General features: G+C 34.0%; 126 protein-coding genes, 4 pseudogenes and 1 other annotated feature (1 of these 131 only partly in view). Of the genes and pseudogenes, 30 read left to right on the top strand and 100 right to left on the bottom strand.

The window, feature by feature from the left end; all coding sequences use genetic code 11:
* The first annotated feature begins 237 nt into the window (after positions 1–237).
* A complete protein-coding gene (locus NSS71_RS05390; protein ID WP_432806537.1) occupies positions 238–780 on the top strand; it encodes a ferritin family protein in 543 nt (180 codons plus the stop codon).
* Positions 781–1,214: 434 nt separating this feature from the next.
* On the opposite strand, the gene NSS71_RS05385 is transcribed toward NSS71_RS05390, so the two are convergent.
* Positions 1,215–2,186, bottom strand: a complete 972-nt coding sequence (locus NSS71_RS05385; RefSeq protein ID WP_061798987.1) for a coiled-coil domain-containing protein — start codon at positions 2,184–2,186, stop codon at positions 1,215–1,217.
* A gap of 531 nt (positions 2,187–2,717) precedes the next feature.
* Here NSS71_RS05385 and NSS71_RS25670 point away from each other — a divergent pair.
* Complete coding sequence (locus NSS71_RS25670) at positions 2,718–2,942, top strand: tyrosine-type recombinase/integrase (protein ID WP_179290008.1); 225 nt, start codon at positions 2,718–2,720, stop codon at positions 2,940–2,942.
* Positions 2,943–3,046: 104 nt separating this feature from the next.
* On the opposite strand, the gene glnA is transcribed toward NSS71_RS25670, so the two are convergent.
* The 12 genes from glnA to nadB all read right to left on the bottom strand — a co-directional run bounded on the left by glnA (position 3,047) and on the right by nadB (position 17,120).
* Positions 3,047–4,384: a type I glutamate--ammonia ligase gene (gene glnA, locus NSS71_RS05380; protein WP_047944753.1), complete on the bottom strand. Its 1,338-nt coding sequence runs from the start codon at positions 4,382–4,384 to the stop codon at positions 3,047–3,049.
* A gap of 33 nt (positions 4,385–4,417) precedes the next feature.
* Positions 4,418–4,837: a MerR family transcriptional regulator gene (locus NSS71_RS05375; RefSeq protein ID WP_016204997.1), complete on the bottom strand. Its 420-nt coding sequence runs from the start codon at positions 4,835–4,837 to the stop codon at positions 4,418–4,420.
* A 110-nt stretch (positions 4,838–4,947) separates the two neighbouring features.
* Entirely contained in the window at positions 4,948–6,216 is a 1,269-nt protein-coding gene (locus tag NSS71_RS05370; protein ID WP_061798993.1) for a methionine gamma-lyase family protein, read from the bottom strand.
* Positions 6,217–7,512: a GTPase HflX gene (gene hflX, locus NSS71_RS05365; RefSeq protein ID WP_095328469.1), complete on the bottom strand. Its 1,296-nt coding sequence runs from the start codon at positions 7,510–7,512 to the stop codon at positions 6,217–6,219.
* 157 nt (positions 7,513–7,669) lie between these two features.
* The gene (spoVK, locus tag NSS71_RS05360) at positions 7,670–8,623 is read right to left on the bottom strand and encodes a stage V sporulation protein K (protein ID WP_336045335.1); all 954 of its coding nucleotides are present in this window, start codon (positions 8,621–8,623) and stop codon (positions 7,670–7,672) included.
* A gap of 673 nt (positions 8,624–9,296) precedes the next feature.
* Positions 9,297–9,767, bottom strand: coding sequence for a DMP19 family protein (locus NSS71_RS05355; protein ID WP_167555750.1), 471 nt, complete (start codon positions 9,765–9,767; stop codon positions 9,297–9,299).
* A gap of 182 nt (positions 9,768–9,949) precedes the next feature.
* On the bottom strand, positions 9,950–10,189 hold the full coding sequence (hfq, locus tag NSS71_RS05350; RefSeq protein WP_031538267.1) for an RNA chaperone Hfq: 240 nt from the start codon (positions 10,187–10,189) through the stop codon (positions 9,950–9,952).
* 27 nt (positions 10,190–10,216) lie between these two features.
* A complete protein-coding gene (gene miaA, locus NSS71_RS05345; protein WP_285850552.1) occupies positions 10,217–11,179 on the bottom strand; it encodes a tRNA (adenosine(37)-N6)-dimethylallyltransferase MiaA in 963 nt (320 codons plus the stop codon).
* 796 nt (positions 11,180–11,975) lie between these two features.
* Positions 11,976–13,436, bottom strand: coding sequence for a sigma factor-like helix-turn-helix DNA-binding protein (locus NSS71_RS05340; RefSeq protein ID WP_341151350.1), 1,461 nt, complete (start codon positions 13,434–13,436; stop codon positions 11,976–11,978).
* A 173-nt stretch (positions 13,437–13,609) separates the two neighbouring features.
* Entirely contained in the window at positions 13,610–14,713 is a 1,104-nt protein-coding gene (gene nadA / locus NSS71_RS05335; RefSeq protein ID WP_336045337.1) for a quinolinate synthase NadA, read from the bottom strand.
* A gap of 21 nt (positions 14,714–14,734) precedes the next feature.
* Entirely contained in the window at positions 14,735–15,571 is an 837-nt protein-coding gene (gene nadC, locus NSS71_RS05330; RefSeq protein WP_095257384.1) for a carboxylating nicotinate-nucleotide diphosphorylase, read from the bottom strand.
* Positions 15,513–17,120, bottom strand: a complete 1,608-nt coding sequence (gene nadB, locus NSS71_RS05325) for an L-aspartate oxidase (RefSeq protein ID WP_095257385.1) — start codon at positions 17,118–17,120, stop codon at positions 15,513–15,515. Before nadB ends, nadC begins: the two co-directional genes overlap by 59 nt.
* A 137-nt stretch (positions 17,121–17,257) precedes the next feature.
* On the opposite strand from nadB, the gene NSS71_RS05320 reads away from it, so the two are divergent.
* Positions 17,258–18,388, top strand: coding sequence for an IscS subfamily cysteine desulfurase (locus tag NSS71_RS05320; RefSeq protein ID WP_144581364.1), 1,131 nt, complete (start codon positions 17,258–17,260; stop codon positions 18,386–18,388).
* Between the two features lie 71 nt (positions 18,389–18,459).
* Here the strand turns inward: NSS71_RS05320 and NSS71_RS05315 are convergent, their stop codons facing one another.
* The 3 genes from NSS71_RS05315 to NSS71_RS05305 all read right to left on the bottom strand — a co-directional run bounded on the left by NSS71_RS05315 (position 18,460) and on the right by NSS71_RS05305 (position 20,220).
* A complete protein-coding gene (locus NSS71_RS05315; protein WP_095257387.1) occupies positions 18,460–18,978 on the bottom strand; it encodes a GNAT family N-acetyltransferase in 519 nt (172 codons plus the stop codon).
* Between the two features lie 23 nt (positions 18,979–19,001).
* Positions 19,002–19,454 carry a MarR family winged helix-turn-helix transcriptional regulator gene (locus NSS71_RS05310; RefSeq protein WP_095257388.1) on the bottom strand — a complete coding sequence of 151 codons (453 nt, stop codon included), beginning with the start codon at positions 19,452–19,454 and terminating at the stop codon, positions 19,002–19,004.
* 364 nt (positions 19,455–19,818) lie between these two features.
* Positions 19,819–20,220 (bottom strand): DUF2512 family protein, encoded by a 402-nt coding sequence (locus tag NSS71_RS05305; protein ID WP_341151349.1) that lies wholly within the window; start codon positions 20,218–20,220, stop codon positions 19,819–19,821.
* Positions 20,221–20,452: 232 nt separating this feature from the next.
* On the opposite strand from NSS71_RS05305, the gene NSS71_RS05300 reads away from it, so the two are divergent.
* Positions 20,453–21,469 (top strand): DUF3231 family protein, encoded by a 1,017-nt coding sequence (locus NSS71_RS05300; protein ID WP_341132487.1) that lies wholly within the window; start codon positions 20,453–20,455, stop codon positions 21,467–21,469.
* Positions 21,470–21,645: 176 nt separating this feature from the next.
* On the opposite strand, the gene NSS71_RS05295 is transcribed toward NSS71_RS05300, so the two are convergent.
* From NSS71_RS05295 to NSS71_RS05260, 8 genes are all read right to left on the bottom strand, one after another.
* A complete protein-coding gene (locus NSS71_RS05295; RefSeq protein WP_047944759.1) occupies positions 21,646–22,413 on the bottom strand; it encodes a GNAT family N-acetyltransferase in 768 nt (255 codons plus the stop codon).
* Between the two features lie 74 nt (positions 22,414–22,487).
* The gene (locus NSS71_RS05290; RefSeq protein ID WP_061801308.1) at positions 22,488–23,006 is read right to left on the bottom strand and encodes a GNAT family N-acetyltransferase; all 519 of its coding nucleotides are present in this window, start codon (positions 23,004–23,006) and stop codon (positions 22,488–22,490) included.
* A gap of 21 nt (positions 23,007–23,027) precedes the next feature.
* Positions 23,028–23,489, bottom strand: coding sequence for a GNAT family N-acetyltransferase (locus NSS71_RS05285; RefSeq protein ID WP_061801309.1), 462 nt, complete (start codon positions 23,487–23,489; stop codon positions 23,028–23,030).
* 129 nt (positions 23,490–23,618) lie between these two features.
* Positions 23,619–24,437, bottom strand: coding sequence for a lipid II flippase Amj family protein (locus NSS71_RS05280; protein WP_047944730.1), 819 nt, complete (start codon positions 24,435–24,437; stop codon positions 23,619–23,621).
* A 161-nt stretch (positions 24,438–24,598) separates the two neighbouring features.
* On the bottom strand, positions 24,599–24,910 hold the full coding sequence (locus NSS71_RS05275) for a hypothetical protein (protein WP_321198315.1): 312 nt from the start codon (positions 24,908–24,910) through the stop codon (positions 24,599–24,601).
* Positions 24,911–25,020: 110 nt separating this feature from the next.
* A complete protein-coding gene (locus NSS71_RS05270; protein ID WP_341151348.1) occupies positions 25,021–26,055 on the bottom strand; it encodes a DUF2332 domain-containing protein in 1,035 nt (344 codons plus the stop codon).
* 997 nt (positions 26,056–27,052) lie between these two features.
* Positions 27,053–28,675 (bottom strand): putative polysaccharide biosynthesis protein, encoded by a 1,623-nt coding sequence (locus NSS71_RS05265; RefSeq protein ID WP_047944932.1) that lies wholly within the window; start codon positions 28,673–28,675, stop codon positions 27,053–27,055.
* Between the two features lie 80 nt (positions 28,676–28,755).
* Positions 28,756–29,046, bottom strand: a complete 291-nt coding sequence (locus NSS71_RS05260) for a hypothetical protein (protein WP_047944934.1) — start codon at positions 29,044–29,046, stop codon at positions 28,756–28,758.
* Between the two features lie 428 nt (positions 29,047–29,474).
* Here NSS71_RS05260 and NSS71_RS05255 point away from each other — a divergent pair.
* From NSS71_RS05255 to NSS71_RS05250, 3 genes and pseudogenes are all read left to right on the top strand, one after another.
* Positions 29,475–30,329, top strand: a pseudogene (locus NSS71_RS05255) (alpha/beta fold hydrolase).
* Positions 30,320–30,706 carry a UPF0715 family protein gene (locus tag NSS71_RS25665; protein WP_047944936.1) on the top strand — a complete coding sequence of 129 codons (387 nt, stop codon included), beginning with the start codon at positions 30,320–30,322 and terminating at the stop codon, positions 30,704–30,706. The pseudogene NSS71_RS05255 and the gene NSS71_RS25665 overlap by 10 nt, the downstream one beginning before the upstream one ends.
* Before the next feature lie 37 nt (positions 30,707–30,743).
* On the top strand, positions 30,744–31,322 hold the full coding sequence (locus tag NSS71_RS05250) for a hypothetical protein (RefSeq protein ID WP_061800431.1): 579 nt from the start codon (positions 30,744–30,746) through the stop codon (positions 31,320–31,322).
* A 46-nt stretch (positions 31,323–31,368) separates the two neighbouring features.
* Here NSS71_RS05250 and NSS71_RS05245 read toward each other — a convergent pair whose 3' ends face one another.
* Positions 31,369–31,923: a 5' nucleotidase, NT5C type gene (locus NSS71_RS05245; protein ID WP_047944939.1), complete on the bottom strand. Its 555-nt coding sequence runs from the start codon at positions 31,921–31,923 to the stop codon at positions 31,369–31,371.
* Positions 31,924–32,151: 228 nt separating this feature from the next.
* The gene (locus NSS71_RS05240) at positions 32,152–32,820 is read right to left on the bottom strand and encodes an HAD family hydrolase (RefSeq protein WP_047944941.1); all 669 of its coding nucleotides are present in this window, start codon (positions 32,818–32,820) and stop codon (positions 32,152–32,154) included.
* A gap of 134 nt (positions 32,821–32,954) precedes the next feature.
* Here NSS71_RS05240 and NSS71_RS05235 point away from each other — a divergent pair, with 134 nt between their 5' ends.
* Positions 32,955–33,206 carry a hypothetical protein gene (locus NSS71_RS05235; protein WP_047944942.1) on the top strand — a complete coding sequence of 84 codons (252 nt, stop codon included), beginning with the start codon at positions 32,955–32,957 and terminating at the stop codon, positions 33,204–33,206.
* 207 nt (positions 33,207–33,413) lie between these two features.
* Positions 33,414–33,734, top strand: a complete 321-nt coding sequence (locus NSS71_RS25660) for a DUF3139 domain-containing protein (protein ID WP_369990297.1) — start codon at positions 33,414–33,416, stop codon at positions 33,732–33,734.
* A 91-nt stretch (positions 33,735–33,825) separates the two neighbouring features.
* On the opposite strand, the gene NSS71_RS05230 is transcribed toward NSS71_RS25660, so the two are convergent.
* The 5 genes from NSS71_RS05230 to NSS71_RS05210 form a co-directional block, all read right to left on the bottom strand.
* Complete coding sequence (locus NSS71_RS05230; protein ID WP_161798421.1) at positions 33,826–34,554, bottom strand: DUF2268 domain-containing putative Zn-dependent protease; 729 nt, start codon at positions 34,552–34,554, stop codon at positions 33,826–33,828.
* A 414-nt stretch (positions 34,555–34,968) separates the two neighbouring features.
* Entirely contained in the window at positions 34,969–35,571 is a 603-nt protein-coding gene (locus NSS71_RS05225) for a hypothetical protein (RefSeq protein ID WP_047944946.1), read from the bottom strand.
* Positions 35,572–36,230: 659 nt separating this feature from the next.
* Positions 36,231–37,445 (bottom strand): ATP-binding protein, encoded by a 1,215-nt coding sequence (locus NSS71_RS05220; RefSeq protein WP_144545873.1) that lies wholly within the window; start codon positions 37,443–37,445, stop codon positions 36,231–36,233.
* 416 nt (positions 37,446–37,861) lie between these two features.
* Positions 37,862–38,371, bottom strand: coding sequence for a GNAT family N-acetyltransferase (locus NSS71_RS05215; RefSeq protein ID WP_341151347.1), 510 nt, complete (start codon positions 38,369–38,371; stop codon positions 37,862–37,864).
* A gap of 206 nt (positions 38,372–38,577) precedes the next feature.
* Positions 38,578–39,420 (bottom strand): nucleotidyltransferase, encoded by an 843-nt coding sequence (locus NSS71_RS05210; protein WP_341151346.1) that lies wholly within the window; start codon positions 39,418–39,420, stop codon positions 38,578–38,580.
* A 97-nt stretch (positions 39,421–39,517) separates the two neighbouring features.
* Between NSS71_RS05210 and NSS71_RS05205 the strand changes: the two genes are divergently transcribed.
* The 3 genes from NSS71_RS05205 to NSS71_RS05195 all read left to right on the top strand — a co-directional run bounded on the left by NSS71_RS05205 (position 39,518) and on the right by NSS71_RS05195 (position 41,605).
* A complete protein-coding gene (locus tag NSS71_RS05205; RefSeq protein WP_341151345.1) occupies positions 39,518–40,369 on the top strand; it encodes a sugar nucleotide-binding protein in 852 nt (283 codons plus the stop codon).
* Between the two features lie 112 nt (positions 40,370–40,481).
* Positions 40,482–40,889 (top strand): hypothetical protein, encoded by a 408-nt coding sequence (locus tag NSS71_RS05200; protein ID WP_095321426.1) that lies wholly within the window; start codon positions 40,482–40,484, stop codon positions 40,887–40,889.
* A 320-nt stretch (positions 40,890–41,209) separates the two neighbouring features.
* Entirely contained in the window at positions 41,210–41,605 is a 396-nt protein-coding gene (locus NSS71_RS05195; RefSeq protein ID WP_341151344.1) for a DUF3888 domain-containing protein, read from the top strand.
* Positions 41,606–41,612: 7 nt separating this feature from the next.
* Here the strand turns inward: NSS71_RS05195 and NSS71_RS25655 are convergent, their stop codons facing one another.
* From NSS71_RS25655 to NSS71_RS05180, 3 genes are all read right to left on the bottom strand, one after another.
* Positions 41,613–41,747, bottom strand: coding sequence for a hypothetical protein (locus tag NSS71_RS25655; RefSeq protein ID WP_445668941.1), 135 nt, complete (start codon positions 41,745–41,747; stop codon positions 41,613–41,615).
* Between the two features lie 703 nt (positions 41,748–42,450).
* Positions 42,451–42,942 carry a DinB family protein gene (locus NSS71_RS05185; RefSeq protein WP_341151342.1) on the bottom strand — a complete coding sequence of 164 codons (492 nt, stop codon included), beginning with the start codon at positions 42,940–42,942 and terminating at the stop codon, positions 42,451–42,453.
* A 133-nt stretch (positions 42,943–43,075) separates the two neighbouring features.
* Complete coding sequence (locus tag NSS71_RS05180; RefSeq protein WP_095257406.1) at positions 43,076–43,816, bottom strand: SDR family NAD(P)-dependent oxidoreductase; 741 nt, start codon at positions 43,814–43,816, stop codon at positions 43,076–43,078.
* Between the two features lie 126 nt (positions 43,817–43,942).
* Here NSS71_RS05180 and NSS71_RS05175 point away from each other — a divergent pair.
* A pseudogene (locus NSS71_RS05175) lies at positions 43,943–44,796 on the top strand (LysR family transcriptional regulator).
* A gap of 169 nt (positions 44,797–44,965) precedes the next feature.
* Here NSS71_RS05175 and NSS71_RS05170 read toward each other — a convergent pair.
* The 7 genes and pseudogenes from NSS71_RS05170 to NSS71_RS05140 form a co-directional block, all read right to left on the bottom strand.
* Positions 44,966–46,060: a hypothetical protein gene (locus NSS71_RS05170; RefSeq protein WP_047944957.1), complete on the bottom strand. Its 1,095-nt coding sequence runs from the start codon at positions 46,058–46,060 to the stop codon at positions 44,966–44,968.
* A gap of 85 nt (positions 46,061–46,145) precedes the next feature.
* Positions 46,146–46,991, bottom strand: coding sequence for a C39 family peptidase (locus NSS71_RS05165; RefSeq protein WP_095321423.1), 846 nt, complete (start codon positions 46,989–46,991; stop codon positions 46,146–46,148).
* A 311-nt stretch (positions 46,992–47,302) separates the two neighbouring features.
* A pseudogene (locus NSS71_RS05160) lies at positions 47,303–48,421 on the bottom strand (IS3 family transposase).
* Between the two features lie 183 nt (positions 48,422–48,604).
* Positions 48,605–49,090: a tetratricopeptide repeat protein gene (locus tag NSS71_RS05155; protein ID WP_047940260.1), complete on the bottom strand. Its 486-nt coding sequence runs from the start codon at positions 49,088–49,090 to the stop codon at positions 48,605–48,607.
* Between the two features lie 499 nt (positions 49,091–49,589).
* Positions 49,590–50,063: a DinB family protein gene (locus NSS71_RS05150; RefSeq protein ID WP_047940259.1), complete on the bottom strand. Its 474-nt coding sequence runs from the start codon at positions 50,061–50,063 to the stop codon at positions 49,590–49,592.
* Between the two features lie 192 nt (positions 50,064–50,255).
* Positions 50,256–50,849 carry a dienelactone hydrolase family protein gene (locus NSS71_RS05145; protein ID WP_047940258.1) on the bottom strand — a complete coding sequence of 198 codons (594 nt, stop codon included), beginning with the start codon at positions 50,847–50,849 and terminating at the stop codon, positions 50,256–50,258.
* Between the two features lie 160 nt (positions 50,850–51,009).
* Positions 51,010–51,297, bottom strand: a complete 288-nt coding sequence (locus NSS71_RS05140; RefSeq protein ID WP_047940257.1) for a hypothetical protein — start codon at positions 51,295–51,297, stop codon at positions 51,010–51,012.
* Positions 51,298–52,156: 859 nt separating this feature from the next.
* Here NSS71_RS05140 and NSS71_RS05135 point away from each other — a divergent pair.
* Together NSS71_RS05135 and NSS71_RS05130 are read left to right on the top strand one after the other, a co-directional pair.
* On the top strand, positions 52,157–52,651 hold the full coding sequence (locus tag NSS71_RS05135; protein WP_053215554.1) for a GNAT family N-acetyltransferase: 495 nt from the start codon (positions 52,157–52,159) through the stop codon (positions 52,649–52,651).
* 272 nt (positions 52,652–52,923) lie between these two features.
* Positions 52,924–53,136, top strand: a complete 213-nt coding sequence (locus NSS71_RS05130) for a hypothetical protein (RefSeq protein ID WP_047940256.1) — start codon at positions 52,924–52,926, stop codon at positions 53,134–53,136.
* A gap of 17 nt (positions 53,137–53,153) precedes the next feature.
* On the opposite strand, the gene NSS71_RS05125 is transcribed toward NSS71_RS05130, so the two are convergent.
* The 9 genes and pseudogenes from NSS71_RS05125 to NSS71_RS05085 all read right to left on the bottom strand — a co-directional run.
* Positions 53,154–53,591, bottom strand: a complete 438-nt coding sequence (locus NSS71_RS05125; protein WP_047940255.1) for a hypothetical protein — start codon at positions 53,589–53,591, stop codon at positions 53,154–53,156.
* A 21-nt stretch (positions 53,592–53,612) separates the two neighbouring features.
* Positions 53,613–54,191, bottom strand: a complete 579-nt coding sequence (locus NSS71_RS05120; protein ID WP_047940254.1) for a TetR/AcrR family transcriptional regulator — start codon at positions 54,189–54,191, stop codon at positions 53,613–53,615.
* A gap of 13 nt (positions 54,192–54,204) precedes the next feature.
* Entirely contained in the window at positions 54,205–54,516 is a 312-nt protein-coding gene (locus NSS71_RS05115) for a DMT family transporter (protein ID WP_047940253.1), read from the bottom strand.
* Positions 54,517–54,523: 7 nt separating this feature from the next.
* Positions 54,524–54,862, bottom strand: a complete 339-nt coding sequence (locus NSS71_RS05110; RefSeq protein WP_061800467.1) for a DMT family transporter — start codon at positions 54,860–54,862, stop codon at positions 54,524–54,526.
* A 790-nt stretch (positions 54,863–55,652) separates the two neighbouring features.
* Positions 55,653–55,862 carry a hypothetical protein gene (locus tag NSS71_RS05105; protein ID WP_095321417.1) on the bottom strand — a complete coding sequence of 70 codons (210 nt, stop codon included), beginning with the start codon at positions 55,860–55,862 and terminating at the stop codon, positions 55,653–55,655.
* 75 nt (positions 55,863–55,937) lie between these two features.
* On the bottom strand, positions 55,938–56,123 hold the full coding sequence (locus NSS71_RS05100; protein WP_047940251.1) for a hypothetical protein: 186 nt from the start codon (positions 56,121–56,123) through the stop codon (positions 55,938–55,940).
* A 127-nt stretch (positions 56,124–56,250) separates the two neighbouring features.
* Positions 56,251–56,586 carry a hypothetical protein gene (locus NSS71_RS05095; protein ID WP_047940250.1) on the bottom strand — a complete coding sequence of 112 codons (336 nt, stop codon included), beginning with the start codon at positions 56,584–56,586 and terminating at the stop codon, positions 56,251–56,253.
* A 48-nt stretch (positions 56,587–56,634) separates the two neighbouring features.
* Positions 56,635–57,678 carry a DUF1835 domain-containing protein gene (locus tag NSS71_RS05090; protein WP_047940249.1) on the bottom strand — a complete coding sequence of 348 codons (1,044 nt, stop codon included), beginning with the start codon at positions 57,676–57,678 and terminating at the stop codon, positions 56,635–56,637.
* Positions 57,679–57,699: 21 nt separating this feature from the next.
* Positions 57,700–57,882: pseudogene (locus tag NSS71_RS05085) on the bottom strand (DUF6241 domain-containing protein); the annotation flags it as partial.
* A gap of 466 nt (positions 57,883–58,348) precedes the next feature.
* Between NSS71_RS05085 and NSS71_RS05080 the strand changes: the two are divergent.
* The 4 genes from NSS71_RS05080 to NSS71_RS05065 all read left to right on the top strand — a co-directional run bounded on the left by NSS71_RS05080 (position 58,349) and on the right by NSS71_RS05065 (position 60,173).
* Positions 58,349–58,654: a hypothetical protein gene (locus NSS71_RS05080; RefSeq protein ID WP_144545885.1), complete on the top strand. Its 306-nt coding sequence runs from the start codon at positions 58,349–58,351 to the stop codon at positions 58,652–58,654.
* Positions 58,655–58,858: a helix-turn-helix transcriptional regulator gene (locus NSS71_RS05075; protein ID WP_047940247.1), complete on the top strand. Its 204-nt coding sequence runs from the start codon at positions 58,655–58,657 to the stop codon at positions 58,856–58,858.
* A gap of 122 nt (positions 58,859–58,980) precedes the next feature.
* Positions 58,981–59,301, top strand: a complete 321-nt coding sequence (locus NSS71_RS05070) for a helix-turn-helix domain-containing protein (protein WP_061800473.1) — start codon at positions 58,981–58,983, stop codon at positions 59,299–59,301.
* An 8-nt stretch (positions 59,302–59,309) separates the two neighbouring features.
* Positions 59,310–60,173, top strand: coding sequence for an IS3 family transposase (locus NSS71_RS05065; RefSeq protein ID WP_047940245.1), 864 nt, complete (start codon positions 59,310–59,312; stop codon positions 60,171–60,173).
* 138 nt (positions 60,174–60,311) lie between these two features.
* Here NSS71_RS05065 and NSS71_RS05060 read toward each other — a convergent pair whose 3' ends face one another.
* From NSS71_RS05060 to NSS71_RS05045, 4 genes are all read right to left on the bottom strand, one after another.
* Positions 60,312–60,677 (bottom strand): DUF2294 domain-containing protein, encoded by a 366-nt coding sequence (locus NSS71_RS05060; RefSeq protein WP_047940244.1) that lies wholly within the window; start codon positions 60,675–60,677, stop codon positions 60,312–60,314.
* Positions 60,678–60,863: 186 nt separating this feature from the next.
* Entirely contained in the window at positions 60,864–61,361 is a 498-nt protein-coding gene (locus NSS71_RS05055) for a carbonic anhydrase (RefSeq protein WP_047940243.1), read from the bottom strand.
* Between the two features lie 32 nt (positions 61,362–61,393).
* The gene (locus NSS71_RS05050) at positions 61,394–64,018 is read right to left on the bottom strand and encodes a DUF2309 domain-containing protein (protein WP_047940242.1); all 2,625 of its coding nucleotides are present in this window, start codon (positions 64,016–64,018) and stop codon (positions 61,394–61,396) included.
* Between the two features lie 15 nt (positions 64,019–64,033).
* Entirely contained in the window at positions 64,034–65,554 is a 1,521-nt protein-coding gene (locus NSS71_RS05045) for an NADH dehydrogenase subunit 5 (protein ID WP_047940241.1), read from the bottom strand.
* Positions 65,555–66,137: 583 nt separating this feature from the next.
* Between NSS71_RS05045 and NSS71_RS05040 the strand changes: the two genes are divergently transcribed.
* Positions 66,138–66,323, top strand: a complete 186-nt coding sequence (locus tag NSS71_RS05040; protein WP_047940240.1) for a hypothetical protein — start codon at positions 66,138–66,140, stop codon at positions 66,321–66,323.
* Positions 66,324–66,346: 23 nt separating this feature from the next.
* Here NSS71_RS05040 and NSS71_RS05035 read toward each other — a convergent pair whose 3' ends face one another.
* The 13 genes from NSS71_RS05035 to NSS71_RS04975 all read right to left on the bottom strand — a co-directional run bounded on the left by NSS71_RS05035 (position 66,347) and on the right by NSS71_RS04975 (position 78,931).
* Entirely contained in the window at positions 66,347–66,943 is a 597-nt protein-coding gene (locus NSS71_RS05035) for a class I SAM-dependent methyltransferase (RefSeq protein ID WP_047940239.1), read from the bottom strand.
* Positions 66,944–67,320: 377 nt separating this feature from the next.
* Positions 67,321–67,710: a VOC family protein gene (locus NSS71_RS05030; RefSeq protein ID WP_047940238.1), complete on the bottom strand. Its 390-nt coding sequence runs from the start codon at positions 67,708–67,710 to the stop codon at positions 67,321–67,323.
* A gap of 249 nt (positions 67,711–67,959) precedes the next feature.
* On the bottom strand, positions 67,960–68,394 hold the full coding sequence (locus NSS71_RS05025; RefSeq protein ID WP_047940237.1) for a hypothetical protein: 435 nt from the start codon (positions 68,392–68,394) through the stop codon (positions 67,960–67,962).
* 122 nt (positions 68,395–68,516) lie between these two features.
* Positions 68,517–68,834: a HesB/IscA family protein gene (locus NSS71_RS05020; protein ID WP_047940236.1), complete on the bottom strand. Its 318-nt coding sequence runs from the start codon at positions 68,832–68,834 to the stop codon at positions 68,517–68,519.
* A 276-nt stretch (positions 68,835–69,110) separates the two neighbouring features.
* Positions 69,111–70,511, bottom strand: coding sequence for a dihydrolipoyl dehydrogenase (gene lpdA, locus NSS71_RS05015; RefSeq protein ID WP_047940235.1), 1,401 nt, complete (start codon positions 70,509–70,511; stop codon positions 69,111–69,113).
* A gap of 255 nt (positions 70,512–70,766) precedes the next feature.
* Entirely contained in the window at positions 70,767–72,008 is a 1,242-nt protein-coding gene (locus NSS71_RS05010) for a dihydrolipoamide acetyltransferase family protein (protein WP_047940234.1), read from the bottom strand.
* A 14-nt stretch (positions 72,009–72,022) separates the two neighbouring features.
* A complete protein-coding gene (locus NSS71_RS05005; RefSeq protein WP_047940233.1) occupies positions 72,023–73,054 on the bottom strand; it encodes an alpha-ketoacid dehydrogenase subunit beta in 1,032 nt (343 codons plus the stop codon).
* A 23-nt stretch (positions 73,055–73,077) separates the two neighbouring features.
* Positions 73,078–74,043: a thiamine pyrophosphate-dependent dehydrogenase E1 component subunit alpha gene (locus NSS71_RS05000; protein WP_047940232.1), complete on the bottom strand. Its 966-nt coding sequence runs from the start codon at positions 74,041–74,043 to the stop codon at positions 73,078–73,080.
* Between the two features lie 349 nt (positions 74,044–74,392).
* Positions 74,393–76,147 carry a sigma-54-dependent Fis family transcriptional regulator gene (locus NSS71_RS04995; RefSeq protein ID WP_047940231.1) on the bottom strand — a complete coding sequence of 585 codons (1,755 nt, stop codon included), beginning with the start codon at positions 76,145–76,147 and terminating at the stop codon, positions 74,393–74,395.
* Positions 76,148–76,543: 396 nt separating this feature from the next.
* Entirely contained in the window at positions 76,544–77,149 is a 606-nt protein-coding gene (locus NSS71_RS04990) for an ABC-2 transporter permease (RefSeq protein ID WP_025908694.1), read from the bottom strand.
* Entirely contained in the window at positions 77,142–78,008 is an 867-nt protein-coding gene (locus tag NSS71_RS04985; RefSeq protein ID WP_047940230.1) for an ABC transporter ATP-binding protein, read from the bottom strand. Before NSS71_RS04985 ends, NSS71_RS04990 begins: the two co-directional genes overlap by 8 nt.
* A gap of 5 nt (positions 78,009–78,013) precedes the next feature.
* The gene (locus tag NSS71_RS04980; RefSeq protein WP_047940229.1) at positions 78,014–78,385 is read right to left on the bottom strand and encodes a GntR family transcriptional regulator; all 372 of its coding nucleotides are present in this window, start codon (positions 78,383–78,385) and stop codon (positions 78,014–78,016) included.
* A 288-nt stretch (positions 78,386–78,673) separates the two neighbouring features.
* Positions 78,674–78,931, bottom strand: coding sequence for a hypothetical protein (locus tag NSS71_RS04975; RefSeq protein WP_341151340.1), 258 nt, complete (start codon positions 78,929–78,931; stop codon positions 78,674–78,676).
* A gap of 158 nt (positions 78,932–79,089) precedes the next feature.
* Between NSS71_RS04975 and NSS71_RS04970 the strand changes: the two genes are divergently transcribed.
* From NSS71_RS04970 to NSS71_RS04960, 3 genes are all read left to right on the top strand, one after another.
* Positions 79,090–79,239: a hypothetical protein gene (locus NSS71_RS04970; protein WP_156485457.1), complete on the top strand. Its 150-nt coding sequence runs from the start codon at positions 79,090–79,092 to the stop codon at positions 79,237–79,239.
* Positions 79,240–79,449: 210 nt separating this feature from the next.
* Positions 79,450–80,229 (top strand): DUF7683 domain-containing protein, encoded by a 780-nt coding sequence (locus NSS71_RS04965; RefSeq protein WP_053215553.1) that lies wholly within the window; start codon positions 79,450–79,452, stop codon positions 80,227–80,229.
* Positions 80,230–80,489: 260 nt separating this feature from the next.
* Entirely contained in the window at positions 80,490–81,266 is a 777-nt protein-coding gene (locus NSS71_RS04960; RefSeq protein WP_047940227.1) for a class I SAM-dependent methyltransferase, read from the top strand.
* A 108-nt stretch (positions 81,267–81,374) separates the two neighbouring features.
* Here the strand turns inward: NSS71_RS04960 and NSS71_RS04955 are convergent, their stop codons facing one another.
* From NSS71_RS04955 to pdxR, 12 genes are all read right to left on the bottom strand, one after another.
* Complete coding sequence (locus tag NSS71_RS04955) at positions 81,375–82,142, bottom strand: GNAT family N-acetyltransferase (protein WP_047940226.1); 768 nt, start codon at positions 82,140–82,142, stop codon at positions 81,375–81,377.
* A gap of 102 nt (positions 82,143–82,244) precedes the next feature.
* Complete coding sequence (locus tag NSS71_RS04950; RefSeq protein WP_047940225.1) at positions 82,245–82,715, bottom strand: GNAT family N-acetyltransferase; 471 nt, start codon at positions 82,713–82,715, stop codon at positions 82,245–82,247.
* A 92-nt stretch (positions 82,716–82,807) separates the two neighbouring features.
* The gene (locus tag NSS71_RS04945; RefSeq protein WP_047940224.1) at positions 82,808–82,975 is read right to left on the bottom strand and encodes a hypothetical protein; all 168 of its coding nucleotides are present in this window, start codon (positions 82,973–82,975) and stop codon (positions 82,808–82,810) included.
* A gap of 113 nt (positions 82,976–83,088) precedes the next feature.
* Positions 83,089–83,556, bottom strand: a complete 468-nt coding sequence (locus tag NSS71_RS04940; RefSeq protein ID WP_047940223.1) for a hypothetical protein — start codon at positions 83,554–83,556, stop codon at positions 83,089–83,091.
* 636 nt (positions 83,557–84,192) lie between these two features.
* A complete protein-coding gene (locus tag NSS71_RS04935) occupies positions 84,193–84,648 on the bottom strand; it encodes a GNAT family N-acetyltransferase (RefSeq protein ID WP_047940221.1) in 456 nt (151 codons plus the stop codon).
* Positions 84,649–84,768: 120 nt separating this feature from the next.
* Positions 84,769–84,960 carry a DUF6366 family protein gene (locus NSS71_RS04930; RefSeq protein ID WP_047940220.1) on the bottom strand — a complete coding sequence of 64 codons (192 nt, stop codon included), beginning with the start codon at positions 84,958–84,960 and terminating at the stop codon, positions 84,769–84,771.
* A 167-nt stretch (positions 84,961–85,127) separates the two neighbouring features.
* Positions 85,128–85,727: a DUF2441 domain-containing protein gene (locus tag NSS71_RS04925; RefSeq protein WP_341151339.1), complete on the bottom strand. Its 600-nt coding sequence runs from the start codon at positions 85,725–85,727 to the stop codon at positions 85,128–85,130.
* Positions 85,724–86,173, bottom strand: a complete 450-nt coding sequence (locus NSS71_RS04920; protein WP_341151338.1) for a DJ-1/PfpI family protein — start codon at positions 86,171–86,173, stop codon at positions 85,724–85,726. Before NSS71_RS04920 ends, NSS71_RS04925 begins: the two co-directional genes overlap by 4 nt.
* A 720-nt stretch (positions 86,174–86,893) precedes the next feature.
* Entirely contained in the window at positions 86,894–87,841 is a 948-nt protein-coding gene (locus tag NSS71_RS04915; RefSeq protein ID WP_341151337.1) for a DUF2268 domain-containing putative Zn-dependent protease, read from the bottom strand.
* Between the two features lie 92 nt (positions 87,842–87,933).
* A complete protein-coding gene (gene dnaN, locus NSS71_RS04910; protein ID WP_095320007.1) occupies positions 87,934–89,064 on the bottom strand; it encodes a DNA polymerase III subunit beta in 1,131 nt (376 codons plus the stop codon).
* Between the two features lie 178 nt (positions 89,065–89,242).
* Positions 89,243–89,674: a YfmQ family protein gene (locus tag NSS71_RS04905; protein ID WP_047940216.1), complete on the bottom strand. Its 432-nt coding sequence runs from the start codon at positions 89,672–89,674 to the stop codon at positions 89,243–89,245.
* 163 nt (positions 89,675–89,837) lie between these two features.
* Positions 89,838–91,274 carry a MocR-like pyridoxine biosynthesis transcription factor PdxR gene (pdxR, locus tag NSS71_RS04900; RefSeq protein ID WP_341151336.1) on the bottom strand — a complete coding sequence of 479 codons (1,437 nt, stop codon included), beginning with the start codon at positions 91,272–91,274 and terminating at the stop codon, positions 89,838–89,840.
* A 328-nt stretch (positions 91,275–91,602) separates the two neighbouring features.
* Here pdxR and NSS71_RS04895 point away from each other — a divergent pair, with 328 nt between their 5' ends.
* Positions 91,603–91,791, top strand: a complete 189-nt coding sequence (locus NSS71_RS04895) for a hypothetical protein (RefSeq protein ID WP_061800524.1) — start codon at positions 91,603–91,605, stop codon at positions 91,789–91,791.
* Positions 91,792–91,894: 103 nt separating this feature from the next.
* On the opposite strand, the gene NSS71_RS04890 is transcribed toward NSS71_RS04895, so the two are convergent.
* The 5 genes from NSS71_RS04890 to argS form a co-directional block, all read right to left on the bottom strand.
* Positions 91,895–93,010 (bottom strand): Ger(x)C family spore germination protein, encoded by a 1,116-nt coding sequence (locus NSS71_RS04890; RefSeq protein WP_341151961.1) that lies wholly within the window; start codon positions 93,008–93,010, stop codon positions 91,895–91,897.
* Positions 93,011–93,024: 14 nt separating this feature from the next.
* Entirely contained in the window at positions 93,025–94,437 is a 1,413-nt protein-coding gene (locus tag NSS71_RS04885; protein ID WP_341151335.1) for a spore germination protein, read from the bottom strand.
* 5 nt (positions 94,438–94,442) lie between these two features.
* Positions 94,443–95,516, bottom strand: a complete 1,074-nt coding sequence (locus tag NSS71_RS04880) for a GerAB/ArcD/ProY family transporter (protein ID WP_341151334.1) — start codon at positions 95,514–95,516, stop codon at positions 94,443–94,445.
* Positions 95,517–95,709: 193 nt separating this feature from the next.
* Positions 95,710–96,363 carry a YcnI family copper-binding membrane protein gene (locus NSS71_RS04875; protein WP_341151333.1) on the bottom strand — a complete coding sequence of 218 codons (654 nt, stop codon included), beginning with the start codon at positions 96,361–96,363 and terminating at the stop codon, positions 95,710–95,712.
* 228 nt (positions 96,364–96,591) lie between these two features.
* Complete coding sequence (gene argS / locus NSS71_RS04870) at positions 96,592–98,274, bottom strand: arginine--tRNA ligase (RefSeq protein ID WP_047940213.1); 1,683 nt, start codon at positions 98,272–98,274, stop codon at positions 96,592–96,594.
* Positions 98,275–98,336: 62 nt separating this feature from the next.
* Positions 98,337–98,550 (bottom strand) — a binding site (T-box leader).
* A gap of 122 nt (positions 98,551–98,672) precedes the next feature.
* On the opposite strand from argS, the gene NSS71_RS04865 reads away from it, so the two are divergent.
* Entirely contained in the window at positions 98,673–98,981 is a 309-nt protein-coding gene (locus NSS71_RS04865) for a hypothetical protein (RefSeq protein WP_061800535.1), read from the top strand.
* Positions 98,982–99,689: 708 nt separating this feature from the next.
* On the opposite strand, the gene NSS71_RS04860 is transcribed toward NSS71_RS04865, so the two are convergent.
* From NSS71_RS04860 to NSS71_RS04830, 7 genes are all read right to left on the bottom strand, one after another.
* Complete coding sequence (locus tag NSS71_RS04860) at positions 99,690–100,553, bottom strand: AraC family transcriptional regulator (protein ID WP_328587746.1); 864 nt, start codon at positions 100,551–100,553, stop codon at positions 99,690–99,692.
* A 46-nt stretch (positions 100,554–100,599) separates the two neighbouring features.
* Positions 100,600–100,812 (bottom strand): hypothetical protein, encoded by a 213-nt coding sequence (locus NSS71_RS04855; RefSeq protein WP_047940209.1) that lies wholly within the window; start codon positions 100,810–100,812, stop codon positions 100,600–100,602.
* Between the two features lie 85 nt (positions 100,813–100,897).
* A complete protein-coding gene (locus NSS71_RS04850) occupies positions 100,898–101,350 on the bottom strand; it encodes a hypothetical protein (RefSeq protein WP_341151332.1) in 453 nt (150 codons plus the stop codon).
* Between the two features lie 98 nt (positions 101,351–101,448).
* Complete coding sequence (locus tag NSS71_RS04845; protein WP_095320001.1) at positions 101,449–101,652, bottom strand: hypothetical protein; 204 nt, start codon at positions 101,650–101,652, stop codon at positions 101,449–101,451.
* A gap of 119 nt (positions 101,653–101,771) precedes the next feature.
* Positions 101,772–102,467, bottom strand: a complete 696-nt coding sequence (locus tag NSS71_RS04840; RefSeq protein ID WP_047940206.1) for a TVP38/TMEM64 family protein — start codon at positions 102,465–102,467, stop codon at positions 101,772–101,774.
* Positions 102,468–102,702: 235 nt separating this feature from the next.
* Positions 102,703–103,518, bottom strand: coding sequence for an alpha/beta fold hydrolase (locus NSS71_RS04835; RefSeq protein WP_095320000.1), 816 nt, complete (start codon positions 103,516–103,518; stop codon positions 102,703–102,705).
* 66 nt (positions 103,519–103,584) lie between these two features.
* Positions 103,585–104,034, bottom strand: coding sequence for a DinB family protein (locus NSS71_RS04830; protein ID WP_341151331.1), 450 nt, complete (start codon positions 104,032–104,034; stop codon positions 103,585–103,587).
* Positions 104,035–104,257: 223 nt separating this feature from the next.
* Between NSS71_RS04830 and NSS71_RS04825 the strand changes: the two genes are divergently transcribed.
* The gene (locus NSS71_RS04825) at positions 104,258–104,785 is read left to right on the top strand and encodes an isochorismatase family protein (RefSeq protein WP_095321387.1); all 528 of its coding nucleotides are present in this window, start codon (positions 104,258–104,260) and stop codon (positions 104,783–104,785) included.
* Positions 104,786–105,897: 1,112 nt separating this feature from the next.
* Here NSS71_RS04825 and NSS71_RS04820 read toward each other — a convergent pair.
* The 3 genes from NSS71_RS04820 to NSS71_RS04810 form a co-directional block, all read right to left on the bottom strand.
* Positions 105,898–106,479, bottom strand: a complete 582-nt coding sequence (locus NSS71_RS04820) for a TetR/AcrR family transcriptional regulator (protein ID WP_095321385.1) — start codon at positions 106,477–106,479, stop codon at positions 105,898–105,900.
* Between the two features lie 125 nt (positions 106,480–106,604).
* The gene (locus NSS71_RS04815) at positions 106,605–107,033 is read right to left on the bottom strand and encodes a nuclear transport factor 2 family protein (protein ID WP_095321384.1); all 429 of its coding nucleotides are present in this window, start codon (positions 107,031–107,033) and stop codon (positions 106,605–106,607) included.
* 270 nt (positions 107,034–107,303) lie between these two features.
* A complete protein-coding gene (locus NSS71_RS04810) occupies positions 107,304–107,363 on the bottom strand; it encodes a hypothetical protein (RefSeq protein ID WP_235850400.1) in 60 nt (19 codons plus the stop codon).
* Between the two features lie 696 nt (positions 107,364–108,059).
* Here NSS71_RS04810 and NSS71_RS04805 point away from each other — a divergent pair.
* Positions 108,060–108,488, top strand: a complete 429-nt coding sequence (locus NSS71_RS04805) for an RBBP9/YdeN family alpha/beta hydrolase (RefSeq protein WP_341132449.1) — start codon at positions 108,060–108,062, stop codon at positions 108,486–108,488.
* 102 nt (positions 108,489–108,590) lie between these two features.
* On the opposite strand, the gene NSS71_RS04800 is transcribed toward NSS71_RS04805, so the two are convergent.
* The gene (locus NSS71_RS04800) at positions 108,591–108,776 is read right to left on the bottom strand and encodes a DUF3934 family protein (protein WP_047940202.1); all 186 of its coding nucleotides are present in this window, start codon (positions 108,774–108,776) and stop codon (positions 108,591–108,593) included.
* Positions 108,777–109,134: 358 nt separating this feature from the next.
* Here NSS71_RS04800 and NSS71_RS04795 point away from each other — a divergent pair, with 358 nt between their 5' ends.
* From NSS71_RS04795 to NSS71_RS04785, 3 genes are all read left to right on the top strand, one after another.
* Positions 109,135–109,323 carry a hypothetical protein gene (locus NSS71_RS04795; RefSeq protein ID WP_341151330.1) on the top strand — a complete coding sequence of 63 codons (189 nt, stop codon included), beginning with the start codon at positions 109,135–109,137 and terminating at the stop codon, positions 109,321–109,323.
* Between the two features lie 408 nt (positions 109,324–109,731).
* The gene (locus tag NSS71_RS04790; RefSeq protein WP_047940201.1) at positions 109,732–109,983 is read left to right on the top strand and encodes a YueH family protein; all 252 of its coding nucleotides are present in this window, start codon (positions 109,732–109,734) and stop codon (positions 109,981–109,983) included.
* Positions 109,984–110,313: 330 nt separating this feature from the next.
* Positions 110,314–110,817: a GNAT family N-acetyltransferase gene (locus tag NSS71_RS04785; protein ID WP_047940200.1), complete on the top strand. Its 504-nt coding sequence runs from the start codon at positions 110,314–110,316 to the stop codon at positions 110,815–110,817.
* Between the two features lie 335 nt (positions 110,818–111,152).
* Here NSS71_RS04785 and NSS71_RS04780 read toward each other — a convergent pair whose 3' ends face one another.
* The 5 genes from NSS71_RS04780 to NSS71_RS04760 form a co-directional block, all read right to left on the bottom strand.
* Entirely contained in the window at positions 111,153–111,584 is a 432-nt protein-coding gene (locus tag NSS71_RS04780; RefSeq protein WP_047940199.1) for an NUDIX hydrolase, read from the bottom strand.
* 121 nt (positions 111,585–111,705) lie between these two features.
* The gene (locus NSS71_RS04775) at positions 111,706–111,876 is read right to left on the bottom strand and encodes a hypothetical protein (RefSeq protein WP_161798379.1); all 171 of its coding nucleotides are present in this window, start codon (positions 111,874–111,876) and stop codon (positions 111,706–111,708) included.
* Between the two features lie 11 nt (positions 111,877–111,887).
* Positions 111,888–114,149 carry a histidine kinase dimerization/phospho-acceptor domain-containing protein gene (locus NSS71_RS04770; RefSeq protein ID WP_341151329.1) on the bottom strand — a complete coding sequence of 754 codons (2,262 nt, stop codon included), beginning with the start codon at positions 114,147–114,149 and terminating at the stop codon, positions 111,888–111,890.
* Complete coding sequence (locus tag NSS71_RS04765; protein WP_047940291.1) at positions 114,127–114,819, bottom strand: response regulator transcription factor; 693 nt, start codon at positions 114,817–114,819, stop codon at positions 114,127–114,129. The genes NSS71_RS04770 and NSS71_RS04765 overlap by 23 nt, the downstream gene beginning before the upstream one ends.
* A gap of 219 nt (positions 114,820–115,038) precedes the next feature.
* Positions 115,039–115,343, bottom strand: partial view of a hypothetical protein gene (locus NSS71_RS04760; protein ID WP_047940197.1) — the 3' portion only. The gene runs 7 nt beyond the window's last position; 305 of the gene's 312 nt are visible here — the last part of the coding sequence; its start codon lies beyond the right edge, outside the window — the gene reads right to left on this strand; its stop codon occupies positions 115,039–115,041.

The following is a 115,343-nucleotide window of genomic DNA, read 5'->3' as shown; positions in this document are numbered from 1 at the left end:
TACATTGATGCTTATTAATCTCATAAATAGCCTCTTTTTGTTCTGCTTCTGTCTGACAAAACCCATTTTCATTTTAGACAAACATTTTCTGGAACAAATTAACATAAGATATCTAAAAGTAAAAGGAGGTAAACTATGTCTTCTGAAGTTATTACAGGGCTTGACGGTCCAATATATCACGGCACTACATTTTTTCAAGCTGGTCCTTGGAATCAACCTTTGCATTGTCAGAATAATATGTGTCATGTTCACTATTCCCACGGAGTTATCAATTTGAAATATCCCCCTTATCATTCAACTACTTATCCTTATCCACAATTTCTAGGATCTTACGTTCCAGGTGTACCAGGTTTTACTTCGCCTTTTCACGCTCATTCTAGAAATAATTCTTATTCATTCATTGAGAAGGCAATTGATGGTGAGTATTCTGCTATCTCTTGTTACCAGCATCTGATTAACCTAGCACCATCAAAAGAAATCAAGGAAAGAATTACGGAAATTAGAAATGATGAAATGCGACACTTCAGAACTTTTTCGAATTTATATACACAATTGACGGGGAAGAACCATCAACCTAAAATGATTGAAAATTGCCCAAATCAGTTTAACGCTGGAATAGACTTTGCATTTAAAGATGAACAAGAGACCGTTGATTTTTACTTAGAGACTGCCTCCAAAACTGATAATCTAAAAATTAAAGAAGCATTTATCAGAGCAGCCCATGATGAACAAAATCATGCAGTTTGGTTTCTTTATTTTTTAAATAAACGCGTAAGCTAGGATAATCACCTAGCTTTTTTATTGGATTGGCAAACTATCCTTTTAATTTTCCGTCTTAATAAAATTTCGTCTATTCCATCTAAAAAAGCCTTGGTATAAAAATACCAAGGCTTTTATCATTAATACATTTCCATATACTGGTCGCTCTCCCATGGGTGCACTTGGACACGGAACATATACTATCTCATAATAGTGGGCAAAAGTTCATATAAATACAGAAGTTTTACGCTTTCCTTTTTATCTCATAATAGATAATATAAAAGATGTTAAAAGTGAAGTAGATAGAGTAATCGTGGAAAATAACCATTATCGTTATCCGTGGGGATTAAATAAAATGACCCCGGTACAATACCGGGACCATCTAATTGCTGCTTAGCACTTTTTTAAACTGTCTATAAAATGGGGACAGTTCAATTAGGAACGCTTTTATATTTTTATTTTAGTTTCATATTAGCCAAAACAAAATAATTGTCATACCAAACTGCCTTACTATCTGTTTTAATTTCAAGCTTTTTAACACCTTTAACGGATATAGACATATTAATTGGTAAGTCACCCGCATTAAAGTTATACTCTTTGATTAATTTACCATCACCATAAAATGCAATATGGCCAGGAATTTGACCACCATCTTGTAAACCTAGCATACCAGAGATAGATGAGTACTTCCCTTGAAGGTTAAAGTCATATACGTTGCTCTCGTTATCGTTTGCAACATAGAATGCATAACCTTTGGAATATTTATTCCCTCCTGTTTTTAAAGCCCAATCTTCATTGGTATATGAGCTACCAGTTTGATGATATGGTTCCTCAAAAACATCAGACATATAAACTCCATTTGTACCTTCACCTAAGTACCAAGTTTTCACTTTACTATTATAAGAAGTACCAACATTATACATTGAACCTAATAGTTGAACAGGAGCGTAAGGTACACCATTGTAGTTAACTAAGACAGGAACCGATTTACTTGATATTGTTGTATTACCGCTTTTGGTATTACCAAGATAACTTAACTTAGCGTCAAGAGGTTGAATTACTTTAGCCTTTAGGCTTTTAATTTCTTTATCACGAGATGCTACCTTATCTTTTTGGCTTTTTATTTCTTTATCTTTACTTGATATAGTTGATTTTAACCTTTTTATTTCTTTATCCTTAGAAGCTACATTACCCTTTTGTTTTTTTATTTCTTTATCCCTGCTGGAAACTTTTGATTTTAAATCCTTTATTTCTTTGTCTTTTGAAGAGACTTGTTTTTTCAACTTGCTATTTTCCGCTTTTAAATCTTTAACTTGCTTTTCTAATGATGACTTTGAAGCTGCATCTACAGTGCTACTAAATGTAACAAATGTACCCAATGTGAGTACAAATGCCATTAGAAACATTAATACTTTTCTGTTTTTCACTAATTCTCCCCCTTTATGTATATATACCTATGACTAAAGTATTATATTATATCCATTCTATAAAATCAACCATATTTTTCTATAAAAATACATATCCTAGCAAGCTAAAAAAACCCCCTAATGAGGAACGCTTCTCTTTGAATATTTTCTTAATGATATAAATTTAATATGTATAAATGCAAACAATTTAAACTTAATAGAAAATAATTGTTTGTATTTTTTTAATTTTATTGAAACATTTTTTCATCTTTCGTATTTATCACTATCTTACATAAAAGGATGGTTAAGAATACTTATGTCATATTTACAATTTAGTGAGGTTTTTATAAAAAATATTCGAGAGCAATTGAATGCAGACTTCTTTGTCTCAAAGGACTTCGTGATAGAAACTAATTATTTTTCACCTAAAGCAAAACATCTTTACATAATTTATAAGTATCAGAAAAATTATGAATTTACGCTACGCTATTTTTTGGGTAATGATTCATTTTCCATCACAATGCAGCTTGGTGATATTATCTTGAAAGCATATTGAGAAGAGCCGAGTTACCTCAAATAGCGATTCATGCCCTTAGGGATCCTCATGCAGTTTTATTATTAGAAGCTGGGGCAACTATAGAATATGTACAAAAAAGACTTGGTCATAAAAACTACCAAGTCACTGTAGATACCTATTCACATATAACTAAAAATATTGAAGAAAATTCTTTATCCAAGTTTGAAAATCATATGAATAATGTACTCGGAAAAATTTAATTTCATGGGCGTTTTATGGATGTTCGTTATTCTGACCAATAACTAACCATTTCCACCCATGAAATAATTTAGCTTAAACCTTTAAGATAAATGACTTTTACTAATTAATACATTTCCATATACTGGTCGCGCTCCCATGGGTGCACTTGGACACGGAACATATCCCATTCAATCTCTTTTGCTTCTACAAAATGATCAAAGATATGCTCTCCTAGAGCGTCAATCATTGTTTCATTTTGCTTTAGCTCATCTAATGCTTGCGCTAATGTTGATGGTAAATCAACAATGCCTTCCGCAATTCTTTCTTCTTTGCTCATAATGTAGATATTTCGATCTACTGGAGCAGGAGGAGTCATTTGGTTTTCGATTCCGTCTAAACCTGCTTTTAATAAAGCTGCCATTGCTAAGTATGGGTTAGCAGCTGGATCTACACTACGTACTTCTACACGAGTGCTTAAGCCACGTGAAGCTGGAATACGCATTAGTGGAGAACGGTTTCTAGCAGACCATGCAACATAGCAAGGTGCTTCGTAACCAGGCACTAGACGCTTATATGAGTTTACAGTCGGGTTAGTAATGGCGGTAAAGCTAGTAGCATGTTTACCAATACCAGCGATAAATTGCAATGCTGTTTCGCTTAATTCTAATTCACCTTTTGGATCATAGAAAACATTTTCGCCATTTTTGAATAGAGAAAGGTTGCAGTGCATACCTGAACCATTCACACCAAATAATGGTTTTGGCATAAATGTCGCATGAAGACCATGCTTACGAGCAATGGTTTTAACAACTAATTTAAATGTTTGAATTTGATCACAAGCTGTAATTGCATCCGCGTATTTAAAGTCAATTTCATGCTGTCCTGGTGCTACTTCATGGTGAGATGCTTCAATTTCAAAGCCCATCTCTTCCAATTCTAACACGATATCACGACGACAGTTTTCGCCTAAGTCTGTTGGTGCTAAATCGAAGTAACCACCATTATCATTAAGTTCTAAAGAAGGTGCGCCTTTTTCATCCAATTTGAATAAGAAAAATTCCGGCTCAGGCCCAAGATTGAAATCAGTGAATCCCAGCTCTTCCATCTCTTTCAAGACTCTTCTAAGATTATTACGAGGATCTCCTTCAAATGGTGTTCCATCTGGATTATAAATATCACAAATCAAACGTGCCACTTTTCCTTTTTCTGCAGTCCATGGGAATACAACCCAAGTGTTTAGATCAGGATATAGGTACATATCGGATTCTTCAATACGTACAAAACCTTCGATAGAAGAACCATCAAACATCATTTTATTATCCAAAGCCTTATCTAACTGACTAATTGGAATTTCCACGTTTTTGATTGTTCCTAGGATATCCGTGAACTGTAAACGGATAAATTTCACATTACTTTCACTTGCAAACCTTTTGATATCTTCTTTAGTGTAATTTTTAGCCACGACTATTCCTCCACTCCCTACTTTTCTTCTTATCTATTTTTGAAAATAACGAGACATGTCTCCTTGTCTCATAGAGGGACGATGAGTATCATTAAAGCGACCTGCATTTAATAATTCTTTGCGCAATAATTTACGCAAATCCTCATCCGATAATTCTCTGCGTGCTTTTTCTGCTTCTTTCTTTACTTCATCTGTCAGCACTTGTTTTTCTTGAACAGAGAATATTTGTTTAATTCCAGCAAGGTTTACTCCTTGATCAATTAGATCTTTAATCTCCAATAACTTATCAATATCCGATAATGAAAAAAGTCTTCTATTGCCATCCGATCTTGCTGGAGCCACTAATTCGTGTTCTTCATAGTAACGAATTTGTCGAGCGGATAGCTCTGTTAATTGCATGACAATACTTATTGGAAAAAGAGGCATCGATCGACGAATTTGACTACCAGACATGGCATTCGGCTCCTTTAAAATGATTTAATCCCCTTCATTATATGATTGGGGAAAAAAGATGTCAACTAATGTTACAATTTCTTCCCAACCGATGTAACGGATTGTTATACTCAAATAGTAATCAGTTTTTGTTCTAATAATCGATTAATGGCAATACATATAGCAATTTTAACATGCGAGTATGTTAATCCCCCTTGAACGTAAGCAACATATGGAGGCCGGATAGGTCCATCTGCCGTTAATTCAATACTTGCACCTTGAATAAAAGTCCCAGCTGCCATGATGACATCATCTTCATATCCTGGCATGTAATTAGGATATGCCGTTACGTGGGAGTTTATCGGCGAAGCATATTGAATCGCTTGGCAAAAAGCAATCATTTTGTCTTTATCATCAAATTGAACAGATTGAATAAGGTCTGTTCTTTTGGCATTCCAGCTGGGCGAAGAATTCATCCCCAATTTCTCCAGCATAGCTGCTGTGAAAATTGCTCCTTTTAAGCTTTGCCCAACAACATGTGGGGCAAGAAAGAAACCTTGATACATTTCTTGTAAACTGTAAAGAGAAGCTCCTGCCTCTGCACCAATACCTGGAGATGTCATGCGATAAGAACAAGCTTTAACGAATTCCTCTTTTCCGACAATGTAACCACCTGTTTTAGCAATTCCCCCACCAGGGTTTTTGATTAAAGAACCTGCCATTAAATCAGCGCCGACATGGCACGGCTCCATATCTTCCACAAATTCCCCGTAGCAATTATCAACAAATACAACCACATCACTTTTTATTTCTTTAACAAAAGCAATCATCTTTTCAATTTCTTCAATGGCAAAGGAAGGTCTCGTTGCATAGCCCTTTGAACGCTGTATACCAATCATTTTCGTATTTGCATGAATAGATGCAGCGATTTTTTCATAATCTGGCTGTCCATCTGGAAGTAAATCAACACTGTTGTAGTCGATATTAAACTCACGCAGTGACCCTGTCCCTTCCCCTCTTAACCCAACAATTTCTTCTAATGTGTCATACGGTTTCCCTGTAATATATAGAAGCTCATCGCCTGGTCGAAGGATTCCAAATAGCGCCGTACTGATAGCATGTGTTCCTGAAATAATTTGCGGTCTCACTAAACCAGCTTCCCCGCCAAATACTTCTGCATAAATACTTTCCAATGTATCGCGGCCAATATCATCATATCCATACCCAGTGGACGGAATAAAATGTGATTCACTTACCTTGTGATTTTGAAAGCTTGCTAAGACACGAAATTGATTGGAATCAATTCTTTTATCGATTGATTGATGTACTTCCTTTATTTGTTGTTCCACTTCCATTACTAATGATTCTAGCTGTGTTCCATATGTTAACTGCGTATACATTTATTTCTCCCATTCCTCTTTTTCTATCGACTTTTTATAGTTTAAAATAGCATGTTCTTTAAACGCATACCCTTTACACAAATAGTTTTGCGTTTCTTCATCAAAAATTAAGCTGCGCAGGACTGTTTCATTTTTTAGCTGCGACAATAATTTCCCATTATTACTTTCAACCGTTGTTTCATAATATTCCATGTTTTCCATCATCATTTGTTCAATTGTCTGCTTCAGCTGTTCCCGGTCTTCTTTATCAAAAGCGCTGATTAAAATACTTTCTGTTTTGGATGTAGGGACAAATTTTGGATGCACTAAATCTTTTTTATTATAGACCGTTAAATGCGGAATTGCGGGTATTTCCAAATCTTCAAGTAATTTATGTACGGTTTCCTCATGCTGATAATATTCCTCATTAGAGCTATCCACAACGTGAAGCAATAAATCTGCTTCTCGTACCTCTTCTAAAGTAGAACGGAAAGCAGCAACTAATGTTGTTGGCAAATCTTGAATAAATCCTACTGTATCCGTAATCAGTGCTGAAAATCCGCTTGGCAGTATAATTTTGCGTGTCATTGGATCTAAAGTTGCAAACAAAATATCTTCTTCAAATGAATCTGCTTCCGAAAGGCGATTAAATAGTGTCGATTTCCCGGCATTTGTATATCCAACTAAAGCAATTTGGAATGCTCGGTTTTTCTTTCTTCTCTCCCGATAGCGATCGCGATGCTCGACAATCACACTTAATTGCGTTTTAATATCGTCAATTCTCCGTCTAATGTGCCTTCTATCTGACTCAAGCTTTGTTTCACCAGGACCTCTTGTCCCAATCCCCGCTCCTAGTCTCGATAATTGCAGACCTTGTCCGCCCAAACGCGGCAATAAGTATTGTAATTGAGCAAGCTCTACTTGAAGCTTTCCTTCTTTCGATCTTGCTCGGGATGCGAAAATATCTAAAATTAGTTGTGTGCGATCAATAATTCTAGCGTCCAAATTTTTAGATACATTGCGCACCTGACTTGGCGATAACTCATCATTAAAAATGATTAAGTCTGCTTCTAACTCCTCTGCAAGCATTTCTAGCTCTTCTACTTTTCCTTTGCCAATATATGTAGAAGGATGAATTCGTTCTCGCATTTGCGTCAGCGTTGCGACAACTTCTCCGTTTGCTGTTTTCGTTAAATTCGCAAGTTCTTCCATCGAATATGCAAATCTGGCAGCGTCATTTTGTGTCTCGCAGCCGACCAGGATTACTTTTTCTTTTTCTATTTTAGTTTCTTTCAAGTATGTAAACCTTCTTTCCATGTCGAACTTTATCTATTATAGCAAACAAACTGCGTTTCTTCTATTTGCTCCTTATAAGGTTACCCAAAAGATGTCTTAGTAAAAATGCCTTTTTGAAAAAACACAGAAAAAAGGCTATTCTACGAGAATTTCTACTTTGTAGAATAACCGGCTATCCTTATTTTTCATGGGAGCTTAACATTAAATCATTACTTCTTATTGTCATAAGTTCGTATTTATCATAATTGCTTTCTAATAGCAGCCTCATCGCTTGCGCTCTTATCGATTTTTCGATGATATTACGAATATAGCGGCCATTCGAAAAGCTTTTTGGATGCTGGACGTTTCGTATATATGAAAGATGTTCTTTTAGTTTTTTTTCTGCCTCATGACTTAAGGCATATTCCCTTTCTTTTAACATTCGATCAGCAATTTCCATTAATTGATCTGTCGTATAATCGGGAAAGTCAATGACTAGCGGGAACCTGGAGTGAAGGCCAGGATTTAACGAGAGAAAAAAATCCATCTCTCTAGAATAGCCTGCTAATATTAATATAAAGTCATGCTGTTTATCCTCCATATGCTTGACTAATGTATCAATTGCTTCTTTTCCGAAATCCTTCTCTCCACCTCGACCTAAAGAATAGGCTTCATCAATAAATAAAATACCGCCCATCGCTTTTTTTACGAGATCCCTTGTTTTTTGTGCTGTATGTCCGATATATTCACCAACTAAATCAGCACGCTCGGCTTCAATTAAATGCCCTTTTGATAAGACATTCATTTTTTGAAAAAGCTTGCCAATCAACCTCGCAACCGTTGTTTTTCCAGTCCCTGGATTACCTTTAAACATCATATGCAATGCTTGTTTGCCTGTTTTCAGGCCACTTTCTTCTCTTTTTTTATTTACATAAATCCATGCGTATATCTCTTTTATCATTTTTTTCATTTCATCCATGCCAACAAGGCTTCCTAATTCCGCTTCAATTTCCCTAAGTGCTTCATGTTCACTCGGAACATTTCTGGGGATTGACTCAGCTTCTGGCTTTTCCTTTGGAAGAACCTTCTTTTTCTGTGAATTGATTACTACGCTGATCTGTCCATTATTCTTCATCCGGATTGGATGCTCCAAAAGCCACACCTCCTCTTAAAACAAAACGCTCAAACACTTGCCCATCAAAAGCATTATTTATGACTATTTATAAGCATTTACATCGATTCATACTGTTTGCTACTATTCCCCATTGTTAATGTATATTCAGAAACTTTGCTATTCATTAAACTATTTTAGATTATTTTTTAAGTCCTTTCGAGGAGACTTCTGGTGAGTCCATATATGGAGAATGTTATTATGCTAAAATAAAGAAATATTTCAAATATTATGTTAAATGATAAAGGAGATTAAATGGCTAGCATATTTTTAACTTCAAACGGTTTTTTTACCGATACAATTAAAGCTGAATTCTTATCCGTACAAAATCAGAGCAGTTATTTTAGGACCTTCTATCAACGTGGTGCATCATTTCTCACCAGAATTATATAGAATGAAATGGAGTAACTTCAGGGCTTGGGGGTTAACTGATAGAGCTATCTTTCCTCATTATGATCGAGAAGATATTTATAGAGACAATAGTGGTAAGAGCATGGAGGATCGTTTGAAGGAATTTGAAAGAGATACAAACAGCACTATTACTAGGTTAAAAGACAACCAATATATTCTTTTTCATATATAAGCAAAATCTCCATCAGCGGGCGCTTCCTTCCTTTCCACTGATGGTGACTTTTACAATGGATTCAGCCTATCTTTAATCTTCCATAACCTCGATTAATTCACGGTATATATCCACAAAATAATTCTCTAATAAATCTTCTAGTTTACCAGAAAGCTGATTATATTCCTCATCAGCCTTTGTATTTAACGAATAGAATGCTTCTTCAGGTATTTCTCCATTTTCTAATGCTTGAAAAAGATTCCATAATTTCTCTCCATACTTTTCTTCGATTAACGCATAAGCATCAGCGTTTATGTCTTTCAATATTCTTATCAGTTCTGCAAAGTATTGGTGTCCACCGACCTCTTCTATATACCAAGAAAACCAATGGAATAATCCTTCATGTCCTCCGCTTTCCATTTCCGAATAATAATTGTAAACCATATATACCTTATTGGCCGTTTCATTTTCTGCTGGAAAATTATATTCTGCCATTATAGACACCATTACATTCCAAATATCATGATTATTCATTAATTCAGTTTTTTTTATTTTCTGTAACAATGATATCTCTCCCTTTAGTCATATATTATAGATACATCAATAAAAAACAGACTAAACCTATATTTGATCTAGTCTGTTTCTCATTAAGCTATTCCATATTCATTTCCTTGTAAATGCCTATGTATTCCTTTCTTTGACTTGAATGAAACAATAGGAATTTGAATTGTCCTATAATATCTTTTTTACTGAACTTGTGTGCCTTCTAAATCAATCTGTACATTTTTTTGTGGGGCAAACGTAGAAATCGCATGCTTATAAACTAACTGCTGCTTACCTTCTGATTCAAATAATACAGTGAAATTATCGAAACCTTTTATAAATCCACGTATTTGGAATCCGTTTAATAAGAATACCGTTACGTTTGTGCCATCCTTACGTAATTGATTTAAAAATTGATCTTGAATATTAACTGATTGCTTCATGAAAATCCTCCTCTTTTCTCTCTACTATTATGTATTCGATTTAATCTCTAGCATTCCTTCTAAATAAGACGAAATTTCCTGTATTTTTTTTGTAATGTCATTTGTTTTGACGGTATCTGTCATATCATACCATTGTACATTCATTTTATTGCGAAACCAAGTTAATTGCCTTTTGGCATATCTTCTTGAATTTTGTTTTAACTCTTCAATCGATTCATTTAAGCTTAGAAGTCCATCGTAATACTTATAGATTTCCTTATAGCCGATTGCCTGAATGGACTGACAGTCTCTTATGCCCTGATGATAAAAATGCTCCACTTCCTCTAACAATCCATTATCAAGCATTTGATCGACTCTTTTGTTAATTCGCTCATAAAGAATTTCTCTATCCATTGTCAGACCAATTAATGCAGCATCATAGAGCGCCTCTTGCTTCTGCTCTTTTTGGATTTCAGACATTTTTCTGCCAGTAACATGAAAGACCTCGAGTGCTCTAATTACACGTCGTACATTATGGTGGTGGATAGCAGCTGCAGCCTCAGGATCTATTTCCTTCAATCTGTCATGAATCCTTAAGCTTCCTTCTCTCTGTGCCATTTCTTCCAGTTTCATCCGAAAAGCTGGATCTGAAGCTGTTTCCTGAAACTGATAATCATATAAAACCGCTTGAATATACAACCCAGTTCCGCCAACAATAAACGGCAACTTTCCTCTTGCTGTAATCTCTGTTATTTTTTTGCGCACAAGCTCCTGAAATTGGGCGACGGAAAAACTCTCGTCTGGTTCTACAATATCAATTAAATGGTGCGGAACCCCCTGCATTTCTTCGGGAGAAATTTTTGCTGTCGCAATATCCATCCCCTTATATATTTGCATGGAATCTCCGCTAATGATTTCTCCGTCGTATTTTTTCGCCAGTTTAACGCTAAGATTGGTCTTTCCTACAGCAGTAGGTCCAATTAGCACCACAACTTTTTCCTTAATTGTCAAATGATTCAACTGCCTTTTGCCAACATTTAGCCATATCATATATAAGCTATTATTATTATTTTATCACATTCCTCCGTGCAGTTTAACCTGTAAGCATTATTACCAATCCTTTATGAAATATACAGAATTTTATCAATCAATCTTTATTTTTTTCTTCTCTTCTAAATAAACAGTTATATTATATGGATTGTTATGTATCATTTGGTTTATTTCTTCGCTATGAAAAAATTGATTGATGGAACGTATAATCTCTTGAGCAGCATCTTTCTTAATTCTTTATCCTCCACTACAAAAAATGTATATATTTCAATAGCTATTTTCTTTCTCTGAGGAATCGATACTACATCTTTCTATATGAAAATTTACTCCTCATAAGAATCCTTCCTCCAAACAAGGAGTTATATTTAACCATCTTTTATTACGTTCGACTCTTTCTTTATGATAATTGGAAACTGTCAAAGGAACTCTATAATTATACTTTTTTAAGATTGACTATACTCTCTTTATATCAGTCTGTTCTGTTACAAGTTCAATGGTGTTGGGAAAAGATATAATCAGATTCTGTTAATTCCCATTTTCAGAAAAATTCTCTGGAAAAAGTTTTATCCTTTTATTTGGCTTCTGTAAATACTTAATAAGCTTCTTCCTCCTCCCCAATTGAACGATGTAGGATATCTTGTTTTTTCATTCTTACATGCTTCGTCCAATACACCAACATAAACTTCCAATTCTACAAAATTAATTGCTTAAAGTTTCTCAATTTATTCAATAAGATCCCCTCCCTAACTATTTTGTGTCAAGCATCTAATTCTACTTCTTTTCTATTATCTCCATAGATTTTTATAATATAGGGAGCATGGTTAAAGAGTTTCTGAATGTCTTCATGTTGGAAAAAGATTTGTATAGATCTTTTTAACTCTTTGGCAGTTTCGATGTTTTTCGCTCGATCTTCATCTGTTGTGAAGGCTAATTCTGTAAATATATCGAATTTCAATTGCTCATCTTCATATGTTGGATACACATCATATACTTTATATTTTTCCTCCTTAAATATATAGGCTTCCAAAAGAGCTGGAGCAATATCCCACATTGCTTTTTCGATTTTTACAACGTCTGCACTAACCTTTCCAATTGAGAAATTCCATTCACTATCAAATTTTTTCATAATATTTTTGATTTCTTCCTTTATCATTGCTTCTTCTTCTTTTGGAATAGATTCAGATAAAAGGATTTCCGTTGATTCGCCAGATGAATAGGTTTGTTTATAATAATAGGTATTTGATGCAAGTAATTCGAATATTTCTTGTTCCATTTCCATCTGTTTATTCTCTGCCTTTTGTTCATCTGTTTGTTCTAGTTCTACTTCATTCAATTGGTTCATCTCTTCATACTTTATTTCGTAATCTAGGTCCCTATCCTTTAAATAAGATTCGATGAACATTGTTACCTCTTCTTTCTTTTCTAAACTCTCTGCTGTGCTAAATTGGACATATAAAATATTAGTTTCCCTTTCTGGATTGGTATAAATATCGGTATAGCCTTTTTGTTGAATCTCCCTTCCTAGCTGTAACACTCCTCCCTCCTTATAAATTTTATAAATATCCGGTCCGAGACTGACTCTCGTCTTTCCTAACGTTTTTTGATTAATGGATCCATTAGCAAGTAAAATAAATATCATAAGGATTAGCAATAGTGTCTTTCGCTTACCATTAATGCTTGATTCTATGTATTGGTTTTTCTCTTCAAAACGGAAAGAATCCAGTAAGTTTTTATTCACGAGTTTTATATCTTCTTTTATAACTGCTTCCACTTGTTCAATCGGTATTAACTTGCCATTATTTGTCCATACAAGTATGGCATCATAAATAATTACTTTCACTTTTCTCTCAGAGATATGTAGATTTCGCGCTATTTTTTTATAAGAAAAACCGTAGTAATACTTTAGTAAAAAAGCAACTCGGGCATTTACCTCAAGCAAACCTAATCGATTTAAGAGAGTACTAAAATCTAAGAATTTCTCATAAAATTGATTAGTGCGATTGTATTTAATATATTCCTTGATTATTGGTTTTGCCCATAAACGCTCAAAATGGTGAAAGGACCACTTACCCTTCACTTGATCTACCGCTCTATTTAACAATTGTTCTGCTAGTGCTCTATTTCCAGTTAATAAAGATGCTAGAAGATACCATTCATTTATATAGGCTTGTATATATTTCTTCCATTGTCTATGGCGTCTATTCAGGGTATGTTCCACCTTTCGTCATTCTCCATATATTACCTATATTTTAAAGGAAGATAGAATGCTTGTCATTAACAACTGTTTGAAAATTCAACTTACTTGGATTTGTTATTGAGATATGTAAAGGCATCTAAACTTAAGCACCAAAAAACTGCCTTTATTTTACAAAGCAGTTTTTTGCGTAAAACTTAGGATAATTCCAACATTCTATCCAATGCTATTTTTGCGTTAGACGCTGTAGGCTCTTCGACAATAATTCGATTCCTTTCAAAATTGTCTTCAATTGATTCTAAGCACCATACGAAATGAGGCAAATCAATCCGATTCATTGTTAAACAAGCACACATATATGGATTAAGGGAAATAATTTCTTTATCCGGGTGCTCTTTCATAATCCGATTAACTAAGTTCATTTCCGTACCAATAGCAAAAGCACTTCCAGGTTCTGCATTTTCGATTACATCAATAATATAATTGGTTGAACCAGCTAAGTCAGCTGCCGCGACAACTTCTCTGCTGCACTCTGGATGGACAATAATTTTCATGTAAGGATATTGTTTTCTAACTTGCTTGACATTGTTTACGGTAAAATTTTCATGCACAGAACAATGACCTTTCCAGAGTATTACTTTAATATCTTCTATCACGCCTTCATAAACAAGTTCATTTTTGGCCGGATCCCAAATGGCCATCTGTTCTAAAGGTACCCCTAAATTATAGGCAGTATTTCTTCCAAGATGCTGATCTGGTAAAAATAGTAATTTTTCCTTTTTTGTAAAGGCCCAGGATACCATTTTTTCAGCATTAGAAGAGGTTACGGTTGCTCCCCCATTTTCTCCGACAAAGGCTTTAATGGCTGCTGTTGAATTTACATAGGTTAGTGGTATGATCGTGTCTCCGAATAATTCCTGCAGCTTGGTCCATGCTCGATTAGTCTGATAAATATCGGCCATATCCGCCATCGAGCAGCCCGCCCGCATATCTGGCAAGTAGACTTTCTGCTTCACTGTAGTAAGGATATCAGCTGTTTCTGCCATGAAATGAACCCCACAAAAGACAATAAACTCTGCTTCAGTATTTTCAGCCGCAACTTGCGCTAGCTTTAAGCTATCCCCTGTAGCATCGGAAAATTGAATGACTTCATCCTTTTGATAATGATGACCTGGAATAAATAGTTTTTTGCCTAATCGATTCTTTACACAAACAGCTCTCTCTTCTAATTCCGCGTTTGTCATGGCTAAGTATTTCTTTGGTATTGTATTCGATGCTTGCAGCCCCTCTAAAAGATTCATTTTCCTCTCCCCTTTTTATCTTTAATCAAAGCTTACTTTCACACTAATATCTAACGCTTTCACCGAATGGGTTAAAAATCCTAATGAAATATAATCCACTCCACACTCTCGATAGGAAGCAAGATTTTCTAACGTAATTCCTCCAGATGCTTCTGTTGTGACAGTTTCTGGTACATGAGTAATCCACTCCACGATTTCTTCAGGCTTTCGATTGTCAAACATAATCACATCAGCGCCAGCAGCTAAAGCTTCAAACATTTGTTCCTTTGTTTCCGTTTCAACTTCTACCTTCACCATATGGCCAATTGACTGTTTAACCGCTTTTACAGCATTAGCGATCGAACCGGCAAAGGCAATATGATTATCTTTAATCAACACCGCATCATACAATCCAAAGCGATGATTATGTCCTCCGCCAACTGTTACTGCATATTTTTCTAACATTCTTAATCCTGGGGTCGTTTTTCTTGTATCACTTATTTTTGTATAGCCACTATTTAATGTTTCTACTGCTTCACGTGTTTTTGTGGCGATACCACTCATTCTTTGGACAAGATTTAAAGTAACTCGCTCTCCTTTTAATAAATCACGAATCTTTCCTTTTACTGTCGCCAATTTTTGACCTGCTTCCATTCGGTCGCCATCATGGATAAGCATTCTGACTTCTGTGGCAGGATTTAAAACCTGGAATCCTGCCTGAATAATCTCTTCCCCGCAAAAAACTCCATTATCTTTCGCTAAAAATACGATTTCTCCTTGCTGCTCTTGTGGAAAAATCGCATCTGTTGTCACATCACGTTCACCGATATCTTCTATAAAAAATGCTTCCAGTAGTTTCTGCAATTTTAATTGGTTCATTTTGATTCTCCTTTGTTTGTTCTCGATTCATACAGACCTTTTTCTTCATCCATTCATTCTTTTCCATAGGATAATCAGAACGAAAGTGGCCCCCTCTGCTTTCTTTTCTTTCCAACGCAGATTTTGTAATTAGAAAAGCAGTTAAAAGCATAAAGTACTTTTCTATCTCCTCGACTGACTTATTTTCTAAAGAGATCTGTTCCAGATTGGTTATTCCGAAACCTTCAAGCCATTCAAGATGCATCTGTAAGTGGATTCCATTACGGACAATGCCTGCATACTCCATCATTCGATTCTGAATCTCTCCTCTTTCTGGCAAAATCGGAAAGAAATTTGCCTTCTTTTCTTCGGTTTTGCATTGAAACATTTTCGCTTTTATTTTTGTTTTTTTTTGAAGGAGTGTCGCAAGGCTTTTCCCCATATATAAACCCTCTAAGAGAGAATTGCTGGCTAAACGGTTCGCTCCATGAAAACCTGTACAAGCTGCCTCACCAATTGCATAAAGATTATTGATATTTGTTCTTCCATGCAGGTCTGTATCAATTCCTCCCATTAAAAAATGACTCCCTGGCGCAACCGGAAGCAACCCTTTCTGCAAATCAATGCCCGCTTCTCGACACATATTTGCAATCGTAGGAAATCTTTCTTGGAAATTTGCAATCATTGAAATATCTAAATAAACTGGTTCCCCACTTGATAAATACTGATAAATTGTTTGGGAGACGATATGCCGTGGCGCTAAGTCTTTATATGGATGGACATGTTCCATCACGTACTCACCAGAAGCTGTAACTAATCTTGCTCCATCTCCTCTGACAGCTTCTGAAATCAGTCCAATCGTTTTTCCGTTGACATAAAGCAGGGTAGGATGAAATTGTATAAACTCCATATCGCTAATATTTGCCCCAGCTAAATAAGCAAGCGCAATTCCATCTCCCATAATGGTGGAAGCACTACTCGCATAGGTGTAAAGATTTCCACAGCCTCCTGTTGCAATAACAGTATGAGCGCTATAAAATTCTGTTCGCGTGCCATCTGCTAAAATCCCTTTTGCGCCAAAGCATTGTTTAGTATTAGTATTTACCATTAATTCATAGACAAAAACATTTTCAATGATTTTAATATTATTAGTCTTCGTTTTCACTAAATACTGCATCAGTTGTTTTCCCGTAGTATCGCCGCCACTGTGAACTATTCTGTTTTCCGAATGAGCACCCTCCATTCCTAATGCAAGATTTCCTGCCATATCCTCATCAAATGCGCATCCACCCTGCCGTAAATCATTTATTAAGAAGGGTGCTGCATTTGTAATTTCCGCTACTACTTCAGGATTATTGTGAAAGCGTCCAGCTTCTAAAGTATCAAGTGCGTGCTTTCTATAATCATCTGAATCTCCCATGCTTGCAGCAATTCCACCTTGAGCTAAATAAGAATTGCTGATTTCGATATTAGATTTTGTGAGAATAATCACATTGAAGTCAGTTGAAAGCTTTTTAGCTAGCTGCAAGCTAGCGATTCCACTACCGATAATCAATACATCTATGGCCATTTTTCACCATCCTATTTTACAAGTGTCTTGACACCTATATTTACATAGATTTAAAATTATGGCAAGGGTTTTTTGGAAAGACTTTTAGCTTTGAATCTGAATCCTGTAAACTACTGATCTTTTTGGAGGAATTTTTGATGAAATATTTTGACTATGCAGCAACTACTTCTTTAGATCCCGATGCTGCTTCTACTTATGTCGAGGTTGCTTGTAAATACTTTGGGAATTCGAATAGTCTTCATGATATGGGAGATACAGCTAGTAGAATCGTAGAGAATTGCCGTGATGAATGGGGAAGATTAATAAACGTAGATAAAAATGGCATATACTTCACAAGCGGCGGTACAGAAAGTAATTTTCTTATTTTGCACAGCTTACTAATGGGAACAAAAAAGGAAGGAAAACACCTAATTACATCAACAGCAGAGCATGCTTCTATACATAGTGCGATGCATGTCTTAGCTGACAAAGGCTATGAAATTACATATTTGCCATTATCAAAAACTGGCTTAATCGATACTCGGTTACTAGAAGAAACAATTCGTCCTGATACCGTGCTTGTTTCTATCCAACATGTAAATTCTGAGATTGGTGCAATCCAGCCTATAAAAGAAATCAGCACGATTTGTAAAAGATACCACATCCTTTTTCATAGTGATATGGTGCAAAGTTTTGGAAAAATAGAGGTTAAAGAAGTAACCCCTTATGTCGATGCATTATCCCTCTCAAGCCATAAATTTTATGGACCAAAAGGCGTCGGTATTGCCTATATTAATCCGAATGTTCCTTGGATTCCAATAGTATTAAATGGCAGCCACGAAAATGGCTTTCGCTCTGGCACAGTTAACACAGCTGGGATTGCAAGTATGACTGTCGCTGCCCAAAAGGCATGTTCTACAATTTCGAAAAACGAAACGAAGCTTTCTAAGTTCCGAAAATTATTTACGAAGATGATTCCGAAAGAATCCGTTACTATTTTTGAATGCACGGATCAATATCCAGGAATTATCGGATTACGAGCTAAAGGGATAGAAGGTCAATGGCTAATGCTTGAATGCAATCGTCGTGGATTTGCCATTTCAACTGGGAGTGCGTGCCAGGTCGGAAAACAAGCCCCTTCCAAAACAATGGAGGCATTTGGATTAGCAGTTCAAGAGGCAAAAGAGTTTGTTCGGATATCGATGGGCAAAGACACCAAGGAAGATGATGTAAGGGATTTGGCCAATACGATTAAACAACTTGCAATAAAGAGTTCACTTCCTAAGTAACCTTTTAATGGAAAGCCATACCCCCTGATATGTTAGGCTTTCCATTGCTTAACGAAATTATTTCTTCAGAATTAAGAAAGAATCTTTGTCATGATATAGTCAGATTGTTCTTCATTCCCCATATAAAAAGAGTGAGCACCAGTCTGAACAAAACCAAACTTTTGATAGAATCTAATGGCTTTTTTATTTTTTTCCCATACACCAAGCCAGATTTTTTTTTTGGATTCCTTCTTAGCAATATCAATAGCTTTATTCATTAGAACTTGTCCAAGACCATGTTTTTGAAATTTCCCTTTTATATAGATTCTTTCTATTTCTAGTGAGTCTTCTCCCATTTGTTCAGATTGTGCGTCCATCCTATTTATCTTTAAATATCCAGCTAGTTCTTTATTTAAATAGACAAAATAGAATTGTGAAGAGAGATTGGACAATTCCTTTTTCAGTTGCTCTAAGTTAAAAGCTTTTTCCAAATAATCTTTCATATTTTCTGGTGAATTTTGATTCCTGAAAGTCTCATCAAAAGTTTCCAAGCTAATATCTTGCAGTTTATGTATATCAGCGATTGTACATTTTTCAATATAAGTCTCCATAGAATACCTGCTCTCCTTCCGTCTTAATAATTGCGCTTATTGCCTTTTTTTACATATTCCCAGTCTTTTTCTATATTTTTTCTTACTCTTAGAAGGAGGGTGAACAAGATATCCACCTCCTCTTTAGACAATCCAGCTAATGCTATTTCATTTGAATAATCATTTTCGCTTTTGATATATGGATACACTTTTTCTCCTTTTTCTGTTGGAAATAGTCTTTTTATTTTCTTGTTATGTGGATCATCTTCTTTTGTAATGAATCCATTAATCTCCAATTTTTTAATTGCTCTTGCAGCCGTTGTTCGATCTACTTTAATCATTTCAGCTAACTTCTCTTGAATGATACCGGGATTTTCAAAAATTCTTACAAGGTATAAATATTGCCCCCTTGTAAGATTATATTCTTTAAATTCGATATTACTAATTGAATCTAGCGCTCTTCCAATCATTCCAATCTCTCGAAGAATTTCTTTCACCTTTCCAACCCTCAATCCTTTTTGTTGTATTTACAATAAAAATAATTAAGTTTATTTTAATCCTTTTTTGCTGTATTTGCAATAAAATAATTAAGAATTAATTACTTTTTATGCACTTTATATAAAGATGCTTATGCAAAAAATCAGTTGGCTCTATAGAGTCAACTGATTTTTAGACTTTAGACAAATTTTTGTATTTTAGAAATAGAATGATAAATTAGCATAGTTATCATTCTCCTTGAATGGTGGAATATTGCTTGCAGCGGGCCTAGTCCATAAATTAAACACTCTCAAGGAATACATGCAATATCAATTCTGCTTTCAAATATATTTTTGTTGAAAACTTTCCTTTATTCATTAATAGTTAAAAAGTAGATTCTGGATGATTAGGTTTCTCCTCAAATACATTATTATTAAGATATTTATGAAAAAACCACTCTCCTATTCCTATTACTACAGCTGATAGAATTGCTGCAAAACTCAGGTTATTATCATCTGCAAACATGGATTTACCCATTAAATAAATGATAAGAACCGTCAATATTGCATCTGAAACTGTCGCTATTATGTTACGCTTTACAAATGCTGCATCATCGCCGATTTTTCTAAAGATGAACAAATCACCAATAATGTAAGCAGCAATCGTCAGAACAATGCTGATCCAAAGCGTATTGCCAAATTCCCCATCAAAGATTCCAGTAAGAATAATCCCTAATACTAAGAGGATCATTATTAGCTTAATAACAACCGCCTTCAAATGATTCATCTACATCCCTCCGTGATTTTTATACCTAATAAATACCACGGAAATTTTATGTTAATCCTCTAAGAAAAGAATTTATTATGGTAAATTCTAGAACAGTCTATTAACTTTATCCTATTTATCGCTTCTTTAACATTTTTTTTTCTTACATAAAAATGGCGCAACTATGAAATATTAATATAATATCAAAAAAATAAAATTGTATTTGATATATGCACTTGTTGGAGGAGTTTTTATGAAGAAAATCAGTCATGATGTAGAACTAACCACACCTGAAATAGCGAACCTTTGGACTCAATACATAAATGATTCTTTATCCATATGTATTCTTACCCATTCAATTGAAAAGGCAAAAGACAAAGACATTAAAGAAGTACTTAACTTTTCCCTTAGTCTTGCTGAATCCCATATTACTAAAATTACTGATTTCTTTACTCAAGAGAACTTTCCCATTCCCAAAGGTTTTTCAGTGGAGGAAGATGTTAATTTAAATGCTCCTTCTATCTTTACTGACGCTTTTATTATAGCGTATTTACATGTTATGACCTTACTAGGATTAACTGGATATGCAGGTGCCGTTTCTACATCATCAAGAGATGACCAGTTAGATTACTTTATTCAATGCAACAAGGAAACGATGGAGTTACATAAACGAATCGTTTCCATCATGTTAAATAAAGGATTCTATAGTAAAACCGCTAGAATTAATACACCAGAGCAAGTCAAATTTGTCGATGACCAGAGTTATTTAGCTGGATGGTTTGGGAAAAAACGACCATTAAATACGATTGAAATAAGTGGTATGAGTTTTAACATGAAAAAAGACATAGTAAAAACCGTTTTAGAATTAGGATTTGCTCAAGTTTGCCAAATAAAAGAAATTCAAAAATATTTTGAAAGAGGTAAAAAAATTTGTTTGAACCACTTCACTACTTTTAATACTATCCTTACAAAGGAAGACTTATCTTCTCCGAAAACATGGGTGTCGGAAGTAACAAATTCCACCGTTCCCCCTTTTTCTGATAAATTAATGTTATACCATATTGTTACATTGGTTTCTTCTGCAGTTGGCTATTATGGTGCTGGCTTATCTGTTTCTCAAAGGAGAGATATCGCCGCAGAATATACGAAATTCATGGCTGAAGTGGGTTTATACGCCGAAGATGGATGTGAATTATTAATAAAGTATGGATGGCTAGAGCAACCTCCGTTAGCTGATAACAGACAGACTTTAGCAAATAATAAAGAATAATTCTTACTGCTAGATTTACTAGTTAGGAAAAAAATATATGGAGCATAGTCTCACAGGCTTTGCTCTATTTTTAAGATCCATTTGAAGATTGCTCTTTATTTCATTTCCTCTTTAATACTTTGAGTCAAGCATTTACTAATATTATCTATTTACATAGATATATCTTTCATCAATGTTTACTTACTCCTTTTCAAATCCTGTTTTTCTATTAATTGTAGAAATTTATTCTTCGTTTCTGGATGATAAGTAATAATTTCACCATTATATATAACTGTAAATACGCCGAAGGGTGTTGGAGACTGATGTTGTACCATTTCATTATCGTTCATTTCAAGTACTGTTACATTTAAGCCGTGCTCATCTGCTGCAGCTTGTAAATTATCAACTGCATCCTGCGTGAACGGACATTGGTTTGATTTGAACACCGTAATCCCATTATCATATTCGTTTGCTAGTTGCGGCCAATCAATAAAGCTAGGTTTCCGATCATTTTGAAAAGCATAAGCCATTAATTCAAAATCCCCTTTTTTATCCACTTGATTGAAGCCTTTTTTTTCAAAGATAGTTTTGTCTGGTAACCAGCTTTTCTTACTAGTGACTATTGTAATACCATCTAAATGTAATTCTCTCGCATCCGTTATACATTCCTCTAAGAGCTTGCTACCATAGCCCTTTCCTTTGCTCTTGCCAACGATCCAGAAGCAATGAATCACCATATATTTCTTGGCATTTATCGCTCGCCAAGTAAATTCACCGGGAATATATTCAATAAACCCTCTTTGTCGACCGTCTTCTAGAAGGATTTTTACTTTTAACCCATCTTTAAACCGTTCCTTCAGCCATGCTAGTTTATTTTGATACCCTTTTGATTTTGGTTTGCTTCTCATACAAAAAAATCCGTATTCATCCACGTTTTCAGCATTTACATTCAAGATTTCAAACATCGTCTCTCCTCCGTATCTTTTAAATGGAATGTTCATCAACTATAGACATTCTCCTACAGATTGCTTAATGCTTCTTATAATCCATTTTTCTTCCCTAATACTTTCCCCATAATCATAAAAGGATCCTCAGTCTTATTCAGTATGAATGCATTCTTAATAACAGTCCATCCTAAGCCAGTGTATAAACTTTGTGCCGCTGTATTCGTTACTTGTGTCGTTAATACAGCTGTTTTATTGTCTACACCAAGCAACAAATCTCTTATTAATTTACTTCCAAATCCTCTTTTTCGATGCAAGGGATGAATAACTAATTCAACTACTTCAAAGCAATCTTTCAACCAAAAATCGTATTCTTCCTGACTGAGCTCATTAGAAAGCAGTGTATGATAGTATTGTTCTGGTAAAGATATATATCCATATACAAACCCTATTAGTCTCCCTTCTGTTGAAATTATCCTATTCCCCCTAAATCCTTTATACTTGCTGTGTCTTACTAAAGGTTCCTTAATAGATCTATTCCATACACTTTTATACAGCTCTTCGATTTGTTCTATTATGATGTCATCTTTCTCTATTGATAACACCCGAACCACTTTGTCGCACCTCCCTCCTTGCTATAGTTTCATTTTCAGCCCTTCATGTGTTGCTTGAAAGCCTAATCGTTCATAAAAACGCAAGGCATCTGGTCTTTGTTTGTCAGTCGTAAGCTGAATTAAATGACAGCCTCTTTCTTTGGCACGCTCGATTGCCCAGTTAATTAGTTGAGTACCTACCCCTTTTCCTCTTACAGAAGAGGCAGTTCTTACCCCTTCAATAGTCGCTCGCCATCCTCCTTGATGGGTAATATATGGAGTAAATGTAATTTGTTGAACCCCAACTACTTCAATTCCAAAACATGCTACCACTAATTCATTATTGGGATCTTCTGCAATAGCTTGAAACGCTTGCAGATAACTGGCAGGTAGTGGCTGTTCATAACGCTCTCGCTTACTGCCTAAAACATCATCAGCAAGCATAGCTACAATCTGATCTAAATCTTGTAATACTGCTAACCTAAACTCTAATGACTCCGTCACTTTATTTCCCCCTTTAGTAAAAAACTATTTCGATAGTTCTCAATTGTTTATCCAGTCGTTTGAAAAGCTAATAGACCTAACGACTATAATATAAAGGACAGTAATTTACTTTTCAGCTCCTATTTTAGATTAAAGCCACTCTGCAAACCAAGCCACATAGTATGCTGCTGGTAAAAAGATTATTTGTGCTACTATGGTACCGATAAATTTAGAACTAACCATTGTTAATGAGTAACTTTTCAAATAGATGTAGTCCGTTTGTTTTTTCATGACGCGATCGGCTAACACAGACGCCTTTGGATCAATAAATAAGGTCAGAATGATGGTGGCAATCCCGTTTATTACCCCTGAGGACATTAAAGCTGCCTGAGAAACTTTTGCAGGAACTAACATGGAAGCATATATGGAGGATATGACACCCGTCGTAAATATAGCTGAAATAATGACATTTAATACAAATAAACGCTTTGGAACTGTGTTTAAGGTAATTCCTCTAAAATAGGAAATTCTCGGTAATTTGAGACATTTTACAAGCTTTTTCCAATTGTTTTTCTTGAATAATTTAGAAAAAAGAGCTAGCATGGACCCTCTTTCATTTGCTAATTGAACAATGGCTCGTGAAAAAATATTAATAAATGTTGGAAACAACAGGATTCCAAATAATACTCCCAATGATGTTACTCCTATCAAAATTCGATATTGCGCCGCAATAAAAGTTAATTTGTCTGCCCCTTTGGGAACTTCTGCTATCAATTTTGCTGTTAATGGCTGTTGAAACATAGTGGAAAATCGCGAAACAATAACCATTGTGCTAAATAACGATATAGCAGTAGCAATTAACCTTACTCTCGTACCAGATATTCTTGTTGAATAGGCCAATGTTTCTACCATTGTAATCACTAATAGTAAAATAGAAATAATGATGACCTTTGACGTTATTAATTCCATAAAAACTCCTTTAATTTTTATTCTAGCTACATTATAACTCTTTTTCTGAAATTAACTAGAAATATTTACTAAAGTTGATTTTACATTAAGTAGATGTTGTTATTGCAATAAAAGGACACCAATAGAAGTGTCCTTTTCTTTATATGTATTTATTTTAAAGGCTATTTTGCTGTAACTTTACGATATACAATATAATTCGCAGTGTTCAAAATAATTGTTACAGAAAGTAGAACTGCAGTCGCAACCACTACCCCACCTGCTGTGTCCATCATTGCACTCCAATCCTCCATTTTTACAAGATAATAGCTATAGATAATCTGAAAAGAGATAGAAATCGCACAAGCACTCATGCTAAGAAAACAAATCATTAGCCCATTTCTCTGAACTTTCTCTTTATTTCCCATTAAGTTTGTAGCCGGCAATATCCAAGCAATTAAACCAAGCACCAGGCTCCCAATATTCAGTAAACCCATTATATTTTAGTGCCTCCTTATTATATACTTTTCACATTTAAAAGCCCTAGAAGTATATTCCCTTATTCTAGTGTAGAGATAACTCTTTATCCTAAAACTAAATTACTTCCTTATTTGATATCATGTTTTAACCATTTAAACCATCTTCCATGTCCGTCTGTTTCTGCAATGGTATTTTCACTCTTCTTACCGTCCATATAATAATCTAAGTGTAAGTATCTATCTTGAATATTATTATAAAGATGAAATACTTCTCTGTGCTTCCCGATTTCTTCCACGCTTTGTAACAGAAGCTCCTTCCCTTCTCTTGGTATTTGATTCGCTACATGGGTATGAAAGATGCAAATGGCACTGCCCTCTGGAATAGTTTCGGCATAATATGGCAGCATGCTTACTCCATCACCGCTCACTACGTTCAAAGCACCTTCTCTTCTGTAATCTGCCGCTTTTTCAAATAAGAATAATCTCTCTCTATGTTCTGGCCATATCAATGCTTTTAGCCATAATTCTTCGTCTTTGTCATGTAAATCTATCGTATGTAAATCAAAACCAATCCTTTCCGTAACAGGAGGAGAAGTTTTCAATAAGAATGGCATATTTTCTCCTATTACAGTCGCAGTAATTGGCAGTTCTGACTCTGAATTTCCATACCATTCTTTACCGTATGAATAGGCATACTTATCCCACTGAAGCTGAAATCCTGCACTAGTGCCTATTTCGATTAACGCTAGCGGTTTCTTTGCTAGATTATATATCATACAAAAAGCAGGATAAAGGTAAGAACATCTTCTTACCTCATTCGTTTGGACTAACTTCGTTTGGAGAATCCATATAATCTCCTTTTGATATTTGAGGCAGAAATCTTTAAAAATAGGAAACGAAGCCTTAGCTGTTTTAGGATTCTCTGTGATACTAGGGTAATAATCTTTTAGCGAGTGATTGGTCCCCTTTAACAGTAGGTAGTGAACTGCACCAAATAATAGATTTGGGACAGGCTGCCCCTCTCTAGCACATTTAGCAATATTAAGAAGCGTTTTATCCATTGCAATTTGTTTTGACAAAAGTTCGTAAATGAAGCTTGATCCCTTACATTCCTTTTCTGCAAAGGTTAAAAATGTTTGAGTCAGCATTTCATTAGTTTGCATTCTCCTAATCATCCCCTCATATGAATTGTACTCTCCCCTGTTTAATGCTGTATGTGCTTATATGCTTAAAAATTATCTCTACTTATTATATGTAGTTTGGCTGATTCTCCTCTTACTTTGGCTGATAAATTCGGCGTTTGGCTGATTTCCTTCATACTTTGGCTGATAATTTCCTAGTTTGGCTGATTTCCCTCTTACTTTGGCTGATAATTTCCTAGTTTGGCTGATTTCCCTCTTACTTTGGCTGATAATTTCCTAGTTTGGCTGATTTCCCTCTTGCTTTGGCTGATAAATTCGGTGTTTGGCTGATTTCCCTCTTACTTTGGCTGATAATTTCGGCGTTTGGCTGATTTCCTTCATACTTTGGCTGATAATTTCGGCGTTTGGCTGATTTCCCTCTTATTTTGGCTGATAATTTCGGCGCTTGGCTGATTTCCCTCTTATTTTGGCTGATAATTTCGGTGTTTGGCTGATTTCCCTCTTACTTTGGCTGATAATTTCCTAGTTTGGCTGATTCCCCTCTTACTTTGGGTGATAAATTCCTAGTTTGGCTGATTCTCCTCTTACTTTGGCTGATAATTTCCTAGTTTGGCTGATTCTCCTCTTATTTTGGCTGATAAATCCAGTTTGGCTGATTTCCCTCTTACTTTGGCTGATAATTTCCTAGTTTGGCTGATTTCCCTCTTATTTTGGCTGATAATTTCCCAGTTTGGCTGATTTCCCTCTTACTTTGGCTGATAATTTCCTAGTTTGGCTGATTTCCCTCTTATTTTGGCTGATAATTTCCTAGTTTGGCTGATTTCCCTCTTATTTTGGCTGATAAATTCGTTATTCAGCTAATTCCCTTCATATTTTGACTGATATTATATACTTCTCTATTTAATTGAGAGCCTATTAATTTATTCAACATAACTCCCCATTATAATTTCAACTCCAAATATCTAGGCTTCTCATATTAAATAGAAATAAAGAATAGTAGACTGCTTATCGCCACCAATTAAAAAGATTTATTGATATTCAACTTCTTTATTACTCGTATTGCTCGTTCCCCAAAGAGATGAATAATTAAATTAAACTTAACACTTAGACAAAAATAAATACTTATTCCCACAACCATGCAAACTATCACTATAATACATGCATCTAACTTAGCTTGAGTTGATAAAAATAAAGTTAATAGCATATAGGTAATTAGTGTTCCAATAAACACAACGAGTGAAAAGAATCCGATTTGCAGCACTCTTCTGATTACTAACCTTAAAGAATAGCCAGCAAACTTTTTTACTGCATAAAAATTAATAATAATTGCCACTAAATATCCTATACTTGTTGCTATTACTGCCCCACTTGTTGCAAAAATTTTTATAAGTGGTATGTTCAGACATAATTTCACAATCAAACCTACCAACAAACTTATAATAGTATATTTTTGCTTATTTATTCCTTGAAGGACCGCTGCTGTAATAGAGAAAAGGGAAAAGAGAATAGCTACCGGAGCATATATTCTTAATATGTCCGTACCAAGTTCTTTATGATGATAAAATAAGGTATAGACCGGTTCGGCAAGCAGCGAAAGACCTACAACAGCAGGTAATGTAAAGAATAGAACAATTTGAATTGTTTGATTCACTTGTTGAACTAAACTTACATGATCTTTTTCTGTATATGCTTTCGTAATGGCAGGCACTAACGTTAATGAAAAAGCAGTTGCTAAAGAGACTGGAATAATGACAAGTTTATGAGTATTTAAAGTCAAAACACCAAATGCAGTTACTACTTGATCTTTTAAGCCAATAGATTCCATTGCACCTTTGAAAGTAAGTTCATCAATAAACTGGAATAATGGATTTGCAAGACCTACAAAAATAAAAGGGATCGCATATACGATAATCTCTTTGTATATTTCCTTAAGGGAAACATCAATAGCTCCTTTATTTTCTAAAAGAAGCTTATTAAGATGGGGTTTTCTTTTGGACCAATACCATAATAAGACTACTAAACTTCCAACTGCCCCTATAAATGCCGCAAAGGTTGCTACACTGACAGCAGTAACTAAACTTCCTTTTAAGAGATTTAATATAATATAGGCACCAGAAAGCATAAAAATAACTCGCACAATCTGCTCAACTACTTGAGAAACTGCCGAAGGTCCCATTGATTGATGCCCTTGAAAAAAACCTCTAATCAAACTCATAAATGGAACAATCAGTAATCCAAAGCTAACCGCACGAATAACAGTTGTCCCATCTTGAACACTTACATCGGCGTTATCTGGAATGCTAGCTGCTGCTAAAATGGGCGCAAAGAAATATAAAATAACAAATGCGACAATTCCAGTACAACTCATCATAATAAGCCCAGATTTAAATAATTTTCTCCCTACTGCATACTCCTCTAGAGAATTATATTTAGAAACAAACTTTGCCACTGCTAATGGCAAGCCAGCAGTGGCTATACTTATAAAAATAGAATAAGGGATATAAGCCATTGAGTATAAAGCATTTCCTTTTTCCCCTACTATATGATAAAAAGGAATAACATAGAGCATGCCAAGAACTTTTGAGATAATTGTTCCTAGCGTTAAAAGAAATGTTCCTCTTAGAAGTTTTGATGTTTCCATTAAATCCATCCTTTAATTATCTTTTCAAATAAATAAACCATTAAAATTAAATTTAAGTGGCATTAACCCCACTATAATTCTTATTTTTCTGAAATTCCATTTGCCAACAACAAAAAATATGTCCAAATGGTTATTGGAATCATCAAAATAATATTAGATAGAATACTAAAAATTTTTATGCTTTTATTATTAGATTGTATACCTATAATAAGTGAAACAAGTAGACCTAAGTCAATTAATAAATATAAGGATATTGGTATCCACAGAGTTAAATTAGACCCCCTTACAAAAAGAAAAACTGCAATTGAGGCTAAGAATAAGAATAATGTTAAAATAAGGGATATAAATTCTTTCTTATTTTTTTGTGACAAGTTTTCCCCTCCTTTATTAATAGATTATAAAGTACTCATTGAAAAAAGACCAATATATGGTAATAAAATATGATGCAAATTAAATAAGATATAGAGCGTTTAAAAAGTGATGGAATTAATCGCCCCTAGAAGGATTCCTCTTGGTGCTGCAATAACTATGAAGTAAAAAATGGCTAAAAGATTGAGCTTAATAAATGTTTCGTTTTTTTATCCTATCATATTACCTGCAGGATATAATTTTTCGATTGTCTTACGAAAACTGTTTATAACTTCTCTCCCAGATGCTAAAATATGGTAACAACTATGTAGTGCTTTCAACAAATATCCGGCATGATGCTGAGTTTATAAAATTAGCAGATTAATAAGTACATCTTCTATATCCTCATACATAACAAGAGATTAACTTATTGCATTTGAAGGGAGTATATATGAATAAATGGGCTAGAAAACTATTAAATACCTCTAGGGGAAAATTCGAAATTTTTATTAAAGGGCAAGGTGAACCTCTTTGTATAACCCATGACTATGCAGAATTTAATGAGACAGGAGATTATTTTGCAGAATCCTTTGTCGATACGCATGAAGTATTTCTTGTTAATCTCAGAGAAGCAGGTAGCTCCGATAAGGCTACTCAACCGTATGAACTAGGGTTACTAGAGTCTATCTTCGACTTAGAAGCAATACGGGAAGCATGAGGATTTAAAAAATGGAACTTGGCAGGACATTCCACTGGGGGTATTCTAGGAGTTATTTATGGGATATATTGCTCTAACAGTTTGAGAAAACTTGTTTTAGTAGGAGCTGCTGCAAGAGAATATATGACATTTTCTCCTGACTGTATATACAATGATAAACATCCATCCTTTAAGAAAATGCAAGATTTGATGGAAAAGTTAAAACGATCTGATTTATCAATTACAGAAAAGATGAGAATTACGAAAGAACGAACAAAGTTATCCTTATATACTCCTGAAAACTATGGAGAGTATTTTTCCCTTCCTATTCAAAAGAAAATATCCTCGATTAGACTGAACTATTTTAGCCGGGAAGTGCAACTTTTTGATGTTACTAGGAAGCTTAAGCTGATTTCAACTCCAATATTAATCATTTGTGGAAAATTCGATGTTCAGTGCCCTCTTTCCTATTCGCTTGAAATGAATGAGTGCATTCCTCATTCGAAATTATTGATATTTAATCAAAGCAATCATTATCCGTTTCTAGAAGAAGCTTCACGATTTAAGGATGAAATAGATGCATTTATGGGGGGAATTTCATGCAATTAAAGAAGATAGATATTGATATGATCGCTCGCTCGTTGCTTACTTCTCTGATCTCCGCTATTTGCGTTAGTACGATTTACCTTATTAGTTCTTCTTATTTTAGTTTGTTGGGAATACTAATATTTAGTTTTATTTTCTTTTGCTTTTATTTGGTTATCGCGTCGCCGCTGCAAATTTTCCTAAATCAAAGACCAAAGAAATTTAGTATTATCTACCTCGCGATCTATAATATTTTTTCTGGGGTTGTCACATGGATTGTTGCCATGTTTTTTGATATGAAAGATCCTTTCCATTCTTCCATCTTTTATTTTCTATTTATTTTGTGTGCATCTCTTTTTTGGATAGTTGATTCTCTGTTACTTCAGAAAAAAGCGGAATAAATATTGAAATCTGGTGTAAGAAATAAGGAGGAAACCGATGAAAAACTCATTACAAATAATAGCAGAAGCTTCTTATTCATTAAATTTTTTGGTTTATGTTCAAAATATCTTTCTCAACCAAAATAAAAATAAGGATAATTGGAAATTCCCCTATCTCCTAACAACTTGTGAGTTTCGAAAGGATTTTTTATTACAGTATCGCGGCTTATGGACTAAGATAACGAAAAGTATTTCTGAGAATAGAGATATTGACCAGGATATTTTCTATAATGAAAAACACTTATTTTATCATGAATTGTGTGATGTTACTGTCGATAATCTAACTGCTTTTAATCAAATATATGATTCCTTTTTCACTTGGTGGACAAGTCTAGCAGGTGGATTTTCCATTGAAAGGGCTATGGGCGAAACAATAGAGCATATCTATCATGATGTTTCAACTAAACTATTAGAAGAAAAAATCATCCCCAAAAAACCATTACATATTAACTTTATTTATGATAATTCTATAATAGAAGATTTAACCGCTTTTTCCTATTTCGCTGTATTATCAATAAATGATTGTATACTTCATTATAAAGAGGCCGTTGCTCGAATTAAGATTTGTGTAGATTAATTAGCTTCTATAATGGATTCAAAGTTATTTTTCATTTATAGAAGCCTTAACTTAATAACAAACTACCTACTTCTTCCCAGTCCTTCACTCTCGTTATTCGTTCGTGCTTACACATTTGATTGTATGGCTTATCAAGTAGCAATACATCTATTCCACTATTTGCAATAGAAAATGCATGGGCAGGGTTGTCTTCAATAAATAGAGTGACATTATGAATTAAAGCACATTCAGGCTTACCATTTATATATTCTGAAGCGCATACTATATCATCTATGGGCAACTTATTTTTAACAACCCAAAGTTCCGCTGAATTCATCCAAGCTTTTGACCTGCCCGTCATGATTGATAGTTTTGAAGTTTTGCTTAGTTCACTAAGTACATCAATTAAAAATGGATATGGTTTAGCTGAATGCAGTTCCTTTTGATTGTTTGTAAAAAAATCTACAAATGCTTCAAAGGAATATCCATATAAATCCGAAACTCCGTACTCTACCATTTCTTCGTAATCCAAATTTTTGTTATGTATTTTATTTAAAAGTTTTACAATCGATTTTCTCATATCAACAAGTGTATCATCAAAATCTATTCCAATATGGTTCATATAGCCCCTCGCTTTTTATGTCTTTCTCTTAAAATATTTTTTAGAACACCTAGTATATATTGCTTTATTTTTAGCACTAACCCCCCAAAAAACGCGGCACTTTTACTCTTTCTCTATATAGTTCTTGGGCCATTTTCTGCTTTTGTAATTTCTATTCCTTATCTCGCTTCATCCCTTTTATAACTTATACGCTTCTCGACTTAAAATATCGCTCCATTTAGCGTGGTTCTATTCTTTCATTAACTTTTCTATAATGAAAGGCAATTCTCCTAAATCATCTACAATAAAATCTGCTTCGGCATTTCTCCAAAGCAAATCCTTCTTCCAAATCCCTTTCATCCCTACTTTTTTCGCAGCAAGCACATCATTTTCTGGATGGTCTCCTACAAATATAGCTTCGTTTGGCTGCACATTCAGTATGTTTAAAGCTTTATTAAATATCCTAGGATCCGGCTTTTTTATCCCTTCCCATTCGGAAACCAAAATGACATCAAAATATTTTTCTATCTGCAAAGACTTCAAATTATCCATTTGAAATTGTCCAAAGCCATTGGTTATCATTCCTAAAAGAAGATTCTGGCTCTTTAATCCCTCCAACATCTTCTTAAGATTGGGAAAAGGCATGCAGTGATTTTTAAATTGGCTAAGATAATCTTGTAAGAGCTCTTCCCATGTTATCTCCTTAACCTCAAATTCAGCTGCTAATTGTTGATATACCTTATCCTTCCAAACATAGCCGCGTTGATCCAATTCAATAAATCTCTTTGTATATGTATCTTTGGGAATATGGCTAAGTTCTATATTTAATCTATCATATTGACAATCCACAAACATTTCTATTGATACATCTCTATTTAATAAAGTACCATCTAAATCAAATATAATCGCTTTAATCATGGCTTGTTTCTAATCTCCCTCTCTAATGTTAAAATTTTTTCTCTGTATTAATTATACAATTTTGAACGATTCTCCTTTTTCATTACATTATTTGTTAAAATAAAGAAAAGTTCAGAGAATTGGAGGAAGACAATGTGCTTAAAAGAAAAGTAGTATCAGCTATTCTGACTTTATTTTTATCCACTTTTGTATTCACTGTTTTTCTTCCACTAGACTCATTTTTTACTCAACCGGTTATTCAAGATGTTGATTTAAAAGAAGATCTTATAAGCTATACTCTTTTTTTCAGCTTAGGTTTACTTCTATATGGCCTTCCGATCTCCATCTTAATAGAGAAAATAACAAGCAAACTTCCTCAAGGCAGTCTCGCATTCAGCTTTATATAATATGTTTTCTTTGGTTTTCTACCTTTCTTTTTTCTTTGGATTTTCACTATCTACTCCTTAAGTATATCTATTATGTTCTTTCTTATAGATGAATCCATAAGGCGATTTAGGCAAGAAAAAGATCGTATCATACACAATGTTTATTGACTTTTTAATTGTCGGTAAGTCTTTTTAAAGGAGGAGCAAACATTTGAAAAAAAAGCGCTTATTATCTTTACTACCGTGACTTGGCTAATGATACTATGTCCTTTTGCTATATTAGGATATATCAACTATCAAAAACACTCATTAAAAAATGACGTATATGCATATCTTTTGGAAAAATATCAAGAAGAGGACATACTAGAAATTGATACTACCTTGACAAAAGCAAGCTATCACTTTACCACTTTTGTGACTTTTAGAGATGAACCGAACCAAAAATATGAATATATACGTATTGATAAGGAAATTAGACAAGCTTCCCCCAATCCTAATGAAGAGGAGGAACATTTATATAAACACCTTGATTTTAACAAATATAATTAGTTAAAATACAAATTTCCCCATCTCTTACACTGTTTTGCTGGAGAATGTTTTGTATTAGAGTAAAAGGGATTAGTTCGATATGTAACTTCCATTATTGATAATGTTCGTTGTATTTTCCTTCTTCATAAATTTCTCTTGCGCCAAGAGCTGTCCATTCTTGGGGTGTTAAATCTGGATGTAAATCTAAATAGGATCTCATCATTTGATAACCCACATTGTAACCATAATTATAAGGCAATCCATTCCCGCCCGATATTATTTCTGCTGCCCTGTAGGGATCTTCTTGGAATAAATCTGGTTCAATTTGATTCCAATCATCCTTATTAAAATTGTAATTAATAGTAGTTAGAGAAATATCTGGATATACAAGCTTTTCAAATATTACTGCTTTCCCTTCAAGAATTAAGTTATCCAATACGGTATGAGAGTGAGAATTATTAAAGTACATTTCCGTCCACACACTATGATGATATTCGTGAGCAATTCCTGCTTTAAGAGTTTCCTCATTAAAAAGTTCATTGTATAATACACTGATTTTTCCTGCTCCCTCTGTAAACATTAAAGTTGTACTCTTAGTTGCCTCTGTAGGATAAATACATATATTCGTTTTTTGATTTGATGGTATATAATTAGAAGATTTTATTAAACTTTCCTCAATGGCTGAATTTATAGCCTTCACATCCATTGTTTGAATGATATTATTAACTTCTTCTCTATTTTCTGGTGCTTTAACAGTCTCTGTGAAATACTCTGCATCCTGATAACATGCCTCATAAATAGGATTAATTACTTCCTCTTCAAACACCTGACTTTCTGACATATTTACATCCTCTTTTATTCTTTTTTCGAAGTTCTCATATAGTTTATATACGTGAATTATATGGTACGATTGACCAGTTTCAGGATGTTGAAATGAGTATGTAAGTCCTTCTTTTACCTTTTTTTCTTGTTCTACTATCTCATTTTGTTGACATGACGATAATAAGAAAATAGTAAACATCAAATAATATTTAATTCCCCGCAAAGTTACACCTTGCCTCCCATAGATTTTTCATAATTTATACGTTCTAAGCACGTAAAAGTTCCCGAACATTCTAATAATTCTTCATAGAAAAGGAGAAGAAAATAGAAAGGACTACCGAGAAGAGAAATAGAAGATAATTTTTTAAACCCTCCTCTACTTATTTTGATAGAATATACTACTAAGCAGTTAGATACTTATATAGGAGTAAAACTATTTGTCCAAAGAAAAAACGAATTCAAGACCAGTTGGCTTTCTTTTGAGAGGCTCATTGTATTCCTTGAATATTAATTTAATGTTTGACATATTATCAGGTAAGGGCGGTGTTACAATGAATTCAAATGATATATGCCCACCGGAAGCTCCACCATGATCGTTTCGACAGTCGTAATCAATATGAGTGCCATCGATGGAAAGTTCTATAAATATAAAATGGTGCATATCTCCAGGCTTCTCTTCGGAGACATCCTTATCAATATTCAAGTGAACTAAACTGGCATTTTTATATTGACGAATGAATGGTACTGAATAGAAAACATTATTATCTTCATACGATTTTAAAACTGGTTTATTTTTCAGAAATCCTTTAGGTACTTCTATCGGTTTATACATATCCTCTCTTGGTAAGTGGCTAAAAACATCATTTAAAAAATCCCCATTCAAATTATATTTTTTAGACCAAATAGCAATATGCTGCGAAGTTGGATCTCCAGGATCACTTGATATTATTTTTCTTTGACTTATTAATTCACATATTTTTTCATCAATTGACTCCACACGTTTATCATAATAGTTACCATAGGATTCAAGTGTCATTTTGTACTCTCCTATACTCACGTTTTTATTTCCAATATAACACAATAAAGGAAATAGTTGAAATCCCAGTTATTCATTCTAACGGTTTTTATATAAGCTTACTTTACTTTTATAAATATAAAATGTGTTCATCAGCTAAATGAAAACCACTTTTGAAAAGAATACCGGAGAAAATGGCGTTCATCAGCTTAACTATGAGAAAGGAAAAGAGGAAAATGAATATTAACTCTTTATCAGATTTGTTTAACTCCATTATTTGTCCTTTATAGTCTTGGGCTGAAAAGTCTCCGGAAAATTGGAATATTTTAATTGGTGTTGGAGGGATTCTACTTATTGGAAGTGCGATTTTGCCTTTTTATTTTATAAGAAATTGGTCTAGAAGACGAATGGACTAGTAAAATCTTTTTACAAAGCTCTTCCTGAATGTTGTGGGCAATTATTTGTGTGACATGATCTTTCCAAAAGATAATATGTGGACTATCTTTTTCTTGTTCAAATATGCACTGGCATTTTTAGCAGGCGGAGTATACTTAGTTCTACAGTATAAAAAGCAGATTTCATAAAAACAAAAGCCATTAATCATTGTGTTTCAACAATGATTAATGGCTTCCTGGTAGAATACTTAGTGATGTACTAAAAATGTATAATATAAGCGAGTATTATTTCTGTACAATAGGAAAAGTAACGGTAACTTCTGTTCCTTTTCCTTCCTCACTCTTAAAACGAATGGTTCCATCATACTTTTCGATAATATTATAGCAAATCATTAAACCAAGCCCAGTTCCTTTCGCTTTTAAGGAATAGAAAGGCGTTCCTATCTGCTCTAATTGTTCTTCGTTCATCCCTGTACCGTTATCGATAATTACAATTTTTAATTCGTCTAATTCTCCTATTAATTTTACATGGATGGTATCACCAGGCTGGGAGGCTTCAATCGCATTTTTCAATAAATTTACGAATAGTTGTTTAAATTCCATGATATTACATTGAATCTTATAGTCTGTTTCACTTTCTAATTCAATATGTATCGTATCATTCATTGCATATGAATTCAGTAAGTCCATCACTGTATGAAGAGCTAGTTTAACGGAAATAATCTCTGTCTTCGTTTCGCTTGGTTTAGCTAATGATAAAAAATCTGAAATAACTGTCTCAGCTGCTTCTAGCTCATCTAACATCAGCTTATATTGTTTTTTTATATGTTCAGGTATTTCCTTATCCTTTTCATGAAGCTGGATAAATCCTTTTACTACCGTAATAGGATTGCGAATTTCATGTGCAACAGCTGCCGCAAGCTGTCCAGTTGTCCGCAGCTTTTCAGCTTGCTTAACTTGAACATAATATAGCTCTTGATCCTTCATTCTTTTTTGAAAAAGCAGGAAAAGAAATAGCAGCAAAAGCTGTGTCCCCAAGAAATTAGTGATAACTCCTATAAAATCCAAATAGCTATAACTATGTATGCCAGGGGTATTATTCATCATCAAATAAATAATTACGCATAACATAATAGTAATGTTCCCTAACAATGTAATATAAAATAATCTAATATGTAAAAATAAGACAGGAATAACTGGGATAAAACAAATCAGCAATATCAAAGCAAATCTGTCAGGAAACCGTAAATACATAAAGAAAAAGTAGGCAGACATCAAAAAAATAATCGTTGCTCTAAAATTTAATGTATCTTTTTTGGGAAAAATGACTAGTAGAATAGAAATACTTACAACGAATAAACATTGCAAGATTAAAGACATCGAAATAATTCGATTATCCTCTATGTAAACTATCACTATCCCTGCGCTCATTAATATGATAAATAAGCCAATAATCATACGATAAAGCTTTATACTAGGTAAAAATTCATTGTCTATCATTAAAACAGTCCTCACATTATATTAAATTGTAGGTTATTTAAATGCTTCTGAAAAATGGTACATCATAATCATAACTGATGTTTTTATAGTACACAATTTGTAATCTTTATTCACTAAGACGTTCAATTTCTTGTCATACGAAGGGCAAGCTTTTTATACTCACTACTATGTAAAAGTCTATTTTACCTTATTGTTCCAACTTTTTGTAGTCTAATCTGACTATTCCTTTTTGTTAATTCTATATTATTGCCGTGATTATCATTTATTTAAAAATTCCCATGGTTCATTTATTAGCATTATTCGATCATTGTTTCCATTTAAAAGAATTCAAAAGACCACCTAAGAAATCAAATTAGATGGTCTACTTAAATACATATGGAAAAATGTGTACATTTATAGTTAATTACTTTCTGCTTTTAAATTACTCGACAATATCGCAAGGAAATGTAACTCTCTCCTTCTACATTGCCGTATGTATCTTGTTCTTTCTTAAAAATAAATCCTTTCGCTTCATAGAATGGGATTCCTTTTTGATTACCTTTCGCTACTGACACCCATTGCTCACTTGCTGCGAACTCTTCCTTCTGCTGTTTTGTGAGAACATCTAATAATTTTGTACCAATGCCTTCATTCCGTCTATCCGGATTGATGTATAAAACAAACACTTCGCCAGCGGTATCATTTATCATGCCACCACCGATGGCACCGACTACTTCATCATTATCAATGGCAACAAAATAGCCTCCCCATTCTCTACTTGTTTCCGTAACTTCCTTGTGAATTCTTTCCCGATTATAAAACGTTGAAATAATTCTAGTAATATATTCTTTTGAACAGAGATCTTCATATGTTGCCCAGTAGCCATCCCTGCAAACCTTCGCAATTCCTTCTACATCTTTCGGTTCCGCTTTTCTAACTTCAATCACAATCTCACCCCCTGTTATTTATATTATGTAACACCCATTAACACAAAGGTCGGGAAATTGTATTTTCTATCCATCTGGATCTGCCTCAACAACTTCACATTCACGATTAATAGGTCCTTGGACAATTCTACAGTCTTCTTTCTTAATGGCACTCACAGAAAGTTCTATAGTATCAACCTGTAACTAAATGATTTTCCTCTATTACTTTATATTTTCATATTTCTTTCCATATTAGGATTATAAACTTGCAGCCATTTTTCCGTGATACTTATCATCCATTCTCCTATGTCATTTAAAAAATTTATAATAACTTCTGAATTACTTATTGGATTAACAGCATACTCCAGTGCTTGTTTCATTTCGGATTCTTTGCTTGGAAAATGTTCAGAAAATAGTTTATATGCCGGGTACAGATCCCTTGTGTATTTGTTTTCTTCCACTAGAACCAGTGCTAGTCCTGCCCTAACAATGATTTTCATTATCCATCTGCAGCAATCCAATACATCTTCAACATCTTCGTTCCCAGTAAGTTCTTCTTTTGCTTGTTGAATTTGACTTCTTAAATTCACAAGATGTTCATTGGCAAGTGTTTTGTCTGCTTTATAGTTAGGTAAAAAAACACTTATATCTTTTCCGTAAACACAAATGCTATGAGTTTTTATCATAAACGGGATTATTGAAAAGTTAGTAGTCTCTAAAATATTTTCAATAAAATAGAAACTAAGTTCAACACCATCAACTTCTTTAAAGTTTTCATTTAAAGCTTGTTCTGCCTTATCCACCCAATTTAAGTCAATGGCATCAATATTTTTATTGGTAATAGCTATCGTATCCAAATCTGATACATTATCTATTCCTAATCCGCGAGGAATAGAACCCCTAATATACACACTATGTAAATGTTCTCCTAAATAAGATTGATATGTTTCTATTACCGCATCTATAATATATTTAAATTCAGGTTTTATGGCATTTATACTCGAATCATTTATGATATGGCCTCTTGAATCTGTCCGACAAAAATGCCCAATATTTTTAATTTCTATCAATAATCTCTCCTTTAAAAGAATTTCATGATTCTTCCAATTAAATTATGATACTATTATATTAACAGATTTTTCTAAACTCAGACTAGGAGTATTGCTTATGAAAATTATCATATTAGGGTCAACTGGATTTTTAGGATTTTCCTTATTTGCACTTGCCTCATCCATCTCTGATTTTTCTGTTTACGGAACTTCCCGTTTTCCAAATGCCCATTCACATATTTTACAACTGGACATAAATAACAAACATCAAGTAACACAACTAATGAACCATATTGATCCTGATGTTGTTATTTGGTCTTTGATGGATGGAGAAAATGAAAAGCAGCTTATTGAAATTGGCCTCAACAATATATTAACTGCCATTCCCCCAAAAACAAAATTAATATATTTGTCAACAGATGCTGTTTTTGTCGACGGCAAAGGTAACTATTCTGAAACCGATCTACCAGGATTTTTACCTAGCGAGGCACCGTTATCTACATATATAAATGCCAAACACATAGGGGAAGAATTGCTCCTTACAAATCATACAAACCATATAATTATTCGTACAGGTCCTATTTATGGAAAAAATGCTAATCAAGATATTGAAGCCAGAACAAAACGTCTCATTCATAAAATTAAAAAGTATGGATATGCGAATACCCCTGCCAACACGTTCAAAACGTTTGTTCATATTGATGATTTATCAAAAGCAATAATCGAAATCATCAATATGAATTTAACAGGCGTTTTACACGTTGGTCCAATACAGAAGGAAAGCTATTATTCTTTTTATGTCAAAAGATTATCGCAAATTGGATTTGCAACTACCAATCTTCTGCCCTTTTCTATTAAAAAGTACGAAAAAGCTTTTCATGCTTTTGATACTTCTTTAAATACCCAAAAAGCCGCTAGCTTACTGAAAACATACTTTCGCAATGTTGAGGAGCAAAGCGGTATAGAATAGAAAGGAAGACAAATTAAAAAATAAACTTTTTAAAAATTATTAGATAAACTGTCATTTATTTTTTATAGAATAAAGTCCAACAATTTCTAGAAAATAATGGAGGTTTTATAAAATGAAATTTTTCTTAAAGTTACATGTTATTAGTATGCTATATGCTCTTATATTTTTTGTTCCGATCGAACTAATGTTAAATGTTTATAGGATTAACAGACTGACAAATTGGGAATTTGGAACGATAAATATGTTAACTGGTACAGCCATTATTGTTGAATTTGTTGTCGGTACAATACTAATCATTCTTTTAACGAAAAAGTGGTTGGATGGGCGAAAGGCAAGTTTTTGGACTATCCTTCTTTGGCTGCCATATCTTGTACTTTTGGTTTATCTATTTGCTGTTTTATTTCCAATGACTCATCGTGAAGATGAGCCTAACCCAGTTACTGGTCTTTTAGCAATAGGAGGATTGATGATTTATCCTTTTTATATATTAATACTTAATTTTTCACTTTATAAAAGGTGAAAACAACAATTAGGACTCTTTAGTTCAAAATGCACCATTGTATTTCAACAAAGCGTATAAATGAAAAAATAGCAATTATTCATTTAAGTCAATGGTTGTTCAAAATAAGCGATTTCCTTGAGCATTTTCTCTCTATAGGAGAAAAAGAAGCGTTATTTTTATAAGAGTTTTATGCCTATAAGAAGCTTCCCCTTTATATGAAAATTACCTCAGCTCGATAGAATTGGGTAATACAGCTCTCCCTCTTTTTCTAACCGTATATTTCCTAAATAATAACAAAAGCTAATCATAATACAACATTCTGAGGAGCGATTTTTATTATGAGAACCCCTTTTTTATTATTACTTCTTTTCATATCTTTACATCCTGTTGCAGCTGTAACCACCGTATCAGAAGGCATACCTCAAAAGGAAAAACCTGCATCAACAGAGTCTGCCTTTTTAAGATTTCTCGGTCCAACCATACTTGAAATCATGGAGAAACATGGTGATAACCAGCTTTATATGAATGAACAAATAGAATCGATTACTTTTAACGAACAAGAAGATTCGTATGATGTAACATTACATGTAGTTGGGTTTGAAGGAGCACATAATCCCCCTTATAATTTCATTCAAATGGTCATTCGTATTCCAGGGAGGAAAAATAAAACTGGTTATTATGATGTCATTTCCTATAAGAAGCATTTGGTTGACAATGTAGATTACAAAAAATAATTATAGATTAGCCATTCTCCCTATTCCTTATCTTTATTTTGATAATAAACTTCCAGTAGTTTTTTACTGGAATATTATCAATCATCATACCTGTTAGGTGGCTATCCGTAATTTGAAGGTGACTAAAGTTACTATTACTTATCTTAGTCCCTTGTAGATTACATCTTTCAAACGAGACTGGTTCTTTATTATCTCCCAGATTTGTATCTATAAAACGAACTACCCCTTATGTAACTAATCTTAATTTCCGATAAGAGAGGTTTAAACCAGCATAGAGCGAATGTTGAAAATTAATGTTTTGGAATCTTGAATAGCTATAGTTACAGTTGATTATTTGTGCATTCATTAGATTACTATTACTATATGAACTACCTCCCAAATTCACCTGATAAAACTCATTTTTACCCCTATCACAATCCCCATATTGCCTATTCGAAATATCTTTATTTTTTATTATATTTCCTCTATCCAATGAACTTTCTTTTCTCTTTATGTAAAAATATTCATCCTCTGTTTCAAGGTTCGCTTTGTAACCCATTTTTTAATAAAAAAATGATTATTTATTTGTCTGCTAGAAATTTTAAGGTCCCAAATTCGGACTCTAGGAAATTCTTCCTCTCTTAATTCTAAAACGCTTGAACCCGATTTTTTTCCTCTGAAAATTCTGATAGGGTTATTAATTTATAGCAGCTACTTTATCTCATATTACCTGAAATGTATTAAAGTAGTCTATCTCCGTTCAGAAAATTCTGTTAAGGTTAAATGAAATGTTCTCACTCTTTACAAAAAGACGCCTTCTTACCAAGGTAAGTTCTCTATAGCGCTCCAAAAATATTAGTTGTTTTTTAATCCCTTATAATATTAGTTTTCCAACTTTTTTGCAGCTTCCGAATGTAAACAATTTGTCCAATGTGGTAGGCGTTATGAGTGGACAAATTTCCTAGCACTTGCCACCACTTTGCCTTCTCCGAGAAACCAATTACATCATTATCTACCTTTTCTTGCGTCAATAGGTCTTGCCATTGAAGCAGAACAGCTAAGAGGGACTTTTTTAAGTCAGCAAACGTTTTATTTTCTGGAATAATAAAGCTTTCATTATTATCATTTATGGAAGCAACAGCATTTACATAAGATTCTTTGTATCTCGTTTGCCAAGTTTCATTCCAGTAAAGAAGATGTTGGACAATTTCTGCGATACTGTTGCTGTCATCATTGGGTTTCCAAAACGCTTCTTCCTCTGTTAAATTTACAACTGATTCCGAAAACGGTATGTACCAGCTAGGATCGTTCGCATTTGCTAACAATTGATCTTCCAAAACGTCTTTAGCAAGAGACATAACCAATCACACTCCTTCTTATTATAAATATTCTATTTCGACGACCTTCTGAAAACTCCTGTATTATTACATTATTATATATTTTTTTCCTCCTTAACTGCAGAAGACAAATAGCTATTACTAATCCACTAATTTAGAGAGTTTGACCATTATCTATAGTAAATACTTGCCCGGTTATAGATTTTTGAGTTAGTTGAAAAACTATCGCTTCAGCTATATCATCTGGTGTGGAAATCCTTTGAAGTGGTAATTTACCTGCAAGTTGATACATCTTCTCTTCATTACCAGCCCACCACCTTGTTTCAACAGCACCAGGAGAAATGCTATTAACTCTTATTGAAGGTGCCAATGCGATAGCCAATGACTTTGTCATCGTATGTATAGCAGATTTTGTTGCTGCATATGGGATAGACGAACCTATCCCAGTCATTCCTGCTACACTCCCCATATTTACAATTGCTCCAGAATGTTGTTTTTTCATATAAGGAACAACCGCTTTTATGCAATAGAACATGCCCTTCACATTAACACTGAAAAGAGAATCCCATATATCATCTGTTACTGCATCTAAGTCATCCATAGCTATTTGGGCTGTGATACTCGCATTATTTACTAATCCATCTATAGATCCAAAAGTTTGAACAGTTTGGGATACTAATTCCTTTACTTCCTTTTCGTTTGCTACATTTGCTTTATAAGCAATAGCTATCCCGCCATTTTGTTTTATTTCATTAACAACTTTATGAGCTTCCTTTTCAGATTGATTGTAATTTATCACTACTTTTGCACCTTCAGCAGCTAGTTTTATAGCTGCAGCTCTTCCTACTCCAGTTCCAGCCCCAGTAATGATTACTACTTTATTCATTAATTCCATTTCCGTATCATCCTTACTTATTTTTATTTGTACTATTACATTATGCTTTAATTAAAATGAGGAGTACAATACAGAATATTGAATTAGGTATCATTTTAAATGATATCAGAGAGAAGGGCGAAACTATTGGAAAGTCATGAATTAAAGATTTTCAAACACGTTGCTGAATTGCAATCAGTATCTAAAGCAGCCGAAAAATTAGGATATGTACAACCAAACGTTAGTCAACGAATAAAAAATTTAGAAAATGAACTAGGCGTGCGACTATTTATGCGAAATAATCGGGGAGTAACATTGACTGAAGAAGGGAAAAAATTATTAGATTATACAAATAAAATACTACAATTGATAGACGAAGCTAAGACAGCTATTAATCCTAATAAGTGGAGAGAACCATTAAAAATAGGAGCTTCTCAAACAATTTCTGCCGTTAAGATTCCTTCCTTACTTTCTGCATTTTTAAAAGAATCTAATAATCTAGATGTGAAAGTAAGAACAAGTAATAATTTGATGTTAGAAGAAATGCTTTTCTATGGTGAAGTGGATGGTATATTTGTAAATAGCAGTAAAAATACATCTGATTGCGAGATTGTTTATAGTTACTTAGAGAAAATTATACTAATTTCCCCTATACCTAACCCAATTCTTATTAATTCAAATCAGACGTTGATAGTTAATAGTGATAAAAATTGCATATATAGAAAACACTTATTAGAGTGGTCCAAAGAAAGCAATTTTCATAGTTCTAACATCATTGAGTTTGATTCTCTTGAATCTATTATTCAAGCAGTTCATGATGGATTGGGTATCAGCATAATACCTGCAGACATTGCAAAAACTCGAAAAGGTACCGAGGAAATCATATTCACAGAATTACCTAAAAGATAAAAATAGACTTTTTAATCAAAAAGAAAAAGCAACACTCACCAGGTTTAAAAAAATTCATTCGCTTTTTGCGAGAAAATAATGAACTAAAATAAAATAGATTATTTTAGGTGGTTTATTGATTTATCGAACTAATTCTTAGATGCTGCTACTTTTAACTTCTAAAGTGTATATTCTGGCCGGATAATATATTACAACTCCAGTTTTTATCCTCGCTCAGATTATAAAACTGCTAGAAACAGGTAAATCTAGCAGAAATACAATTTATTCCGGTAACTTAGATGTTATAATTAGTTTCTCATCTTTATTTTTCGTCTCTATTTTCATTAAATAAACTCCATTATTAGCCGTCATATCAAAAATATCATTATCTTCAATTTCCCCAATTTTTTTTATATTCCCATTATCAATTTGATATTTTTGGAAATGGTTACTAACACCAGTACCAACAAAAACATGATTGCTACCATCCACTCGTAGTCCATTAACTTCCATATACTTACTTGAGAATTCGTTTGCCTTTTTCGTTTGTGTATCGAAAAGAACCAATTTATTGTCTGCAAAAGACTCAGTAAAGAAAGCTAAGTAAACAATTTGGTGATCATTTAATAATTCTCCCCAGCCAATCTTCTTATGAGGACTTTGGAATTCTTCTAACTTGTGCGTTGAAATATTATATAAATAACAGTAGCTTTTTCCTTCCCTTATATCTGTGAAAAGGATTTTTCCATCTTGAACGGATAAAAATGCATTATCAAGAGTATGTGTTTTTAGATTAAAAACAGTTTTATTACGATGTGTCTTTAAATCTCTTATCATAACATAAGATTGATTTTTATTTTGATCAAAATATATCCATGCTAGATAATTATCAGCTAACACAGGAAATTCATTTTTGATCGACTTATCGTTTTCCTTTGTGATCGGCTCAATTTCCCTTGTTTTTGTATTCATGATATATATGTTTTTCTGATCCCCAAAATCATCACTGTCTACCCATGTAACCCATTTATCATTAGCTTTTAGCCCTTGAATAGAAGAACTATCGAATTTTGTTGTGAATAGTGTTTCAACTTTATTAGTTTTTCTGTTGTATTGGATGATTTTATTAGCCATTCCTGAAGGGCTGTTATCAGCTGCACTCATATAAACATTGTCTTTGTAAGCAGCATAGGATGATATTTCTTTATAGGGTAAATTCACATTCACATCAAAATCTTTATCATAAATCTGAGTCTTTTCCGATGATTTAGAATTTGTTGCTGATGACTTTTTTGTTTGAAGTAAATGATTACCATAAAATACGATAAATATAAGTACTAGTATAGTTATTAATATAAATGTATTTTTTCTCGTCATTACGCCCCTCCTTCTTCAATATACAAATTTTTGATTAAAATATAATACGAAAGGTTGTAAGATTCTCACAACCTTTAATGTAGTATTACCAAACCATAACGGGGTTAGAACCGTTTGTCTCTTTGTCAGCTTCATATACTGCTCGAGCTACCCCTTTTTTTGAAACTGTTGTCTTTAATTTTGACCAATATGTTCCCCCTTTTGTAAATTCAGTGTGATGATTTGGATCAACTAAACGAAATTCATCTGCATTTTTATCATACCCGCTTACTGTAACATAGTGCCTATATTTTGTCCCTCTATATTGTTCTATAAAATCAGTTCTCGTTAATAGAATTGGTGCAGTTTTCTTATTCCGTAATGTTGTCTTTACCCGAGTTTCTAATTTTACTGCTGGCTTTGAATATTTAGCGATATTCCCAACAATATAGGGGTTTCCACTAAATTTATACACATATTTATATTTATTAAGACCATCAGCTAAAAAAGTAGATTTTGTACCACCACCGTTGGGGAGAGTACCTATTGTGTTTCCGAAATGCTTTTGACTCGGAAGTTTTTCAGAACTACCACTTTTCAATTTATGAAAACTTAGAGATTGTCTACCAGCAGCTACTCCGCAAAAGTTACTATACTGCTGCTTATTATATTTAACAGAAATCGTGTAATGCTCATTGGTTTTAGCAGCTACCTTCGACATAGCTTGTTTCTTTTGAAAGGCCTGTTCTTCTCTTTCAGTTTGTTTATCTCTTTTCTCTTCCAGAGAGTTATAATACTCTTCATTTTGAATATAATTTGGATCATTTAATGCGGCACCCGTACTAATATCATCATTCGCTTTGGATTCAGTTTCAGCAAATACAGAAATTGGTATTATCAAAGCAGTACTTATAATTGTTACTAAAACTAATTTTATTAATTTTTTATTCATATTATCTTCTCCTCATAAATTTTATTGTTAAATATATCCTAATAATACCATAATATAGAATTCAGAGAAGAATTTTTTCCTTTTTATAGAAATAGCAAGTATTTTGTACCCTACAGAAATTTATTGAAGGAAATTTTATAATACTCGTATATTTGCTGAACCACACAAAAAACTTCGAATCTTTTAATCTCGAAGTTTTTAACTAACTATATTTCTCTAAACATTATTTTACTTTCCGTTTACTCTGATTCTTTCATCATATAAATAATTTCTTCAATTGAAAGTGTATCCAGTGGTATGTCAACACAAAACTAGACAACTTTTTTTAGGTGTTTCTGTTTATATTCAATAGGGCTTAAATAACCTAACGTTCCATGAATTCAATGTAATTAAACCAATTCACATAGTCGTATAATTCCCTTGATAATTCTTCTAAACTAGTAAAATGCCTTTCCTTAATAAACTCTGTTTTGATAATTTTAAATGTTTCTTCTGCCACTGCATTATCATAAGGACAGCCTTTCATGCTTAATGATTGCTTTATATCGAAAGTCTCTAAAGCTTCATCTATTAGCTTATTTTTAAATTCATTTCCTTGATCCGTGTGGAAATATCGAATCTTTCTTAAATCCTTCTTAATGGAAGAAAAGGCGCGATATACGAGTGCTGCATCTTTGTTTGGACCGGTACTTTGTCCAATGATTTCTCGATTAAAGAGATCAACAAATACACATACGTATTGCTACTTTTTATCGACCCTTACGTATGTCAATCACTAACGACCACTGTCATTTCTTCTTCTTGATGAAAAGCACGATTTTATTCATTTTGTTGCTGGGATTCATTGCACTTCTTTGAATGTGGTTTGAATTGAGCCACAGTATAAGAGGAAACAAGCCCTTGTTCCCGCATAATGCGACCGATTCGGCGTCTAGAAACGATAAATCCTTGTTTTTTTCATTCCACTTTTATCTTACGTGTGCCGTAGTTCTGCCGGCTTAAGCAAAAGATTTCGATGATTTTTGAGGTTATATCATCCTCTGACGCTCTTTCTTTGGCTTCATAATAATAGGTGTTTCTTGAAAGCTGTAGGACTTTACACATTGCTGATATCGAGTATTTGTGTTGGTTATTCTTAATTACATTTACTTTCGTCCTAGTATCAGCCCTGCCTGCTTTAAAATGGCATTCTCCATTTCAAGTTGCTTGTTTCTTTTCCGAAGTTCCTGAAGTTCCTTTTGTTCGGGTGTTATATTATCCTTTTCTTGAAAGGAACCGGTAGTTTGATGCTGATTAATCCACTTATCTAAGGAAGATGGGGTTAACTCATATTCCCGAATGATATCCTTTCTTGGTTTTCCGTTCAGATATAGTTGCACCATTTGTTGTTTGAATTCTGCAGTAAATGTTCTACGTGCTCTTTGGTAGATTCTCCCCTTATTGTCTTATTGGTATTCTACTTGACCTTAAAATATCTGTCCAACTAAGTGTAGCCTATCCATCCATTATTCAATTATAAAAAAGTCTTTTATTAGCTAAACTGTCCCTTTTGTAATATAGAGCATCCACTCCTTATTTGAGGAAAGGACGCAAAACTTAGATGAATATATAAATTACTTCCAAGTTTCATCTAATTTATCTGAATAGAAATTTATAGCTCTTTTATAACTCAGTAATTCAGTGTCATTTGTCGTATTAATTAAACACTTTAGTATCAGCTCCATCGCTTTACTATGTTCTTTTAAATTGTATAAGGTCATGGAATAAAATACTTGAATTGCATGATTATCTGGGAATAATTCCATTCCTTTTAGGAATACGTCTTTTGAATTTTCATATTCTCCTAAAGCTCTATATGTACTCCCTAATCCCAATATTGCACCTTCCATATCCTTAGAAGGTAATCCTATTTTTATAGCATTTTCGTAATATGGCACTGCCTTTTCTTCTTCTCCCAATATATCAAAGCTCCAGGCGTACTGATAATTATATATAGCATCCTCTGGGAAATCCCTTACCAATTTACTAAGCACTTCGTTAGATTCTTTAAAATTACCATTCTTCCGTAGATCTAAAGCTTTATTAAGTTTGATATTCATCACATATATCTCCAATTCTTTTCCTCTACGTCTTTTATCCTAACGCAGTTCTATTAGTAATTCTATTTGAATCATTAAATTCCTTCCTTCGCTACACCATTTGTTCTATGAAGAAAAATAAACTAAAATGGAGTATTCAACAAGAAAAATCATTCTAAGGAGTACTTGAAATGGCCTTTATTGAAAGAGAAAAATGGATATTGCTTGATGGTAATTCTAGTATTAAGAGAACTAGGTCTCAAAAAGGTCCACTTCCCACCTATAGGAAGGATTAATGAGAAGAAATATTGATTTAATTTATGTGGGTTAGGAGAATGTACTACGGATGTGTTTAGACATGGAAAAGGAAAAAATATCATTACATTCGTTTATGATATAGAAAATCTACTAAAATTGGGAAAATAGAACTTTTTCATGATGGAATGTTATTTATATTTAACTAAACAAAATTTCAAGTTAAATACAACAGATAATTTTAGCTTGCATAGAAACTTTTGCACTAATAATCATGTAGTTTAAGAGCAGATTTTATTTGTTTAAAATGATGTAGATCGTGTTCCATTAATCCTTTTAAGTACTCATAAAGTGTTAGTTTAGATTGATTAATCTGTAATTCAATTAACCAATTATCATCAGATATGTTGCTTAACTGATTAATTAACTCGTATCGAATATGTATGCATTTTTTAAAGGTACTCTCTATATCTTCGGTTCTAGCAATTAATGCAGATTGAGAGTTTAAATCATCAGCTTTAGAACCTTTTGGCAAATCTTTAGCTGATAATAAATATGGAATTCTGTATTGAAAAACAAATTCATCCCAAGCATAAAAGTGGCCTATGATTTCTATGACAGACCATTTTCCTTCTCCAATTGGTTTTCTAAGCAGATTTTCATTAAAATTTTCTAATTTTTGTATAAATCCTATAAATTTCTGTTGATGCTCTAAAATTTCTAATTTCTGTTTTAGCAATTGTACCACCCCATATATTTATTCGCATTTATTTGCGAGAACCTCGAATAAATATTTCAAAGTCCCAAAATCTTCTTTTGGTAACATTTCATAAAAGAATGCTATTTAAAAATAAGGCTCGATTATTGAATAACCGATAAAAATCCTTCATGAACTTGCCCCTTTAGATGAATATCAACATTGTTTAATAAATCAATGTTTCTTTAAGAAGTTTAGCATTTCATTGAAAGCTTGTTGGGATGATTTCTCATTAAATTTTATAGAGTATGGGTCGCTAAATCCGTGATGTCCAATATATTTATGTACTTCTATATTCTTTTTATCTAAATTTAAAATTAACTCATCCACATTAAATGATTGCTCCTCTTGAGGAAAGAATAAAATTATAGGACATAGTGGTACTATTTTCGTGAAATTCCTTATTCTCGAACCATAGTATCCCACAACCCCATCAAGACAATCTTCCTCGCTGCACAACCAAGCAATCGTTGCCCCTACACTAAATCCAATAATATATATTTTTTGATATTTATTTTTAACACCTGCTAATAAATTCTTTATTTTATCTGCAGCATCGGAGAATCCTACAGTCTCCATAAAATTGTGATAGGCAACTTTCTCCTCAGAATAATCAAATGGTTGTTCTCGTTCTAATAAGTTTGGGCAGATTACATCAAAATCCTGTTTTGATAATATATCACAAAAATTCTTTATATGTTGATTAATGCCATAGATTTCATGTATGACAATAATTAAATTATCTGATTTTCTCAGTATTTGAAGCATTTTTATTTCTCCTCAAAGGTAATCTTCAATTATATAACCAATAGAGATTAAATCATTTCTTATTCAACTATCCTCCCTCAATAAACAAACACTTATCTCTTAATACGCAGCTATTCTCACTAATACTATATAACTTATTTAGCCTGATAAATTGGGGTTATTAAGGTTCTCGGAAACCATACAGAGCAACAAATGTTACAAATAGACTAGTTAATATCATTGAAATACTAAAAAGAAATAATAAAATTCTATACTTATTCTTTTCTGCGAAAATAGCAAACAAGAAACCTATAATATTGTATAGATTTAGTAAAACAATAAAGGGATATCCCTTAGTTCCAAAAGATAAAGCGGTAAGAAGCTTTTCATCATTTTGTGACAACGAAATAAACAGAAGAAATCCTAATAATGTGGAAATTACAGACAAAATCGAAAAGAATTTTCTCATTTTCCTCCTCCAAATATTTCTCTTAATGACTAAAAGTAAATTTTTTACATAGGTTATATTTAGTATAACATACTGCCATTATTTCCAAAGACACTATGTTTGCTTCTATTTAATCTAACTCTGCGGTAAGTTCTTCTACCAGTGCTTTTTAATGAAAAAATGATTGAAAGTCTGAGTTTTATCTTTTGTTGTAAATATAATTAGCATATATGCCAGTAAGATATTCAAACTCAACAGTTAACTATCTCTATCCCTCACATAAGTCACGTCAAGTGGTCTTTCTTAAATTTGTTCAAAAGTTTTGATATGTTTTTCTAATAAACATTCATTGGTTCCATTTTTGATTTAAATTTATCAAAGGCTCTGTCATCTGTTGAAAAAATATCATTCTTCTTGCAGATATAAACAATTGCAAGGAGTGAATTAGCCAAATTGTAAATTTATCAGCCAAAACTAGGAGCTTATCAGCCAAACTTTAATTTTATCAGCCAAAGCTAGGGGCTTATCAGCCAAACTTCATTTTTTTCAGCCAAAACTAGGAGCTTATCAGCCAAACTTTAATTTTATCAGCCAAAACTGGGGGCTTATCAGCCAAACTTCATTTTTTTCAGCCAAAGTTAAGTGGGAATCAGCCAAACTTTAATTTTATCAGCCAAAACTAGGGGCTTATCAGCCAAACTTTGATTTTATCAGCCAAAAATGGGGGCTTATCAGCCAAACTACATATATCCTGAACTTATTTCTTCCACACCTCGTTATTACTATATAAATATCCTCACCTTTAGTTTCTACATAGTTTAAGAGAATGATCTATGTTACTATTTATTGGTAAACACCATTAAATGGAGATGAGGTAAGTATGATTACTGTTAGAGATATGAATAGATTAGATATAGATTCCATCCGGGAAATTGCTGCTGTCACTTGGAAAAATACATATAGTGAAATCATTCCAGAAGGAATACAAGCGAAAGTTTTAAATGATGCTTATTCAGATGGTGAAATGGATAAACGACTTAACTCTTCTTTAACGCTTGTTGCAGAAAGTAAGGATGAAATTACAGGATATGCATTTTTTTCAGGAGATTTATACAAGAAGGATATATACTTAGAGTCCCTCTATATCCATCCAAATTTCCAAGGGCAAGGAATCGGCAGACAATTATTGAACATAGGAGTTAATAAATTCTCTGATCCTTGGACTCTCTCGTTAACGGTTTATAAAGGAAATCCTAATATATCATTTTATGAAAAAGAAGGATTTAAGATTACCAAGGAAAATAATGGGGATTTCTACGGGCATCCAATGATTTTCACTGTAATGACAAAAGATTTAAAAAATCATTGTTCTTAATAAGAGTAGAGGAAGGTCTTTTAACTTGTTCTTTTGTTTTTGCTTTAGATGGTACAAAAAAGTTAAAATCAATGCTAAAACTACCAAAATAGTTATGAAAAATACGCTTACCTAAGCATAAAAGGGCTAATTTATAATAACTTTCTAAAAAATATGCAACATTTATATTAATTGGTAATAACCCTCGTTTTTGTTTGAATATATTGTAAATACATTACTGCGATAAGTGACTGGTGATTTTAAATGACTAAAAATGATGGTTGTCCCTGCTTATGGTAGGTATTTGTATTATATTATCCTTATTTCTCAACACCAAAAATGCAGGGATTTTCTTCTTGCTTTTCCTTATTTTATCTCTAACAGGCATTATCTTGGCTATTTTTTCAAAAAAATGGAGCAATATTATCCTTGGAGTGCTTCTAAATGGGGCAGCAAGTGTTTTTTTTACATTAGTAGCATTTGCAGTAGGATTTGGTGAGGCTTAAAACCTCCATTCCATTTTTCACTCCAATAGATAGCTTTCAATTAAAGCATCTTTTGGACTTACACTTTTGATAAAGGATATTTCCTGTTCCGTAACATTGGGAACAAAAATCTCTGTTCCCCAATGACTGGAATGTAATACCCTCGTTTTACCATTCATTAAATTTACAGTAAACCATTTTAACGCTCCAGCTTTATTTGAAATATATTGAGTGAAAGCAGCTGTGTTCTTCCCGTGGAAAATCGTTAATTTATCCTCTTGAATTATGTCCGTATCAAGATAAAATTGGGATTTAATTTCTTCTATTGTGGTTGTTTCTTCATTCCAACAATGAATTTCAATACTATCTGCTTTTTGTAAAAAGTACTTCATTATTTGGCGCCAATAACTATTTGGTTCTAAGGAGCTATTTTGTTCTGTATTTAATGGGAAATGCATGATAATGTTTTTTTGCAATAATTTCCCTTCCTTTCTTATTTAACTGGAAACACCCTTCCAAAAAACTTCCCATAAAGCTTCTAGCTTATCATCTACTCTTTTTTCCGAATTAAAATAAACTATTTCTACCATAATTGCCATGATGATTCCTGTAAATGCTAGGTTAAATGTGTTAGTATCTTTTACATAAATTTGGCTATGTTCGATCCATTTGCTGCTTTTTTGAGCAATTAGTTCTTCTTGAAATTGCTCTGCTTCAAAAACCTCTTTTTGGATGACATCATATAAATGTAAGGGTGGGAAAAATCCCATTCTTAGCCAAAACTTCAACATTTCATTCTCTTGGAACAATTCTTTTGTGTATAGTAAATATTCGTAAAGAAAAGTTTCAGGATTATGACTGTCTTCTTTTTCGAAATAATACGCTTTGCGTGTTATTTCTTCTGCTTTTGCTTCCCTTAGTACTTCAAGAAATAATTCATCTTTCCCTTTAAAATGAGAATAAATAGAGGCTTTCTTTATCCCAGCTTCCTCTGCAATTTCTGAAAGAGAAGCTCCTTCAAACCCATTTTGCAAAAAGAACTTAATTGCCGCTTTTTTTATTTCTTCTTTTTTCATCGGACTCTCTCCTTTACGAGATTAGTTTTAAACCAACAGCTGCAACAAGTATCATAGAAATAAATAAAATTCTTTTGCCATCCTTTGGTTCTCCATATACAAACATCCCTAATAGAGCAGAACCAACTGTACCAATTCCAGTCCATACGCCATATGCCGTTCCCATTGATATAGTTTTCATCGCATAGGATAACAACGCAAAGCTACACATAAATCCAATGACTAAATAAAGAAGTGCATCCCATTTTTTCATCGTTAACCGTTTAATATTAATAACGCCAATTATCTCACAACAACCTGCTGCAATTAAAGCTAACCATGCCATTTATTATTCAAGCCTCCTCCTGATTTGCTGCTTCATCTGTTACCATTTTCAAGCCAATTACCCCAATTAATAATACAAGCATCAAAATTATTTTTGCTATATTAATCGGTTCATTAAATAAAACTATTTCTGCGATCACTGTCCCTGCAGTTCCCAATCCTGTAAATACAGCGTAAACTGTTCCAATTGGCAAATATCTTGTCGTATATATCATTAGATAAAAACTAATGACAATTGCTATTATGGTTCCACTCCATTCCCAAAAACTTGATGCATGTTTTAAGCCAGAAACCCACGCAACCTCCACGATTCCAGCACTAAAAACCATCATCCAATATTTATTCAAATTAATTACCTCCCTTATACATAACTACCAACCGTTCGGTAGTTAATTTTGTCACACATTAGTCTCTACGTCAAGACAACACCTGAAAAAGTTTTCTCCAGTAAGGATTCAGTTGTAATTTGCTAAACTGTCAAATTGAATTAACATAAAAGGAAGATGGGTGTTAGATTATATTTCTTTTATAGTTTCATGTGGCAAGATCTATTTGTTAATCCAAACAAAAAAGAGAAATTATGTGTGCTAATTTCTCTTTCGGGGTTTTTCACTTAGTATTTCGGCATTATCTTATCCAATTCACTTACTAATAATTTTTTTCAATGCAGATAGTTCTTCATCATTTACTTTCAAATTCTCAGCATACATTTGCTCTCTAGGTGTCCACACCATACTGGGTGAGTTGGATTAGGTTCTTGTTCGCTGCTTGGGAAAATGTGCCAGTGAATGTGAGGATCGCCATTTCCTAAAAGCTCATAATTATATACTGCTTCTGATACTCTACTCATTTCGGCAAGAAACTTATCTTAAAATCACTATCCAACTCATTCTTATGTTCTTTACAAAGGAACAATATATCGGCCTAATCACCAATAACTATATAACCTGTTTCCATTTCTTTGACGAAATACTAATTGGTTCCTTTTTTAATCATTTCTATCCGGTTACCTATTAAACAACTTCCACTAAAGTACCTCCGTTTAATTACAAAAAAAATCATAATTGTTGATAGTAAACTTGATTTCTTTATCTCTAAGTTGATAATTGCTTTCTCTTCCAGTAAATATAATTATATTTAGCTACTTCGTTTTTTAATGGTATATAACAAGGTTCCTACCAACATTCCCAAAGATACTCCTGCTCCGTAGCTGCCTATTGCTATAAATACATGCCCTGCAATCATAGCAAATGTACCTAATAAGGAACCAGCTAATAATCCAAAAATCATTCCATATATTAAATAGTTTTCCAATTTGGGATGTTTATTCCCTTTGTTAGTAGGCATATTTGTCCCCTTTGTCAAAGGCATTTTCTTCTTGAATGTTCACCTTTTTCGAGCTCTATTTTTACTATCTTTTAGTCATTTTGGTGGTTGATCATTTTTTGTATTTATTAGAAAATATGAGCTTCCGCCCGTAATAATGCCACCTCCAACAGTGAACGCTGTACCAATCATCACCCAATTTGCGGATAGAAAAGCAGATACGTAAATTCCAGTCATAAATAGGAATATGCCAATGATTATCAAGATCGTAACTTTATTCATTTCATCCCCCCTATTAGTTAACTTAGTTTCTTTGTTTGAAATCCATTCAAACATGATTTTTACTATATTTATACATACGTTTATGGGGCCATTTAGTTTCGCTAAGTTATATATGTATAAATATTTATTAATTAGGAATGCTGCCTTCCTTCAAATTCCTATTTAATGCATCATAATCCTTCTCTTTAAAAGAAACAGCTATGCTAGCTACTCTCCTCGAGTTCGGAAAGAGCATTAATTGTTGATGAAACTTTATTCCCAATGATCCTATTATTTGGTATATCAAGTTCAATATGAAAAAACAGTCGGAATCTACGCCATCTTTTAAATGGTTTTTAATATTTATCACAACAAAGTTGTCTATGATTTCAAATCTCGGTTTTCGGGGAGAAATATAATTTAGTTTGCAGAGCTTCTTTATTGCTAATTTAAAAATGTCTGTTTGTTTTTCATTTTCTATCATTAAAGATTCTCCTTAACGTTTACTATATATAGTAAACAATGAGAGATTTTAATACAAATGACTTTCTTGTAGCTTAACACTGTAATACCGCATGGCTTTAGGAACCCCTTCTAGTTCAAATATCCCTTTTAATACTAATCGGATTAATCGATATTCGAAGTAAATATCTCCGATTCTTTGATTGAGATTTCCTATAACCTCTCCTATTAGCCGCGCAGATTTTATAAAATCTGCGTTATTCTGTTCTTTATGTAATATTTTAGCTGTTTTTATTATATAATTATCGTAATAGTCTTCTGCAACACTATCAATTTTCTTATCCGCCCAGATTCTTAAATTTTTATTCTGTTGGGATATTTGCTTCCACTCATTTATGTACTTAAATCGTGTACTCATTGTAAGTGGCTGTTTCCGGTTATTTTTTTGATAAATGGCTTGTAACTCCTCAGTTGAAAACAAGCCAGTATGTATTGCATAGTCCTTTGCATCCGATTTGAAAGCTATCTCTTCATAAGATTCCAGAGGATTAATTAAGAAAATATCATTCGTTTTATTTTGTAATAAAGAAAGAACAAAGCGTTGTGCCGTTTGTTCATCAGCATTTTCACCTGCCCAAATGAAGATATGGGCCTGTTCTTTAATATTCTTTACTTCTAAAATTGTTTTATAGAATCTTCTCTTATAGCTTAATAAGTACTTCTCATCATAATTAATATGGTTTATTAACCATTTGTGCCTAAGTGCGAGCCCCATTTCCTCCTCTATCTTCCATAAAGGTCCAAAGGAAAAATCATCTGAAAAACAGATAACTTTTTCCTCATCCTGCACTCCCATTTCTTTAAGTGCCATTCTTAAACTGCCAGCAGCAGACTCACCAAAAGCAATATGTACAACCTTATAATCCCTTTTATTTTCAATCTTTGGTTGAATTGTTTTAGCCTGTAAATAATTTTGATAAGTTCTTCTTAAACTTTTCGCAAGTTCCTCATCTGGCTGTTCTTCCACACTTATTTGTAGCAGAATAAGAAATAACAATGACCTTACTTCTTCTTCACTTGTATTCTCAACGTATTCTTTTAATTTATGAATCATAATTTTTCCCCTTTTGACTAGTTAAAATAGTTTTGTATTTTCAGTTACTTCTCTTCCCTTTTTCATCAACAGATAAGATATTAATATTAGCCTCTCCAAAATCCCTAAAAGGATATCTCTATTGGAGAAACTACTGTTTTTTACAATATCATAAAGCCTGTCCACTCTATCATTAGTCATTTGCACTGCGCCCCACTTATCGGACGCGTATACTTTTTAATTTCTACTAGTAATATACTTTATTATTATCTTTCTATACCAATAATAACATAATATTCCAACTATTGAATTATTTATAAACAAAAAATATCGCTAGTTAGAGCTTTATCAAACATCTATCATATTCACTAAGGAAATGAGGAAAAGGGATTATACTTGCTTTATGCAGATTATTAAAATCAATGGAGAATTATTAAAAATACAGTATTAGGATCTATTTATTTACTTTGGCTGCAAGCCTAGGGGGGGCATGTACGTTACAGTAAAAGTAAAGGTACGGTCATTCCCCCACTTAACCTTATATGGACTTGGCTTTAAATTTCTATTGTTTCATTACATGATTATTCCTATTTGTCACAAATAAAAATGTAAAAACAATTTGACATTTATAGAACAAATGATAAAATAAAAATGTAAAATACTTTTTACTTTTTTAAAAAAAGGAGATTGAATGATGAATTGGATAGTTGCTTTATCACTTATTATTTTTGCAATCTGTACTCTATTAATTGTGACGAATCTGGTGTCATTACCAAAATTAGGAGACGAAAGAGCAATTTACATTAAAATGAGAGCACAATCATACACTTTTGTAGTTGTAATCGGTATTTTATTGTTAGAGATTATTGAGTCTATCTATGTAACAACTTGGACGAACAGCCATTATAAGGGGATGAAACCATTTAGTTTACTTGTTACAATTTCAGTTATATATTTAATTTCATTACTATTATCTAAGAGGAAATATGGTGGATAAATGAAAAATCGTATTAGAGAATTAAGAAAATCGTCAAAATTATCTCAAGAAGAATTAGCAAAACTATGTAATGTGACAAGACAAACGATAAATGCAATTGAAAATGATAAATATGATCCTACTTTACAATTAGCATTTAGCTTAGCCTCTGCATTGGCTACCACGGTAGACGAACTTTTTATATACGACACTGTTAGCAAATAATGAGGCAGTTATAAAGAATAAAAACCCAAATTGGATATTATGATATGCTCCCCTTTAGGTAGACAATGTTAAAAAAACTACAGTACGCTGTAGATAAACATTTACTTAAAGGGGATTTTTCTATGTCTAGAAAAAATAATACGTATTCAAATGATTTGAAATTAGAAATTGTACAAGCCTATTTAACAGGCAATGAGAGTATGCAAAAAATTGCGGATCGTTATGAAATTCGTAATGTTTCTCAAGTGAAGGCTTGGGTTAAGAAATTCAAAGAAGTAGGCTCAATTGAAGCCTTTGAACGCCTTCCATCGGTAGGTTCTGGCGCAAAAGGTGTGAAGAATCCACTAAAAGGTAAAAGAATTCATTTTAAGCATGTAGAAGAAGAACGTGATTATTATAAGGCTCAGGTTGAATACCTAAAAAAGCAGTATCCAAATCTGTAAACGGAGGAATGCCTACTTTCCCAGATCGTTATCACATTATCGAAGAAATGAAAGATCGTTATCCAATTACTTGGCTCACTGAAATGGCAAAAGTAGAACGTTCAGGCTATTATAAGTGGCTCAAAAATGGCAAGGTATCATTACGTAAACAGGATGATATCCTTTTAAAGGAGCTCATTTTAGCGATTCATCAAACGCATAAAATGTATGGTTACCCCCGTATGAAAATCGCTTTACGAGATAAAGGATTTCATGTAAATCATAAGAAAGTTTATCGGTTAATGACTGAGCTGGGTATTCAATCGATTATCCGTAAAAAGCGTAGAGTATGGGGAAATCGTATATCGCGTGTATTTGATAATGTGTTAGAGCGCCAATTTAAAGAGCGTGTAGAAAATGAGGTACTCGTGACAGATATTACGTATCTACCAACGAAAGGTGGTTTTCTCTACTTATCGGCTGTGCAAGATTTATATAACAACGAAATTGTTGCTTGGAAGATTAGCGAACGTAACGATTTAGAACTAGTCATGGATACGCTACAGGAATTGACGGCAAAAAGAAATGTGTATCGAAGCATCATTCACTCCGACCAAGGCTTTCAATACACATCAATTAAATATCATCAAACAGTAGAACAACTTGGCATGATAGGCAGTCATTCTCGTAAAGGAAACTGCCACGATAATGCTTGTATAGAGTCATTCTTCTCTCACTTTAAAAGTGAGTGTTTGTATCTGTTACACGATAATTCGGAAGTAGCAGTGAGACAAGCTGTTGAACAATACATCTATTTCTATAACTTCCAACGCTTCCAAAAACGACTCAACCACCTGGCACCTATAGAATATCGACACCAGATGGCTGCTTAGTCTTTTTAAAGCTGTCTACTTGACAGGGGTAAGTCCAATTCGGGTTTTTATTCTTTAAATGAAAGAAGATAAATAGAAGTTATGCGCAGTCTGATTAAGTGTCTTTATTTTCTTTTATAAAAAATTGATAATAACCTTTTACGCAAAGAGATTTTCTACATTATTATATAATTTAAATACCATCACTCGTTCACCTGTACGTGAGCTTAAGTCTGTATGAAAGCTTTTTACTTCCTCTCCAGTAATGGTTAATATACATTTTTTTAGTTCTTCAACACCTGATTCCACTAATTCGGAGCGTGTTTTCTTAATGGTTAATAGTCCTTCTTTTGTTTCACACACCGTATATTCCGCTGGTGTTAGAATGCCCTGCAAATTCACTATGATCATATCGCGTAATATATCAGTTTTAACAGATAAGGATCCCCGACCAAGAAAATCCTTTTCCCATTGTGTTATTGCTTTACTTATTTCTGCTTCACAAGCACCTTTTGTTAATTTCATTTTATTATGCATCCCCTATTAAACAGATAAAAACTTATTTTTCTATATTTGTCTTTCAAGATGATTCAACACTTAAACATCCTATATCATTAAGCTAAATACAAATCGGTTTAAACCTCTTTCATATAAAAGAATATATACTAATCTGATTTGCAGCACCATCAGCATTAGCATATTTTAACCTTTTTAAGCAGTTTTATTTGTATTTATTTCCACAACAGAAGACTTTCCATCTTGATGATTAATCAGTAGTCCTCTCACTTTTACTGTTGGCGGCACTAATGGATGATGACAAATCATCTTAACACAATTTTTGATATTGTCACCAGTATTTTGTTTTCCATTTAGCCATTCATTAATCGTTTCACCAGTAAATTCAGGCATGCTATTTTGAAGAAGATAATCCAATGTCTGGATTCTTGACTTAAATTGTCCTTCTAGAGAAATAAAACGATTGACCTCATTGCTTGTTCCGACAACAAAAATTTCTTCTACATTTTCCTGAAAGACAGCAATAATAATTGACCTCATTATATCTCCAAAAGGATTAGAGATAACAGGACCAAAGCATTTTATAGTCAGCATGTTTTCTGGCTGTATATTGGTTTCCTCTTTTATAATAGATTCCAATCCATCTCCAACATCCATCAAAAATAACACTTTTTTTGTTTTATCTAAAATCATCTCGTACCCTCCTTTGTTATGGAAACCGTTCTTTACCAATTCTCCCAATGGCCTTCTGGGCTAATACTTGCTAAACGGACCCAGCCATTTTGAACTTTTTCTTGAAATGCAGCATTATTTTGCAATAATCGCTCAACATAATTTTTGGGTGCCTGAATTATAATCAGTAAGCGAAGCGGTGAATGATATGCAGCTTGATCTGATTGCATAACAGACTGCCACGGTAAGCCCGTTAACAAGTCACTCGCATTCCCCTGCATAACACCAAGACCTGCTGTTACGGTTTGTGTTGCCTTATTGCCACTTCCATAATAATGAGGAGCTACCGTTGATGCGTAATATTCTAGATTTATCCATTGTGTGACCGTTCCTGGACCTGAAATAATATTATCTAAGATTTCTCCGCTTTCATCCTTCTGCCATTTATAATTATGAAGAAAGACTCTGCCTTCCAAGTCACAGCCATTTGTTAAATCACGTTGACCAATTATAAAAGCTGCATTACCAGCTAAGCCCCATTCAGGACGAATCACACTCCAATCCTCTGCTAGTTGATGGGCCTCAGACTGAGGATTTTTGCGTTGGGATGAGAAATGCGGTATTTTAGCTAAACGCTCTGTATTTGCCTGTTTGCTTACTCTTGGCAAAATGGCTTTAATCCGATGAAAAGCTTCTTGTGCTGATTTAGAAAGTTCTGGAATGTAAATCCAGTCTAATTCATCAACGGTTGTATTATGCTCAGCAGCTGCGAAAACCGTTTCTTTAGGAATGTCTATTCCTTCTAAAGACAATGCTTTTCTTACTTCAGGCAGGTTACACAAAGTTGCTAAGACTCTCGCGTTGAATCCACCTGAAGCCCCGCCACAGGCACCACAATCAAGAGAAGATGCATAAGGGTTATTTGTACTGTGGCTTCCATGTCCACATATTACAACTAATGGGCTGAAATTCTCTGTTATCCCCATCATTTTTAATGCTTGTCGGGCATAATTAACTTTCTCTTCCTCGGTAAACCCAATTGGAATCCCGTTCTCTGTTTGATGAACATGATTAAGAACCAGTTTTGTATTTGGTTTACGCACCCAATTTTTGCGTAGATTATGAATGAAGCGATCGGCACTTTTTGGGACAAAACTGCGTGCTGCCATTTGGAGACTTAGCCAAGGACCACTTAATTCTGGTAATAGTAAGTTTGCAAGTAAATTCTGTTTCATCGATTTGAAAGTATCGCTAAAGGAATGAACGGTCTGCTGACGGTGTTGAAAGGCTTTAAGTTCATTCTCATCTGTACTCTCCATGATTTTATGCAATGGCTTTTGCATAATTGGCAAGGATGGGTGACTGTGTTCGCTTCCTAATTTATTCGTGGCTATCGGTACTCCAAAGAAACCAGCCATTCCTATTGTTTCAAATGGTCCCTCTTTTTCAAGCTGACGACGAAATGGCTCAGAGCGAACATCTATACAGAATACAAATTGTGCTAATGTTGTTGCCTTATCGTTTGTACTAAATTGTTTCGCACTAATTTTTTGACTTAATTGTTCAGCATGTGTTTGCTCCCAAGCTTCCAGCCAGAGTTTTCTGCAAAGCTTCTCATCAAATTTTGCTGCAAATAACAAGTATTCTTGTTGTTGTGCACTAGACAACTGAGACCATTCCTCTAATGAAAGACTGCCCCAATGAATCAACGCTGCTAAAAGACCATCTATGGACTGATTATTTTCGTAGCTTTTCGGAATAAAAGGAAGCTGTGGATTGATAAGCACCCATTCTAAGGAAATTCTTACTGCTAAATATTCGGTTAGCAGGCTATTTTCCTCACTCGATTGTTTAGAACGCCAGAGCATCATTCCTGCCCATCCAGGCAAAGATAGTAAATGTGCTTCAAGATACTTCTGTTTTTCTGGTTCAGGAATAGAAAGAGCATTTAATCCTTTATTCAAGGCTATTTCTGCCTCTTTTGGCCACTTTTTTAAACTTTCACGTTGTTTTTTTGTAAGGGCAGGATCATAACTAATCAGCCGGCGCCAAGAACGATAAAAACCTTCCTCTCGATGGGGCATTGTCCAGGCAGCCTGCGACTCATCAAGATATAATTTACACCACTTAATAACATGGTAATCGAGTATATTGATTAAACTTTCCTTATCTTTACTTTCTAGATGAGAACTGATTGGCTGCACAGAAGAATAATGGAATGAATCTGAATGTTGCTCCCTATATTCTTCTGCTTTTTTCTTTAATTCATGAGATGAGAGCAGGCTGGATGGAATGGGTTCCAAATTTAATGCCGCATGGCAAAAACGCTCTGCCACATCTTGTGGGATATTAAAGGAATTGGATGCAAGCCATTGCTTTAGCTTCTGCTTAACAAATACTTCCTTAATTTCTCCCTTTTTTTTCGCTGAAAGGATCATAGGGGCACTAGGATAAATATCAACATCACGAGTCTGTTTTAACCAATCTGCCACTTGATCAAAAGTTTGTTTTTCAAGACCCATCCACGGATGACGGGCTGCAAACGTAGAAATTGGCCACAGCGGTGCAATTACTTTGCTGGCAGCTTCAACATAACTCTTAATATCACCTTCTACAAAATCATCTGGCATATTTTTTTTGCTTGAACTAGCTTTTGTTAATACAGATGGAATACTCATCGCTCATTACCTCCTTTATGGTAATTGTTGTTTTAGATAGCTCGGATGACTTTCTACTGCTTTTGGCTTTGCTTCTCCTAATCGCACTAACCAAAGATATAGGACAGTAAAAAAGATGGACGAACGATTTCTAGAAGCGATCGCCCCTATCGCAGTGCCAACTAATAAAAGACAACCAACGATAATGACAACAGCTAATGGCGGCTGAGAACCTTTGAAAACAGCAGTCTGTAATATGTCATAGAAAAAATGATGGATAAAAGAATAAATAGCAGCGGTTCCCCCTACAAAAATTAAACCAACAATCCGGCCGATGCTCCCTTCTCCAAAAGCAACAAGCTGTCGCCAAGAAATAGAAACAGACCAAACTAAAATTAACGAACTAATTATTTGATAGCCTTCTCTTGGTGCTTGGAGCCAAAAAACTAGCCCCACAGTAATGCTTAAAATCCACCCTGCTATCGTCCATAAAAAAGCAGGCTGTTTTTTTCTGTAATTAGACTCTTCCTTACGTCGCACTGCTGAACCCGACTGTAAAAATAGTGTCGCTTTGAATAAACCATGTAAAATAAGATGGATAATGGCAGCAACATATGCGCCTAAGGCACACTGAATGAGCATGAAGCCCATTTGCCCAATCGTCGAACCAACTAACTGACGTTTATAGTCAACTTGTACTAAACTAATTCCAGTACCAACCAAGACAGATATCCCGGCAAATAATAGTAATAGAAGAGTTGGAGCTAAATCACCATTAAATAATGGGGAAAAACGAGTAAGCATGATTCCGCCTGCATTGACAATTCCTGCATGCATTATCGCTGAAACAGGTGTTGGTGCCACAACAGACTCTACTAACCATCTTTGGAATGGCCATTGAGCTGCTGGAATGATAACCGCTAGGACAATCAATAAATTAATTCCAGTTCTTTCCCATGCTGAAATTCCAACTGAATTTTCAATCGATAGAGCGGTTGATAATTGCCAAGAACCAGTACTGTGAGACAGCCAGATTGCTGCCAATAACAAGGACACCCAACCGATTAAAAAATGATAACCAGATACTTTAGAAGCCTCAGCAGCCACTTTCCAGCCATTATTTAATCTTATAAGCAAGGTTAATCCTGCAAGCGTTGCTCCCCAGAATAGAACCAGCAGTCGAAGATCTCCACTTAGCCAAGCAATGGAAGCGGCAGTTGTGGTAAAAGTGAAAAGGGTAAAATATTTGCGATAAGATCGATCTCCCATTAAATAGCGGATTGAAAAACGTTGAACAATTAAACCGATGGCAAGGACAAAAAAAGTCATCAGCCAAGCCAAGGAATCCATATGAAAAGGACCTGCATTTTCTATTCCATTCGGATTCATAAGTGCGATTAATGCGATCAAAGGCGGAAAAGACACTATCCAGATATGAACCCTTACATAGCTTAATGGCACTTTTGGATGCAAAAATAATAGTCCACTCAGCATCGAAACAATAATCATCATAAAAAACACTAACAGTAATGATGGCATACTGTGCAAAAGAAACATTTTAAAAACTCCTTTAACTAACTTACTTCAAAAAACCTTTAATTTTGCCAATAAAAAAGCCGACAATCTTTTAAATTCACCATGATCTGCAATCATGAGAAAGTAAAAAATTGTCGGCTTCCCTTCAACTAATTACATCGAATTGTTTGAAGAGCTACCTCTATATGGTTTTATATTTTCATTTAATTTATAAAAGACACTCGTACAATAATTTAGGTTACTTATTTATCAAATCACTTTTGCTTAATTTATTAAGTTACTTTTTCATTCAGTCAATATTCATTATTAAAAGAATGCTAAAGTCTTAATTTTTAAGCGAAAATTAACTTATAACTAAGTATGAAACTAACTATAAGATATGCTAAATTTTTATATTTGTCAATAAGAAAGCCTAATCTCCAAAGAAAAATCAAATTAGTTTATAGCAGATGGGAAAAAATTTTTCCAATCATGTTAAAAAAGAATTCTCATTCAAATGGCCATTTATTATCTTCTACCAGCTAAATAATACTTAACACTTTCATTCATTAGTAATTTGATACATAATTAGTATAGTCTATAATTTCCCGAAAGGGTCGGTATCATGCTCCGAATCGAACTTATTTGTCACGAAATCAAACGTTTAATGGATGATTATTATAAATGTGAAAATACCCAACTTAAAAAGCAAATACATAGTGATATTAAACTTTTAAGCAACGTTCTCTATCTTAGCGACCTGCCAGATGAGTATCATGAAGCAGTGCAGGAAAAGAGAGAAACCATTTAGCCTATGCCTACATATTTTGAAATTCACTTTATACTGCTGGAAATAAACAAAGAAGCATCTTGATTCATAAAAATATGATTACCTTGATAAAATGTTTTCCTTTTCATTGAATGAAAACCAACTTCCGACAATATTTCATTTAATTCTTCTTCTGTAAAACCGTTATGTACTTTAGGATGGTTTATTTTATCATTTTTATCAAAGTCGATGATAATTAATTTGCCATCCTGATTTAATATTTGGAATAACGCTTGTAATATCTTCTTTGTATTTGGGATATGAAGAAGAACTAAAGACATTAAAATAACATCTGCCTTAAAATTCGGGGTGTCTTGCGTAAAATCAGAATATAGTATATCTGCATTCGTAATTCCTCTATTAGCTATTTTTGCTTGGGCAGCCTCCAGCATCTGTTCGGATGAATCCACTAACAAAATCGAAGCTACCAAATCCGTTAACTCTAGACTAACGAGACCAGTGCCGCTCCCATAGTCCATTAAAGATTGAGGTGTACTGTTTGCTAATTCTCTTCTTACTTCCTTCACAATCACATTAGCTAGTTTTCTTCGATCTTCTGTATCATATCTTTTGGCCAGCTGTTCAAAAACATTCGCTTCCATTTTCCACTCTCCTAATTTGAGATTAGCTATTATATCAACTATCTAAAATCTAATGTCTATTATTTAATTTAACTTGTACGATAAGAATGCTCAATCTTCTTTACTTCTACTCGTTAAAGAGATTTGACGATGAAATTTTATCCTTAAAAATTGGCACATTTACCATAAGCAGCAGGCGAATATAGAGGAATTACAAACTATATACATTGAGAATTTTACAAAGTTTGTAAGCATAGTGACTTATTTATTTGATGGTTTAGCATATTTATTTGTTTTAACATCTATTATAATGATGATTGCTTTTTAATAAAAGAAATAGGGATAAATTCACCCTATTTCTATGTTTCCTATTATTTATTTTCTTGGCAGTTTTTGTCCTATAAATCTTTCTGATCCACATTCAGCTCAATTAAATTACCATCTGGATCAGCACAGAATATTTGGGCAAATCCGCTTATTCCATAAGGTTTTTCTAAGAATTCCACATTATGTTTCTTTAACCAACTACGGGTATCATAATAATTTTCAACTCGGAGAGCAAAATGCCCTTCCCGACTGTTTAGCGATTTATCTTTGCGAATCGTCTGCGATGTTGGATAAACAATTAAATGAAGTTGCTGATCCTGTATTTTGTACCATGCACCAGGAAAATCAAAATTTGGACGGGGAAGTTCTTCTAGACACAATATTTCCCCATAAAAATGTTTGGCTTTTTCTAAATCGGTTACAGTAAGACTTACATGATGAAGGGATTTGTATTTAATCAAGCAGTTCACTTCCTTTTTGTTATTTATAAAACGAAATGATGGTTCATTCTTATCTAATGCTTTGTTCGATAATTGATTTCATTCATAATTATATATCAACTAAAAAAGGACTGCGACACGATTCCTCTAAATAAGTATATACCGGAAAGAATAAAAGTTAGAATAGAAATTACTAAATTATTTAACTACATAATTCTATGCTCCTATTCATTAAACCCATTTTAAAAATCCACTGTAAACATCACGTTGTTATTCATCAGATATTATCAGCTTCTTTGTATTCACATTATATATTTTATAGCCAATCTCCCACTTCTTGTCTTTCGTTACAGTCAAAGTACAGTAATACGGCACATTCTTGCCATATGCATCAAGGTCTGGAATATTGTCAAAGCTATACACTTCGCCTGTATCTTGCATTTCGAATCTAGCTTCGGCATAACGGCGTGTGCCATCTATTTCAATAGTACATTCCCCAATTACTTCAACATATTCTTTTAACAATATGTATTTTAAACTTGGAAAAGTTATCAATAAAAGAAAGATACTAACTGATAAAACCACTAACGTCTTCCCCATTATTATTAAAGAATAATTTCTATCCTTGTACATTTGTACCATATAAATAACTGAAATCAATAGAAAGATGATTCCTAACGATAGCATCAAGAAATACATAAACATTCACTAATCCCTCACTTTATATCCTTATACGAAAATAAAGAGGTATAGTTACATCCATTTATTTTGCCACTAAACAAAAAAGATCAGACCTCATTATGAGTATCTGATACTTTTGTTCAGCCTTATTTCGCTTTTTGCTTTACTTCCAAATGGAAAGAATAAATTTCACTTGGTCCAATTAAACGAAAGCCTTTCCCCTGTACATAGTCAAACTTTAAGTCTTCATTAATATGCTTAATCGTTAATGGATCTAAATAAATCGTTAAACCATTATCCTCAAATGCCTTATCCTCTTCGTGTGGAAAATCAACTGCTAAGTCAAAATTGTAAACATAGCTGCAGCCGCCACTAAAAATGGTACTTAATCGATAAACTGCACCCTCAGGAACTTCATAGCTGCGGAATTTCTCAACAGCTGCATCGGTGATTGTGACCTTCATCTTGCCATCTCCTGCCTTTTGTTACTTTCCTATATATACTATTCCTATATAAGAATGGAAATAAACTTACTTTCAGCTTAACGGATGACAAGGTTTCTTGCAAAAATTCTGCTTTCCGCAGCTAGAAATGAATGGAGAACAATCGTATTAAAAATACTACTTTATCCTTTTTACAATCCGTAAATGATACCTGGGCAGACACTATTCTGCAAAGGTTAAATGGATACTTGCAAATTATCATTATCTACACCAATCGTACAGGTCAGCCAATTGTCATTACATATGAAGAGATAGGCCATCTACTGCCAAAGCAGCTTCTCCTAATACTTCTGATAAAGTTGGATGGGCATGAACGGTATGGGCAATTTCCCAAGGCGTTGCTTCGAGCATTTGACCTAATGCAGCCTCGCCAATTAAATCAGTAGCATGTGGACCAATAATCGTTATCCCAAGAATATCATCTGTATTCTTATCGGCAGTTATCTTTGTGAACCCTTCTTTTTCTCCATGAACAAGTGCTTTTCCAATTGCTTGGAACGGAAAATATCCAACTTTGACTTCATATCCTCTTGCTTTAGCTGCTGCTTCAGATATCCCTACACTTGCAATTTCAGGTGCGGTATAAATACATCGAGGTATTTGTTCATATGAAATCAAATATGTTTCTTCCCCAACAATTGTATCTACTGCAAGAATACCCTCATGCATGGCAACATGGGCTAATTGAAGTGTTGGGATACAATCTCCAATCGCAAATATTTTATGATCATGTGTACGACAATTTTTATCTACAACGATTGCGCCTTTTTCCAGTTTAACTGCAGTATTTTCTAAACCAATTCCCTCCACTACAGGACTTCTTCCAACGGAGACAAGCAGTTTTTCTGCAGAAAAGATATCTTTTTTTCCATTTACTTCGGCACTGATTTGCACCCCTTTTTCTGTTAATCGACAGCTTTTTGCATCAACTAAAGCATTGGTTACAATCTGTACTTTTTTCTTCGTATAAATTTTTTGTAATTCTTGTGAAATGTCCTCATCTTCTGTCGGGACAATTCGCGGGCTATATTCTAAAACGGTAACTTTTACACCGAAATCATTTAGTAAAGAGGCCCATTCCATGCCAATGACCCCTCCACCAACGATGATGATACTCTTCGGTAATTCTTTTAGTGACAGCGCCCCGTCTGATGAAAGAATTTGCTTCTCATCAAAGGGTAAGCCTGGCAGGGATCTTGGCTTTGAACCTGTTGCGATAATAGTATTTTTTGCTTCAATACTTGTTTCTTTTCCTGCTCGATCAGTGATCTTCAAAATAGAATTAGAGTGGAAAAAACCGGTCCCTTCATAGACATCAATTTTTCCTTTTTGCATCAATCCTTTTATCCCAGCTTCTAATTGGCGCACAATCATTTCTTTTCTTTTTTGTGCTTTTGGAAAATTCACCGCTATATTTCCACTTACGTCTACCCCGAAGCTTGCAGCATTTTTAAATGTAGAAAATACTTCTGCTGTACGCAATAATGCTTTACTTGGAATACAGCCACGGTGAAGACAAGTTCCACCGAGCTTATCCTTTTCTATTACTGCAACTGTCTTTCCTTTTTGCGAGGCACGTATTGCTGCTACATACCCTCCCGTACCTCCACCTAGGATAACGACATCATATTTCTTCATTTCTTGATTCCCTTCCTTCTACGGAGAGCTCACAGAAAAATGATGAGCTAATCCCAACGATAAGTATTCATGTTTCGTACCTAAAGCTACCATATTGAATTGGACTTTTAAGATAGCAGCACGATTACAGAGAAAAGTCGTACTGCCCCGCTTCTTAAAATTTCTCAAACATCAATAAATGGTGCTATCTAACATGGAATAGAGCTGCATTCATTTTTCATTTGCACGCCTATCTACTTTTTACACTCTTTTTATCTATAACACTAGTAAATATGGATGCTCTAGATAATAAACAACGCGGTTCAAGAAATCTCCTGCTGGTGCTCCATCAAGCACTTGGTGATCAAAGGTTAAGCTTAAAGGCAATTTTTTCACTGTTTTTACGTTTTCATTTTCTAGTGTTACTTCCTCAATAAATGTTCCTACACCAAGAATACCTGTTTCAGGGGTATTTAGGACTGGGGTAAAATATTCAATTCCCTGTTGGCCTAAATTAGAAATAGTAAAAGTTGATCCCGTTAGTTCATATCCTGGTAATTGTCCATTTCTTGCTTTTTCCGTTACAGACGATATAGCTTTTGCTAATTCCCCGAGCGGAAGCCGTTCTGCATTTTTAACTACTGGAACGACTAAACCGGCATCTAAAGATGTTGCAATTCCTAAATGCACCTCATCAAATAAATATAATTTACCATCAATCAAATGAGCATTCATAAATGACTTATCACGCAAGCTTAATGTAACAGCTCTAGCAATAAGCACCGTTAAAGTTAATCGGACATCTAGTTCACTTTCCATTACTTGTTTCTTAATATCCTTTTGAAAATCTAGAAGGGCATTAATTTCTGCTTTTCGATGTAATGTTAATTGAGCAGTTGTAGACAAGCTTTGCTGCATTCGTTTTGCAATTGTTTGACGCATAACAGATAGTTTTTCGCCTTTTACGTCTGGTGGTTGTACATTTGGTTGTACAATAGTATTAGTTTCTTGATCCACCTTTGGTTCTGTTACTTCTCCACCCATGTCAGCAAATGCTTGAATATCTCTTCTCGTAATCCGATTATTTGGCCCAGTACCAGTAACTTTTTGTGTATCCACTCGCAGTTGTTGTGCAAGTTTTCTTGCAGCGGGAGATATCCGAATACGCTTATTTGTATCTTTCCTTTTTACTTCCGCCTCTTGTCGCGCCGGCGCATTCTCCTCTAATGCTGCATCTTTTCCTTCCCTAACATCTTGACTACTTTCACTTTCCGCTTCCTTTTCATTACCTATTATTCCAATTGGCTTTCCAACTTCTACTTCATTATCGACTTCTTCAATGATTGTAAGAAGTACTCCATCTGTTGGCGCCTCTACTTCACTTGTTAGTTTTTCTGAGCTAATAACAGCCACACCTTCTCCTTCCGAGACGGATTCTCCAGGCTGTTTTAACCACTCCACAATGGTTCCTTCTTTCATGGTCATTCCTAATTTCGGCATCACAATAGCAGTTGACATATTTTCACCTCCACTTATCGAGCTAAAGTTAATTCATTAATTAATTCGTATGCCGTATTGATAACTTTTTCTGCGTTTGGTATATATAATTGCTCTAAATTAGTTGCAAATGGAACAGGAGTATGTGGGGCCGTTATTGTTTTAATTGGAGCATCTAAATAATCAAACCCTTTATTAGCGACAAGTGCTGCGATATCGGCTGCTACACTACAGCGTGGATTTGCTTCATCTACAATAATTAGCCTTCCTGTTTTTTCGACAGACTCCAAAATTGGTTCTTCTTCAAGTGGAGATAATGAACGAGGATCGATTACTTCCACTTCCACTCCTTTACTCGCTAATCTATCAGCTGCTTCCATCGCAACATGGACCATTTTTCCGATTGCCACAATGGTAAGATCAGTTCCCACTCTCTTCACTTCTGCTTTACCAAGCGGAATGGTATAGTATCCCTCCGGAACTTCCTCTTTCATGCTATACAGGGTTTTATCTTCAAAAAATACAACTAAATCATCGTCTTCAATTGCAGAAAGTAATAAACCTTTTGCATCATACGGATTAGATGGCACAACTACCTTCAAACCTGGGATTGCGGTAAACATTCCATATAAAGTCTGGGAATGCTGTGCGGCCGCACTCGCTCCTGCGCCATGGTTTGTACGAATGGTTAAAGGCACTCTTGCTTTTCCGCCAAACATATAACGCATTTTCGCTCCCTGATTAAGCACTTCATCTAAACAGCTTCCAATAAAGTCGTTAAACATTAACTCTGAAATCGGACGTAATCCGGTAACTGCTGCTGCTACAGCTGCTCCCATATATCCCGCTTCTGCAATCGGCATATCGATAACTCGTTTACGGCCATATTTATTTGCTAATCCCTTGGTAACACCAAAAACGCCGCCCCATGCTTCTTCGTCTTGTAAGTGGTCAACGGTCGCACCACCTGCAACATCTTCTCCCATTAAGATAACTTTATTATCTCTCTCCATGGCAATATCCATTGCTTCATTGATAGCTTGTGAAAATGTAATCTTTCTTCCCATTCTTCCTTCACCTCATTCTTTTATTATTTGTAGTTGACATACACATCTTCTAGTAACATGGATGGGTCAGGCTGTTTACTATTTTTTGCAAATTCTACTGCATTGTCCACTGCCTTTTCCACTTCGTTCTCAATTTGTTCCACTTCTGTTTCCGTTAACAAATCATTGGCAAAAGCATATGCTTTAAAGATTTCAATACAATCTTCATCTACTGGCCACTTCTCACGATCTGTTTCTGATTTATATTTTTGTGCATCTCCTTCAAAGTGACCATAATTTCGATACGTAACCGCTTCAATAAGAGTAGGACCTTCTCCATTTCTGGCTCGTTCCACTGCATCTTTAGCTGCATTATAAACAGCTACTAAGTCTTTTCCATCTACTCTTACTCCTGGAATACTATAGCCTGGTGCACGATCAATAATTTGTTTACAGGAAGTAGAATAATGATATGGAGTGGCTTCTCCGAAACCGTTATTTTCTACTACAAAAACAACAGGCAGCTTTAAGATTGAAGCGATGTTAATTGCTTCATGAAATGTTCCATGATTATTGGAACCATCTCCAGAAAAGCAGACAGTTACGCTGTCTGTTCCCTCTACATAGGCTGTTAAAGCCGCACCAGCTGCAAGCGGAAATCCTCCACCGACAATGCCATTAGCCCCTAACATGCCAACGTCAAGGTCAGCAATATGCATAGAACCTCCTTTTCCTTTGCATATCCCTGTTTCTTTTCCAAAAATCTCTGCCATCATACTATTTAAGTCACAGCCTTTAGCCAGACAATGACCATGACCTCTATGTGTACTCGTTATATAATCTTTATTCGTTAAATGTGCACATACACCTACAGCAATCGCTTCTTCTCCTGCATATAAGTGAACAAAACCTGGGATTGCCCCGGTTGAAAAAATCTTATGAACTTGATCTTCAAACTTCCTAATTTCATTCATTTTCGTATAGGCCCAATAAGCAGTTTCTTTCTTCATTTTCTTTCCTCCATTCTATATTCCAGTATTAACACACTTCGATGATACAACATATTTTCTATTTTTGAAAGCGCTTAAAACATTGATAAATCAACATTTCTAACCTTTGTCATCGATTGAAACGAGACAGACTTTCTCATTATTTCTCACTTTTCTCACCATCATTTTATTAAAAAAAGACGCATACTTTCTTAAGCAATAATTTCTTTGAAGAAAACTAATTATTATTAAACAAAAAAAAGATTGGAGAATGTGCAAGACCACCATTTCGGTTGTCTTATTTATTCTCCAATCATATAAATTTGTCTCATTTTTGTCTCACTATCTTCCAAACTGAGAATGTGAACATTTATAAAAAATTTTTTATTTGATATTTTTTTATTTTTCTATAAAGAGTCGCACGAGACATATTTAGTTCTTTTGTTGCTTCTGACACATTTCCATGGTGTTTTTTTAGAGCGTTTGTAATTGCCTGAATTTCAAATTTAGTCTTCGGATCCTTTCTATGGTACGATTTTTGCATATGTTTTTCTGCGATCATTACTTGCTCATACAACTGTTCTTCAGTTGGCGCATCCTCTTTATATAAAATTCTGCATCGATCTAGAGTATTATATAATTCTCGCACATTTCCATACCATTGTCCCTTTGAAAATAGTAATTTCCAATTTATTCTCCACTCTGGATGCCAATTGTTCTTGTCACAATAGTAATCAATCAGAGCAAGTATATCTTCGTTTCGTTCACGCAAAGGAGTAAGATAGATGGGATAGGCATAAATATAGTAGAATAAATCTTGATCTATTATCCCTTGCTCTACTAGATCACGGATATCTTTCGTGGAAGATGTGATAAAACGATAGGATTTGTGATGTTGTCTTTCCTTTTCCTGTAAGATGGTTAAAAGCATTTGCTGGGAGGAAATCGAAAGTTCTCCAATCTCTTCCAAAAAAATCGTTGCTTCCTCGACCACTTGATGCCTTTTCTTAGTCAAACGCTGCAGATCTGTAGAAAGAAACCTTTGAAGAATATCCTTAGTAAGCATCGAACAGTGTAATTTATAAAAAGGGGCCGTTGACTTTGGGCTATTTTCATGAATACAACTAGCAAGAAACTTTTTGCCAACACCAGTTTCTCCTACTAAATGTACCGTAGTATCCGTGGGGGCGACATTTTTAATAGATTCCAGCACTTGTTTGTAACTTTTGCTTAAACCTCTACTTCCATTCCAAACAAAGCTTGTTTCCGCACGGAGAGGTATTCGATATCCAATGAGTCGATGGTGGTGCATAATCGGAATATGTACGGCAGATACTGCACCAGTCTCTTGCGCGAATCGACTTAATGATGTGCCAATCCAATTTTGATATTTTTGCTGAAGATTTTTTGGAAGGGCACAAATGTATTTATCAATGGTACAAACAATGTATTGTCCACTGCTTTGGAAAGTTGTTCGCAGCAAAAACTCCATATCCTCGTGCATCTTTTTTTTCCAATCTAGTGAAATGGAATCAGCAATAAGCTTAACACATGCTAACACATATGGCTGGTTAATAGATTGATAGAGACTAGATACATTCAAAACTCCTATCATTTCTTTATGCTGGTTAAAAATTGGCGCGGCAGAACAATTCCATTGTTGAGATGCTTTCGAAAAATGTTCATACCCTCTAACCATCATGGGTTTTTTATATCTTGCCGCGAGACCAATTGCATTAGTTCCCACTTCTATTTCTCCCCATTTTGCTCCTTCTTTAAATCGGATCGTTTCTGCTGCAATGCTAATAGAATTTTCCCCTTCTTTATATAATATGTACCCATCTTTATCTGTTAAAATAATGACAAAACGCCAGCCTCGTAAAAATTTTTGTAAACGCTTAACATTTTGCTTAGCTAAAGTAATTAATAATTCATTTTCTGCCAATCTTTCTTCGAATTCCTCTGGGGTCAAGATACAATCAGTTATGCCATCATGTGGGTTTAAGCCTTTTTGCCGGCAAAGATGCCAAGATTCTTCAATCTCTGGAGTTAAATTTGCTGGTTCTAAAGATCCTTCTTGAATAAATCGTGTCCACACTTCCTTTGTATCTACTTTACCAGTCATTAGTATCCCCCTTATTCTCGTTATTACATCGAATCTTTATTTGTATTATAACAGGAGTACTTTTTTAGTAAAAGGTTTCCGTTCTTACTCTTTGTAACTTATTTACATTAAAAAAGGGATTTGTTACAAAAAAATATTCTTATTTTAAGAATGATCTCTGGGCCAATTGTTATTAAAACGTAATTTCCTTTCAAGCTTCTAATCCACAAGTTTTGGAACCTTGCAGAACATCAGCTTGTATGTATAGAGCAATCTATATTAAAAAAAAGAGAGAAAGTTCCCATCAATGGAGACTTTCGTTTCCCCCACTGATGGATAACTTCTCTTTTACTTACTGTCTTCTCCAGTTTTTCATTCTGTACCTACATCTTTTGTTGGATATTAAAGATATTTATATTAAAATACTTTTCGCTGGTAAATCACTGTCGCAACTCCCCATGAGGCTAAATAGACAACAAGAATAAAAATGGTCGCTCCTGTATATAAAGTTGGAAGGGATAAATTGATAATAAAATCTGTTATACTGGTTAAATGTTCCGCTAGAAAGGTAACGACTCTAGGCCCTATGGCTGATAAAACAAGAAAACTGATAATAACAACTGTTGTAATATAGCCAGGCTTAAGCATATAGAACAATGGAAAGGTGAAAGCAGCAAACAGCAAGAAAAAACCACTCCCAACGGCAATATCTGTAAGTGTAAATGGTTTATTAAAAAGAAACAAGGCTGCACTTGTCAGTAGAATAGACGCTAACATATACACAACTGCTCCAATATAGCGTGATGCAATGATTTCCTTTCGTGTATAAGGTAAGGAATTTAATAATATATTTGTCTCTGCTTTTTCATCATATGCATATGCATTAAACGGGATAAAAATACTAGCGACGAGAAAAATGAAAACAGAGTCTATATTCATCACAATAAAAAATACGATAAAAGGGATAAATACTAAGAGTTGCCTTTTCTGAAGGATTGCATCACGTCTTATTAAATTAAACATATTGCATTCCTCCTTTTGTGTAGTACATAATATCTTCTAATGTCGCATGTTCGATCACAACACTATCACCAAATACCTGATCCACTTCTTTTCGATTATCTGTTAATGCCACAAACCCCGTCGGACCACGATTTAGATGAACAAAGCTTTTTTCTGTGTCTCTATCCAGTAAATCTAGTCCTCCCTTAACAACTGCATAGTTCTCTGCGATATCTAGTATTGATTGATTAAAAATCAATTCTCCTCTTTGTATGAAGGCAATATAATCGGCAATACGATCTAAATCAGTTGTAATATGAGTGGAGAAAAACAAAGTTCGATTACCATCGACCATTAACTCTTGTAACAGATTCAACAGTTCTCTCCTAAAGATAGGATCCAAGCCTGCTGTAGGTTCGTCCATAATGATTAATTCGGCATGATGGGATAAAGCTATTGCTAAAGATGCTTTCATCTGCATTCCTTTTGAAAAAGTCTTAATAGCCTTTTTTTGTGGTAACTCAAATTTTTCTACATAATGATAAAATAATTTATCATCCCATTGTTTGTATGCAGGTCCCACAATGCGTTTTATATCGATTAAGTTCAGCCCTTCAAAAAATACATTACCATCATATACAAAGCCAATCCGTTCCTTTATTGCCTTTTCATGTGTTTGATAATCCAACCCAAAGAGTTTCACTTGGCCAGCATCTGGTTTTAATAAATTCATCATCATCTTAATTGTAGTTGATTTCCCAGCTCCATTTTCGCCAATAAAACCCGTTATAAAGCCTTTTTTCACTTCTAAATTTATATTATTAACAGAAAAACCCTTGAATTTCTTCGTGGCATTCCTTAACTCCACCACATTTTCCATCCTTCTCACTCCTCATACAAAATATTGAATAACTGCAGTAAATCCTCATATGGCAAGCCGATTTCTTTACTATTGGCGATAACAGCACTTAGCTGTTCTTCAATAACCTTTAATTTCTTCTCTCTGATTACATCTAAATTCTGCTCGGCTACAAACGATCCTTTACCAACAATCGAGTAAATAAAACCAGCTTTCTCTAATTCTTCATATGCTCGTTTTGTTGTAATCACACTTATTTGCAAGTCTTTAGCTAAGTTGCGTATGGAAGGCAGCGCTGTTCCTTCCTTTAGTTCCCCTGCTAAGATAGACGATTTAATTTGATTGGTAATTTGTTCATAAATCGGCTCCTTTGAACTGTTCGAAATAATTATTTGCATGCTTATCCCTCTTTTTTTATCTTTCATACTTAATATAATGTATATATACTATATATACATTATATACAAAATCACCTTATAGTGCAACCGCCATTTACATTATTTATGTTATATGGCCACTTACTAAGAATTAACGAATTTTTAAACACCTACATTTAGGCTAATCCAAAAATGAATTTTCTTGTTATCTAAGTGAATAAAGGAAAAAAAGAGCTTATGCGATCATTAGATTATCAACATAAGCTCTTTGTAAGAAATTGTTTGCTTTTGATTACCGAACCTTCCCGTTCAATTTTTAGTTTTCGGCAAATATTTTGTGAAATAAGCTGCCCGTAATAACAAAACACCATTAATGAGCCAAACAGCCAGTCCCCCATACTTAAACCAAATAGCTAATAAGCAGTTTATACTTATAAGAAAAAAGCAAATTGGTGTTAACACACTTTTAAATCCAGTTACACCTGCTTTTTTTCTTTGTTTAATCACACTAATTATAGAAAAAACAAGAATAATTACAAATACAACTGATAAAATTTGCTCCACCATAATCACGCTCCTGTCTTCCACTTGTTATCTTTTAGTACGATGCAGAATGGAATTAGTTTCACTCAAAAAGAGAATAAACCCCTGTTAGTACTAAGTGGATTCCTCACATATAAATAATATTTTAGACAAGACACATACTATAAACGGAGGTGAAATACATGAAAACTAAGGATAATTTTCTAGAAGGTGCCAAAATTACGGATGATGCTCATACATATGGGCCGCCAAATGGTGGAAGTGAAAAACATCATTCGCCTCAGTCTGTTCCAAATAGAGAAGCAGCTAAAACCAGCAAGGAACAGAAATAGGATAGGGAAGTTTCTTTTTTTACAGAAAAATAAATTATATCTAAATGACAGACCAACTAACAAAGTATGGTCTGTCTTTTTGCTGTTAAAGGAAGAGTTATTTCCTTTCCTGTTGTTTATTCCTTTTTAGAAAAGGCTATATATTAGTAACTAATAAATAACTTTTATTGGCTTTACTGTTATTATAAGAATTAGTTGAGGAGGTGCAGTATGACTAATCACATAAAATTTCAGTGGCGTGTGACAAAATACAATCCAGCGTTTCGGGATGAAAATGGCTATTTTACTTTAACGGAGGAATGGACTTCCCCTACCCAGATTGGAGAGATCATTAACGGTAAAAAATTCACTTTAGATGAATATCTTCAAGTCGAGAATGCTTATGTTGAGGCTGTTATGAAATTCTTGGAAGAAAGCGGGGTTCATTCATTAAGAATTTTAAACGCAACAAAACAGGGAATCTCAGAAGAGGACTTGACCGCTTCCTTATATGAAGATGCATTTGATCAGTTAGTACTGCAAGAAGACATGCGTGTAGAGAGGAAGGAAATTCGCCTTATTTGCAAAATGGTTTTGCGAAATTTCCTTGGATGTCAGTTATATGCTAAAGATAAATTCTTTGTGCATTTTGGATGGGATTACTATATGTACATAGGTTCTTACGTTAATTGCCCATCTGCTATCGATTATGCGACAAGTAACGGACTTTTTGTTGAGACATTTCAATCCCCTTACTATTTTTCCGAGGAAGAAACGATCAGGCAAGTACAATGGTATGAAATCGACGATCCCTCCATGATAATTGCAGGAGAAGAACAACTTCCAGCTATCCCACTTGATGAGTATCGAAGCCTTTTTAATTTATCAAGCGAACATCCCGTTATTGGAACTTTTGCTATTAACGAAGGCCAATTGGATTTTTTCCAAAAACATTTGCAACACAACATGGACATAAACAAATATGCCTATAGCCTTTGGGCTGGCTATTAAGCCATTAGAAAGAGGAATTTATTGTTTTCCTCTTTTTAATGGCTGCTTCTTTTCTTATAATTTCTTCTCCTTTTCAGGCTCCGTTATTCTATAATAAATCCAGCGTCATTTTTAACTTGGAAAAACATCATAAAAAGCACATCCATATTAGCTTCTCTATTCATAACAGTTCGTGTTAAATACTTTTTTTATAATTCCCTTTATCCTTTTTTTCCATTATAATTCTACTTACAAATATATACATAAGGAGAGTGGGGAAAATGGGAAGCTATCAAAGTGAATCCGATAATTGGAATGCAGATTTATATGATAATAAACATTCTTTTGTTTCAAAATTCGGTAATAATTTAGTCGAGCTATTAGCTCCAAAGCAAGGCGAAAAAATTCTTGACCTTGGCTGTGGGACAGGTGATTTAACGAATACCATCCACAAATATGGTGTAGAAATATTAGGTATCGACAAATCGGAAAATATGATAAACCAAGCCCTTAATAAATACCCTAGTCTACCTTTTATGGTTCAAGATGCTACAAGCTTGGATTATCTAAATGAATTCGATGCTGTATTCTCTAATGCTACTCTCCATTGGGTACACCCTCCTATCCAAGCATTAAAAGGTATCTACCAATGTTTAAAACAAGGTGGAAGATTTGTAGCTGAATTTGGCGGAAAAGGCAATGTTCAAACAATAACAAATGAAGTGATACAGCAAATAAAGCAAGCAGGATTTCCGTTCGGCGCAGAGCATTTCCCTTGGTTTTACCCAAGTGTCGGGGAGTACTCAAATTTAATGGAAAAAGTCGGATTCCGGGTTACCTTTGCACAACACTTTGATCGACCAACTCCCTTAATTGGGGAAAATGGCTTAAGAAATTGGATTGACATGTTTGGAAGCCAACTGTTTCATGATATTCCATCAGAAGCTAAGAACGAAATTATTGCGAAGGCTGAAAAAAATGTAAAGGATACTTTATATATTGATGGAAAATGGATGGCTGACTATAAAAGGATTCGAGTAATTGGCGTAAAAGAATAATAGAGCCTAGCGAGGAGACAGTAAGTTTTCCTCGCTCTCTTTGAATAGCTGGCTGCCAAAGTCCTTCTAATCTTCTCTCTATTAGGTGTAGAGATATTATTTTCACAACTATGCTTTTATATAAATAGCGTATTTTTTAGGATTGATAAACCCAAATTTATTAGCTAAATTTACGGACGCACGATTATCAACATCACAATCCCATCGCGGCTGAATATTGATAGAAAGACAATAATCGATAAATCGTTGCGAAACAAGACTTGCAACCCCTTTTTCTCTGTACGCTGGGTCTGTTATTATATCTATTTCTGCATAGTTATTAGATTTAAAAATAGAAACTGCTTCCCCAATTATCCGATTTTTATCTTTCACACAAAAACCAATTCCGTTTTGAAGAAAATTCTCTTTAGAATCCCAATACTCCTCATAATATCTTTCATTGAATTCTAAACTATTTTCAATTAAGCAAGAATTAATTCGATAAACATCATACGGACTAGCTATTGTTGTCCTATTACTATATGTTTTTAAATCAAAGGAATAAGCAATACGGTCGATTCTTCTTACTCGCTTATTTAGAAACTTCTCTATTGCCTGCTCCCATACGATTCCATTGGAAAATAACGTAAATCTATTACCCTTTAAAACTGTTTTCTCAAAAATATCAATTAAATGCTCCATAAATAGCTCGTTCGAAGGACAACCTGTCACAAAAAACAAGCCTGAAGCTGTTTGAAAAAGCAATGAATGATAATTCGTACAGTCACTATATACAGTCCCCTCTATCATGAAATCTAATATACTATGGGCAAATGTTGGAGCTTCCCTAATCTCTTTTTTTATTATAGAATACTGATCTATTGGTACCTTAATCATATTACAACACCTTTTGCAAAATAATTATCTCTATGTCATCATAATGATGAATTCTTTAATCATATGTGAAATCTATATCTTCCTTCCTATCATTTCTTTCATTTAAGAAAGAGGTTTTGCTAAATCCATCATATTATGGAACCCAAGCTGTTCATAAACAGATCGGCCAGATGAACTGGACCATAACCTTGCTCGTTTAGCCCCTTTTTGTTTTAGCCATAAACATATTTCCTCAACTAATTGAGAAGCTAACCCATTCTTACGGTGGTTTTCCACCGTATATACAGCTATGATCCACCCAAAGAGACTTTGTTCTTCCGCTAGTGGAAAAGCATACTCTGTTCTAATTAACCCTCCAGCACAAGCAACAATCTTTTCATCACTGTCTAAAGCAACTTGAAACATTAAATTTCCTAATTTAAATTCTTTCCGAAATAGATTTTTCACTTCTTCCAGCCGCTGAAGACTTGGTTTTGGAATACTGTCTATTTCTCCCATTTCACAAGCCATTTGATACCAGCATTCTGCCACAATACTCAGTTCGTTATAAGTTGCCCATCTAGTTTCATACATTATTTAAGTCTCCTAATTATTAAAAAATTAATGATTCTATAACGGTAATGACGAAAAACACCCAATCCCATTACATTTGTCTTTTGTTAAGATTACTTAGTATTAAAGCAAGCTTCACAAATTAATTTCTCTTCATTTTGGATAAAAGCCTTTATTTCGGTCATCCCTTTTCGCTCTGGATAGCGCATTTTGACAAAAACTACTTCATTTCTTTCAATATGTTTACCGCAATTAGAACATTGGGGTTTTACTTTAATCATAGTTCCCCTCCAAAACTACATATTTAATAACTATAGCTTAAAGTTCCTGACTTCTTTTAATTAAAGTTTTTCTATGTATCAATTTTATAACTTTGTCTAGCACTTTGAATTAATTATGCCGAATATGGTTTGATTTGAAACTGTCTACAGATGATAAACATCCGTGTTTTTGAAAGCAGCTCTATTTCATGTGAAAACATCTTATCTTCTGTTATTAAAATTTCGTCATAACCCCAATCATCAATCCCACTTCTTCCATTATCCACTATTTCCTTTGTATTAACGACAATATTTCGTGTAATATCATAATCAAAGTAAAATCTTTTCACTTTATCCCAAACCAATTCATATATAGAACCATTCCAGTGCTCTATGACCACTCTAATTGATGTTGGATCATCCTTTGTTTCATCTATATCTCCTTCACAATGATTGATTAACTCCATTTTTTTAAACCTTCCATCATGGAATGAATTTGTCACAAGGAATTCGCCCGTATACGAATCAAAGACATGCTGGATAGATTTTAAATATTCACAATACCCGTCATTATCCCAATTATCATCTCGTAAAAATTTCATAAAAAACATCTCTCCTCTTTAATTTCCTCTTATTACACTCATTAACTTTTTAAGAAACAATTTTGGTCCTGCAAAAAATATTTTTTAAGAAAACTAACTTATACATTTTTTTACTTTTTATACAACCAGGGAATCTCAGGTGGATTCCCTGCTTCTCCTAATAGATATACAAATACAAAATAAAAACAGATTAGTAAACTGAAAAGGAAAACAAAGAGTGAAAGACCATTAACCTCTTTCTTTATTAGCCCCACTAATGCACAAATTAGACTTATAACTCCTAAAAGCAACTCAAATAATGCTACAGGATAAACGGAGTATTGATTCATTACATAAACTCGAATTGGATTAAAGATAGTTATTGTGAAAATAAATATTAATTGAAAAATTAATCCTATGACAGAATACTTCAATTCTTTCCATTCTCTCCTTCCTCTGAATTCTATTTATTAAATCTATTAAACTTTACAATAGTACAAAGATAATCTATGTATATAGTAAAACTATGTATAATAGTAAGCTATTTCAAATCATTTGTAAATAGCTTACCAAGCATCTTACTTCTTTCTAAACCCTTATTATTCACAGCCTGTTCAGGACATGAATCCATTAACTCCTTCCATCCATGGATTTATATTAAATGTCTTTTTCCATCAATACATTTGTAGTCTCATATCCTAATTTTTCATATAATCCTCTAGCTACTTTATTATGGCCAAAAACATGGAGACCTATTTTTTTCAATCCTAGTTTCTGGCCAACACTTTCTATACCCTTTAAAGCCTCCTTAGCATAGCCTTGCCCTTGGTATTTTTCTAGTATATAAATGTCATAAATAAACCCTAGTTCTTCAGACTTTTGCGCAAGCCATATAACGCCAACTGCCTCGTCATCCCTTCGAATGGTGTATAAAAAATTCTTCTCTGTCTTCTCGCCTTGTGGCAAAAGTCTTGTATATTCCTCCTCTGCTTTCTTAAGCGCCTCTTCTTCTTTCCAATTTCCTGCGATAACCTTTTCTTCCGCATACGTTTTAATCGCACTAGACAGATATCTTTGATATTCATCTGCATTCATTAAAGTTAAATTAATCACTGTTAATACTCCCCCTTTTCGCTCAAGTTTCTTTTCTTACGACTGATTCCAGCTTTCATTATTATATTTTCTTAACTAATATAGAAAAGTGCGGTCTCCCATTATATGTGTGGGAGAGCCTTATTGAAAGAAGGCAGCATAAATGATTATCCCCACAATTATGATAAGGATGAGTATTCCAGTACCTTTCCACCCTAACCCGCCCACTAAGTCAGCAAGATTGCTGCCGTGCATACTACTAGATGGATGTTTCAATTCTTCTTGTCGCATTTTTTCCCTTCTTATTTCAGGAGCATCTTTTTCTTTTTTCATTTCAAGCCCTCCTATAAAACTAACAAATAAACAATAAGAATATGCCATTAATAGATGGTAATGTATTTTTTGCAAACAATACATTTTACCTTTATGAAACCCTCTTTATTTTTCCATAATACGTTTGCCGTCCACGAAGGTTTCTAAAACATTCTTCTATCAAATTTTTACGACTTACTTTCATCTAAATATTCATGAATAATCTCCATTACTTCTATTCTTCCATTTATCAAAAGCTCTGGAAGTTCATTTTTTACATTCCCCTTCCAATACTCCCGCGCTTGTTCCATTTTTTTATGGAAAGGAACAGCCTCTAAATTAGGCAGAAGCTCTCCGTCTCCTTCAAAATAATTTCCAGACACATGAAGTTTCACAATTTGTAATACTTTGCGCTTATAGGAATCAAAAAGTGCTTTCCATTTTAAGACATCCTCATAGCTTTTCGCAGCATACAGACAGGATAATCTAGACGGATGATTGGGGAAATCCTGGAGTCTCACCATTTCTGCTATTACTTCTCTAATTGCTCTCATGGTGTGCCCTGCATACTGAACAACCACATCGGCGTTCTCTTTATTTAAGTGCAAACCTTCATCTGTATAATGATTATCTAAAATCCCCTTATAATCTTCGCCCTGTGTATTAAGGTGTTCCTTTTCCAAAAAAAAGCGATATAATGTGTTCATCTTTTTTTCTTCAAAGTGAATAACCTGTCCACGAGACATTCTTTGATTAGTAACTAGATGATAAGCAGTAAACTCTTTCATTCTTTCCTCTCCTGTATATATAAAATGGAACGATTTACTATAAATATTGAATTGAAATCTATATATTTATTGAAATGTTCATCTTGTAAATTCAATCGTTCTAGCAATTCTTTTTGCAACGAGTCTCCTAATAATTGCTCGACAAGATATAATCCCATATTGATTCCAGAAGACACTCCACCACATGAAATAATGTTGACATCATGGACAACTTTTTCCTGAGATATCCCATGTGTATCTGGATACTTATCCTGGAGCAATTTTAATGCTAGGTGATGAGTTGTCACCTTCTTTCCAGCTAATAAGCAAGCTTCTCCTAATAAATAGGCACCGGTACTAACAGAACATATATACTCTATACTTTTCTGACTCTTAATCCATTCAATAATCTTTTTATTCTTGCTAATTGATTGTATTGCTCTTAATGGGCCACCAGGAACAAGCAATATATCAAATGTGGACTATCATTTATACTATAATCCGGTGTCACTTTTGTCCCAATATGTGTTTTTATTGTCTTCCCTGATTCCGAAATCATATATACTTCAAAAGGTCTCGTTGGCATTAGTTTTCTTTTTATAAAGAGTTAACCCTTTTTCTGCTTTACTTTCAGTTGTTAACGAGAAAACCTCCGCAGGACCGGCAAAATCTAAAGATCAACATAGTCATATAATCAAATTCCAATCTTGCGTTTACACATTTTACTATCTCCTTAAATTAAAAAATATCATGTTAGAGCATATAATTAAGAACAGTTCTCCTCCTGATTTCTTTTTGAAAAAATCCCTCTATTTAGAAGTGGTCTTTTTATCACAAAAATACGTCGCTAAAACAAAAGTACAATAGCTACAAAAACGCTTCTACTAAACAGATTATTTTTCCTTTTTCCTTTTCAACAATTCTAAAATTTCCTTGTTTTGTTCCGTTAATTTTCTTAGCTTTACTTCTATAGATAAACACGTAATGGCTAATATTATCAGCCCCATCGCTATAATAAACTCCATAAATACACCACTACTCTCTTTTTATTATCTAAATGGATATTTTTACTTAACATCAAGATTCTAAAAAAAGTTATCTAAACTGATGACATAACGTCTCTTCTTAATACGCTTCCAGTTCTTTATTTCTTTCAATGAAGAAACGTTTATCTCCATACAAATTACTTACTGGTAGTTCTCTATGTAATTTCCCTCTTCATATATTTCTTTACTAGTAAGTCCAGTCCATTCTTCTGGTGTTATGTCAGGATGCTTATTTAAATATGTTCTTACCATATTATAGCCCTCACTATAACCATAGTTGTATGGTAATCCGTTTCCACCAATCAATATTTCCTGCGCTCTCTTTAAATCGTACGTTTGCAAATCTGGTTCAATTTTATTCCAAAAATCTAGTTTAAAGTTGTAATATAAATTATCTACGTCAATATCTGGGTAGACTAATTTCTGAAACATAACTGCTTTTCCTTCCAAAATTAATCGATCTAAAACTGTTTCTTCCTCTTCTTTTTTATAATATTTCTCAAACCATACACTGTGATTATATTCATGAGCAATCGTTGTCTTGATAAACTCTTCGGTATAAAACTTATTATTATAGTAAAAACTTATCTTTCCAGCGCCCCAAGTATCCATACTTTGGGTAATGTGATCTTCTTCTATAGGGAAAATACATATATTCGTCTTCTTTTCTGATGGGATGTAATCTGATGATTTAAGGAGTGCCTCTTGAATTGCCTTATTAAGCTGCTTCTCATCCATTGTTTTAATAATATTATTAACTTCCTCCATATTTTCTGGTGCTTTTACAGTAAGGTCAAAATTACCTACAAAAAATTCTGCATTTTTATAGCACACATCTACAATTGGTTCTATCACCTCCTCATCAAACAGCAAAAAGTTCGGCGTAGCTGAATCTTCTTTCATTCTCTTCTCATATTTTTTATAAAGTTTATAAGCATGCACAATCTCATATTCTTGGTCTGTTTCAGGATGTTTAAAAGTAAAATAAATATTATCTGATTCACTCTCTTCTTTTATCGTCTCTTTCAGTTCACAAGAGATTAATAGAAGGAAAGAAAACAGAATAACAACAGCTCCAAGTTTTTGCATATATTCCCCTCCCCTTTTGATTAATTACGAATGTAACATCTCAAAGGTTTCAGAAAATTTAAAATCCAATACATATCAGCAATCTATAATCTCTAACAGGAGCGTACAGGAGAAATCAAATGCATATATGAATTGTTTCCAACTGGTTCCATCAATATTGGTCTCATTGTACCTCCGAAACTGATTTTTATTTCTTCTTCCTTAATTGCTTTTAATGCATCCATAAGAAAGCTTCCATCTAGAGAAATGCTTAAATCTGTTTCTCCAGCAAGCTTATTGATCGGTTGCGTTTCTTCTATTTTTCCTATTTCTGAAGAATTAGAGGTGATTTTTAATTTCAAACCATCTTTTATTTCCATATGGACATTGTTATTCTTCCACTCACTTGCAAAAAGACAAGCTCGATCTACTCCTTTTAACAGCTGTTTTGTATTAACAGTAATCATTGTCCTTGCATTTTTGGCGAATAATCCAGCAACATTTGGATAATTCCCTTCGATTAATCGAGAATAAAGAGTAGTTGAATTCGTTTTAAATACAATATAGCGATCTGTAGCAAATATTTTAATCATTCCCGTTGTTTTCTGCATTAACTTAGAAAGCTCATGGAGGCTTGTACTTGGCACGATGAATGCACCACTTACACCAGATTCAATCGGAAGCTCTCTCCATGCTAGTCGATGAGAATTAGTAGCTACACATGTAAGTTTTGTTTCTTCGAATAACATATTAACGCCAGTCAAAACGGCTCTCGCTTCACTTTTTGATACAGCAAAAGCTGTCTGGTTGATCATCTCGATTAAATCGGTGCTTTGCATTCTAATATGTGTTGTTTCTTCCATACTTGGAAGCGTGGGATATTCTTCTGCATGAAAACCATTAAGTGTTGTCACGATTTCATCCGCTTTAAGCGTAGCTATTTGCTTTTCGTTTACTGTTAGATGAATTTTCCCTGGCAATTTTCTCACAAGTTCACTTAAATATTTTGCTGATAGTACAACACTGCCTACCTCCTTTACTTCTAGCACTTGTACTCCATCTATTTCCATCGGAATTACTTGTTCAATAATGATATCAGCATTACTTCCTATAACAATTAATGATTCTTTAGTAGCCATTATTTTGATACCTGAAAGAATAGGAAATGGCGTTTTCTGAGATACTGCTTTGCTCACATCTGTTATCGCTCTATTAAAGTACTCACTTTCAACAAGAAATTCCATTATATGCAACACTCCAAAATAAAATTATACGTATTAAATTCGACATTTTTTGCCAATTCCCTTGTCATTATTGTTTAATAAATTAATTTTTAAAAAAATGCATAAAAAAACTACTAAAGTGGCAGCAGCAAATGGCTTAGCCCTTTAATAGCTTTTTATAAATTTGTAAAAATATATTTTATTTTTTAGTTAAAACATCTAGTTGAAGTGGATAGGTGCTATATGCAACCATTTTATTTTTGTACTTTTTCACAATATCTACATGGTCTTGATAACTATTCAAAAATAAGTTTATGTTCTTATTCCCTTTTTTGGTATGAATAACAAGAGAATACTCCGCATTTTTAGCATTAAGATATGCTTCTTCACTTCCTGGATATAAACTATACTTTTCTCTAACAATCGCTTCGTTGAATATCTTAATAATTGCTTCTTTATTCTCTCCATCTATTTTCATTTCATTGTAGATTATTTCTGTTTCCATGTTATTAAGTTTTAAATGCAATTTATATTTATCCAGCAGCCAATCCACTACTCCTGTTGGCAAGCACGTCATTAAAATTTTTATTATACAAAAGAACACTAAGGCTATAATAGTAATCCAGGTCATTTCCATTCACTCCATTACTTATTCAATTAATATTTCTACGTTATTTATAGTACTAAATTTTCTCTCTAAATAGACCATCCAATTTCCATATAAGTTGACCATCCACTTTTTATCTCATGCGATAAAAATAAGATGCACGCTTTATCCTTGCATCCTTCCCTCATTATTCTTTACTGGATTTAAGCGCTGCAGCAAATCTCCTTATCCCCTCATCAATATTGCTTTCTGTTTCTTTCGCATACGTAAAACGAACATAGTTAGCGTTTGAACCCATTGTAGATCCAGGCGCATAAATAACACCATTTTTTAACGACTCTTCTAATAAGCGATTTTCATTGACTGCGTTTTTTATTTTACACCACAGATGAATCCCACCATTTGGTGTTAGAAATTCCATTTCTCCTTTTAAGTAGGTATTCAAGCTTTCGATGATTTGATTTCTTCTGCTTTCAAGTTGTTTAACTAAATTATCTAAATGGACTGCAAAGGAGGGTGATTCTAAGAAGTCGTTTGCTACCCATTGAGAATAACTAGAATGGCCAAAATCAATCTGCTGCTTAGCGTCGGATAACCTTTCTATCACTGGCTTAGGTCCTATAATCCAGCCAATTCGCAGACCAGAGGCGACAATTTTGGAGAGAGAGCTTATATATAATACATTGCCATTTTGATCCATCGATTTTAGCGGAAGCAATGGCTTTCCGCTAAAAGAAGTTAAGCTATATGGATCATCCTCTACAACGGGAATACCATATTGAGAAGAAATTTCTAAAATCTCTCTTCTTCTTTTTTGACCGAGAGATACGCCAGATGGATTTTGGAAAGCTGGGTTTAGAAATATCATCTTAATTCGGTGTTTTCTGTATAATAAGATTAAATCGTCAGGTTTTATGCCATTTTCATCTGCAGTCAAATAATAAGGTTTAACTCCGGCTGATTCAAATAGCGGAAGACTATAATGATAAGATGGATCTTCCATTGCTACCGCATCGCCAGGTTTCAGCAAGCATTGAATAACCAAATGTAAAGCCTGCTGGGCTCCAGATGTAATCAATATAGAAGAAGGCGTTGTTTGTAAACCACGATATTTCTCCATATGATTTGCAATGGTCTTTCTTAGCACTTCACTTCCTTGTGGATGATCGTATCCCAATGATCCTATGTAAGCTCGGTCAGAAGTAATTTTCCGCAATGAACTTAAGGGGAAAAGATCTTCGGAAAGTTCCCCGCTTGCTAAATTAATCAGGTCATGTTCCGTCATTTCTTTTCGTATCCGCTGCATGACAGGTAGATTAGGAAGAAAAGATCCCGCTTCTATATAACGATTCCAGCTAGGTACACGTTTTTTGGTTATTCCCCATATATCTTTACTTATCATTGTTCCGCTGCCGCGTTTTCTTTCAATTAATCCATTCGACTCTAACTCATCATATGCAGCAACTACCGTACTTCTATTTAATTCTAGCAGTTTTGCTAGCTTTCTTTCCGATGGCAGCGGTTTATCTAAGGGAAAGGATCCATCTGCGATACCATTTTCTATATACTCCGCCAGCTGCTTATATATTGCTTTTTTTACTTGTCGATTAGGTTTCCACTCCATTGTTTCCACACTTCTTTACTATATTTTGTCTCCATAAAGACAGCTGTCTCATTTTTATGTTGTTTCATTATAGCTTAATTTCTCATCTTTAAACAACATTGAACTCTTTCGATACAACATACCTTTTTTATCTTAATGTTCATTACTCCGACTTTATTTACTTATACATTTGAGATTTTTTCATATGCTCTGGATAGCATCAGATAATTTTAATCTAGTTCCGCTAAACCTCTGACAGCAACCTTTTCGTAAATTTGTTTTTTCAGGAAGGGATTTTGCTATGTTACAATAAAAGTATATAGACAAAATATACAAGGAGGACTTTCGGATGAAAAATAAAGTATGCCCAAAATGCAATAGCGAAGAAATAAAAAAAGGGCTAATGGCAGCAACTGTTGGACAAGTTCATATGTATTCCGAAAAAAACCTTAGGAAGAAACCCTCTCCCATATCAGCAGAATATTGTGCTCACTGCGGTTACATTGTAGCCTTATATGTGGACAATCCCAACATTTAGGATAATTCATTTACTTAAACTTGATTATCAAAATCATAGTTCATTCCTATGTCAAACGATATTATGACTCAAAAAAACAAGCTACTTCTCAGCAGCTTGTTTCTTAAGATTGATATTTTGATTGGAGTTTAGGAACACTCTTAAAGTTTTTCACGTTGATTTCAATATCATCAGTATCCAGCGTCGGAAACGACTCTTCTTTAGATGATTTCCAAATATCCCGATGATAACGGTAAAGGTAATTCTCAAATTGATATATATCTGCGTCAATTTCCCTGCTTTTTTCATAAGAAGTGTATATTTCTTCTACAAGTTGTTTCTTTAGCTGCTTTTTCATTTTATTAGCATTTGTTCTTTTATTCGAAGTTAGAACAGTTGCATCTATATTTATTTTTAGCCCAAAAGAATATTTCTTTTTATTTTTATTTACTACCTGTCTTAATTTCGGTTTAATCAATTCGATCTCCATTTCATTATTATCAATATCGAGATTTAGCTTAGTACGGACAGTTTCATTGTTTACCCTGATATATCCAGATAAGTCATCGGTGTTTAAAAAGCCCTTCCAATCTTTCTCTTTAATGAGATGGGCTCCGTTAATAGTTGGGACAACATAATCTTGCTCATCTTCTTTAATTATTTCCTTATTCACCACTATAGATGGCAAAAGAATGGTATTGATTTTTTCGTTAAATTGATACATGAATTTTTGTAAAGTTAAAGGAGGAACCGTAGAGCTTTGATGCTGCATGGCATCTGGATAACTTATTTGCGACTCATTAAATGGATAATAAAAAGGAATCTTAGCTGTGAATATATCCTCAATAGCCTGATTTGTTCCATAAACCTTCCCTGTCAATCTAATATTATAGCTAGAATCAAGAGCATTTAATGTTGGTTTTAATTTGCTTTTCAACAGTGATTTTCCGAATACAATAACTTTCACTTGGTCAAAATTCAAAGGTAATTGAATTCCTTTATTTATTTGGTCGATAGCATCTTCAATCGACTTAGCAGTCCCATTTCCTAACCACACCTTACTAGGTTGATCCCCCTTGCCCTGTTCTGATTTGGCAACATTTAAAAAATCCAAGAACTGAACAGTTACAATATATTGGTTATCTTTAAAGTCAATCCCTAAACCCACTGCATATGCTTGATATTGAATTTCTTTTATATTTGTACATCCTGCAAGGAAGAAAAGAGAAACGAAAGCAATAACTATTTTTTCATTTAGTCACCTTTTCTTTTTCCATCTTTAATGGATAAACCAGCATTTCTTTTCTTTAGAAGATTATTAGGTATACGTAGAAACGTAAACAATATATCTTTCCCATATGGGGTCGTTATATTCGAAAACATCGGAATACCGAAGGAATCTAGCCTTGCTATATACAGGATGATGAAAATAAAGCTTAAGAAAAAACCGTAAATGCCCAAAAAATAACTTATTAATAAGACAAAAACACGAAAATAAAATAAATTTCCTGCCAAAGAGCGATTTACTAATGTAAAGCTTGTTAGCGCGGTTATTCCTATTATTACAAGCATCGATGGAGAAGTGATTCCCCCTCTTATCGCAGCATCACCGATGATTAAGCCACCAAGGACAGAAACTGTTTGTCCGATCCCTTTGGGCAATCGAGAGCCCGCTTCAAAAAACAATTCAAACATTACAACCATTAGGAGCGATTCAATTAAAGGGGAAAAAGGCAATCCTAATCTAGATACAGAGATTGTTGCTAGGATTGGTAATGGCAATTGTCCTACATGATGGGTAATTATTGCTGTATAAAAACCTGGAAGCAAAATGGTTGTAAAAATTCCAATAATCCGTAAAGTTCTTTGCAAGGAAGTATAATAAAAACTTGAATTTTCATCCTCTGCCGATTTAAATAAAAGGGATAAATCAACAGGTGCAATTAATGCTGTGGGTGAACCATCCACCACAATGGCAAATCTTCCTTGATTTAGGGCCTGAACGATAAAATCTGCTCTTCCAGAATAGTGGATAGTCGGAATTAAGGAAAACTTACGTGGTGCTAGATATTCCGTTAAAATATTGGAACTAGTTAAAACATCGATATCTATCTGAGAAAGGCGCTTCTTAATATCTGCAAGAATTTCATTATTCACAATATCATTCATATAAAGAAGACCCACTTTTGTATTTGTTCTTTTTCCAATTGTATATTCCTTTATAACGAAAGAAGAGGTACGTAGTCTTTTACGAATTAAGCCTATATTTGTATTTATATCTTCTACAAATCCATCTTTTGGTCCGACCGCTGATACCTCCACGACAGATTCATCAGGCTGTCTGCTGGGAAATTTCTTTATATCATAAAGATAAAGTTTCTCTCCTGGGGGAATTACTAGTAGCTTTCCGGAGAAAACTTCTTCTTGAATTTTTTCTCGATTAAATTCTTTTTTATTAAAGCTTTCCATCTGGACATATTGATAGATATCCGACTCTTCCGCCCCAAACTCTGGAAGATGTATAGTTTTAATCATGCTTGTATCCGTCAGTGGTACACAATATACCATGATAATCTGTAATTCTCCCTTATCCTCTTTCACTATAATATCAGAGGATTCATTAAATAATTGTTTTAACGCTTCTGACGTAAAAAGAGGATAATCCACAAACTTCAACTCCTAGTCGCTTTTTTTCTTTTCCCTATAAATAGAGTTAAGGTTAGTATCTGGATGATCAATAACAACAAGGATATTGGTCTAAAATAAAGGAAAACAACTTCTGAAAATATACTTTGATCCACAGGAATAAGCAGTGCGATAAATAAAAAAACATAAAGTAAAGTTAACAGCTTGCTGTTCTTTTCATCCTTTGTAAAAATAAGACTTGTAAGTAAAACAAATAAACTGATTCGGACGACCCCACCAGATAACCATTGATAAATTGCAAAAAAATCGGTGTGTGAAATATACTTTCCAATAGCTATTAAACGCCATTGTTCATATGCTGGATAACGATATTGGGAAGCAAGCTCTGGTCCGAATTCAACAATTGCCCCTATTGTCGGACCTATCATTAAACCTATAATGAAAACACTTAAAACAATGAGCTGCTTCTTTTTGATTGATTTTTTTAAGATTGAGGATAGAAAAAGAATAACAAAAAGCTCTATTATTGGTAAAAACGTATATACAAGCCCTTTTGAAACAGGGATAAATCCGTTTTCTAATATCGGTAATAATAATTCATAGTTTTTATTCTCCGTATTTGCAAAGGAAATAAAGAAGCCTAAGAAAATCACAATTGGGCATAGAATAGTGCTCAATATCCCCATAGAGAATAATCCTAAATTACTGCACAGCAAACATAAAAAAAGCAAAGTGCCTCCAAGCAAAAAAATACTATAGTCTTTCATATAAGTTAATTGCGACCAGAAAACAATATCTTTCGCCGTAATAAAAGCACTAATATACATATATATACCTAATGGTACTAAAAAATAATAGTATTGTAAGGTGCTGCTATACTGTTTCACTATTTTAATGAAAGAGTCCGTATGTATAATGGTATTAATTTTATTTAGTAAGAACACCCACAGCGGCACAAAAATCAGCGCTAATAAGACACTAATCCACGCATCTCTTCTAACTATTGTTAAAATGCCTGGAATTATTTCCACATGGGCAAATAGGCCAACTGATAGAAGAACTAGATATACAATGGATATATATCGTAATGTATTTTGCATAATCATTCCTTTTTCTGTTTAGTATGAACTTATTATGTGTAATAAAATATTTTTTATTACTTTTCGCTATGAAACTAATCGAACCAATATGTACATTCATCACATGCCGATGTCCTTAAATTCTCCAAAAAAAAGAAAAAGTCCATTCCTTGAAGTTAATCTCTTCCTTAGGAATGAACTCTTTAGCTAGTTCTTATTTTTTTCTTATAAAAGTTATTACAATCGCAGCTAGTGATAAAACAATAGCGATAATCGATAAAATCGTATTTATATTAGTACCTTCATTTGCATGCTCGGCATCTTTGTCTTCCTGTTGATCATCTGCTGCATCATCCGTTTTTGTGCTATGTCCATGACTGTCAACCGTTTCATTGGATTGAGCAATACTAGTGATAGAATGAGGTAGTTCTGCATCACTGTCTCCAGTCCATTCCACAATGCTGCCATCTGCATAGTACTGGAATGCATCCCATGCAATATCGCCAGGCTCTTTGGGATTTTGTGCTCTAAAGGTAAAGTCGCGGTATTGACCAGCCTTAATCGCTGTCTCTTCTGATTCAGCCTCCCAAGTTACAGTTGCCACTTTATCATTATCATCGGTAGTTGTAGTCGTTTTCCAGCCATCGACAGGTTCATACATTTTAAACTCCACATTATCTGGAATTTTAATCGTCACTTTTGTTGTATCCACATCTTTTTCAACTGGAATTCTTACAGTATACGTTTCCCAAGCCTCTGTAGTAGATTGGGATGGATTCACGGTAACATGGGCGCTGACTGGTAATGCTATAAAGAAGACAGCCGCTAATGCTACTAATCCAGATAAAAATTTCTTTTTATGTATCATTTCAAATCTCCTTTCCTTATTTCTGCAGTTTTGCAAAAAGAGAGGTTAACACTACTTTGAATGTGTTAACCTCTTTCATCATATCAAATAGAGATACTTCGTTCAAAGAAAAAACAGCTTGGATTATGTCTATTCTGTGAACATTTTATGACAAATGTACTTTTAAATGACCTATTCCCCATTTTAGCCAAAATAATTCATCTTTAATCAAAGGGGTTTATCTTTCTATTACATTGCCTCTGGTGCGGCAATTCCTAGTAATCTTAAACCTTCTTTCAAAACAAGTGTTACAGCATATACGAGAGAAAGTCTCGCTTCTTTTCCGCTATTTTCCTCTAAAATTTGAACATGCGCATAATACTTATTAAATGTTTTTGCTAAATCAATAACGTACTTTGCCACTTCAGAAGGATCATATTGCACAATCGCCTTTTCCACAATTGTCGGAAAGTCCATTAAAAGCTTTACAATTGGAAAACTTAGCTGATCCCATTGTAATTGGTCTATATTAGCTGGTGGGAAGAAATTACCTTTCCGCAGTAAGGAACAGGCTCTTGCATGTGTGTATTGGATATATGGTCCTGTTTCTCCTTCAAACTTCAACATATCTTCTAGAGAAAACTCAATATCTGTTAGGCGATAATGCTTTAAGTCATGAAAGATAATTGCTCCTGTTCCTACTTGTTTTGCCACTTCTTCTTTATTTTCAAGAGAAGGGTTTTTTTCTTCGATATTTTTCTCCGCTAATTGAATAGCTGCTTGAAGCACTTCTTCTAATAAAACAACTTTCCCTTTTCTCGTTGACATCTTCTTGCCGTCTTTCAGCATCATACCAAATGGAATATGAGCCATCCCTTCTGCCCAATCATAGCCCATTTTCTCTAACACTTGAAATAGCTGCTTAAAATGGAGAGTTTGTTCATTTCCTACTACGTATAAACTTTTCACAAAATGATAGTTTTCTTGACGATAGATCGCTGCAGCTAAATCCCGTGTGGCATAAAGTGTCGCACCGTCTCTCTTTTTGATTAAACACGGTGGGAAGTCTTCAAGCTCTACTACTTGTGCCCCTTCTGATTCTACTAAAAGCTGCTTCTCCTTTAATAACTCGACAACCCTTCCCATCTTGTCGTTAAAAAAAGCTTCGCCATCATTTGAATCAAATGTAATTCCTAATAGTTGATAGATTTTATTAAACTCTTCTAACGATTCTTTTCGAAACCATTTCCAAAGATTAATGGCTTCTTCATTTCCCTGTTCTAGATAGTTAAACCATTTTCTCCCTTCTTCATTTAGCGAGGGGTCTTCATCTGCTTTTTCATGAAACTTCACGTACAGCTTTAATAATTCTTTAATAGGATTCTTCTGCACTTCCTCTTCGTTTCCCCATCGTTTATAGGCGACGATTAATTTACCAAACTGGGTCCCCCAATCACCAAGATGATTAATACGAATCGGTGTGTAGCCATTTTTCTCGGCAATAAGGCCAAGAGCATTGCCGATAACAGTGGAACGCAAATGCCCCATGGAAAACGGCTTTGCAATATTAGGTGAAGACAAATCAATTGTCATGACTCCTTTATTCGTAGGTAAATCCCCATAATGCTCCTTTTGTTCGAGAACCTCCTTGATTACTTTAGAGGCAATTAATTGCTGATTTAAAAAAATATTAATATAAGCTCCTACCACTTCGACATGATCAATCAGCGGAGATTCTATCTTTTGAGAAAACTCTTCCGCAATTAACGTAGGTGCTTTCCGCAATTTTTTGGCAAGTGTAAAACAAGGAAAAGCGAGATCTCCTAAATGATCATATTTCGGTTTTTCCAATAACTGTTCAATCGTTTCTGGTGATAATTCTACATCTAATTGTGTTGCTAATACGTTTGCTAGTTCTGATTTGATGTTCATCTATATTCTCCTTTTCTATATTAGATATTTTAATAAAATAAAAAAACTCCCGCCCCTTCATACGAAGAGGCGAGAGCTTATAATTCCCGCGGTACCACTCTAATTGTTATTTTCATAACCACTTAAATCAGTTAACGGCCTGTTACCGATCATGCCTACTCCTTTTCAGCATGATATCTCCAAAGTGCGTTTCACTGCTTGCTCCACATTAGGCTTCCACCATCCCTAATTCGCTATTGCTTTACAAGCAGCTACTCTCTTTTTCTACGATTTCCTATATTTTTTTCTTATTATACACACTCTTTTCGGAAGAATCCAATACTTTTTTATTTTTATAAAAGAAAGACAAGCGCCAATCATTTCCGTTTACATATAGTAATGGAGGAGGTGAAACATTTATGAATACTCAAAATCGAGCTTTTGACAGACATATTGGGGCTGTTGGTCCTATTGGTGCAGTTGGTCCAGTTGGAGCCGGTGGTTTTGCAGGCGTGGGGCATGGCGCAGTGGGAATCGGGGCTATCCCCCTTGGTGCAGTTACACCATCAGCTAGCTTTGCTGGAGGCAACCCTCTATTTTATACGCCTTTTCATCATAGCCCTGCTATTCAACACCATTGGAATTATGGTCAGCATTTCCCAGCATACTCACAACCATATGGCTATAATCCCGCTTATTCTACTTACGGATATTATCCCTATTATTGATTTCAGAAAAAAGGCAGCAACTAGATTCCATCCATTTAGAGAAATTCTAGTTGCTGCCTTTTTATGCTGTTGATATTATTCCGCTATGCTTATTTGTTTATTTTTTCGCCAGATTGCGAAGGTTACTGCTAATCCATCATGGGAAAGAATCTTATAGAGACGCTCCTACCGAGAAAAGAGCTTTGTTAGGACAAGCTCCTACTAATGCCAGTGCATCAGCAGATACAGATACTGGCGGCAATCATCAGCAAATAATAGTTTTACAACAGATAACGAGTAGTGCATGGAGGCAAAGGGAAATGCACCTATCGGGAACAATGCCGGTGTATCTAGTTTTGTCGGCTAAACTACTGTGCTTTTGAACGCTACTTTTCCCTTGGTTCCTTTGAAAAAAGGTGTTCATCCCCTTTATGAACACCTTTTTTCCCAGGTTTCTTTAAATAATGGTGTTCATTCCCTTTATGAACGCTACTTTTCCCTTGCTTCCTCAAAATTATGGGGTTCATCCCCTTTATGAACACCACTTTCCCCTAGGTTCCTCTATAAAATGGTTTTCAATCTATTAAAATACTGAATCTCCTTGCTATACTCCAAGTCTAGCATCCCTCTCTCTTAACTGACATATCCCCCCTATAACAATCATCCTTAAATATCAAAAAAACGATGGAATTTGACACTATGCCCGCATAGTCATTCCATCGCTTTTTGTTATTTAACTGGAATCCATATTTCAGAGTAGCAATTTTCGCTTGACGGATCATCATCTGTATAGCGTTCAAAGGAAATAAATCCTGCTTGTTGATAACCACTGGACGGCATCCATTCCGAATATATTTGCTTCCAAACCTTCTGCATACTTTGCGGCATTGGTCCATGCACCTCAAAAACTGCCCACTTGGATGCTGAAATAACGAGCTGATCATATTTTTCAGATTTATCCTCTGTTGCAACCGCTATCCAGTAATCCATATCCTTACCCGCTGCTTCTGACTCCTCTACACAAACGCCAAGAACACCTGGAATTTCTCCCCTAGTCAGCATCAGAAGCTCGTTCACTGTTCCATTCTTATTAACTTCATCCCAGAGTTTTGGAATCTCACGGAGATTTTCATCTTCCTTAAAAGTATAAGATTTTTTCATCCCGACAATCGTAAATGCCTCTTTCTCCACTACTTTTACTTTCATTGGTTCTGCCCCTTTCAGCTGTACTTGAATGACTAGTGGATTGTATATTTTTAGACTACCAATTCCTCGTCTCGTTTCACTTGGTGTAACTCCATGCTGTCTGCGATATGCTTTCGTAAATGCTTCTGGTGTATCATATCCATATCTTAATGCAATATCGATTATCTTTTCTCTTGAATGAAGCAAGCTTTGACCAGCCATTGATAGTCTGCGTCGCCTAATATACTCTCCCACTGGTATTTCCGTAAGGATTGTAAATGTTCGTTGAAAGTGAAATATTGAAACATTTGCGACACGCGCAATCGCTTCTATTTCAAGCTTTTCTTCCAAATTATTTTCGATATATATTAATGCCTTTTGTAACCCTTCCAACCATGTCACATTCATCACATCCTTAAAAATAGCATACATGGATTACTGTTGGTTTTCCTGTTCATTTATGCTTGCTTTTGACAGATATATCCTTGGTTTTCTTCTCATCAATATATCGGATTAAAGAAAGGATAGACCGCCCTAAGTAAATACAAAAAAAGGCACCAAAAATAATAAGTGCTGCTAAGTAATTGGCAAATAGCTTCTTACTGGCAATAAATAGTATTAAAAACACTAGTGTGATCAACAAATTGAATATTGGATGATTTTTCATTCATTTCCCTTCCTTTTTTATAGATAAAATATGTATCGTCACGATAAAATAGGCTGTCTATCCCTAGCTCTAGGTTTAGACAACCTTATTCGACCCTAATAGAAAACGTATAATTGGGATTTCCTTGATCCCATTTAGCATAAATCATATAAACATATGTTCCTTTTTTGGCTGGCACTGTCATTTTATTTTTATCTACTTTAATAAATTCCTCTTCTCCATCTTCAAACACTTCTGCAACCTGTAAAGATCCAGCTAATGGCTTTTTATTAAAATCGATGGTAATCGTTGAATTCGGTTCCACTTTCACAGAACCATTTTGTAACCCCATATCCCATGGAGATGCATAGACATAATCAACACAAGATCCTTTTAATGAACCTTGCCAGCAATTAGAACCAATTGTTGTCGGAATTCTATTATTCTTCCATAATACCTCAGGTTTTGGTGGCTTGGAAAAATAAATCGTATCCATTAGAACCCAAATACAGGCAAAAATAAAAGCAATTATTGTTACCACCATAAACATGTGAACCATTTTGTCCCCTTTCATTCCTCTTTTATATATTGGACGATTGATATTGCAGAAAAGTTTCGATTTTTCTTTATAAATAGAAAATTCCAGCGATATTATTCTTATTCTCCCCCACAGCTTCCTCCACTATCAAACGAGGATCCACAGTCATTTCCTCCATCAAAGAAAGACGCTTGTGAGCTATCTCCTGGATTTCCCTGAAAAGGCGGATAATGATGGTCATTTATATTGTTTGTCTTTTCTTTGCGGGAAAAAATTTGAGCCACGACGATTGCCACAAATACCAACATAATAATTCCAAACATACTTTATTCCTCCCTCACTTGCTGTTCTATTTTATATACGTAGGCTGATTGGAAATAGTTTCATATTTTTTCAATTAAAAAAGCCGAAAAGTAGCAAACTACCTTTCGGATAGATTAATTTATGCTCTTTTCCTTATTTCCTTTACTCTTTCCATAACGGAAGGCTTCTTTTTACTGAAATAATAGAAAATCCCTGTTATCAGTAGAATAATTACAATTAATGCTAATGGATTAATATCTGTAGAGAATACACCATAAGGAATTAACGCAAGGATAAAAAAGTAAAAGAAATTACCTATTGCTGTACCGATAGTAAAAGGACGTATCGATATTTTGCTTATACCAGCAATGATATTTAAAATACTTGTCGGAAAAAACGGAAAAACCCTTCCATAGAACACATAGCGCATCCCTTTTTGTTCGATTTTATCTAACATTTCTTGGTGATTTTGCACCTTTTTGATCACAAAATCTTGGAACCAAAAACGAATGGCTAAGAAGATAATGATTGCAGAAATGATGCTAGAAAACCAGCTCCATAGAAAGCCATAAATGAAGCCAAATGAGTAAAAATTGAGGGTAATTACTAAAATTAAAGGAATAACGGTAAAGCTATTTTGAATAATCATAAGGAATAAACTGACAATAAGTGCATAAGAAATATTCTCTTTAAATGCAGATGTGACTGAATTTAACTCCCCTTCACGAATCGCCTGAAAAATATCAGTGTATCGGAAAAAGATAATAAAGAGGCTGATTGTCACAAAAAACGTAAATGGCTTCCAAAAATGTTTTATATAAATCACCTTTTTCATAAATTATATGTCATATTCTAAAGAGTGGTACACTTAGATGATTCATTTTCTTCAGATTTCTTCCTTTTGTTTTTTTATATTATCTGTTTTCTACCCGTTTCTACTATTTTTCAATCAGGGGGGATTATTTCTTACCTAAAAAAATAAGTAAGTACATAAAAAGCAGTTAAGTTTTACATAAACATAACTACTTTTTTTACTATACTTTATTCCCATTCTATCAAACTATTTTTTCCTACATGTCCTCTTCTACCCTATCTATCCATTCATTCATATGCGCAATAAATAACTTTGCCTGTTCAATCTGCAAGTTATGCCCGGCTCGATCTAAAATTGCAAATGTTGCTCGGGGATAATTCCCTAAAATTGCAAACGCATCTTCATATCCGACTACCGAATCTTGTTTTCCTAGTAAGAAGACAGTTGGTTTTTGAAATAGGACATCATCGACTGGAAAGGAAAATCCGTAGTTCTTTTGAATTTTATTCAAAAATGCTGTATTCGCTATATTGCATCCTGATAAAATTTCATCCTTATATCGTATCCAATTGTATTCATCTAAAACTACTTGATTGGTTTTGAAATCGTTACGTTCTTCTTCTACTAAGTTTGATAAAAATTCATTATCTGCATAAACAATCGTGTGTTCTGGAAGTGTTCTCTTTTCTTTTTCTGGTAAAATCATCGGGCAAATGAATGCTGCGCCTAATATTTGCTCTTTATAAAGCTTGATAATTCCTCTAGTTAAGTAGCCGCCATAGGATTCTCCTATAATCAGAAAAGGTTGATTGGAAATGTTTATATCTATAAAATTTGCAACTGCTTTTAACATTTCATCAGAATTACTGATTAAGTCATAATCCATGGTTTTCCCCATGCCAGGTAAATCCAAATATATCCTTCTCCATCCGTCTTTCTCTCTAAAAACAGGCTCCATACACCCACTCATGAGTCTATGATCTAGCGTAAATCCATGTAGCATGATAATGGGAATTCCAGTTCCTATATCTTCGTAATATATGTTTGCATTTTTCACTTTGCAGTATGGCATCTTTCTTCCTCCCTATTAATAAAATGTATGTATCTATGGAAGTTCCTTACTCAAATAATGATATATTCAGGTTTTTCCCATAACAGTAGACAAGCAGTGTGTGTAATTGAGCTCTATGATGATAGTATGTGCGACTATTTCTAACAACCACTCGTACCTTGTATAGGTCGCTCCCCAATAAGCTGTAGTCCTTTCTTGTAACTCTATTTCTGTAAGATTCATATAAATATCTTTTAAAGTTTTATAATTTTCTGCAATAGCACTCTTGACATCCTGTATGCTTAATAATGCAACACTCGAATAATATTGATTCATCTCTTTTTGTTTTGCACCGTTCGATATCATTAAATCAGCCTTACAAATAACGGCTATGTGCTCTAAAAGCTCACCTATCGAGCGCTTATTACTTGCTGGCTTTTTCTGTAAGTCCGCCTCTTCAATAACTTCAACCATTTGGATTGTTGTTTTTAAAGCTATTTCTATTTGATTTAGTGCACTATTTATATAGGTATTCACTACTAACTCCCTCCTTGCAACGAATATATGTTCGCTTTTATATTATAGACGAATCTATCATAAGTTCAATATAAATATTCGTTAATTCCGACTTTTTGATCAAGAAAAAATTCAAACCATCCAAAGTTTTAAGTCTATTAGATCGCTTCCATCTTAAATGTCCTTGTCCAGCTCCTTTTCGATTTGCTATACTTTAAAAGAAACGAACAGGAAGTGTAATTATATGAGACAGGCACTTATTATCATCGACATGCAAGAAATTTTCTTTAACCATCGTGAAAATTATTTATTCGATAGAATTCAACTAGTAAAAAACATCAATATACTAATCAATCAAGCACACGAAAAAGATATTCAGGTTATCTTTATCCAACATACAGATCCAAATGAACAGTCCGAGCTTTATGAGGGGAAGGACGATTGGAACCTCCATCATAATCTATTGTTATCCACTACTGATAAGATAATTAGAAAATCTAAATGGGATGCATTTTACCAAACAGAACTTTTGGATTATTTAAAAAGCAAGAAAATCGAACAGCTTATTTTTGCTGGTGCACAAACGGAGTTTTGTCTTGATACTACTATCAGAGCAGCCCATAGCTTGGGATTTCAGCAGAATCTCCTTTATCAAAACACTCATAGCACCATTAACAGCTCCATTTTAAATGCAGTTGATATTATTAACCACCATGAATCTATTTGGAATAATCGGTTTTTAACAATCATAAATGAAGAACTGAAATTATAAATATCTTCTGGCGTAATACACTATGTTATTTTTTTATTACTCTAGATCGTAGTATTAGGATAAGATTAAATAAATTACACCTGATTGATGGATTTGGCGCATCACCTGAAATAAATTGGCTTTCTGATCTTGAAATGTTATTACTTTAGATTCAAGTTAATTAACAACAAATGAGTATTAAATAATTATTGTTTACAAAATCAGAAGAATCAAGAAAATCTTATCAAATAACCAAATAAAATAAGAACTATACTGGACTTTCACTTTATATTTAGATAATTATTAACATTTCGGAAATTTTGTATACTAAGCAAACTTCAACTTAAAAAAAGCCGAATTCCCGAACTCTAAGGAATCGACTTTTTTATTTTTGATTCTTAAACTAAAAATTCCGATGGTTAAAGAGCGAAAACCCTCTAACGGAAAACCCCAGAAAAGCTGTGAAAATATCTTCTTGGGTTGTTCTATCTTTCTTAACTTTTATTTAGGGAACGTTATTAATATAAATCTATAAAATATATATACAATGTTTAAAGATTTTTAATTACCCTGTACCTACAATTTGGATTTCAAGTCCCCTTGTAGTAAAAAGTTGTTTGGACTATATGACTTATCTTACACAGAGAATATTTTCAAGAAAGTATACGTTTTTGAACGTCTGTTGCTGAAATTGCTAAAAGAGTGTACCAATTTCTGCTGGTTTAGGTACAGCTTTTTGTTCAGAATCAGTCTATTAAACAATGCTCTATTTCTTTCTGCCATATTGAAGAATTGCTGAGCCTTCTACACATGCTTTTTAATATACATTGAAGCTTTGTTTAACACTTCGGTAAAGAATGGAACGGCTTCACTAAGAATTGGCACTTCAATTCCATTAAGATCAATTATTCCTTGGAAAAGTTATATCTTTATTAAATTAATTACCTGATTATTTAACATTATCATATATTTTTCTCTAAAAAGTACTTCTAATTACATTACCACAACGTGAGGCACTAGATACAACCGGGCAGCTGTCTCACTTCACAAATTTATTCTACAAGTCAAAAATGTTAATATTAGACTAAACGGTCAATATTAAACGCAATGTAAGAAGCCTTATTAGCTTCACCCTAGTCCAATGTTGATAATACAATGGAAACAAAATCATCTAAAACCTTTGGATCAGATGATAATTTAGAAACTTGTGTAAGTGAATATCGAGAATGGTTCAAATACTTAGCCAGAGCTTCTATATCTTTTTGCAACTCAATTTCCCCATTTTCTTGACCACGTATTAGTGATTTATAAAAAGCTTCTTCTAACCTTCTTATATCCATTTTGAAAAACTCCGCAATTTCCCTATCATGAGGTACTTGAGAGATTGCACTATCCAAAATAAAGCACTCTTTACGTTTTTCATCATCCTTTAAAACGTATACCACTTCATAAAAAACTTTACTTATTGCTTCTTTAACTGATCCTGGATGTTCCAAATAAGATATTACCGTAGCGGTTTTTTCATTAATATAATGTTTTACTGCAGAAATAAAAAGATCCCTTTTGGTACCATAAGTATCATAAAGACTTTGCCGTGCAATCCCAAGTCCTTTAATTAGTAGTGGCAGTGAAGTCCCTTCATATCCATAATGACCGAATACCTCCATGGCTTTATGCAATACTTGGGTAGTATCAAATTCCTTGTTTCTTGCCAAAGTGATAACCCCTTTTTTCTATCATACTAACTTTTTTAGAACGTACAGTCAAGAAATAGATAGGTTTAGAAATTATGCGTATCTAATTTGGGATTGAGTTACTTAGGGAATGGAACAAATTCATTTTAACTTCCAATTGAATCAATGAACACTAGTGGATTCCAGTAATCCTTATAACGAGTAATAAATCCATCTTTTGTTTCCACTACACTAATATATTTTTGGTTGTATGGTTTGCCTGTTTCACGTTGCTTACCAATAGAATTGAGCTCTGCAATAACTAGTTCAGGATCTTCTGTTATATGAAAAATAGGATCTGTAAACTCTACTTCAAAGTTTTCAGGGAAACTTTGCATATAATCATAAATATCCTCTTTCCCTACCAGCATATCTGGATAGCCTTTCGGAGCATATGGAAATTCTAATACCCCGCCTTCTGCCCAAAGATTGATCCATGATTTAATATCTCCACTAGATAGATGTTTTAGATGTTTATTAAATATCTCCTGTGCTCTTTCGCGGATTTCTTCTACTGATAATGCTTGATTATCCATTATTATCTTCCTCTCTTTTTATTATTGACTATTCAGTCTAGAAATATCAAAAAAATAAGGTTCTGTAATAAATAATTACAGTTCCCCTTCCTGACAAATCCATCTTATCACTTTCTGGACTGTCCAGTCAATAATTATTTTGGTTTCTTTTTGGACATTCTACTTTTTATTCTTATCTACTAATTCTCTAATAGCAATTACGAATTGAATCCCGCCTTTTAATCTTAGAGTATACATACAAATTGTAACATCCAGCAAAGTTTGCAGTTGCTAAGTTAGTATTCTTTGTGATATTCCCGATATTAATCGTTTAAGTTCATTAAATCTGATTGTTTTTTCGGATAATATATCGATTTTGATACCTTTCCATTTTCACCTACAATCTGTAAAGCCGTCTCAATTGGATAAGCTCTTATAACCTCTTCACTGTATTCTCCATTATTTTTTTAACCTATATCCCATAATGCCACCCCATTCATTAAGTTACAAAAATGAGCATATTTACATGTACCAATCATTTTCACTATATTTAATATATCAGAAATGAAAGAGTTCATATCATGATCACATGTTAATAGTCGAGACGAGACATGAATACATTTTGCAGGAACAGATTAAGAAAATGATTAAGGGTGGATATTTTATGGATTAATCCAAAATAGTATTAATAACTGGCGATAACAAAGGAATTGGTTTTGAGACAGATAGACAATTAGGGAAAATAGGAATGAGATTTTAATAGGATTGAGAAATGGAAAAAGGGGCTTGAGGCATTAGCATTATTAGAAAAGGAAGATATTAAAGCTAAAACAGTGGGTATTGAGGTTTCATACCCCACTCCCATATTCTCCGTTGTAGAAAACATTGAACAAGAAAATGGTTTGCTTGATATATTGATTAACAATGCAGGCGTGTTTTTGGAAGGTAATATCACTCAGAATAACTTCCCCCCTCTTTCTTTTTGTTTTTCACTACTTTATCTTAGATTTAAAAAACGCCTTTAATATCAAATAGTGGACTATACGGATGGCACCCATCGCAAATGTTACGCAATGGGATCTCGACTTAGATAGAGCTATCAAAGAACCGAAAGATGCTTATTTTATTTGCCACAGTTTAGGCTTTATTACGTTTTTAAGATACCTTTCACGTAATAATGTACTAATTAAAGGGGCTATTTTTGTTTCTGGATTTGCAGAACCCATTACAGCGTTCCCACAATTTGATCCCTATATGCACGAATTAAATTTGGATAGAATCAAGCATTTCCTGGGAGCATCCTTTTTAATTTCATCCAGAACTGATAGCATCATCGATTGGCAAATCTCAAATTCCTTAGCAAATAAACTTGAAATTCCTTTTATTTTATTACCTTTTGGCGGACATTTTACTTCTGAAGAAGGAATTATTGAGATGCTATCCGTCAAACATATTATTAAAGCAAAATGGTTATAACATTTCCAATAGAGAACTTTCTTGGACAAGAAAACAAAGCGATCCTTCCTAAGGGAAGCATCGCTACTTTATCTATTCAGTAAAAAATTCTTAATATGGAGATTAGTTATTTTTTTCGGTTGAAGCAGGATTGCTAGTATTTTCTGCATTTTTACGATTCTTAACCCCTTTGCTTTTATAAGGCTTGTTACTCTTTGCTTTATTGGCACTAGCCTGCCAACGATTCCAGCCTTTTTTATCTGTTCCTCTGCCTGTACCGCCTTTACCTTTAGCCTTTGCTTTACTCATAAAATCAACTCCGATTTTTCTAATATATTACGTAACATTAATTAGTCTTATCCTTTTATTCTGGTAAAAAACGTACATAATGAACTATTAGTATATAACAGTCTGCTATTGTTTGAAACATTAACCTTTTCAAGAGTTTATTTCTGGTGCTTTCTCTTCCCTACAACTTACACGTTTTCCCAATAGCCGAGCATGACACTAAAAAATGAAACCTTTTTTCTATCAAATCCGTAGAACATGGTGGGGATGACTTTTATGAAGACGAGAATGGTCTAAACGTAATAAGTTGTGTAAGACAGTCATCTCTTCTACGAATGATAAATTATATAATAAAAAACTATCTTGGGGAGTGAAAAATATGAATAGTACCGTTATCCTGATTATAGCATTAGTAGCAATAGCTATATGGTCTATACAAATATATGAGTTTTTGAAGCCATCGAAAGAACAAAACAATCGCAAAATCGTTTTATTAACATCTGCTGGTTCTTTATTGACAATAATTCTTACCATTTCATTTTTCCAAAATATCCCGTTTTTTAAATAATGGGAATTTAACTAATTAATTATCCATTACGATGAAAAGAAAAAAGCATATGAAAATCAACCCAGAACTGTAGACAAACTCCTGTATTTTGGAAATGAAAGTTTGAGTAAAGTATATTTATTAATCTCTTTGAATCTGAATGAACCGCGATTTGCCTGCTAAACTGCAGGGTCTCAGACTGAAACTCCCTTTTCCCATAGGGAGTCTTCCCTCTTCACTCCAAGCAATACATAAAAATGCAATTCTACTTCCCCAATATCTTTTTGTCTACTAACTGGTAAATGAACCTTGCTCTTTTTATTTCAAAAATAACAATTCTTTAACAATTTTATTAAATATTCTATTATTGGAAAAAAACGTCGAAAAAAAGGAGTATAATGGAAATAAAAATAGGGGGAGGTTGTTGAAATGATTACTTTATTAGAAGATATTGCCCAACATGGACTAAAAGATACGAAATTATACATCATGAAAACAACTGATTCGTTTGTTATTTCCATCCCTAAAATTAATTGGTCTACCGAAATAAGCAATGCAGAATCTCCACACAATCAATTCGACCATTTACTACATTCCTTAACTTTTCACATGTTTGAAGGTGACTGTTCCCAACTAGCTGAAAGTATCACAAGTTCTATTAGTAAATATGAAACTTCATAATAAATCAAAACTTCCATCAAGTGGAAGTTCATCGCCCACTTGATGGTTTGGTTGTAACTTTCTGATTTAACAGCAAATTCCCCATCTAATTCCCTCCAATAGTTTGATGCTTGCTAACCGTTAAAAGAAGGATAAAATTCCTTTCACCATTCTATCTTTCTAATTGTATATAATCTGTTATCCTCGTGACTTTTCCTATCCTCTATTTTTCGTTCAATGATATCTTCACTTGTGCGGTCTTCTGGTATTTTTATTTACTTTTGCATGAATTGGTTCCCATACGCTAAAATGATTATAATGACAATAGAATTTTTTAAAGGAGTTTTTATAGTGGATTTACTTTTTACAAGTAAGCGATTAGGTTTTCGTTTATTAACAAAAGAAGATATAGATGCATGTGAACAATTTTGGGGAAATGAGGAAGTAATGAAATATTGTGGCGGCAGCACTTCCTCTGCATTACTGCCTCAAGTTATTGACTTTTATCAGCAATGCCAAGAAGATTTTGGACTCTCCGTTTATGGTGTTATTGATTTGGCAACCAATCAAGTTATTGGAGCAGCAGGCTTTAATATGGAAGATTCCGTTGATCAAGCTGAGCTTATTTTCCATTTCTCCAAACCTAATTGGAATAAAGGGTACGCTACAGAAGCTGGCATTGCCTGTTTAACCTTCGCAAAAGAGCAAGGGAATATCCAAAAAATAAATGCTTCTGCAAGTATTGCGAACAAGGCTTCCTTAGATGTACTTGGCAAAATTGGTTTTCAATATATGGGCATTAAATATTTCGAGGATACCGAGCAAGAAGAAGCTTATTTTGTGTTTGTTTTATAGGTAAATAGATAATAGTTTATTGTAAATAGAGTATAGAAAAAGGGAAATCATCAATTCCCCTTTTTCCATACCTGATGGTTCAGCTTTTTTTAAATATCCGCTTATTCAAGCAGGTTCACTCAAAAAAGGTGTGTGAATCCTTATGTAAGTAAACGTCTACTTCTAATTTCTGAAATAACGATTATTATCTTATGGAAAATAACTCAATAAACGATCAAAAGAATGAATTTCGGCAAATGGTTTAATCTCGGTGGGATTTCTTGATCCTGCGAGGAGTAAACCATCCACCTTTTATGGGCATTTTGACACCATTTATATCTATTTCGATGTCATTCTCAAAATTCCACATAAAAAGGTTGTCGCTTCTCATCCAAACAGTATTCTATTCTTTGTCTAAAATTTTTATATTTCACCATGTTGAGCGCTTCCTCAATAGGGAAAAATCCTACTTCTAAACTTTCTGGTGATGTAGTAAATTCCCCGCCAACCGGTTTAGCTAAGAATAATGTATTGCATATAGAACCATTGACATTTTGAAAGATTCCACAAAAGTTTATTACTTCAATATCAATTCCTGATTCCTCTTTTGTTTCTCTTATCGCAGCAGCTTTCAGTGACTCTCCCTCTTCCACTTGGCCACCTGGCATTTCCCAGCCTCTTTTGGGTCCTTTGATTAATAAAATTTCCTTTTGTTCATTGATGACAATCGAAGCAGCCGAAACAATATGTTTAGGCGGCGCATATTGCGGTTGTGTATTTTGAGTCAATTGCTTTCCCCCATTCCTTCTTTTTTTGCGATTTTTTGCAATCTTTCCATTATTTTACCATAAATTTCTCCTACGAAAAAATACCTCCTTTTCTAGTTGAAAAGAAAGTACTTTTTCGTATTTATTTTTTCACCATTTCAATGGCTCTATTAACTGCTTTGCGGGCTAATTCTTTCTCTCTTAGGTTATCATCGGCCTGAAGCATTTCCATTACTATTTTTGTTGCTGTCTTTTTATTGCGAGTAATCGGAAATATTAAGGCATACAGCTTGGCTGCTTGTTTTTTATTCATACTTCTTTTCACTACAAATCGCTTAGATTTAATGCGAGCGTAACCTTAAATAGATCGCCATCTGTCTCGATTTTCATCATGCCTTGGTGTAGATCCATGATTGATTTCGCAATCGCAAGTCCAAGACCAGATCCTTCTGTATGCCTCGATGTATCCCCGCGTTTAAAACGCTCATATAATTCATCAAGATTATCGTCAAGCTCATACTTAGATATATTTTTAAACTGCAAAATAGCTTGGTCTTTTTCTAGTTTAATGGAAATATAGACACGTGAATGCTCTAAAGAATATTTCAAAATATTGCCTATTAAATTATCAAATACTCTCCAAAGCTTCTGCCCATCTACAGTTGCATAAATCGACGGTTCTTGATTGGTTACACGAAAATCAAGTGTTGTCGCTTTAATTGTTTCATCATATTCACCTAACGCTTGCTGTAAAAGCTGCACTAAGTCTATTTTTTCCTTCTTTAATTCCACATTGCCGCTGACCATTTTCGAAACCTCGAATAAATCATCAATTAGTACTTTTAATCGTTGGGATTTCCGATCGATAATACCTAGATAGCCCTCTTTTTCTTCCTCAGATAGATTTTTATTCTTCAATAATTCCGTGTAATTGATGATTGATGTTAAAGGTGTTCGCAAATCATGACTAACATTCGTAATTAACTCTGTTTTTAGGCGTTCGCTTTTTTCTTGAGCATTTTGGGAATAAATCACGCCATTTTTTAGTGTATTGATTGTCTCTGCTAATGCTGAAAGTTCACTAGATGCTTTTATATCTAAGTCACTTACTTTTCGACCGCTCCTGATTTCCTTTGTATATAGAACTAACTGACCTAGAGACTTTGCATTTTTCACTAAATAATGGATGGCTGGTATGCCGATAATTATGACCGCAATAAGAAAGAACAACACAAAAAATGGTTCCACAATCACTGCCATTAAACAAAATCCTAGCGCGAAAACTATCATTAAACAAAGGATTAATTTAGTCAATGGACTTCTACTTGAAAATAATAGCAGCATTGGTTTTCCGATTGTTTTAACACATTTTCCAACAAATGTTTTTGTCCAAATTGATTTATCGCCTTTTACTATTTCCTTATATAATAGAGACATTTGGATAAAGAACAAGGATATAAACAGCCAAGCTAAACAGCCAAATAAAATAATTTCCTTCCAATAGGAGCCGTCATTATATAAATTTAATTCTATTTGATCATTTACTCCCCATACAACTATAATAGCAACAGCTAAACTTATAAGGAGAAAAATTATACCGATATCAATTGGAATTTTCTTATAAAATGGGTATTCCCATTGTGTTAAAATACTTCTTTTAGTTAAAAGGAGAATACAGCTGGCAACTAGGCTGATGATACTAATAACACTAAAGTAGATCACTTGCTTTTGTTGCGTTTTATAATTATCCATGTCTTTATGCAGCATACTCTTAGTACTTAAATTGTCAGGAACAGCAATAACTCCTTCAAAGCTGCCGATGTTTTTCTTGATGTTATTTAGAATAGACACTTCTATAGCAACCGCATCGGGATCGCCAAACTCATACCACGGAGAATCTAAAGAAATATAATGCTGTTCCCACTCATCCTTTGGATTTATATGGATATCGCCAAGAAATTTTGTATTTTTCTGATTCAGCTTACTCTCAATTGTTTCGCCCGGAGCAAGATTAACATTTGTTACTTTTTCTCCTGTTTTGTTATTTTCAAAATAATAAAGGAAGGAATCAGTCCAGTCTTTATACTCATATTCTCTATTCTGTAATTCTTGATAGTATTCATCTAATTGTCTTGCTTTTTCTTTCTTAATCTTATCTTCTACGTATTCATCACTTTGGAAATTTTTCGTAATATCAGCGATTTTCTTATCTCTTTCTTCTGTATATAGCTGTTCTGCTTCTGAGCTTCCTGTTTCTTTAGCGGTCTGAATTTGCTCTTCATACTGACTTTTTATGTTTTGAATTTGTTCATTTAAATCACCATAATAATAACGGTATTCATTTATTTCTTTAGCTGATACGGTTATTTTTTTCTTTGCCTCTTCAATCGGAATATAATATAACTCATTTTCACTTAGAAGATCCTTATAATATTGCATTCTTTCTTGAAATATCGATGTTTGATAAAAATCCGTGTGTAAATAACGGTTAAACCACATATCTACAGATACAATTCCACTCAGCGCGAGTGTAATAAGCAGTGTCCAGACAATAAAAAGGCCTTTACTTCTCGATTTTGTAGCCAATGCCCCACACCACCTTTAAGAAGCGAGGATTTTTTGGATCCACTTCAATTTTTTCACGTATTTTTCGTATATGTACTGCTACCGTATTTTCGGCATTGTATCCAGGTTCTTTCCAAACACTTTCATAAATTTCCGCAATAGAGAATACTCTGCCAGCGTTTTTCATCAACAAAACAACAATCTTATATTCAATCGGAGTCAGCTTTACACTTTCTCCATTTACGGCGACTTCTTTCGCCTCCTGGTCTAATGTTAATCCATGAAGGTCTATTTTTTTCTTCACCCCATCAAAGGTGCCAAGTGTTACATATCTTCGCAACTGCGATTTCACTCGGGCAACTAGCTCCATTGGATTAAATGGCTTGGTGATATAATCATCTGCCCCTATTTGTAATCCCAATATTTTATCTGTATCCTCGCTTTTAGCTGTCAGCATAATAATCGGAATATTTTTTTGCTCACGAATTTTATAAGTAGCCGAAATTCCATCTAAATTAGGCATCATAATATCCATTAAAATTAAATGAACTGTCTCTCCCACTAAAATCTCCAACGCCTCTATTCCATCACTGGCTTTTAACACCGTAATTCCTTCGTTTTTAAGATATATTTCAATAGCATCTCTTATTTCTTTTTCATCATCCACCACGAGCACATTGACATTCTCCACCTTAAAACCACCTGCTTTCTCTCTCTTCGCTGTCTCTATCATAGAAAAAATTTCTTAACATCTGCCAAGCAAAATTCTTAAGAATTTCTTAATATTTTATCTACCAATTCGATTCTCTTATTCTATCAAAGGAATATGCTGATCACATCCACATTTTTCTGCTTTTTTAATAAAAAAATTTAAAAAGGTTTTCATCAGCGACGATGAAAACCTTTTTTTCTATTGCTTTGCCTTTATTTGTTCCCGAATCTTCTCCAATTCTTCAAGGGACAATTCCCCTAATGACTCTTTAATTTCTTTTTCCATGCGCTTGCGGTTTTTCTCCCGGTATTGATTCCACCAGTCGCGAAGTCCTTCTGTTTGATCCAATATGTATTCAATGTCGATTTCTTCCACTTCATCATCGGAAATATACTCCATTACTGCTGCCAGCATCCGGTTTAATTTATCTTCTTCTCCTTCCTCCTTTTTCATATTCGTCGGTTCTTTTTTTTCTACTTCTTCACTAATCTCTACATCCTTGC

Origin of the sequence: Niallia sp. FSL W8-0951 (assembly GCF_038006525.1) — a bacterium.
Taxonomy (GTDB): Bacteria; Bacillota; Bacilli; order Bacillales; family Cytobacillaceae; genus Niallia; species Niallia circulans.
Note: the sequence above shows the minus strand (reverse complement) of the source record. Positions and strands in the feature narration are given on the sequence as shown.

Bases quoted from the DNA above. Each gene is read 5' to 3' on its own strand.
- NSS71_RS04985 (WP_047940230.1), bottom strand. From the start codon at position 78,008: ATGGAAAATGTGGTGGAGTTAAGGAATGCCACGAAGAAATTCAAGGGT.
- NSS71_RS05200 (WP_095321426.1), top strand. From the start codon at position 40,482: ATGAAATTTTTCTTAAAGTTACATGTTATTAGTATGCTATATGCTCTT.
- NSS71_RS04775 (WP_161798379.1), bottom strand. From the start codon at position 111,876: ATGAATAAAAAACAAGCAGCCAAGCTGTATGCCTTAATATTTCCGATT.
- NSS71_RS05005 (WP_047940233.1), bottom strand. From the start codon at position 73,054: ATGGGAAGAAAGATTACATTTTCACAAGCTATCAATGAAGCAATGGAT.
- NSS71_RS05080 (WP_144545885.1), top strand. From the start codon at position 58,349: ATGATGAATTGGATAGTTGCTTTATCACTTATTATTTTTGCAATCTGT.
- NSS71_RS05185 (WP_341151342.1), bottom strand. From the start codon at position 42,942: ATGTCTCTTGCTAAAGACGTTTTGGAAGATCAATTGTTAGCAAATGCG.
- NSS71_RS05060 (WP_047940244.1), bottom strand. From the start codon at position 60,677: ATGAAATTAACAAAAGGTGCTTGTGAAGCAGAAATAAGTAAAGCAATA.
- NSS71_RS05000 (WP_047940232.1), bottom strand. From the start codon at position 74,043: ATGAAGAAAGAAACTGCTTATTGGGCCTATACGAAAATGAATGAAATT.
- NSS71_RS04805 (WP_341132449.1), top strand. From the start codon at position 108,060: ATGGCACCCATCGCAAATGTTACGCAATGGGATCTCGACTTAGATAGA.
- NSS71_RS05265 (WP_047944932.1), bottom strand. From the start codon at position 28,675: ATGGAAACATCAAAACTTCTAAGAGGAACATTTCTTTTAACGCTAGGA.
- NSS71_RS05020 (WP_047940236.1), bottom strand. From the start codon at position 68,834: ATGAAGGTCACAATCACCGATGCAGCTGTTGAGAAATTCCGCAGCTAT.
- NSS71_RS05295 (WP_047944759.1), bottom strand. From the start codon at position 22,413: ATGTTTGAAATCTTGAATGTAAATGCTGAAAACGTGGATGAATACGGA.
- NSS71_RS05225 (WP_047944946.1), bottom strand. From the start codon at position 35,571: ATGACACTTGAATCCTATGGTAACTATTATGATAAACGTGTGGAGTCA.
- nadC (WP_095257384.1), bottom strand. From the start codon at position 15,571: ATGAACCAATTAAAATTGCAGAAACTACTGGAAGCATTTTTTATAGAA.
- NSS71_RS04970 (WP_156485457.1), top strand. From the start codon at position 79,090: ATGAAAACTAAGGATAATTTTCTAGAAGGTGCCAAAATTACGGATGAT.
- NSS71_RS05195 (WP_341151344.1), top strand. From the start codon at position 41,210: ATGAGAACCCCTTTTTTATTATTACTTCTTTTCATATCTTTACATCCT.
- NSS71_RS04925 (WP_341151339.1), bottom strand. From the start codon at position 85,727: ATGAAAGAGTTTACTGCTTATCATCTAGTTACTAATCAAAGAATGTCT.
- NSS71_RS05050 (WP_047940242.1), bottom strand. From the start codon at position 64,018: ATGAGTATTCCATCTGTATTAACAAAAGCTAGTTCAAGCAAAAAAAAT.
- hflX (WP_095328469.1), bottom strand. From the start codon at position 7,512: ATGGAAAGAAGGTTTACATACTTGAAAGAAACTAAAATAGAAAAAGAA.
- NSS71_RS05145 (WP_047940258.1), bottom strand. From the start codon at position 50,849: ATGCTTCAAATACTGAGAAAATCAGATAATTTAATTATTGTCATACAT.
- NSS71_RS05025 (WP_047940237.1), bottom strand. From the start codon at position 68,394: ATGTTTATGTATTTCTTGATGCTATCGTTAGGAATCATCTTTCTATTG.
- NSS71_RS04945 (WP_047940224.1), bottom strand. From the start codon at position 82,975: ATGATTAAAGTAAAACCCCAATGTTCTAATTGCGGTAAACATATTGAA.
- argS (WP_047940213.1), bottom strand. From the start codon at position 98,274: ATGAACATCAAATCAGAACTAGCAAACGTATTAGCAACACAATTAGAT.
- NSS71_RS04955 (WP_047940226.1), bottom strand. From the start codon at position 82,142: ATGATTAAGGTACCAATAGATCAGTATTCTATAATAAAAAAAGAGATT.
- NSS71_RS05280 (WP_047944730.1), bottom strand. From the start codon at position 24,437: ATGGAATTAATAACGTCAAAGGTCATCATTATTTCTATTTTACTATTA.
- NSS71_RS05055 (WP_047940243.1), bottom strand. From the start codon at position 61,361: ATGATTTTAGATAAAACAAAAAAAGTGTTATTTTTGATGGATGTTGGA.
- NSS71_RS04895 (WP_061800524.1), top strand. From the start codon at position 91,603: ATGAAAAATAAAGTATGCCCAAAATGCAATAGCGAAGAAATAAAAAAA.
- NSS71_RS05245 (WP_047944939.1), bottom strand. From the start codon at position 31,923: ATGAACCATATTGGAATAGATTTTGATGATACACTTGTTGATATGAGA.
- NSS71_RS04795 (WP_341151330.1), top strand. From the start codon at position 109,135: ATGAATAGTACCGTTATCCTGATTATAGCATTAGTAGCAATAGCTATA.
- NSS71_RS05165 (WP_095321423.1), bottom strand. From the start codon at position 46,991: ATGAATAAAAAATTAATAAAATTAGTTTTAGTAACAATTATAAGTACT.
- NSS71_RS04930 (WP_047940220.1), bottom strand. From the start codon at position 84,960: ATGAAAAAAGAAAAAGATGCTCCTGAAATAAGAAGGGAAAAAATGCGA.
- NSS71_RS04995 (WP_047940231.1), bottom strand. From the start codon at position 76,147: ATGACTGGTAAAGTAGATACAAAGGAAGTGTGGACACGATTTATTCAA.
- NSS71_RS05305 (WP_341151349.1), bottom strand. From the start codon at position 20,220: ATGAATCATTTGAAGGCGGTTGTTATTAAGCTAATAATGATCCTCTTA.
- NSS71_RS05130 (WP_047940256.1), top strand. From the start codon at position 52,924: ATGGTAGGTATTTGTATTATATTATCCTTATTTCTCAACACCAAAAAT.
- NSS71_RS05095 (WP_047940250.1), bottom strand. From the start codon at position 56,586: ATGATAGAAAATGAAAAACAAACAGACATTTTTAAATTAGCAATAAAG.
- NSS71_RS05035 (WP_047940239.1), bottom strand. From the start codon at position 66,943: ATGGAAGCGAATGTTTTTGAACAGCTGGCCAAAAGATATGATACAGAA.
- NSS71_RS04880 (WP_341151334.1), bottom strand. From the start codon at position 95,516: ATGCAAAATACATTACGATATATATCCATTGTATATCTAGTTCTTCTA.
- NSS71_RS04835 (WP_095320000.1), bottom strand. From the start codon at position 103,518: ATGCCATACTGCAAAGTGAAAAATGCAAACATATATTACGAAGATATA.
- NSS71_RS05090 (WP_047940249.1), bottom strand. From the start codon at position 57,678: ATGATTCATAAATTAAAAGAATACGTTGAGAATACAAGTGAAGAAGAA.
- NSS71_RS04850 (WP_341151332.1), bottom strand. From the start codon at position 101,350: ATGGTTCACATGTTTATGGTGGTAACAATAATTGCTTTTATTTTTGCC.
- lpdA (WP_047940235.1), bottom strand. From the start codon at position 70,511: ATGAAGAAATATGATGTCGTTATCCTAGGTGGAGGTACGGGAGGGTAT.
- NSS71_RS05045 (WP_047940241.1), bottom strand. From the start codon at position 65,554: ATGTTTCTTTTGCACAGTATGCCATCATTACTGTTAGTGTTTTTTATG.
- NSS71_RS04960 (WP_047940227.1), top strand. From the start codon at position 80,490: ATGGGAAGCTATCAAAGTGAATCCGATAATTGGAATGCAGATTTATAT.
- NSS71_RS04990 (WP_025908694.1), bottom strand. From the start codon at position 77,149: ATGTTTAATTTAATAAGACGTGATGCAATCCTTCAGAAAAGGCAACTC.
- NSS71_RS05275 (WP_321198315.1), bottom strand. From the start codon at position 24,910: ATGGGTTTACTGAATATTGGGAGCCTGGTGCTTGGTTTAATTGCTTGG.
- NSS71_RS05240 (WP_047944941.1), bottom strand. From the start codon at position 32,820: ATGATTAAAGCGATTATATTTGATTTAGATGGTACTTTATTAAATAGA.
- NSS71_RS05320 (WP_144581364.1), top strand. From the start codon at position 17,258: ATGAAATATTTTGACTATGCAGCAACTACTTCTTTAGATCCCGATGCT.
- NSS71_RS04975 (WP_341151340.1), bottom strand. From the start codon at position 78,931: ATGGTGGAGCAAATTTTATCAGTTGTATTTGTAATTATTCTTGTTTTT.
- NSS71_RS05100 (WP_047940251.1), bottom strand. From the start codon at position 56,123: ATGAATAAAGTTACGATCTTGATAATCATTGGCATATTCCTATTTATG.
- NSS71_RS25665 (WP_047944936.1), top strand. From the start codon at position 30,320: ATGCAATTAAAGAAGATAGATATTGATATGATCGCTCGCTCGTTGCTT.
- NSS71_RS05155 (WP_047940260.1), bottom strand. From the start codon at position 49,090: ATGAATATCAAACTTAATAAAGCTTTAGATCTACGGAAGAATGGTAAT.
- NSS71_RS05370 (WP_061798993.1), bottom strand. From the start codon at position 6,216: ATGTATACGCAGTTAACATATGGAACACAGCTAGAATCATTAGTAATG.
- nadB (WP_095257385.1), bottom strand. From the start codon at position 17,120: ATGGCCATAGATGTATTGATTATCGGTAGTGGAATCGCTAGCTTGCAG.
- NSS71_RS04950 (WP_047940225.1), bottom strand. From the start codon at position 82,715: ATGTATGAAACTAGATGGGCAACTTATAACGAACTGAGTATTGTGGCA.
- NSS71_RS05315 (WP_095257387.1), bottom strand. From the start codon at position 18,978: ATGGAGACTTATATTGAAAAATGTACAATCGCTGATATACATAAACTG.
- NSS71_RS05065 (WP_047940245.1), top strand. From the start codon at position 59,310: ATGCCTACTTTCCCAGATCGTTATCACATTATCGAAGAAATGAAAGAT.
- NSS71_RS05170 (WP_047944957.1), bottom strand. From the start codon at position 46,060: ATGACGAGAAAAAATACATTTATATTAATAACTATACTAGTACTTATA.
- NSS71_RS05270 (WP_341151348.1), bottom strand. From the start codon at position 26,055: ATGCAAACTAATGAAATGCTGACTCAAACATTTTTAACCTTTGCAGAA.
- NSS71_RS05140 (WP_047940257.1), bottom strand. From the start codon at position 51,297: ATGAGAAAATTCTTTTCGATTTTGTCTGTAATTTCCACATTATTAGGA.
- NSS71_RS05135 (WP_053215554.1), top strand. From the start codon at position 52,157: ATGATTACTGTTAGAGATATGAATAGATTAGATATAGATTCCATCCGG.
- NSS71_RS04905 (WP_047940216.1), bottom strand. From the start codon at position 89,674: ATGACCTGGATTACTATTATAGCCTTAGTGTTCTTTTGTATAATAAAA.
- pdxR (WP_341151336.1), bottom strand. From the start codon at position 91,274: ATGGAGTGGAAACCTAATCGACAAGTAAAAAAAGCAATATATAAGCAG.
- dnaN (WP_095320007.1), bottom strand. From the start codon at position 89,064: ATGGAATTTCTTGTTGAAAGTGAGTACTTTAATAGAGCGATAACAGAT.
- NSS71_RS04915 (WP_341151337.1), bottom strand. From the start codon at position 87,841: ATGCAAAAACTTGGAGCTGTTGTTATTCTGTTTTCTTTCCTTCTATTA.
- NSS71_RS05115 (WP_047940253.1), bottom strand. From the start codon at position 54,516: ATGGCATGGTTAGCTTTAATTGCAGCAGGTTGTTGTGAGATAATTGGC.
- NSS71_RS05250 (WP_061800431.1), top strand. From the start codon at position 30,744: ATGAAAAACTCATTACAAATAATAGCAGAAGCTTCTTATTCATTAAAT.
- NSS71_RS04860 (WP_328587746.1), bottom strand. From the start codon at position 100,553: ATGAATGTGACATGGTTGGAAGGGTTACAAAAGGCATTAATATATATC.
- NSS71_RS04840 (WP_047940206.1), bottom strand. From the start codon at position 102,467: ATGAAAAAGGTGATTTATATAAAACATTTTTGGAAGCCATTTACGTTT.
- NSS71_RS05390 (WP_432806537.1), top strand. From the start codon at position 238: ATGTGTCATGTTCACTATTCCCACGGAGTTATCAATTTGAAATATCCC.
- NSS71_RS04855 (WP_047940209.1), bottom strand. From the start codon at position 100,812: ATGAAAAATCATCCAATATTCAATTTGTTGATCACACTAGTGTTTTTA.
- NSS71_RS05070 (WP_061800473.1), top strand. From the start codon at position 58,981: ATGTCTAGAAAAAATAATACGTATTCAAATGATTTGAAATTAGAAATT.
- NSS71_RS05220 (WP_144545873.1), bottom strand. From the start codon at position 37,445: ATGATAGACAATGAATTTTTACCTAGTATAAAGCTTTATCGTATGATT.
- NSS71_RS04845 (WP_095320001.1), bottom strand. From the start codon at position 101,652: ATGTTTGGAATTATTATGTTGGTATTTGTGGCAATCGTCGTGGCTCAA.
- NSS71_RS04875 (WP_341151333.1), bottom strand. From the start codon at position 96,363: ATGATACATAAAAAGAAATTTTTATCTGGATTAGTAGCATTAGCGGCT.
- NSS71_RS04790 (WP_047940201.1), top strand. From the start codon at position 109,732: ATGATTACTTTATTAGAAGATATTGCCCAACATGGACTAAAAGATACG.
- NSS71_RS04865 (WP_061800535.1), top strand. From the start codon at position 98,673: ATGAATACTCAAAATCGAGCTTTTGACAGACATATTGGGGCTGTTGGT.
- NSS71_RS04940 (WP_047940223.1), bottom strand. From the start codon at position 83,556: ATGAAATTTTTACGAGATGATAATTGGGATAATGACGGGTATTGTGAA.
- NSS71_RS05205 (WP_341151345.1), top strand. From the start codon at position 39,518: ATGAAAATTATCATATTAGGGTCAACTGGATTTTTAGGATTTTCCTTA.
- NSS71_RS05040 (WP_047940240.1), top strand. From the start codon at position 66,138: ATGCTCCGAATCGAACTTATTTGTCACGAAATCAAACGTTTAATGGAT.
- NSS71_RS05300 (WP_341132487.1), top strand. From the start codon at position 20,453: ATGAAGAAAATCAGTCATGATGTAGAACTAACCACACCTGAAATAGCG.
- NSS71_RS05105 (WP_095321417.1), bottom strand. From the start codon at position 55,862: ATGCCTACTAACAAAGGGAATAAACATCCCAAATTGGAAAACTATTTA.
- NSS71_RS04800 (WP_047940202.1), bottom strand. From the start codon at position 108,776: ATGAGTAAAGCAAAGGCTAAAGGTAAAGGCGGTACAGGCAGAGGAACA.
- NSS71_RS04815 (WP_095321384.1), bottom strand. From the start codon at position 107,033: ATGGATAATCAAGCATTATCAGTAGAAGAAATCCGCGAAAGAGCACAG.
- NSS71_RS05180 (WP_095257406.1), bottom strand. From the start codon at position 43,816: ATGGAATTAATGAATAAAGTAGTAATCATTACTGGGGCTGGAACTGGA.
- NSS71_RS05075 (WP_047940247.1), top strand. From the start codon at position 58,655: ATGAAAAATCGTATTAGAGAATTAAGAAAATCGTCAAAATTATCTCAA.
- NSS71_RS04825 (WP_095321387.1), top strand. From the start codon at position 104,258: ATGAGACAGGCACTTATTATCATCGACATGCAAGAAATTTTCTTTAAC.
- NSS71_RS05010 (WP_047940234.1), bottom strand. From the start codon at position 72,008: ATGTCAACTGCTATTGTGATGCCGAAATTAGGAATGACCATGAAAGAA.
- NSS71_RS05375 (WP_016204997.1), bottom strand. From the start codon at position 4,837: ATGTCTGGTAGTCAAATTCGTCGATCGATGCCTCTTTTTCCAATAAGT.
- NSS71_RS04980 (WP_047940229.1), bottom strand. From the start codon at position 78,385: ATGCAAATAATTATTTCGAACAGTTCAAAGGAGCCGATTTATGAACAA.
- NSS71_RS04965 (WP_053215553.1), top strand. From the start codon at position 79,450: ATGACTAATCACATAAAATTTCAGTGGCGTGTGACAAAATACAATCCA.
- NSS71_RS05230 (WP_161798421.1), bottom strand. From the start codon at position 34,554: ATGTCAGAAAGTCAGGTGTTTGAAGAGGAAGTAATTAATCCTATTTAT.
- nadA (WP_336045337.1), bottom strand. From the start codon at position 14,713: ATGAATCTTTTAGAGGGGCTGCAAGCATCGAATACAATACCAAAGAAA.
- NSS71_RS05120 (WP_047940254.1), bottom strand. From the start codon at position 54,191: ATGAAAAAAGAAGAAATAAAAAAAGCGGCAATTAAGTTCTTTTTGCAA.
- hfq (WP_031538267.1), bottom strand. From the start codon at position 10,189: ATGAAGCAATCAGTTAATATTCAAGATCAATTTTTAAATCAATTACGT.